At 69.5% G+C, this 115,343-nt stretch carries 86 protein-coding genes, 1 tRNA gene, 3 rRNA genes and 7 pseudogenes (2 of these 97 only partly in view); 26 read left to right on the plus strand and 71 right to left on the minus strand.

What is annotated here, in order from left to right; all coding sequences use genetic code 11:
• The 5 genes from AC2IPW_RS12945 to AC2IPW_RS12965 all read right to left on the minus strand — a co-directional run.
• On the minus strand, positions 1-723 hold the 5' portion of the coding sequence (locus AC2IPW_RS12945; protein WP_003937276.1) for a DUF881 domain-containing protein. It extends 18 nt beyond the left edge of the window; 723 of the gene's 741 nt are visible here — the first part of the coding sequence; its start codon is at positions 721-723; its stop codon lies beyond the left edge, outside the window.
• 4 nt (positions 724-727) lie between these two features.
• Positions 728-1,084: a small basic family protein gene (locus tag AC2IPW_RS12950; RefSeq protein ID WP_003937277.1), complete on the minus strand. Its 357-nt coding sequence runs from the start codon at positions 1,082-1,084 to the stop codon at positions 728-730.
• Between the two features lie 4 nt (positions 1,085-1,088).
• Positions 1,089-1,955, minus strand: a complete 867-nt coding sequence (locus AC2IPW_RS12955) for a DUF881 domain-containing protein (protein WP_486374986.1) — start codon at positions 1,953-1,955, stop codon at positions 1,089-1,091.
• Positions 1,952-2,569, minus strand: coding sequence for a CDP-alcohol phosphatidyltransferase family protein (locus AC2IPW_RS12960; RefSeq protein ID WP_416061130.1), 618 nt, complete (start codon positions 2,567-2,569; stop codon positions 1,952-1,954). Before AC2IPW_RS12960 ends, AC2IPW_RS12955 begins: the two co-directional genes overlap by 4 nt.
• Positions 2,570-2,643: 74 nt before the next feature.
• A complete protein-coding gene (locus AC2IPW_RS12965) occupies positions 2,644-3,261 on the minus strand; it encodes an NUDIX hydrolase (RefSeq protein WP_003937280.1) in 618 nt (205 codons plus the stop codon).
• 130 nt (positions 3,262-3,391) lie between these two features.
• On the opposite strand from AC2IPW_RS12965, the gene AC2IPW_RS12970 reads away from it, so the two are divergent.
• Positions 3,392-4,330 (plus strand): AAA family ATPase, encoded by a 939-nt coding sequence (locus AC2IPW_RS12970; protein ID WP_486374987.1) that lies wholly within the window; start codon positions 3,392-3,394, stop codon positions 4,328-4,330.
• Between the two features lie 24 nt (positions 4,331-4,354).
• Entirely contained in the window at positions 4,355-5,323 is a 969-nt protein-coding gene (locus tag AC2IPW_RS12975) for a vWA domain-containing protein (protein WP_486374988.1), read from the plus strand.
• A 591-nt stretch (positions 5,324-5,914) separates the two neighbouring features.
• Here the strand turns inward: AC2IPW_RS12975 and AC2IPW_RS12980 are convergent.
• From AC2IPW_RS12980 to AC2IPW_RS13005, 6 genes are all read right to left on the minus strand, one after another.
• Entirely contained in the window at positions 5,915-6,352 is a 438-nt protein-coding gene (locus AC2IPW_RS12980) for an SRPBCC family protein (protein WP_486374989.1), read from the minus strand.
• Positions 6,342-9,002 (minus strand): bifunctional acetaldehyde-CoA/alcohol dehydrogenase, encoded by a 2,661-nt coding sequence (gene adhE / locus AC2IPW_RS12985; RefSeq protein ID WP_486374990.1) that lies wholly within the window; start codon positions 9,000-9,002, stop codon positions 6,342-6,344. The genes AC2IPW_RS12980 and adhE overlap by 11 nt, the downstream gene beginning before the upstream one ends.
• A 450-nt stretch (positions 9,003-9,452) precedes the next feature.
• On the minus strand, positions 9,453-9,803 hold the full coding sequence (locus AC2IPW_RS12990; protein ID WP_486374991.1) for a HepT-like ribonuclease domain-containing protein: 351 nt from the start codon (positions 9,801-9,803) through the stop codon (positions 9,453-9,455).
• Positions 9,793-10,098, minus strand: a complete 306-nt coding sequence (locus tag AC2IPW_RS12995) for a nucleotidyltransferase family protein (protein ID WP_486374992.1) — start codon at positions 10,096-10,098, stop codon at positions 9,793-9,795. The genes AC2IPW_RS12990 and AC2IPW_RS12995 overlap by 11 nt, the downstream gene beginning before the upstream one ends.
• 701 nt (positions 10,099-10,799) lie before the next feature.
• Positions 10,800-11,150 carry a GNAT family N-acetyltransferase gene (locus AC2IPW_RS13000; protein WP_486374993.1) on the minus strand — a complete coding sequence of 117 codons (351 nt, stop codon included), beginning with the start codon at positions 11,148-11,150 and terminating at the stop codon, positions 10,800-10,802.
• Positions 11,151-11,281: 131 nt separating this feature from the next.
• Entirely contained in the window at positions 11,282-11,644 is a 363-nt protein-coding gene (locus AC2IPW_RS13005; RefSeq protein WP_486374994.1) for an amidohydrolase family protein, read from the minus strand.
• Here AC2IPW_RS13005 and AC2IPW_RS13010 point away from each other — a divergent pair.
• From AC2IPW_RS13010 to AC2IPW_RS13020, 3 genes and pseudogenes are all read left to right on the plus strand, one after another.
• Positions 11,643-12,679: pseudogene (locus tag AC2IPW_RS13010) on the plus strand (replication initiator). The gene AC2IPW_RS13005 and the pseudogene AC2IPW_RS13010 overlap by 2 nt on opposite strands.
• A 27-nt stretch (positions 12,680-12,706) precedes the next feature.
• On the plus strand, positions 12,707-12,907 hold the full coding sequence (locus tag AC2IPW_RS13015) for a helix-turn-helix domain-containing protein (protein WP_450121473.1): 201 nt from the start codon (positions 12,707-12,709) through the stop codon (positions 12,905-12,907).
• A gap of 582 nt (positions 12,908-13,489) precedes the next feature.
• Positions 13,490-14,197, plus strand: coding sequence for a tyrosine-type recombinase/integrase (locus tag AC2IPW_RS13020; RefSeq protein ID WP_486374995.1), 708 nt, complete (start codon positions 13,490-13,492; stop codon positions 14,195-14,197).
• Here AC2IPW_RS13020 and AC2IPW_RS13025 read toward each other — a convergent pair.
• The 40 genes from AC2IPW_RS13025 to infC form a co-directional block, all read right to left on the minus strand.
• Positions 14,163-14,236: transfer RNA gene (locus AC2IPW_RS13025), tRNA-Pro, on the minus strand. The two genes, AC2IPW_RS13020 and AC2IPW_RS13025, sit on opposite strands and share 35 nt — an antisense overlap.
• A gap of 83 nt (positions 14,237-14,319) precedes the next feature.
• Positions 14,320-15,741, minus strand: a complete 1,422-nt coding sequence (gene der, locus AC2IPW_RS13030; RefSeq protein ID WP_003937289.1) for a ribosome biogenesis GTPase Der — start codon at positions 15,739-15,741, stop codon at positions 14,320-14,322.
• On the minus strand, positions 15,738-16,400 hold the full coding sequence (gene cmk / locus AC2IPW_RS13035) for a (d)CMP kinase (RefSeq protein WP_054375182.1): 663 nt from the start codon (positions 16,398-16,400) through the stop codon (positions 15,738-15,740). The genes der and cmk overlap by 4 nt, the downstream gene beginning before the upstream one ends.
• Positions 16,401-16,417: 17 nt before the next feature.
• On the minus strand, positions 16,418-17,422 hold the full coding sequence (locus AC2IPW_RS13040; protein ID WP_486374996.1) for a pseudouridine synthase: 1,005 nt from the start codon (positions 17,420-17,422) through the stop codon (positions 16,418-16,420).
• 12 nt (positions 17,423-17,434) lie between these two features.
• Positions 17,435-18,121: an SMC-Scp complex subunit ScpB gene (gene scpB / locus AC2IPW_RS13045; RefSeq protein WP_486374997.1), complete on the minus strand. Its 687-nt coding sequence runs from the start codon at positions 18,119-18,121 to the stop codon at positions 17,435-17,437.
• The gene (locus tag AC2IPW_RS13050) at positions 18,118-18,957 is read right to left on the minus strand and encodes a segregation and condensation protein A (protein WP_450121469.1); all 840 of its coding nucleotides are present in this window, start codon (positions 18,955-18,957) and stop codon (positions 18,118-18,120) included. The genes scpB and AC2IPW_RS13050 overlap by 4 nt, the downstream gene beginning before the upstream one ends.
• Before the next feature lie 3 nt (positions 18,958-18,960).
• Complete coding sequence (locus AC2IPW_RS13055) at positions 18,961-19,944, minus strand: ParA family protein (protein WP_289381604.1); 984 nt, start codon at positions 19,942-19,944, stop codon at positions 18,961-18,963.
• Positions 19,945-20,044: 100 nt separating this feature from the next.
• Positions 20,045-20,962: a site-specific tyrosine recombinase XerD gene (xerD, locus tag AC2IPW_RS13060; RefSeq protein ID WP_450121468.1), complete on the minus strand. Its 918-nt coding sequence runs from the start codon at positions 20,960-20,962 to the stop codon at positions 20,045-20,047.
• Positions 20,963-20,966: 4 nt separating this feature from the next.
• The gene (locus tag AC2IPW_RS13065; protein ID WP_450121467.1) at positions 20,967-21,596 is read right to left on the minus strand and encodes an NUDIX domain-containing protein; all 630 of its coding nucleotides are present in this window, start codon (positions 21,594-21,596) and stop codon (positions 20,967-20,969) included.
• A 6-nt stretch (positions 21,597-21,602) separates the two neighbouring features.
• Positions 21,603-23,387, minus strand: a complete 1,785-nt coding sequence (gene pyrG, locus AC2IPW_RS13070) for a CTP synthase (RefSeq protein ID WP_081005380.1) — start codon at positions 23,385-23,387, stop codon at positions 21,603-21,605.
• Between the two features lie 159 nt (positions 23,388-23,546).
• The gene (locus AC2IPW_RS13075; RefSeq protein WP_371383325.1) at positions 23,547-24,497 is read right to left on the minus strand and encodes a copper transporter; all 951 of its coding nucleotides are present in this window, start codon (positions 24,495-24,497) and stop codon (positions 23,547-23,549) included.
• Entirely contained in the window at positions 24,494-25,678 is a 1,185-nt protein-coding gene (gene steA, locus AC2IPW_RS13080; protein WP_450121466.1) for a putative cytokinetic ring protein SteA, read from the minus strand. The genes AC2IPW_RS13075 and steA overlap by 4 nt, the downstream gene beginning before the upstream one ends.
• A 55-nt stretch (positions 25,679-25,733) precedes the next feature.
• Entirely contained in the window at positions 25,734-27,533 is a 1,800-nt protein-coding gene (recN, locus tag AC2IPW_RS13085; RefSeq protein ID WP_450121465.1) for a DNA repair protein RecN, read from the minus strand.
• 1 nt (position 27,534) lies between these two features.
• Positions 27,535-28,479, minus strand: a complete 945-nt coding sequence (locus AC2IPW_RS13090) for an NAD kinase (protein ID WP_003937301.1) — start codon at positions 28,477-28,479, stop codon at positions 27,535-27,537.
• Entirely contained in the window at positions 28,476-29,300 is an 825-nt protein-coding gene (locus tag AC2IPW_RS13095; protein WP_450121464.1) for a TlyA family RNA methyltransferase, read from the minus strand. The genes AC2IPW_RS13090 and AC2IPW_RS13095 overlap by 4 nt, the downstream gene beginning before the upstream one ends.
• A gap of 1 nt (position 29,301) precedes the next feature.
• Positions 29,302-29,469 (minus strand): hypothetical protein, encoded by a 168-nt coding sequence (locus tag AC2IPW_RS13100; protein ID WP_003937303.1) that lies wholly within the window; start codon positions 29,467-29,469, stop codon positions 29,302-29,304.
• Between the two features lie 109 nt (positions 29,470-29,578).
• Positions 29,579-30,568 carry an HAD-IIA family hydrolase gene (locus AC2IPW_RS13105; RefSeq protein WP_003937304.1) on the minus strand — a complete coding sequence of 330 codons (990 nt, stop codon included), beginning with the start codon at positions 30,566-30,568 and terminating at the stop codon, positions 29,579-29,581.
• Positions 30,565-31,791 (minus strand): tetratricopeptide repeat protein, encoded by a 1,227-nt coding sequence (locus tag AC2IPW_RS13110; protein ID WP_450121463.1) that lies wholly within the window; start codon positions 31,789-31,791, stop codon positions 30,565-30,567. The genes AC2IPW_RS13105 and AC2IPW_RS13110 overlap by 4 nt, the downstream gene beginning before the upstream one ends.
• 67 nt (positions 31,792-31,858) lie before the next feature.
• Positions 31,859-31,975, minus strand: a 5S ribosomal RNA gene (gene rrf, locus AC2IPW_RS13115).
• Between the two features lie 103 nt (positions 31,976-32,078).
• Positions 32,079-35,214 (minus strand): 23S ribosomal RNA (locus AC2IPW_RS13120).
• A gap of 300 nt (positions 35,215-35,514) precedes the next feature.
• Positions 35,515-37,037 (minus strand): 16S ribosomal RNA (locus tag AC2IPW_RS13125).
• Together the 16S, 23S and 5S rRNA genes form the textbook arrangement of a ribosomal RNA operon.
• A 491-nt stretch (positions 37,038-37,528) precedes the next feature.
• Positions 37,529-38,806: a tyrosine--tRNA ligase gene (tyrS, locus tag AC2IPW_RS13130; RefSeq protein ID WP_003937980.1), complete on the minus strand. Its 1,278-nt coding sequence runs from the start codon at positions 38,804-38,806 to the stop codon at positions 37,529-37,531.
• Positions 38,807-38,813: 7 nt separating this feature from the next.
• Positions 38,814-39,431: a DNA-3-methyladenine glycosylase gene (locus AC2IPW_RS13135; protein WP_289381928.1), complete on the minus strand. Its 618-nt coding sequence runs from the start codon at positions 39,429-39,431 to the stop codon at positions 38,814-38,816.
• 2 nt (positions 39,432-39,433) lie between these two features.
• The gene (locus AC2IPW_RS13140; protein ID WP_054374152.1) at positions 39,434-39,667 is read right to left on the minus strand and encodes a Trm112 family protein; all 234 of its coding nucleotides are present in this window, start codon (positions 39,665-39,667) and stop codon (positions 39,434-39,436) included.
• A 42-nt stretch (positions 39,668-39,709) separates the two neighbouring features.
• Entirely contained in the window at positions 39,710-42,673 is a 2,964-nt protein-coding gene (locus AC2IPW_RS13145; protein ID WP_486377002.1) for an AMP-binding protein, read from the minus strand.
• Between the two features lie 127 nt (positions 42,674-42,800).
• The gene (argH, locus tag AC2IPW_RS13150; protein ID WP_371384584.1) at positions 42,801-44,222 is read right to left on the minus strand and encodes an argininosuccinate lyase; all 1,422 of its coding nucleotides are present in this window, start codon (positions 44,220-44,222) and stop codon (positions 42,801-42,803) included.
• Between the two features lie 2 nt (positions 44,223-44,224).
• A complete protein-coding gene (locus tag AC2IPW_RS13155; protein WP_003937975.1) occupies positions 44,225-45,424 on the minus strand; it encodes an argininosuccinate synthase in 1,200 nt (399 codons plus the stop codon).
• A gap of 58 nt (positions 45,425-45,482) precedes the next feature.
• Positions 45,483-46,037: an arginine repressor gene (locus tag AC2IPW_RS13160; protein ID WP_414706298.1), complete on the minus strand. Its 555-nt coding sequence runs from the start codon at positions 46,035-46,037 to the stop codon at positions 45,483-45,485.
• Positions 46,010-46,939 carry an ornithine carbamoyltransferase gene (gene argF / locus AC2IPW_RS13165; protein ID WP_003937973.1) on the minus strand — a complete coding sequence of 310 codons (930 nt, stop codon included), beginning with the start codon at positions 46,937-46,939 and terminating at the stop codon, positions 46,010-46,012. Before argF ends, AC2IPW_RS13160 begins: the two co-directional genes overlap by 28 nt.
• Positions 46,940-46,943: 4 nt before the next feature.
• Complete coding sequence (locus AC2IPW_RS13170; protein WP_486374998.1) at positions 46,944-48,131, minus strand: acetylornithine transaminase; 1,188 nt, start codon at positions 48,129-48,131, stop codon at positions 46,944-46,946.
• Positions 48,128-49,066 (minus strand): acetylglutamate kinase, encoded by a 939-nt coding sequence (gene argB, locus AC2IPW_RS13175; RefSeq protein WP_486374999.1) that lies wholly within the window; start codon positions 49,064-49,066, stop codon positions 48,128-48,130. Before argB ends, AC2IPW_RS13170 begins: the two co-directional genes overlap by 4 nt.
• Positions 49,063-50,319: a bifunctional glutamate N-acetyltransferase/amino-acid acetyltransferase ArgJ gene (gene argJ / locus AC2IPW_RS13180; RefSeq protein WP_289382550.1), complete on the minus strand. Its 1,257-nt coding sequence runs from the start codon at positions 50,317-50,319 to the stop codon at positions 49,063-49,065. Before argJ ends, argB begins: the two co-directional genes overlap by 4 nt.
• On the minus strand, positions 50,316-51,389 hold the full coding sequence (gene argC, locus AC2IPW_RS13185; protein ID WP_486375000.1) for an N-acetyl-gamma-glutamyl-phosphate reductase: 1,074 nt from the start codon (positions 51,387-51,389) through the stop codon (positions 50,316-50,318). The genes argJ and argC overlap by 4 nt, the downstream gene beginning before the upstream one ends.
• A 60-nt stretch (positions 51,390-51,449) precedes the next feature.
• Positions 51,450-51,836 carry a PspA/IM30 family protein gene (locus AC2IPW_RS13190; protein WP_486375001.1) on the minus strand — a complete coding sequence of 129 codons (387 nt, stop codon included), beginning with the start codon at positions 51,834-51,836 and terminating at the stop codon, positions 51,450-51,452.
• 28 nt (positions 51,837-51,864) lie between these two features.
• Entirely contained in the window at positions 51,865-54,351 is a 2,487-nt protein-coding gene (pheT, locus tag AC2IPW_RS13195; protein WP_486375002.1) for a phenylalanine--tRNA ligase subunit beta, read from the minus strand.
• Between the two features lie 55 nt (positions 54,352-54,406).
• Complete coding sequence (pheS, locus tag AC2IPW_RS13200) at positions 54,407-55,477, minus strand: phenylalanine--tRNA ligase subunit alpha (protein WP_003937966.1); 1,071 nt, start codon at positions 55,475-55,477, stop codon at positions 54,407-54,409.
• A 108-nt stretch (positions 55,478-55,585) separates the two neighbouring features.
• Positions 55,586-56,398, minus strand: coding sequence for a TrmH family RNA methyltransferase (locus tag AC2IPW_RS13205; protein WP_486375003.1), 813 nt, complete (start codon positions 56,396-56,398; stop codon positions 55,586-55,588).
• Positions 56,399-56,447: 49 nt separating this feature from the next.
• Entirely contained in the window at positions 56,448-56,834 is a 387-nt protein-coding gene (rplT, locus tag AC2IPW_RS13210; protein ID WP_003937964.1) for a 50S ribosomal protein L20, read from the minus strand.
• 64 nt (positions 56,835-56,898) lie between these two features.
• Complete coding sequence (rpmI, locus tag AC2IPW_RS13215; protein WP_003937963.1) at positions 56,899-57,093, minus strand: 50S ribosomal protein L35; 195 nt, start codon at positions 57,091-57,093, stop codon at positions 56,899-56,901.
• Between the two features lie 89 nt (positions 57,094-57,182).
• Positions 57,183-57,842 carry a translation initiation factor IF-3 gene (gene infC / locus AC2IPW_RS13220; protein ID WP_003937962.1) on the minus strand — a complete coding sequence of 220 codons (660 nt, stop codon included), beginning with the start codon at positions 57,840-57,842 and terminating at the stop codon, positions 57,183-57,185.
• Positions 57,843-58,199: 357 nt separating this feature from the next.
• On the opposite strand from infC, the gene AC2IPW_RS13225 reads away from it, so the two are divergent.
• Positions 58,200-58,553 carry a DUF1844 domain-containing protein gene (locus AC2IPW_RS13225; RefSeq protein WP_003937961.1) on the plus strand — a complete coding sequence of 118 codons (354 nt, stop codon included), beginning with the start codon at positions 58,200-58,202 and terminating at the stop codon, positions 58,551-58,553.
• 11 nt (positions 58,554-58,564) lie between these two features.
• On the opposite strand, the gene AC2IPW_RS13230 is transcribed toward AC2IPW_RS13225, so the two are convergent.
• Positions 58,565-60,376, minus strand: a complete 1,812-nt coding sequence (locus tag AC2IPW_RS13230) for a pyruvate kinase (protein WP_486375004.1) — start codon at positions 60,374-60,376, stop codon at positions 58,565-58,567.
• A gap of 118 nt (positions 60,377-60,494) precedes the next feature.
• On the opposite strand from AC2IPW_RS13230, the gene AC2IPW_RS13235 reads away from it, so the two are divergent.
• Entirely contained in the window at positions 60,495-61,196 is a 702-nt protein-coding gene (locus AC2IPW_RS13235) for an alpha/beta fold hydrolase (protein WP_486375005.1), read from the plus strand.
• A gap of 8 nt (positions 61,197-61,204) precedes the next feature.
• On the opposite strand, the gene AC2IPW_RS13240 is transcribed toward AC2IPW_RS13235, so the two are convergent.
• Positions 61,205-62,353: a lipase family protein gene (locus tag AC2IPW_RS13240; RefSeq protein ID WP_486375006.1), complete on the minus strand. Its 1,149-nt coding sequence runs from the start codon at positions 62,351-62,353 to the stop codon at positions 61,205-61,207.
• A gap of 42 nt (positions 62,354-62,395) precedes the next feature.
• Entirely contained in the window at positions 62,396-65,329 is a 2,934-nt protein-coding gene (gene uvrA, locus AC2IPW_RS13245) for an excinuclease ABC subunit UvrA (RefSeq protein ID WP_003937957.1), read from the minus strand.
• A gap of 174 nt (positions 65,330-65,503) precedes the next feature.
• Here uvrA and AC2IPW_RS13250 point away from each other — a divergent pair, with 174 nt between their 5' ends.
• Positions 65,504-66,193 carry an MBL fold metallo-hydrolase gene (locus tag AC2IPW_RS13250; RefSeq protein ID WP_416061152.1) on the plus strand — a complete coding sequence of 230 codons (690 nt, stop codon included), beginning with the start codon at positions 65,504-65,506 and terminating at the stop codon, positions 66,191-66,193.
• A 134-nt stretch (positions 66,194-66,327) separates the two neighbouring features.
• Here the strand turns inward: AC2IPW_RS13250 and AC2IPW_RS13255 are convergent, their stop codons facing one another.
• Positions 66,328-76,875, minus strand: a complete 10,548-nt coding sequence (locus tag AC2IPW_RS13255; protein ID WP_486375007.1) for an SDR family NAD(P)-dependent oxidoreductase — start codon at positions 76,873-76,875, stop codon at positions 66,328-66,330.
• A 314-nt stretch (positions 76,876-77,189) separates the two neighbouring features.
• Between AC2IPW_RS13255 and AC2IPW_RS13260 the strand changes: the two genes are divergently transcribed.
• From AC2IPW_RS13260 to AC2IPW_RS13270, 3 genes are all read left to right on the plus strand, one after another.
• Entirely contained in the window at positions 77,190-77,690 is a 501-nt protein-coding gene (locus AC2IPW_RS13260; protein WP_486375008.1) for a DUF427 domain-containing protein, read from the plus strand.
• Between the two features lie 311 nt (positions 77,691-78,001).
• On the plus strand, positions 78,002-78,457 hold the full coding sequence (locus tag AC2IPW_RS13265) for a universal stress protein (RefSeq protein WP_486375009.1): 456 nt from the start codon (positions 78,002-78,004) through the stop codon (positions 78,455-78,457).
• 237 nt (positions 78,458-78,694) lie between these two features.
• Positions 78,695-79,339, plus strand: a complete 645-nt coding sequence (locus AC2IPW_RS13270) for a chymotrypsin family serine protease (protein WP_003937952.1) — start codon at positions 78,695-78,697, stop codon at positions 79,337-79,339.
• Positions 79,340-79,424: 85 nt separating this feature from the next.
• On the opposite strand, the gene AC2IPW_RS13275 is transcribed toward AC2IPW_RS13270, so the two are convergent.
• Positions 79,425-80,264 (minus strand): alpha/beta fold hydrolase, encoded by an 840-nt coding sequence (locus tag AC2IPW_RS13275; protein ID WP_416061156.1) that lies wholly within the window; start codon positions 80,262-80,264, stop codon positions 79,425-79,427.
• Between the two features lie 130 nt (positions 80,265-80,394).
• On the opposite strand from AC2IPW_RS13275, the gene AC2IPW_RS13280 reads away from it, so the two are divergent.
• The 3 genes from AC2IPW_RS13280 to AC2IPW_RS13290 all read left to right on the plus strand — a co-directional run bounded on the left by AC2IPW_RS13280 (position 80,395) and on the right by AC2IPW_RS13290 (position 83,161).
• Positions 80,395-80,664, plus strand: coding sequence for a helix-turn-helix domain-containing protein (locus AC2IPW_RS13280; protein ID WP_054375225.1), 270 nt, complete (start codon positions 80,395-80,397; stop codon positions 80,662-80,664).
• Between the two features lie 41 nt (positions 80,665-80,705).
• A complete protein-coding gene (locus tag AC2IPW_RS13285) occupies positions 80,706-81,341 on the plus strand; it encodes an ATP-dependent Clp protease proteolytic subunit (RefSeq protein WP_486377003.1) in 636 nt (211 codons plus the stop codon).
• A 389-nt stretch (positions 81,342-81,730) separates the two neighbouring features.
• Entirely contained in the window at positions 81,731-83,161 is a 1,431-nt protein-coding gene (locus tag AC2IPW_RS13290; RefSeq protein WP_486375010.1) for a DUF1254 domain-containing protein, read from the plus strand.
• A 485-nt stretch (positions 83,162-83,646) separates the two neighbouring features.
• Here AC2IPW_RS13290 and AC2IPW_RS13295 read toward each other — a convergent pair whose 3' ends face one another.
• Positions 83,647-84,126, minus strand: a complete 480-nt coding sequence (locus AC2IPW_RS13295; RefSeq protein ID WP_416061159.1) for a carboxymuconolactone decarboxylase family protein — start codon at positions 84,124-84,126, stop codon at positions 83,647-83,649.
• A complete protein-coding gene (locus AC2IPW_RS13300) occupies positions 84,123-84,458 on the minus strand; it encodes a GNAT family N-acetyltransferase (protein ID WP_486375011.1) in 336 nt (111 codons plus the stop codon). Before AC2IPW_RS13300 ends, AC2IPW_RS13295 begins: the two co-directional genes overlap by 4 nt.
• 461 nt (positions 84,459-84,919) lie before the next feature.
• Between AC2IPW_RS13300 and AC2IPW_RS13305 the strand changes: the two genes are divergently transcribed.
• Together AC2IPW_RS13305 and AC2IPW_RS13310 are read left to right on the plus strand one after the other, a co-directional pair.
• Positions 84,920-86,401, plus strand: a complete 1,482-nt coding sequence (locus tag AC2IPW_RS13305) for a CYTH and CHAD domain-containing protein (RefSeq protein WP_486375012.1) — start codon at positions 84,920-84,922, stop codon at positions 86,399-86,401.
• A gap of 30 nt (positions 86,402-86,431) precedes the next feature.
• Positions 86,432-86,609: pseudogene (locus AC2IPW_RS13310) on the plus strand (IS1380 family transposase); the annotation flags it as partial.
• A 790-nt stretch (positions 86,610-87,399) separates the two neighbouring features.
• Here AC2IPW_RS13310 and AC2IPW_RS13315 read toward each other — a convergent pair.
• A complete protein-coding gene (locus AC2IPW_RS13315; RefSeq protein ID WP_486375013.1) occupies positions 87,400-88,761 on the minus strand; it encodes an APC family permease in 1,362 nt (453 codons plus the stop codon).
• A 664-nt stretch (positions 88,762-89,425) separates the two neighbouring features.
• On the opposite strand from AC2IPW_RS13315, the gene AC2IPW_RS13320 reads away from it, so the two are divergent.
• From AC2IPW_RS13320 to AC2IPW_RS13335, 4 genes are all read left to right on the plus strand, one after another.
• Complete coding sequence (locus AC2IPW_RS13320) at positions 89,426-90,502, plus strand: M24 family metallopeptidase (RefSeq protein ID WP_416063670.1); 1,077 nt, start codon at positions 89,426-89,428, stop codon at positions 90,500-90,502.
• A 207-nt stretch (positions 90,503-90,709) separates the two neighbouring features.
• Positions 90,710-92,164, plus strand: a complete 1,455-nt coding sequence (gene gadC, locus AC2IPW_RS13325) for a glutamate/gamma-aminobutyrate antiporter GadC (RefSeq protein WP_416061163.1) — start codon at positions 90,710-90,712, stop codon at positions 92,162-92,164.
• Entirely contained in the window at positions 92,161-92,607 is a 447-nt protein-coding gene (locus AC2IPW_RS13330; RefSeq protein ID WP_416061164.1) for a hypothetical protein, read from the plus strand. The genes gadC and AC2IPW_RS13330 overlap by 4 nt, the downstream gene beginning before the upstream one ends.
• A gap of 3 nt (positions 92,608-92,610) precedes the next feature.
• On the plus strand, positions 92,611-93,957 hold the full coding sequence (locus AC2IPW_RS13335; protein WP_416061165.1) for a dipeptidase: 1,347 nt from the start codon (positions 92,611-92,613) through the stop codon (positions 93,955-93,957).
• 138 nt (positions 93,958-94,095) lie between these two features.
• On the opposite strand, the gene AC2IPW_RS13340 is transcribed toward AC2IPW_RS13335, so the two are convergent.
• A complete protein-coding gene (locus AC2IPW_RS13340) occupies positions 94,096-96,150 on the minus strand; it encodes an alkaline phosphatase family protein (RefSeq protein WP_486375014.1) in 2,055 nt (684 codons plus the stop codon).
• 35 nt (positions 96,151-96,185) lie between these two features.
• Between AC2IPW_RS13340 and AC2IPW_RS13345 the strand changes: the two genes are divergently transcribed.
• Positions 96,186-97,007 carry an MBL fold metallo-hydrolase gene (locus AC2IPW_RS13345; RefSeq protein WP_486375015.1) on the plus strand — a complete coding sequence of 274 codons (822 nt, stop codon included), beginning with the start codon at positions 96,186-96,188 and terminating at the stop codon, positions 97,005-97,007.
• Positions 97,008-97,571: 564 nt separating this feature from the next.
• Here the strand turns inward: AC2IPW_RS13345 and AC2IPW_RS13350 are convergent.
• Positions 97,572-97,709: pseudogene (locus AC2IPW_RS13350) on the minus strand (class II glutamine amidotransferase); the annotation flags it as partial.
• Positions 97,710-97,961: 252 nt separating this feature from the next.
• Positions 97,962-98,863: pseudogene (locus tag AC2IPW_RS13355) on the minus strand (IS5 family transposase).
• Between the two features lie 621 nt (positions 98,864-99,484).
• Here AC2IPW_RS13355 and AC2IPW_RS13360 point away from each other — a divergent pair.
• The gene (locus tag AC2IPW_RS13360) at positions 99,485-101,008 is read left to right on the plus strand and encodes an alpha-amylase family protein (RefSeq protein WP_416061168.1); all 1,524 of its coding nucleotides are present in this window, start codon (positions 99,485-99,487) and stop codon (positions 101,006-101,008) included.
• On the plus strand, positions 101,005-103,749 hold the full coding sequence (locus AC2IPW_RS13365; protein WP_486375016.1) for an MGH1-like glycoside hydrolase domain-containing protein: 2,745 nt from the start codon (positions 101,005-101,007) through the stop codon (positions 103,747-103,749). The genes AC2IPW_RS13360 and AC2IPW_RS13365 overlap by 4 nt, the downstream gene beginning before the upstream one ends.
• Before the next feature lie 51 nt (positions 103,750-103,800).
• Here AC2IPW_RS13365 and AC2IPW_RS13370 read toward each other — a convergent pair.
• The 5 genes and pseudogenes from AC2IPW_RS13370 to AC2IPW_RS13390 all read right to left on the minus strand — a co-directional run bounded on the left by AC2IPW_RS13370 (position 103,801) and on the right by AC2IPW_RS13390 (position 108,234).
• A pseudogene (locus AC2IPW_RS13370) lies at positions 103,801-104,706 on the minus strand (SulP family inorganic anion transporter).
• 96 nt (positions 104,707-104,802) lie between these two features.
• Positions 104,803-105,411: an Rv1733c family protein gene (locus AC2IPW_RS13375; protein WP_486375017.1), complete on the minus strand. Its 609-nt coding sequence runs from the start codon at positions 105,409-105,411 to the stop codon at positions 104,803-104,805.
• A gap of 100 nt (positions 105,412-105,511) precedes the next feature.
• A complete protein-coding gene (locus tag AC2IPW_RS13380; protein WP_416061171.1) occupies positions 105,512-105,928 on the minus strand; it encodes a PLDc N-terminal domain-containing protein in 417 nt (138 codons plus the stop codon).
• A 1,521-nt stretch (positions 105,929-107,449) separates the two neighbouring features.
• Positions 107,450-107,728 carry an SHOCT domain-containing protein gene (locus AC2IPW_RS13385; protein WP_416061172.1) on the minus strand — a complete coding sequence of 93 codons (279 nt, stop codon included), beginning with the start codon at positions 107,726-107,728 and terminating at the stop codon, positions 107,450-107,452.
• Positions 107,729-107,783: 55 nt separating this feature from the next.
• Positions 107,784-108,234 (minus strand): annotated as a pseudogene (locus AC2IPW_RS13390) (DUF6325 family protein).
• Positions 108,235-108,545: 311 nt separating this feature from the next.
• On the opposite strand from AC2IPW_RS13390, the gene AC2IPW_RS13395 reads away from it, so the two are divergent.
• From AC2IPW_RS13395 to AC2IPW_RS13405, 3 genes are all read left to right on the plus strand, one after another.
• Complete coding sequence (locus AC2IPW_RS13395) at positions 108,546-108,971, plus strand: DUF7144 family membrane protein (RefSeq protein ID WP_463366403.1); 426 nt, start codon at positions 108,546-108,548, stop codon at positions 108,969-108,971.
• A gap of 87 nt (positions 108,972-109,058) precedes the next feature.
• Entirely contained in the window at positions 109,059-110,531 is a 1,473-nt protein-coding gene (locus tag AC2IPW_RS13400; protein WP_416061173.1) for a hypothetical protein, read from the plus strand.
• Positions 110,532-110,536: 5 nt separating this feature from the next.
• A complete protein-coding gene (locus AC2IPW_RS13405; RefSeq protein WP_416061174.1) occupies positions 110,537-110,800 on the plus strand; it encodes a three-helix bundle dimerization domain-containing protein in 264 nt (87 codons plus the stop codon).
• A 123-nt stretch (positions 110,801-110,923) separates the two neighbouring features.
• On the opposite strand, the pseudogene AC2IPW_RS13410 reads toward AC2IPW_RS13405, so the two are convergent.
• The 4 genes and pseudogenes from AC2IPW_RS13410 to AC2IPW_RS13425 form a co-directional block, all read right to left on the minus strand.
• Positions 110,924-110,983: pseudogene (locus AC2IPW_RS13410) on the minus strand (ATP-binding protein); the annotation flags it as partial.
• 620 nt (positions 110,984-111,603) lie between these two features.
• On the minus strand, positions 111,604-112,179 hold the full coding sequence (locus AC2IPW_RS13415; protein WP_486375018.1) for a hypothetical protein: 576 nt from the start codon (positions 112,177-112,179) through the stop codon (positions 111,604-111,606).
• Positions 112,180-113,269: 1,090 nt separating this feature from the next.
• Positions 113,270-114,841 (minus strand): NADH-quinone oxidoreductase subunit NuoN, encoded by a 1,572-nt coding sequence (gene nuoN, locus AC2IPW_RS13420; protein WP_416063672.1) that lies wholly within the window; start codon positions 114,839-114,841, stop codon positions 113,270-113,272.
• 74 nt (positions 114,842-114,915) lie between these two features.
• A protein-coding gene (locus AC2IPW_RS13425) for an NADH-quinone oxidoreductase subunit M (protein WP_486375019.1) crosses the window boundary here: on the minus strand, positions 114,916-115,343 show its 3' portion. The gene runs 1,204 nt beyond the window's last position; only the last 428 of its 1,632 coding nucleotides appear in the window; its start codon lies off the right edge, out of view; its stop codon occupies positions 114,916-114,918.

The raw sequence follows: 115,343 nt of genomic DNA on the forward strand, positions 1-115,343 counted from the left end.
GTATTGTCGCGGCTCGATCTCCCGCAAGGCGGGTACCTCGACCTGCGGCGACTGTTCGATCTGTACCGTCCCGCCGGCACGTGCCACCGTGTCGACCACACCACCGGGGATGTTCAGCGCCGCCGCCAGTGTGGGCGCGTCCCCGATCGCAGCGACGACGTAGGGCGCCGCGAGCGGCCGATCGTCGACGACCAGCGCACCGGCGGTTCCGCCCACCCAGGAGTCCACGCCGACACGCACGGCAGCGCCACCGGTTCCGGCGACCTGCACGGCTTCCGCTCCTGCGGCGCGCAGCTCCTGGATCGTGTCGAGAAGAACCTCCGGGCCCACTCCTCGCCGAGGGTCGGCGATGGTCAAGATCACGCCCGGACCGGTGGCCGGGGCGGTACCCACCTGGATCTGCAACGCCGACAGGCGCTGCTGCGCCTCCGCGAGCGCGGCCTCGGAGCCGTTGCGTTGCAGACTGGCCAGCGTCTGCTCCAGGGTGGTGATCTCCTGGCGCAGCTCCGCCTCACGCCGGTTGAGGTTGTCGAGTACCGCCAGCAGGTCGGCGGGCCGGGCGGAGTCGAGCGCATCACCCGAACCGGTGTTCCTGACCTGAGTGGCGATCCCCACCCCGAGCAGGACCATGAGCAGTGCCGCCAGAGCGGAGAAGACGATCCGCGATCGGCGCGCTGTACCGGTCTCGGCCGTCTCGTGCCGTTCGTGCTTGCCCTCGCCCATCCTGCTACGCCCCGAACAGCCTGCGGCGCAGGGCGGATGCGTTCCCGAAGATCCGGATACCGAGAACCACGACGATCGCCGTGGACAGCTGGGTGCCCACCCCGAGCTGGTCACCGAGCCAGACGATCAGTGCGGCGACCAGCACGTTGAAGACGAAGGAGACGACGAACACCTTGGCGTCGAAGATCTCGTCCAGATAGGCGCGCAGGCCGCCGAAGACCGCGTCGAGCGCCGCAACGACCGCGATGGGCAGGTAAGGCTGGACCACGTCGGGAACCTGGGGACTGACGATCACACCCACCACGATGCCCACACCGAGGGCCAGCACCGCGTACAGGGCGTATCCGCGTTTGGTCACCACCGTCTCACCGCTCTCCCGTTTCCTGTGCCGATGCGACGTCGCGCACCGTGGCGGCCGGCAGCGCCAGGTCTGCCGCATCCGCGATGGTGAAACCTACTCCGTAGAGCTGCTGCACCCCTGACATGCGCAGGTACGCGTCGCTGACCACGAACCCGGTCTGCAGCTCCACAGGGGACCCGACGGCGGCGACCGTGTACGGGGAGAAGACCGGCCGGTTGTCCACGAGCATCGCTCCCCCGGCCTGCCGGACCGTGACACCCGGGCCGATCCGGACCCCGTTGATCGAGACGGCCTCGGCGCCACTGTGCCAGAGCGCGTTGACGACCGACTGCAGATCGCGGTCGAGGATCACCGAGGCGCTGCGGCCGCGGTCCTTCTCCGCCGAGTCCGTCAGGTCGGGCCGCGAAGCCGGATCGGCGAGAGTCACCGTGATCCCCGGTCCGTGCACAGGCGTCGACGCAGCGTCGTCCTCTGCGCGGGCGAGGCGGTCGAGCACCGCCGTCCCTTGCTCGTCGTCGGCGAGCACCGCGATACGGCGCTGTTCCACCTCGGTGGACAAGTCGTCGCGGGCCGCCGCGAGTACGTCGTTGCGGTCCTCGGTCGCGCGGACGGTGGCGAGGATTTCGTCGCGCGCCTGATCCGTCCCGGATTTGCGCTCGATGTTCTGGGCGTACGCTACCCCGAGGACGAGTCCGGCGAGCAGACCACCGAGGACCAGCCACACCCCGATCCCGATCCGGGTCGGGCGGGTGTGGCCGGCGGCGCGGTCGCGCGCCGCACCCGCGTACCCGGGATCGAGATGGTCCTCGAGCAGAGCTTTCAGCAGCGACGGGACGGGGTTGCGACGGATCTGCTCCCAGTTGCGGTTCATCCGGTGGCCGGCCCTCCCGACACGGGCACCGCCCGAGCCGTCTGCACCGCCTGCAGCAGATAGAGCGCGCCCGTCCACGTGTAGAGGGCAGTGCCCCAGAGGAGGGCGGCCCACCCGGCGGGTTCGAGGACGCCGGCAGCGGCGGGAAGCGCCTGCGCGGCCAGGAGGAGGGGCAACGCGAACATGAGCAGGAACGTGGCGCCCTTGCCCAGGTACAACACCTCCGGTGGCGGCAGACCACGGCGTCGATAGACGGCGAGGGTCGGGGCGAGCACCAGCTCCCGGCCGATCAGGAGCGCGGCGATCCACCACGGCACGATGCCACGGGCCACCAGCGCGAGGAGTGTCGTGACGATGTAGAGGCGGTCGACGAGCGGATCGAGCACCGCCCCGAGTCGCGACGCCTGGTCGAGCAACCGTGCGAGCTTGCCGTCGGCCCAGTCGGTGATCCCGCTGAGCATCAGAACCGCGAGCGCCCACCCGTCGGCATGCAGGACGAGGACCAGGTAGAGGAAGATCGGGATTCCGGCCAGGCGGACGACACTCAGCACGTTAGGGACGGTGACGATGCGGTCGGATCGAGCCGGCGCACCGGTCGTCGTCGCGTCGTTCATCGTCGGTCCTGTCGTTCGTGGAGTAGGTCCCGACAGCCTTGCACACCCCTCGCCGCCGTTGCCCGTGCGACCGGTCACCTCCACGCGAACACGGGCTGTTCCAGGTCGTCGATTCGGGTGCTTCGGCGATGGAGCACGACTTCGCGGAACTGGTACACCACCGCAGCGGTAGGTGCGTGGACGAGATGACCCCGGAACGGCCACTGGATCACCGGCTTGTCCGATTCCGGAATGGTGACGAACCGGGGTTCACTGTCGAGTTCGGACTCGGTGACGGCATAGAGTGCGGCGACCTCGTCCGGGTTGGGAACGAGATCGCCGATCGCCGCATCCACCCAGACGACGTAGGGCGAGATGACGTAGCCCGAGCGGGTGATGTAGTCGTCCAGGCGGCCGAGGATGCCGCCGGGATCGGCGCGCAATCCGAGTTCCTCGTGCAGTTCGCGCAGCGCGGCCACGTCGGGGGTCTCCCCGTCGTCGAGGCGTCCGCCCGGCAGTGCGAACTGACCGGGATGAGATCGCAGGCGCGTCGGTCGGCGAGTGAGCGGCACGACCGGGTTGCCGTGGCCGTCGTCGAGTACGGCGACGACCACCGCGGCGTGACGCCGGCCGTCCAGGGGCAGAAAACGGGGCTCGAACGCGGCGAGCGCCGACCCGGCCTCGCTCGGGTCCAGGGGGTTCCGGACAGTCATGGCACCGACATTAGGCGGTGGGAACTGCGATTCTGCGCATGGATTACCGAATCGCTCCGTCCGGCGCCCCCTGCCGGTGCATAGTTGTTCGACGAAACGAACAGATTCAGGGGCACACGAGGACGTGAGCATGCAGCGCACCATCCGATCGATGGCAGAGGTCCGGCGGGGAGTCGCAGAGCGGGTGGTGGGACGCGTCCGCGAGGCCGATCTTCTGCTCGCCGCGATCGGGGCAGGGCGTGACGTACTCCTCGAGGGGCCGCCGGGGACCAGCAAGTCCACCCTGCTCGGGGCCATCACCGCCGAGCTCGGCAGTCCGCTGATGTTCGTCGAGGGGAACGCCGATCTGACGCCGGCGCGCCTGGTCGGGTATCACGATCCGGCACGGGTGCTGTCCGAGGGCTACCACGAGGACAACTTCGTGCCCGGACCGCTGGTGGCGGCGATGCGCGACGGTGGCGTGCTCTACCTCGAGGAGTTCAACCGATCGCCCGAGGACACACTCAACAGCCTGCTGACCGCGATGGCGGAACGGCGGATCACGGTGCCGCGGGTGGGCACGGTGACAGCCGATCCGGCGTTCCGCGTGGTGGCCTCGATGAACCCGTTCGACAACATCGGCACCGTCCGGTTGTCGATGAGTGTGCACGACCGGTTCTGCCGGCTGTCGGTGAGTTATCAGGACACGCGAGCCGAACACGAGATCGTCGTCCGACGGACCGGATGCGGGTCGGCACGGCTCGTCGCCGATGCGGTAGCCCTCACCCGTGCGACGCGGGAGCACCCCGATCTGAGGGGTGGGTCCAGCGTCCGCGGCGCGATCGACCTGACCCTGGTCGCCATACAGCTGTTCGATATGCGCGGGGTTGCCGACGATCTACCGGACTCGACCGACCCACCGCGGGATCTTCCGTCGGACTACACCGACGCTGTGCTCGACGCGCTGCTGGTGGCGCTGTCCGGACGGATCGCGGTCGACGAGGTCTCCGAAACCACTCCCGAAGCGGTGCTGCGGGAGATCTGGCAGGACCACTTCCTTCTCCGTCCTGCTGCCGCCGCCCCCGGTTGAAGGTCCGTCCCCGCCGAGAGCCCCGTGCACCATCGTGCTCAGCGCCACTCCACCGGCCGGGGAAAGCCGTTCCGGCGCAGGCCGAAGCAGCTGTCCCTCGACCCGGCCCTGTACGAGCACCGCGGTGGCGGCCAGGGTCTGGCAATGGTGGGTGGCCCGCATCGCGCCGGGCGTACCCCCGGATCGGGAGCGGGCGCGGGTCCCGGGCAGACCGACGAACCGGCCGAGATACTGCACCTGGCCGATCTCGATGCCTCCGGTCCGGTCGCGGACGCCGAGGTCCGACGCCGGGCACGCGAGATCGCTGCGCGGCTGTCCGTGCCGCGCCCACGACGGCGTCGTGCGCCGCGGAGGGGCCTCGGCAGGCTGCAGAGCCTGCCGTATCGGGACGGTGCCGAGGAACTCGATCTCGACCGCACTGTCGAGATTCTCGCCGAAGATCCGTTCGCGCGGTCCACGGATCTGGTGATGCGGGATCGGATCCGCGATCGCCGGAAGGTGGTACTCGTCGTCGACATCTCCGGCTCGATGCGCGGCGAGCGCATCCGCACCGCCGCGGCCGCGGTCGGTGCCATGGCCGGCGAGTTCGGACACGACGATCTGGCCGTGGTGGCCTTCTGGTCCGAAGCCGCTGTCCTCAGTGCCCTCGGGGAGCCGGTCTCCCCCGCCGGGCTCGTGGACCTGCTGCTCCGGATCCCGAGCAAGGGCCTCACCAACGTCGGCTTCGCGCTCGAGGTGGCACGAGGTCAGCTCCGGGACGTACCTGCGGACGAGGGACGGGTGCTGCTCCTGTCGGATTGCGTGCACAACGCCGGGCCCGATCCGAGGACCGCGGCAGCCTGGCTCCCCCGGCTCGACGTGCTCGCCGACATCTCCGGCGAGCACGATCTGCTCACCGCTCGCGACCTTGCGCGGGCCGGGAGGGGACTCGCCCTGCCCATCCGTCGACACCGGGACGTCGCTGCAGCGATCTCGCGTGCATTCGGCGCCTGACGGGCCGGTCGGTGTTTGCTTGTGCTGGTGGTTGGGGGTTTTGCGGCGAGTAGTGTTCGGTAATTTTTTGATTTCCGTCAGCGGCGGATTTTCAGCACAGCGAGCGGGAGATGCGGTGTTCTAGGAATCTTGAGTTTCCGTCTGATTCGAAGTCGGTTGCAGCGCCCGCGCCCCGCGCACTCCTCGACCAGGTGCGATCCGGGTTCTGTGGGAACGACGGAGAAGGTGCCCAGCCACATGCCTCGCCCGGTGGTCGGCCTTGTGACGTACTTCATCCCTCCCCCGTACCGGCATCCGTGCGGGCCGGACGTCTCACCGGCAGCTACCACCGCCGGCCGAGGTCACAGGGCGCGCCATGATCCGCTGCCGCGGGGAACGGCCGAGAAGGACCCGCGATTCGTTTCCGGCCGGCGCCGCATGCAAGGGCGTGGCCCCGCAGGGGTTCGACGCCGCGAAGACTCCACTCCCTCCGGACGGGGTCGTCGGTGACCGAGCGCGGACGCTCGTGGTGCGGAGGGCGCTGAGCGCGGACCCGGGTAACACCCTGCGCATCGTCGGCACGCATCCGCGGGTGCTGCCCTCCCCCGGCCTTCAGCTCTCGAGGCGCTTCTTCAGACCGGTGAGCGTACTGTCGACCAGGCCCTTGATCACGCGATTTCGCAGGAATCCGGGCAGCGGCAGATTGTGATGGATCGTCAGCTCGTACGTCACCGAGGTTCGGTCGGGGCCGACGGCGACGAGTTGGTAGCGGCCCTCCTGTCCGGTCTGCAGGCGTCCTTGGAGCATCGTCCAGCTCATGCCGTCGTCTCGGTGCTGGTAGGTGAGGGTGTAGCTGTCGGTGCCGACGGTGGCCGACGCCTTGAACCGGGCGGTGCGCGGAAGTCCGGTCTCCTGCTCGACCTCGAGCACCTCGGCCTCGAGGATCTCGGGGATCCACTCGGTCTGGCTCTCGATGTCGCGGATGGTCGTGAGCACGCTGTCCAGGGGGGCGTCGACCTCGATCGTCTTGGTGGCGCTGTCAGTGGGCATGCTCACCGTCCCCGTAGTAGCCGAGCCGCAGGAGTTCGGTGATCTCGCTGATCAGCGGCATCCGAGGGTTCGTGCGATTGCTCAGGTCCTGGAACGCGGTCATCGCCAGCTCCGGCAGCGCGGCGACGAACTCCTCCTCGGGGACGCCGATCTCCTTCAGGGTGCGCGGCACCTGCATGCGACGGAGCAGGTCCTCGACGCCCTGGAACAGCCGTCGGCGGCTCTCCTCCGGGTCGTGCCCGCCGAAGACGATCCGCCCGAGCTGGGCATACTTCTCCGGCGCGACGTACGCGGAGTAGCCGGGGGCCGGCATGAACTTGGTCGGCAGGCTGGCGTTGTAGCGGAGGGTGTGGGGCAGGAACACGCCGTTCACCCGCCCGTGGGCGATCCCGAACCTGGCGCCGACGGAATGCGCGAGTGCGTGGTTCGTGCCGACGAACGCGTTCGAGAAGGCGAGACCGGCAAGGGTGGCGGCATTGGACATGTCGGTGCGGGCGGGCAGATCGTCGGGATCGTCGTACACCCGCGGCAGCGCCTCGAAGATCAAGCGCGCGGCCTGGACACAGAACGCATCGGTGTAGGGCGAGGCGAAGATGGAGGCCACCGCTTCCAGCGCGTGGGTCAGGGCGTCGATTCCGGTGTCGACCGTCAATGTGCGGGGCATCGAGAGGGTGAGCATCGGGTCCACGATCGCCATGTCCGGAACCAGGGAATAGTCGACCAGGGTTTCCTTGCGGCCGGCGACGGTGAGGACGGCCGCGGGTGAGACCTCCGAACCGGTGCCGGCGGTGGTGGGGATCGCCACCAGCCGAAGCTTGTGCGGATCCTGCGGGTACTCCGCCATGCGCTTGCGCGGGTCGAGGAACGGCAGGCTCAGCTCGGCCAGGTCCTTCTCCGGATGTTCGTAGAACAGCCGGATGGCCTTCGCCGCGTCGATCACCGACCCACCGCCGATGGCAACGAGCAGGTCCGGCGGGTTCCCCTCGAGCAGGGTGACTCCGCGGCGGATGGTGGCCTCGTCCGGTTCCGGCTCGACCTCGCTGAACACCTTGACGTGTTCGGCACGCAGGTGGGCGCGCAGTTCGTCGACCACTCCCCGCTGCTCACTGAGCGCGTCGGTGACGACCACGACGCTGGTGCAGGGGACGTCGCGGAGGTTCTCGAGTGCACCGGCATTGAAGAAGGTGTTCGACGGTACCCGGAACCACTGCGGCGGAGTTCGCCGGTGCGCGACGGTCTTGATGTTGAGCAGTTGCTGATAGTTGACGTTCTCGGTGGTGCTCGACCCGCCCCACGTGCCGCAACCCAGCGAGAACGTGGGCGTCAGATTGTTGTAGATCCCGCCGAGAGCCCCCACCGCAGTCGGAGCGTTGACGAGGATCCTGCCGGTGCGTACGGCCCGGCCGTACGCGTCGATCACCGCCGGATCGGTGGCGTAGATGGCGGAAGTGTGGCCGAGACCGCCGTGTTCGGTGACGAGGACGGCGGCGTCGATGCCGTGCTGGACGTCGCGGGCCCGCACGAGGCCCAGGACCGGCATCAGCTTCTCCTGCACCAGGGGGTGCGCCGCGAGCCGTTCGAGGTCGGACGGTAGCGGCGCGAGCAGCACCTTGACCGCGGGATCCACCGTGAAGCCCGCGCGGGCAGCGAGTTCGGGAGCCTGCTGGCCGAGCGCGGCGAGGTTGACCTTGTCGCCGCAACCGAACGCGAAATCGGCGATCGCCTCCGCCTGTTCGTCCGTGAGCAGGTGCGCCCCCATCCGTTCGAACTCCGCGACGGTGGCGTCGTAGATCTCGTCGTCGATGATGCAGGTCTGTTCGGCGGGGCAGATCACGGAGGCGTCGAAGGTCTTCGAGATCAGGATGTCGACGACGGCGCCCCTGATGTCGGCCGTGCGGTGCAGGTAGATGGGAGCGTTGCCCGGACCCACACCGAGGGCCGGCTTGCCGGCGGCGTTGGCCAAGGCGACGATCTTCTGGCCGCCGGTGACCCAGATGAAGTCGACCTTCGGGTGTTTGAACAGGTAATGGGTGACCTCGTGAGCGGCGTCGGGGATGACCTGGAGCGCGCCCGGGGGCATGCCGGCGGCCTCCGCCGCCGCGCGCAAGATCTCTACCGTGCGCTCGCACGAGCGCACGGCGAAAGGCGACGGGCGGAAGATGACGGCGTTCCGGGTCTTCGCCGCGACGATCGCCTTGTACAGCACGGTGGACGTGGGGTTGGTGACCGGGGTGATGGCCAGGACGACGCCGATGGGTTCGGCGACACGGACGATGCTGTGTTCGACGTTCTCCTCGATCACTCCCACGGACTTCTTGTCCTTGAGGTAGTCGTAGAGGAATTCGGTGGCCACGTAGTTCTTGACGACCTTGTCCTCGAAGACGCCGAATCCGGTTTCCTCGATCGCGACCGCTGCGAGTTCCGCGGCCGCCCGGATGCCGGCCCGCACCATCGCTTCGACGATCGCATCGACCTGTTGCTGGTCGAGGGTGCGGAACTGGGCCGCTGCCGCGGTCGCCGTGTCGACAACCGCGTCGACCTGCTCGTGCCGGACCGGACCGGCATCGACGGCGGGAGTGGTCTGCGCTGTGGCCGCGTCGCCGGAGCTGTCGACGGCCTGGGATCCGGTGCCGTTCCGGGTTTCGGTCATGTTGTCTCCTCGGACTGGAGATGCCCGTCGCGCCTCGGTGTGGCCGCGGCTTCTGTTCGCGACAGTACTCGCGGCACGGGGGGTTGACTGCGGTCTTTGGACCCTGACCGTGGGCCTTTCGCGGACCTGTCCCGCCGCTGGGAAACGAACGATCCCGGGGCCGGAACGGCGCGGTGTATCGGCCCGGGTGTACAGACGCGAACGAGGCGGCCCCGGAAATCCGGGACCGCCTCGTTCGTCGGTCGGGCTGACAGGATTTGAACCTGCGACCACTTGACCCCCAGGTCGGGGGCTTGAGGACCTGAGCGTGAACCGACTGTCTGTAGTCGTCTGTCCTCGTCTGTCGCTGTCGGTGGTTCAGGCGTGAAATCGAGTGGTCGAACGTGACGTTGGTCCCCGCCGGGTCCCCGGTGGCATAGCGCGTCGGCCGCTGGCTCCGCCTCCCCGTCGCTATGCGGTTTCGTCTTCGCCGAGGAGCCGTCCAAGTAGCGCGGCCAGGTCCCTGACGCGCGTCGTTGCGACCTCCCAGACGAGCTCGTTGTCAATGACGGCGTACCCGTGGATGAGCACGTTCCGGAAAGCGACGATCCGTGGCAGGTCCGGGATCAGGGTGGCGGTGTCCGGGTCGAGACGGCTGAGCCTGTTGAGCGCCTCGCCGATGATCTCGAACTGTCGCTCAACTGCTGAGCGGAGCATCGCGTCGCTCTCGTACTCGTTCCATGTCCGGTCCGCGACGAACTGGGCGATCAGCCGAGCGGCCTTACGGGCGTCCCATAGCAGCCCCGGCGCCTCAGGCCGCATAGACCTCGTGCCCGTTCTCCTCGACCGAGGCAGCGAAGTAGGGATTCTCCAGGGCAACGGGAGAGACAAGATCGACCGGGTGGCCGAGCAGGGCCTCCAGCGACTCCTTGAGACCGAAGTAGGCGTCGAAGCGGTTCACGACGTCGTCGCGGAACTCGACGAGGAAGTCGACATCACTGGTCGACTCGTTGAAACGTTCGGTGACGGCCGAGCCGAAGACGACCAGCCGCTTTACGCCGTACCGCTCGCAGGTCTCGGCGATCGCCGCGCGATCAAGCACGAGAGGCCCAGCCATGACGCTCTCCTTCCCCTCCCGGAGTCGACTTGCACCAGTCTGGCACGTCATGCCATCGGCACCCGACAATTCTGCCCGCGGGACAGGGGGCTGACGCTCTCGAGGGGCACGCCAAATCGTTCCGGAGCGACCTCGACGGCCGCCGAAGCTGCGTGAGACAGAACGGCTGGCCGTCGAGGTTGATCCGTGTCCAGGGAGCGGGAGTCACTTGGTACCCACCCCCCTCGCGCTGCGCCGCGCAGCGGCGCCCCTGATCTTCGAATAGTCCAATTCGGCAACGTATGGCCTTGTGGCGGTGTCGTGCCGGGTGATGTGTGGCAGATCGGTGCCAACTGATGTGCGACATGCGCAGCCGAGGAGATGGCCGGCGTTTACCTCTCTGCGGCAGATCCGCGCGAGTGGCACCGGGTTACATGAGGTTGACCAACCTCCGTGGAGGACTTGGCAAGGAGTGTGCTCGTCACCGGCGCCGCGCGTGGCTTCGGTCGGGCCTGCGTCGAGGTCTTCTCGGCGGCTGGCTGGAACGTCATCGCCGCGGCACGTGCCTTCCTTCAAACGCTGCAGCGGATCCGCGAGCCGCCTGGGTCCGCTGGGATGTCACCGACGACGACACCGAATCTCTGGTCGACGCGGTCGCCGGCCGCCCCTTGAATCTCCTGGTCAACAACGCGGGCTGTGGCACGCCTGGGACCGCGAGACGCTCAGTTCAGTTGTTTCACGAAGCGGCGTTCCAGCCGCGACGACGGCGCGTCACGCTTGGACTGCTTCGTGCGAACCCATCCGGATCGCTCGTAGACAGCGATGGCTCGCTGGTTGTCGTCGATCACCCATAGTTCCAGCGCGTCGAAGCCAAGCGCCCGGGCGTCGGCGTCCACCTCGGTCAGGAGCCCGCTCGCCACTCCCGCCCCCCAAGCGTCGGGATCAACTGCCAGGTAGTAGAGCTCAATCGCTGATGCGTTCGGGGCGAACAGCGCAAAGCCGGCGGGGACGCCGTCCCGCCGAGCAAGCAGCAACCGTGCTCCGCCCAAAGCCAGCTGGCGCTGAACACCCACGAGCGCCTCTTCGACCGAGGCTTCCTTCGGTTCACCGTCTCGACGAGCCTTTGCGCGCGCCTAGATCGCTGCAGACGACCTCGCCGCCTCCCGCTCGTTGCCGCGAGTATCTCGCTCAAACGCAACTGCCTTCACCGGGACAGCCTCTCAAGGATCGGTTCGCCGCCCAGATGCGGACCGAGGGGCGCGCTCGTCGCGGTCAAGTCCCACTGACAGCCCCGAATCCAACCCGTACCCGGTAGCTCGGCGGCGCGGCGCAACCTATCGACGATCGCCTCTGCATCGGTGGCGCCACTCAGATCCACCCAGATCGGATGCAATGCCTCCACTGACAGGTGATGGTGTGCATCCACGAACCCGGGCATAACGAGGCGACCCTCCAGGTCCACCACATCGCTGTTCGGGTAGCCAGCGGCGATCTCGGATGGACCCACCTCAAGTATGAGCCCGTCCTTAATGGCGACCGCCTGCGCTGTAGGCAGCCGAGAGTCCATGGTGCGTATATCGGCATTGGCGATCAGCAAGGGCGCTGTCACAAATCACATCGCCTACGACTACCAAGGCGCCGCCCGGGACGCGATTCATTACCCCAAGAACGTCGACCGGCTCTGGCAGAACATGCGCCGCGTGGTCGGCTACGACGTGCAGTACATGGGCACCCTGGAACCCCAACGCCGGCTCGCACCGCACCTGCATGTGCTGATTCGCGGCACCATCTCCCGAGCCGACCTGCGCCAGATCGTGGCCGCCACCTACCACCAGGTCTGGTGGCCGGCCACCGACACCGTCCGCTACGACGGCCACCACCTGCCGGTCTGGGACGAGGACACCGAGACCTACCTCGACCCCGACACCGGCGAAGCCCTCCCCACCTGGGACGAGGCCCTCGACGCCCTCGACAACGACCCGGACGCAAAGCCCTAGCACGTGGTCCGGTTCGGCACCCAGCTGCGCGCCGAAGGCGTCCTGGCCGGCTTGCCGCAGGCCGACCGGTGCATCGGCTACGTAGCGAAGTACCTGACCAAGGACATCGGCTCCATCCACGACCCCGACCAGGCCAGCCCCCGCCAGATCGAGCACCACGACCGGGTCTGGCAGGCGCTGCGTACGAACCCTGCTCCCCCACCTGCGCCAACTGGCTGCGCTACGGCATCCAACCCCGCCATCCCAAGGCCGGGCTCACCCCGGGCTACTGCAAGGGCAAGGTCCACCGCCGCGAGACCCTTGGCTTCGGCGGGCGCCGCGTCCTCGTGTCCCGCAAGTGGTCCGGCAAGACCCTCGCCGACCACCGCGCCGACCGACGCGCCTGGGTCCGCGACCCCCTCGGCCTGCCCGACGACCCCGACGCCGACAAGTACCTCTGGGTCCAGGCCGCCCCCACCGATCCCGACGTCCTCCCCCGCGAGAGCCGACTCCTGCTTGCCATCGCCGACCGCAGCCGCTGGCGCGACCAGCTCCGCCGCGCGCTCGACGAGGCCCGCGGAGTGACCACGACAGAAGACGTCCCGGCAACCCGACCCGCGGCCTGAGCCGACCCCGACGCAAGGAGGAAGACCATGACCGAGAACCAGCGAGGCCTGCTGCTGACGACCGAGGAGGTCGCCACTCGTCTGCGGGTGAACCCCTGCACCGTCCGGCGCTGGCGGCTCGACGACGTCGGCCCCATGTTCCTCGAGGTGGGCAACATCTACCGCTACCTGGCCGACGAGCTCGAGGCTTGGATCGCGGGGAGCGTTCGCACTAGCCTGGCCTCGTGAGCGGCGAGAAGCTGCCTCCCCTCGGCGTCCGTCTGACGGTGGACGTCGAGGAGGTCTCCCGCGTCAAGGGCACCGTCTACAAGGCGCGGGTCCGGTGGACGCACCCGGTCACCCACCACCGTGAGGGCACGAAGCGGGTTTTCGACACCCGGAGTGAGGCAGATGCGTGGCTTCGTCGGATGCAGACGACCGCAGACACGGGCGTGGACCCGGGCCAGACGCTGAGCGACTACTGCACGCACATGGGGACCGTTGGACCCGCGGCATCGATCCGACCTCCACCTACGACCCGTACTCGACCGGCCTGCGTCGTCGCGTCCTGCCCGCCCTCGGACACCTGCCGGTCGGACTGATCACCGCGGGCCTGATCGACCGTGCCATCGACAGGTGGGAGCAGGACTACGGTCGCTCGACCGTCAAGAACACGGTCGCTGTGCTGGTCCTGGTTCTCGATGAAGCGGTCCGCGACGGCATCATCACGCGCAACCCGGCCAAGGATCGGGCACGGCGCAAGACCGCCGGCCTTCTTTCGGCAGTGCTGACCAGGGCCCCGGCAACCCGCGGGACCTGGCTCTGCCCGACGTGGCAACCCTCGACCGGCTCGTCGCCCGGGTGGTCGAGGCGGGCGGGCACCAGTCCTGGGGCGACATGGTCACGATCCTCGCCACCACCGCCCTGCGAATCGGCGAGGTCTCCGAACTGCTCGTAGGAGACGTCGACCTGCACCGCGGCCTGATCCACGTGTTTCGGCAGACCTATCCGGGGCGCGGCAAGCTGGTGACCAAGGAGACGAAAGGCCGCCGTCGGCGCACCGTTCCGATCATCGAGCCGCTGCGTCCGACGCTCGAGCGCCTCACCGCCGGCCGCGACTCGACGGCACGGCTGCTCACCGCCCCACGGGGAGGCGTGATCACCACGGCCACGCTTCGTGACGCGACCCGCTGGGACGACGTCGTCCGCGAGATCGGCCAGCCCGGCCTCGTACGACACGGGCTGCGGCACACCGCGCTGACCTGGATGGCCGCCGCGGGCGTCGAGCTGCACATCCTCCAGCGCGTCGCCGGCCACCAGGACCCAGCCGTCACCAGCCGCTACCTGCACCCCGACGTGCAGGCGATGCTGGACGCCGGAGCTGCGTTCTCGGCCTGGTGGTCCCCTTCTGGTCCCCAGCGTCCCAACCTTGCAGTCGTTCGACGGAGCCGCGGTGGGACAAAAAAGGGGCCTGACCTGCATGAACAGGTCAGGCCCCAGAAAGTCGGGCTGACAGGATTTGAACCTGCGACCACTTGACCCCCAGTCAAGTGCGCTACCAAGCTGCGCCACAGCCCGTCCGCGCTCTCGTCGAGCGCTCGTTGAGATTACAACAGAGACGGACCGATTCACCAATCGCCTGGTCACGGCACTTTCGGACGCTACTTGCTCCGGCGGTCCCGTTTCTCGCGCACGCGCACGGAGATCCGCACCGGGCTGCCCTCGAAGCCGAACTCCTCGCGCAGTCGCCGTTCGAGGAAGCGGCGGTAGCCGGCTTCGAGGAAGCCGGTGGTGAACAGCACGAAGGTCGGCGGTCGGGTGCCGGCCTGGGTGGCGAACAGTACCCGGGGCAGGCGGCCGCCGCGCATGGGCGGCGGAGTCGCGGCGATGACCTCCTTGAGCCAGGTGTTGAGACGGCCGGTGGAGATGCGCTTGTCCCACGACTCGAGGGCCGTCTCCATGGCCGGCACGAGCTTCTGCACGGCCCGGCCGGTCTTGGCGGAGATGTTCACGCGCGCCGCCCACGGCACGCGCAGCAGGTCGCGTTCGATTTCCCGGCCCAGCTCGTAGCGTCGGTCCTCGTCCACGAGGTCCCACTTGTTGAAGGCGATGACGAGGGCGCGGCCGGCGTCGGCGACCATCGAGATCACCCGCTGGTCCTGCTCGGTGATCGGTTCGGAGGCGTCGATCAGCAGCACCGCGACCTCGGCGGCCTCGATGGCGCCGCGGGTGCGTAACGAGGCGTAGAACTCGGCGCCGGAGGCGGTGTTGACGCGTTTGCGCAGACCGGCGGTGTCCACGAACCGCCAGGTCTTGCCGCCGAGTTCGACGAGGGAGTCCACGGGGTCGACCGTCGTGCCGGCGACGTTGTGGACCACGGATCGTTCGTCGCCGGCCAGCTTGTTGAGCAGGCTGGACTTGCCGACGTTCGGTTTGCCGACCAGTGCGACACGACGCGGCCCCTGTCCCCCGGTGCCTTCCCGCGGAGTCTGGGGCAGCACCGCGAGCAGTTCGTCGAGCAGATCACCGGTCCCGCGACCGTGGGTGGCCGACACCGAATACGGCTGTCCCAGGCCCAGCGACCACAGTGCCGCCGCCTCGGACTCGACGCGATCGTCGTCGACCTTGTTCGCGACGAGCAGCACCGGCGTCTTGGACCGGCGCAGCACCTTGGCCACCGCCTCGTCGACGGCGGTGGCCCCGACGGTGGCGTCGACGACGATCAGGATCGCGTCGGCCGTGCGCATCGCGATCTCTGCCTGCCGCGCGACGGACTGTTGCAGGCCCTTGGCGTCGGGTTCCCAACCGCCGGTGTCCTGCACCATGAATCGGCGACCGTTCCAGGTGGCCTCGTACGAGACGCGGTCGCGGGTCACGCCCGGCACGTCCTCGACGACTGCTTCGCGACGACCGATGATGCGGTTGACCAGGGTGGACTTGCCGACGTTGGGACGTCCGACCACGGCGACGGTCGGCACGGGCACGAACTCTTCGAGCTCGGCAGCCCCGGCGAGCTCGAGATCCCAGTCCGATTCCTCCGACCAGGTGCCGTCACCGGCGAATTCCGTCACGTCCTCGCTCACAGGGTCGCTCCCGTCTGCTCGGCGACCACGGCGGCGAGCGCGGCGATCACTTCGTCGATGTCCATCTCGCTCGTGTCGACGACGATCGCGTCGTCCGCCGCGCGCAGCGGGGACACCGCGCGGGTGGAATCGAGGTGGTCGCGGTGCTGCACCGCGGCGAGCACCGCCTCGTAGTTGTCGCCGCGGCCTTCGGCGATGTTCTGCTGGTTGCGCCGCTGCGCCCGGGCCTCGGCGGAGGCGGTGAGGTAGATCTTCACGTCCGCGTCGGGAAAGACGGCGGTGCCGATGTCGCGGCCTTCGACGACGATGTGTCCCGCGTCACGACCGATGCGCTGCTGCGCTGCGACGAGGGTCCGGCGGACGGCGGGAACGGCGGACACGGCCGAGACGGCGCCGGTGACCTCCGCACCGCGGATGATCTCGCGGACGTCCTCCCCGGCGAGCCGGATGTCCTCGGTCTCCGGGTCGGTGCCGATCGACCAGGGCAGGGACTCGGTGGCGGCGGCGATGGCGGCCGGGTCGGTCAGGTCCGCGCCTGCACGCAGCACGTGCAGGGTCGCGACGCGGTACATGGCGCCGGTGTCCAGGTATGCCGCGCGGAGGAGCCGTGCGAGTCGCTTCGAGACGGTGGACTTTCCGGTGCCCGAGGGACCGTCCATGGCGACGACGAGGGAGCTCACAGGCCCACCGCCTGGTAGAGGCCGCCGACTTCCTTGCGGCCGAGCACCCGGAGGGTGCCGGGTCGCTGGTCGCCGAGCGCGACGGGTCCGATGTCGGTGCGCACGAGGCGGATCACGGGGTGGCCGACGGCGTCGAGCAGGCGCCGCACGATGTGCTTGCGGCCTTCGTGCAGTTCGAGGCGGACCAGCGATTGGCCCTCGTTGACCTGCAGGAGCGCGAAGGAATCGACCTTGGCGGGGCCGTCGTCGAGTTCGACGCCGGCGCGCAGCTGCTTGCCGATCCCGCGCGGGAGGACACCCTTGACGGTGGCGAGGTAGGTCTTGGTCACCTCGTAGGAGGGGTGCATGAGCCGGTGAGCGAGTTCACCGTCGTTGGTGAGCAGCAACAGTCCTTCGGTGTCGGCGTCGAGCCGGCCGACGTGGAAGAGGCGCTGGCCGGCGGCGACGCGTTCGGAGACGATGTCGCCGACGCAGGGGCGGCCGAGGTCGTCGGACATGGTGGACTGCCAGCCGCGGGGCTTGTTGAGCACGAGGTGGACGAGGCCCTTGTCGACGACGACGCGGATGCCGTCGACGCGGATCACGGCGTTCTCCGGGTCCACGCGCAGGCCCTGCTCGGTGACGATGGAGCCGTCGACCTCGACGCGACCGGCGGCGATGAGTTCCTCGGCGGCCCGGCGGGACGCGACTCCGGCCTGGGCGAGGACCTTCTGCAGGCGCACGCCTTCGCCGGCGGGCAGTTGCGGGCGTTCTGCGGCGTGCTGGTGCCGGGCGGGTTTGGCGTTGCTGATCTTGGGCAGGGTCGCCGGGCGCTGGGCCAGGGGTTTGGGGGCGGCGGGACGGCCGCGCTTGTTGAGCGGGGTGTCGCCCTTGCGGTGTGCCTTCTTGGGTGTGGCCGCGCGGGCGGTGGGTTCGCCCCGTCGTTCGCGGGGTGGGTTCCCTGCGCGGGAGGTGGTTTTTCTGCGGTCCGGTGTGCCATCACGGCGAGCGGGCTTGTGCACTTTTTTCCTGTCTCAATCGGGATCGAACGGCGCGGGCGAGGTGGACTCGGTGCGCGGGTTCCTTCCCATTCTCGCAAATCGTGGGTCGGCCTCGAGACTTTCGCTGATGTCGTCGATCACATCGACGTCCGGAAGCAGCGGCGCGAGGGGTGGAAGATCCTGCAGAGAGGCCAGCCCGAGGCGTTCGAGGAACAGTTCGGTGGTGACGTAGCGGGTGCCGCCGGTCTCGGGGTCGGTACCGTCCTCGGCGATCAGGTCGCGGGCGAGGAGGGTGCGCATGACGCCGTCGACGTTGACGCCGCGGACCGCGCTGACGCGGGCGCGGGTGACGGGCTGGCGGTAGGCGACGACGGCGAGGGTCTCGAGGGCGGCGCGGGTGAGTTTGGTGCGGGCGCCGCCCTGCAGGAGACGTTCGACGTAGGGGGCGTAGTCGCGGCGGGTGTAGAAGCGCCAGCCGTCGCCGGCGTAGCGCAGATCGATGCCGGAGCCGCGCGCGTCGAGGTCGGCGGCCATGCGGTGCAGGGTGGTCTCGACGCGGGTGGCGGTGACGCCGATGGCGTCGGCGAGCTGGGCGTTGGGGGCGGGGGTGTCGACGACGAGCAGCAGTGCTTCGAGGGCGGCGACGAGTTCGTCGTCGCTCATCTCCAGCAGTTCCGCGTCGAGTCCGTGCATATCGGGGTCCGGTGTGGCGCTGCTCACCCGTAATCCTCCTCGAATGTGGTGACGGCGTCGTCGTTTTCGCCGGTCCAGGCCACGTGCAGCGGCCCGAGCGGTTCGGGTTGGTCGAAGGTGACGGCTCGTTCGCGGTAGAGCTCGAGCAGGGCGAGGAACCGGGCGACGACCTGCAGGCCGTTGTCGCATTCGGCGACGAGGTGGCCGAAGGTGGCCCAGGTGCCGGCGCCGTGGGCGCGCAGGAGGGTGAGCAGGCGGGCGGCCTGTTCCGGGACGGAGACGCGGGGGGTGTGGAGGTGGTCGAGGCCGACGCGGGGGGGCGGTTTGGGCTGGAAGGCGGCGGCGGCGATCTCGGCGAATCGGGTCGCGTCGACGCCGAGGACGACCTCGGGCAGGAGGTTCTCGTACTGCGGTTCGAGGGAGACCGCGCGGGGGTAGCGGCGCAGGGCGGCGGCCTCGAACTCGGCGAACCGGTCGGCGATCTGTTTGAAGGCGCGGTACTGCAGCAGGCGGGCGAAGAGCAGGTCGCGGGCCTCGAGCAGGGCGAGGTCCTCGGGGTCGTCGACGTCGCCGGACGGCAGGAGGCGGGCGGCCTTGAGGTCGAGCAGGGTGGCGGCGACGACGAGGAATTCGGTGGTCTGGTCGAGTCCCATCCGGGGGCCGAGGGCTCGGGTGTAGGCGATGAATTCGTCGGTGACCTCGTGCAGGGCGACTTCGGTGACGTCGAGGCGGTGCTGAGAGATCAGGGTGAGCAGCAGGTCGAAAGGACCTTCGAAGTTGCGCAGTCGTACTTGGAATCCCGCGGGGGGCGCGGCGGGCTGGGCCGGATCCGGAGCGGTCGGGCCTGGGTGGTCCACGGTCACGGGTTATCGGCCGGAGCGGTGGATCACTTCGCGGGCCAGGGCCCGGTAGGACTCGGCGCCGGCGGATTTCGGCGCCCAGGTGGTGATGGGTTCGCCGGCGACGCTGGTTTCGGGGAATCGCACGGTGCGGGCGATGACGCTGTCGTAGACGAGGTCGCCGAAGACCTCGACGACGCGGGACATCACCTCGCGGGCGTGCAGGGTGCGGGAGTCGAACATGGTCACGAGGATCCCGGCGAGGCTGAGCTTGGGGTTGAGCCGGTCGCGCACCTTGTCGACGGTGTCGTTGAGCAGGGCCAGTCCGCGCAGGCTGAAGTACTCGCATTCCATCGGGATGATGACCGCGTCGGCGCAGGCGAGCGCGTTGACGGTGAGCAGGCCGAGGGACGGCTGGCAGTCGACGAGGATGTAGTCGTAGCGGTCGAGGACGGGGTACAGGGCCCGGCCGAGGGCTTGTTCGCGGCCGACCTCGGAGACGAGCTGGATTTCGGCGGCGGACAGGTCGATGTTGCTGGGGAGCAGGTCCAGTCCTTCGACCCGGGTGTGCAGGAGCACGTCGTCGACGGAGATGCCGCGTTCGACGAGGAGGTTGTGCACGGTCAGGTCGAGGTCGTGGTGGGCGACGCCGAGCCCGGCGGACAGGGCACCTTGGGGGTCGAGGTCGACGAGCAGGACGCGGCGGCCGTATTCGGCGAGGGAGGCGCCGAGGTTGATGGTGGAGGTGGTCTTGCCGACCCCGCCCTTCTGGTTGCACATCGCGATGATCTTCGCGGGCCCGTGGCTGGGCAGCGGCTGCGGTTCCGGGACGTACCGGCGAGGTCGTCCGGTGGGGCCGAGTTCGGCCTCGGGTTCCGCGGTGTGGGCCGGATCCGGGTCGGTGTGGGCTGTGTCGGCGTCGGCCCGGCCGTGGAGCAGGGCGTGCTGCGCGGCAGGCGCTGTGTTCGCGGCGGGCGCTGTGTCCGCTGCGGGCGGTTGTGGTGTCGCCACTGTCCCCTGCTCCCCCTGTCCTGCTCGCTCGGTTGTCGGGTCAACGCTACCGCTTCGGATGGTGCGATGGCGCCGTGGACACGCCCTGCCGTCGCGGCCGCTACCGGGCGCGGGGGTGGGCCCCGGCCCATACCTCGCGCAGCGCACCGGCTGTGACCTGCGTGTAGATCTGGGTGGTGGTCACCGAGGCGTGGCCGAGGAGTTCCTGGACCACGCGCACGTCGGCGCCGCCGTCGAGGAGGTGGGTGGCGAAGGAGTGGCGCAGGGTGTGCGGGGAGACGGCGGCGGTGATTCCCGCCCGGCCGGCGGCGGTCTGCAGTACCTGCCAGGCGCTCTGCCGGGACAGTCGGCCACCTCGGGCGTTGAGGAACAGGGCCGGGGTGTGTCCGGTGGCCAGGGCGGGGCGGCCGCGGACCAGGTAGGCGTCGACGGCGGCCAGGGCGGGACGGCCGACGGGTACGACGCGTTGCTTGCCGCCCTTGCCGCGCAGCAGCACCGACCGGTGGGTGGTGTCGAGGTCGTCGACGTCGAGGCCGACGGCCTCGGAGATGCGCGCACCGGTGGAGTACAACAGTTCCAGCAGCGCCCGGTCGCGCAGGTCTCGTGGACCGTCGGCGCTGGTGCCTGCGGCGTCGAGGATGGCCGATACGTCGGCGACCGGCAGGGCCTTCGGCAGACGCCGGCCCGCGGCGGGGGGTTTGACGGCGCGGGCGACGTCGACGGGGGTGCGCCCTTCGGTGGTGGAGAAGCGGTGCAAACCGCGCACGGCGACGAGGGCTCGGGCGGCGGAGCTCGCGGCGAGGGCGGGCCTGCCGCGTTCGAGGTCGCCGCGGCGCAGCGCGGTCACGAAGTCGCCGACGTGTTCCTCACGCACCTCGGCGAGATCGTCGATGCCGAGGTCGGTGAGGTGCTCGAGGTATCGGGTCAGGTCCCGACGGTAGGAGGCGAGGGTGTTGGGGGCGGCCCCGCGTTCGACGGTGAGGTGGTCGAGGTAGGCATCGAACTGCCGGGCCAGCACGGCGTCAGTTCCCCAGGCTCTTGGTGCGCAGCAGGGCGCGGGGCCGGTCGGGCCACTCCGCGGCGGCCGGGCGCAGGGCTCCCCCGTCGCGGCGGGTGGCGGCGAGAGCGAGGATTCCGGCGACCGCGGTGGCGTTGACGATCTGTCCGCCGAGCACCATGGCGACGGCCTCGTCGACGGGGACGCGGCGGATCTCGAGGTCCGCCTCCTCGTGCTCGGGGTCGGGCCGGTCGACCGTGGACAGGTCCCGGGCCGCGTATACGCGCACGGCCTCATCGGTGAATCCCGGGGAGAGGGCGAGGTCGACGAGCAGGTCCCAGCGGGCGGCGGCCAGGCCGGTCTCTTCGGTGAGTTCCCGGCGGGCCGCGTCGAGCGGGTCCTCGCCGGGCGCGTCGAGCAGCCCGGCGGGCAGCTCCCAGAGGCGGTGGCCGAGCGGGTGGCGGTACTGGTGGATGAGGATCAGCCGATCCTGTGCGTCGACCGCGGCGATCGCGACGGCGCCGTGGTGTTCGACCACCTCCCGCTCGGCCTCGTGCCCGTCGGGCATGGCGACCCGGTCCACACGCAGCGACACGATGGCGCCGGTGTGGATCCGGCGCGTGGACAGCGTCCGGAACTCGTGTCGCTGCGTCACGGTCGGCTACTTCCCGCCGGCGGTGGCGTTCTCGGACACGGTGGCGTCCTCGGACACGGTCGCCACCGCGTCGCCGCCGTCGACCCGGGCGTGGTCGGCGTCGTCGCCGTGCACGTCCACGGGCAGCCGCTCGGCGGCCTTGTACCGGATCGCGGCCGCGACGAACGCGGAGAACAGCGGGTGCGGCCGGGTGGGGCGGCTCTTGAGCTCGGGATGCGCCTGGGTGGCCACGAAGAACGGGTGCACGTCGGCGGGGTATTCGACGAACTCGACGAGATGCCCGTCCGGGGAGGTGCCCGAGAAGGCCAGCCCCGACTTGGCAATCCGGTCGCGGTAGGCGTTGTTGACCTCGTAGCGGTGGCGATGCCGCTCGGAAACCCGTTCGCTGCCGTAGGCACGGGCGACGACCGAACCCTTGGCGAGCACGGCCGGGTAGGAGCCGAGCCGCATCGTGCCGCCCAGGTCGGCTTCTCCGGCAACGGCCTGCTCCTGATCGGCCATCGTGGAGATCACCGGATGGGTGGTGTCGGGGTCGAATTCGGCGGAGTTCGCGTCGGCGATGCCGACCGAGCGGGCCGCTTCGATGACCACGCACTGCAGGCCCAGACACAGGCCGAGCAGCGGTATCTTGCGGGTGCGGGCGTAGCGGATCGCGCCGAGTTTGCCTTCGATGCCGCGGATGCCGAAGCCCCCGGGGATCAGGACCGCGTCCACGTCGCCGAGCGCGGCCTGGGCGCCGGCCTCGGTTTCGCAGTCGTCGGAGGGTACCCAGCGGATGTCGACCTTGGCGCGGTGCGCGAACCCACCGGCCCGCAGCGCCTCGGTGACCGACAGGTAGGCGTCGGGCAGGTCGACGTACTTGCCGACGAGGGCGACCCGCACGGTCTCGCGCGGCTGGTGCACCCGGTCGAGCAGATCCCCCCACACGGTCCAGTCCACGTCCCGGAACGGCAGGCCGAGCTGGCGGACGACGTAGGCGTCCAGGCCTTCGCGGTGCAGGACCTTGGGGATGTCGTAGATCGACGGGGCGTCGGGGCAGGAGATGCAGCCGTCGACGTCCACGTCGCACATCAGCGCGATCTTCGCCTTGAGGGCTGCCGGGACCTCCCGATCGCAGCGCAGCACCAGCGCGTCGGGTTGGATGCCGATGTTGCGCAGCGCCGCCACCGAATGCTGGGTGGGCTTGGTCTTCAGCTCACCCGACGGCGCCAGGTAGGGCACGAGGGAGACGTGCAGGAAGAAGACGTTGCCGCGACCGACGTCGTGGCGGACCTGGCGCGCCGCTTCGAGGAAGGGCTGGGACTCGATGTCGCCGACGGTGCCCCCGATCTCGGTGATGACCACATCGGGAACGTTGCCGTCCTTGTCGGGGCCGGCCATCGCCATGATCCGGTTCTTGATCTCGTCGGTGATGTGCGGGATCACTTGGACGGTATCGCCGAGGTACTCGCCGCGCCGCTCCTTGGCGATGACCGTGGAGTAGATCTGGCCGGTGGTGACGTTGGCGGCGGCGTTGAGATCGCGGTCGAGGAAGCGTTCGTAGTGGCCCACGTCCAGGTCGGTCTCGGCGCCGTCCTCGGTGACGAAGACCTCGCCGTGCTGGAAGGGGTTCATGGTGCCCGGATCGACATTCAGATAGGGGTCGAGCTTCTGCATGGTCACGCGCATTCCGCGCGCGGTGAGAAGAGCGCCCAGGCTCGATGCCGTCAGCCCCTTGCCCAGCGAGGAGGCGACGCCCCCGCTGACGAAGATGTGCTTGGTGGCGGTACGCGAGTGGCGTGACTGTGGCAAAGAAGCTCCCGTGACGTCTGGTGCAGGACTTCGGACTGATGGCGGAACTACTGGGGCCTGCACGACCCACGGAACTTCACGGTAACACCTGTCGCGGGTCCCGCGTGCACGACTCGCCCGGATCGGACGGGGATCACACCGGCCGCCGTGCCGCGCACGTCAGCGGGCGGCGGTTCCGACGGTGACGGCGCCGGCGTTGGGCCCGGTTCCGTACCGGCCGGACACCCCGGCGAGTTGTTCCTGCAGCGCCAGCACCGTGGTGATACGGCCGGATTCGCGGTCGACGGTGTCGACCGTGGACAGACCGGCCGACAGCGCCGCGTCGGCCCGCACCACGGCGACGGCCCCGTTGCCGACGGCGGCGCCGGGCCGCCCGGCCAGGACCGTGCCGGCACCGCGGGAGTCGAACGCGGCGGTGAAGCGGGCCAGCAGCGCACCGCGGTTGCCGCCGGCCTCGGCCCCGGCCTTCCCGTCGCCGGTGACGACGATGGCGGCCTGCGCGGGCTCGACGGTCCCGTCGTCGTATGCGACGAATCCGCCGCCGCGCAGCGTGGACAGGGCGAGGTCGCGTTCCTGGGGTGTGCTGCGCGGTTGCGCGTTCGCCGGATCGACGAGCAGCACGGCGCCGAGCAGGTCTCCGGCCAGGCTGCCCTGGTCCACGGCGCCGGTCTGCAACTGCACCCCGGCGGGCACGACGTTGGTGACGGTGGTGCGCAACTGGTCGGCGCCCGCGGCGTCGACGAAAGACTCGGTCAGCGAGATCCGGCCGGTCACGGCGGCGCCCGCGGCTTCCACGGTGCGGATCACCGCGTCCAGGTCGGCGGGGTCGGTGTCGGGGGTAGCGATCATGAGCACCGTGCGGCCGGCGAGCGTGTCGCGCACGACGCGTCCGGACACCGCGGCGTCGAAGCTGTCCGCCGCGTTGAGCTGCTCGGTGAGCGCGTTGGCGCGGTCCTCGGCGTCCTGCAGCCGGCGCTGCAACTCGGACCGGTCGTCGCGCAACCCGGTGACGACGCTGTCCGACAACAGCCCGGAACCGAGGGCGATGCCCACGGCCAGGGCGAGGAAGACTGCTGCGATCGATATTGCGTGGTGACGCAACGAGATCACGCGGTCAGCCCCTGCACCCACACCACGAGGCTGTCCCAGCTCTGCACGGCCCAGTCCACGACGTCGCCGCCGAGGTTGGACACGATCAGGGCGACGATCACGGCGATCAACGCGGCGAATACCAGCAGGGCGATCACCCCGCCGGAGACGCGGCTGCGGTAGAGGGTGGCGACGGCCTTGGCGTCGACCAGTTTCGGCCCCACCTTCAGCCGGGTCATGAACGCCGACGGGTTGCTGTCACGGCGGCCCTGGTCGAAGAACTCGTCGAGCGAAACGGTGCTGCCGACGGTGACGATGAGGGCGGCGCCGTGATGGTCGGCCAGCAGCAGCGCCAGGTCGGCGGGGGCACCGGTGGCGGGGAACGTCATCGCGCCGATGCCCAGGTCCTGAATCCGTTCGAGACCGGGTGCGTGACCGTCGTGATCGGCCGGCAGCACCACCTCGGCGCCGGACTTGAGGGTCTCGGTGCCGATCTCGTCCGGGTCGCCGACGATCAGATCCGGGCGGTACCCGGCCCGGACGAGCGTGTCGGCGCCGGTGCCGACACCGACGAGGATCGGCGAGTACTCCTTGATGAACGGTTTGAGGTTCTTCAGGTCCTGCTCGTGGTCCGGTCCGTCCGCGACCACCACCACGTGCCGGTCGCGCAGGTCCACGTCGACGTCGGGCACTCCGACCCCGTCGATGAGCAGCGGGCTCTCCGAGCGGATGAACTCGATGGTGTTGCCCGAGAACGCCTCGAGGTGGTCGACCAGACCGGTCTTCGCCTCGATCATGCGGTCGGAGATCTCGGTCTCGGTCTGCTCCTCGCCCTGGATCAGCAGCCGCTCCCCGGAATAGACCCCGCCCTCGTGCAGGCGGACCTTGGCGCCGTCCTTGATCTTCTTGAACACCTCGGGACCGGTGTTGTCGATCAAGGCGATGCCGTTGGCGACGAGCACTTCGGGACCCAGGTTCGGGTAGCGCCCGGTGATCGACGTGGAGGCGTTGATCACGGCGGTCACCCCCGCCTCGACGAGCGCGTCGGCGGTGACACGGTCCATGTCGACGGCGTCGAGAACGACGATGTCGCCGGGACCGACCCGACGCAGGAGCTTGGCCTGGTTCTTGTCGACCCGGGCAATGCCGCTCACTCCGGGCAACGTTTCGTTATTGCGTGACAGCAGCGCCGGCATCTTCATGGCATCGATGATGAACCCGGGCCGCGGCCGGGCAACGGAGGCGCGCCGGGCGGGATCAGCCCCGTCGTTCGGCGTGCGCGGTGGCGAGCAGTTCCTCGGCGTGGGCCCGGCCCGTCTCGGTGTCGCCGAGACCGGCGAGCATGCGGGCGAGTTCGGCGACTCGTTCGGTGTCGGTGAGGGTGCGCACCCCGCTGCTGACGACACCGCCGGCGTCGTCGACCTTGTCGACGACGAGGTGGGTGTCGGCGAACGCAGCGACCTGCGGCAGATGGGTGACCACGATCACCTGATGCGTACGCGACAACCGGGCCAGGCGCCGGCCGATCTCGACCGCCGCGCGACCGCCGACCCCCGCGTCGACCTCGTCGAACACCATCGTGGCACCGCGTTCGGATCCGGCCAGCACCACCTCGAGCGCGAGCATCACGCGGGAGAGCTCGCCGCCGGAGGCGCTGCGGGCGATCGGCAGGGACCGGGCGCCGCTGTGCGCGGCGAGCCGGAACTCGACATCGTCGACACCCGACGTGCCGGCGTGCAGCAAGCGCCCGCCGACCTCGAGAGGGGCGCTGTCCTGCGGTCCCGCCTCCCGGTCCCGCACCTGCACGTCCAGGCTCGCCCGTCCCATCGCCAGGCCGGAGAGTTCCTTGCTCACCGCCTTCGCGAGCTTGTCGGCAACCTTCCTGCGGGCGGCGGAGAGAGCGGTGGCGGCTTCGGCGGTCGCGGCGGCCTCGCGATCGGCGCGTGCGGCGAGCTCGGCGACCGCGTCGGCGGACACGTCGATCCGCGACAACCGTTCCCGGGCGTCGCGGGCCCACGCGAGCACACCGTCGATGTCGGCGGCGTACTTGCGGGTGAGCGATTTCAGCTCGGCCTGGCGGCCGAGCAGCGTCTCGAGGGCGCCGGGATCGGACGGCAGGTCCGACAGGTACCCGGACAGCTCGCCCGCGACGTCGGTGACCACGGCGATGGCCTCGTCGAGCCGGGGCCCGAGCTCGCGCAGCGCGGGGTCCTCGGCCGCCTCGAGGCGCGCCCGGGACTCCCCGAGCAGATCCAGCGCCGCCGCGCCGCCCACGTCGTCGCCGTCGCCGTCGCCGCCGGCGAGGGCCGCTTGGGCCCCCTGCGCGGAGTCCCGCAGCGAATCGAGGTCGCCGAGCCGGCGCACCTCGGCCACGATCCGGGTGTCCTCCCCCGGCTGCGGGTCGACGGCGTCGATCTCGTCGAGCGCGAACCGCAGGCGGTCCGCCTCCTGCGCGAGTTCGCGGGACTTCTCGGTGCGTTCGATCAGCTCGTCCCGTGCGGTCAGCCAGCGCCGGCGGTGTTCCTGGTACGTCGCCAGCAGCGACGTAATCGTCTTGCCGGCGAACCGGTCGAGCGCGGCGCGCTGCTGATCGGGTCGCAGCAGCCGCAGCTGATCGTTCTGGCCGTGCACGGTCAGCAGTGGATCGGTGAACTCCGAGAGCACCCCCACCGGGACACTGCGACCGCCGAGGTGGGCGCGGGAGCGGCCGTCGCTGCCGACGGTGCGGACCGCGATGATGCTGCCGTCCTCGTCGCGCTGGGCGCCGGTCGTCTCGAGCAGGCGTGCCACCTCCCGCTCGACGTGGCTGGGCACTGCGCCCGCCGCGCGCGAACCGCCGTCGGCGTCGATGCAGAACCGACCCTCCACGACGGCGCGGGCGGCGCCGACACGGACGCGGGTGGGGTCGGCGCGCACCCCCGACAGCAGATGCAGGCTGGTCACGACCATGGTCTTGCCGGCTCCGGTTTCACCGGTCAGGACGGTCAGACCGCCGTGGAACTGGGCGCCCGCCTCGGAGATGACCCCCAAGTTGTCGATCCGGATCTCGGCAAGCACCTCACAGTCTCCTTCCCCGCCAGCCCTTCACCGGAAGATCGAACTTGCGCACCATGCGGTCGGCGAACGGCGCCGAGTCCAGGCGCACCCATCGCACGGGATGCTTGCCGCGGACCACTTCGAGCCGTCCTCCCGCGGGCAGATCGAGGGTGCGGCGGCCGTCGCAGAACACGAGCCCGTCGTGGCTGCCGGCGAGGGTCTCCACGGCGATCAGCGATTCCGGGCTGGTCACCAGGGGCCGGGCGAACAGGGCGTGGGCGTTGCTGGGAATCACCAGCAACGCTTCGAGTTCCGGCCAGACGATCGGGCCGCCGGCGGAGAACGCGTAGGCGGTCGAGCCGGTCGGGGTGGCGATCAGCACGCCGTCGCATCCGAACGCCGACACCGGCCGCCCGTCGACCTCGAGTACCACCTCGAGCACGCCCAGGCGGGACTTGTTCTCGAGGCTGGCCTCGTTGAGCGCCCACCCCCGGTCGACGATCACGTCGTCGACCCGGATCGCCACGTCCAGCGTCATACGCTCCTCGACCCGGTACTCGCGGCGCACCACCTGCGCCAGCGCCTCCTCGAGGTGCTCGGCCTCGGCCTCGGCGAGGAAACCGATGCGCCCCAGGTTGATTCCGAGCACGGGCACCGTCGCGCACTGGGCCAGTTCGGCGGCCCGCAGGAAACTGCCGTCGCCGCCGAGCACGATCACCATCTCGCAGCCCCGGGCGGCCTCCGGTCCGGGTTCGACGATGCGGACCCGTCCCTCCGGTCCGGCCAGGGGACCCAGACCGGTGCTGGCGACCTCGTCGTCGAGCACCCGCAGCCCGATGCCCGCGTCGCCGAGGATCTTCGCCGTGCGCTGTGCCGTCGTGGCGATCTCGACCCGTCCCGAGTGGGACACGAGCAGGACCTCGCGGCTCGCGCGCTCCGGGCCGGGCGCTGCACTATCTGTGGTCACTGGGGTCCTTCCTGCACGGCTCGTTCGACCAGCTCGACCATCTCCGTGTCCGGTTCGGCCGGGCCCGGTTCTCCGGCGCGCAACCACAGGAAGTACTCGACATTGCCGGAAGGTCCGGGCAGCGGACTGGCCACCGCCCCGAGGGTACGCAGCCCGAGAGTCTGAGCCTCGCGAGCGACACCGAGGACCGCCTCGGTGCGCAACTTCGCATCCCGGACGACACCGCCACTGCCCACTCGCTCCTTCCCCACCTCGAACTGCGGTTTGACCATGGGCAGCAGATCCGCGCCCGCAGTCACACACCGCACGAACGCCGGAAGCACCAGTTTCAGCGAGATGAACGACAGATCCGCCACCACCAGCTCGACCGGTCCCCCGATCGCATCCGCATCGATGTTACGCACGTTTGTTCGATCGATCACGTGGACCCGGTCGTCGGACTGCAGGCGCCACACCAGCTGGCCGTAGCCCACGTCCACGGCGACGACTTCCCGGGCGCCCTCGTGCAACAGCACGTCCGTGAAGCCCCCGGTGGAGGCCCCGGCGTCGAGACACCGCCGGCCGGCGACCCGGAGTCCCTGGGGGGTGAACGCCTCGAGGGCGCCGAGCAGCTTGTGGGCACCTCGTGACGCCCACTCCACCTCGTCGGCCACCTCCGTGACCAACAGGGGCGCCCCGGGATCGACCTGGGTCGCAGGCTTCGTCGCGACGGTGCCGTGGACGAGGACCCGCCCCGCGGCGATCAGTTCGCCGGCGTGCTCGCGGGACCGGGCGAGGCCCCGGCGTACCAGCTCCGCGTCGACTCGCGCTCGCCGGGCCACGTCAGATCTTGTCCACGGTGGCGAGCGCCTGGACGAGCAGATCGTGTGCCTGCTCGAGCAGCTGCGCCTGCCGCGGGATGATCTCGGACGGATCGGCCGCGTCGACGGCGGTGTCGCGGGCACGCGCGAGCAGCCCCTCGACGTCGGTGTGGATCGACCGCGGATCCATACCCGGATGGGAGCCTGGAAGGTGATCGCCTGGGCGTGGTATCGACGTGCTCATCATCGACCACGCTAGTGCATGCCGGTGACGAACCGGCACACCGCACAGAACGGTCTCAGCGGGGCATTCCCCACCGTGCCAACAGGTCGTCCGTCGCCACGACCCGGCCGAAGCCGGGGTGGGACCAGGCGACGTCGAGCACGGCACGAAGCGCGGCCATCGGATCTGCGGCCGGCTGTGGGGCCAGATGCACGTCCCGGCCGTCGAACGACACCGTGTAGGGCTCGCGCGTACCCGGCCGCAGCACGGCTGCCTCGCTGTCGAGGCTCGCGAGCGAGTCCGCAACATAAGTGGGACGTTGCTCCGCCGGGGCGCGGAGCAGGTCCGCGACCGTGCTCACACCGGTCAGCACCAGCAGCGAATCGACACCGACGGCATTCGCGCCGGCGATGTCGGTGTCGAGCCGGTCGCCGACCACGAGCGGACGCGAGGCACCGCTGCGCACGACAGCGTCCTCGAGCAGCGGTGCGGCCGGTTTGCCGGCCACCAGCGGCTCACGTCCGGTCGCCGACCTCAGGGCCGCGACCATGGAGCCGTTTCCGAGCACCAGACCTCGCTCGGTGGGCAGCGTCGAGTCGACGTTCGTCGCCACCCACAGCGCGCCGGAGCGCAGTGCGAGTGTCGCCTCGGCGAGAATCGCCCATCCGGTTTCCGGGGAATGCCCCTGCACGACCGCCACCGGTTCGGCATCGGCGGAGCGTACCGGCACCAGCCCGACGCCGGCGACCTCGTCGACGAGGGCATCGGTGCCGACCACCAGCACCGGCGCGCCGGCCGGCACCCGCTCCGCCAGCAGCCGGGCCGCGGACTGGGAGCTGGTGACCACGTTCGACTCGTCAGCCGCGAAACCGAGTTCGCGCAGGTGTTTGGCGACCTCCCCCGGGCGGCGGCTCGCGTTGTTGGTGACGTAGAACAACCGCTCGGCGCCGTCGGACAAGGCCTCACGGGCACCCGGGACCGCTTCGGCGCCGCGGTAGACGGTGCCGTCCAGATCGAGCAGCAGGACGTCGTAGTGGGTCCGCAACGACGCACCCGTACCTGTCACTGATCCTCTCCGGTGAGTTCGGCGACGCGCTCCTCGGCGTCGGTGTCCCCGTCCAGATCCGCGGCAGCGGCGTTGAGGAACCACTTCAATCCGTCCTCGGTGCGTCCCGCTGCCACGAGCGCGTCCGCATACGCGTAGAACAGCCGTGCGGCGGATGGTCCGGTGCGTGAGGCGTCCAGTTCCGGCGTTTGAAGGGTGACCACCGCCTGGTCGAACTGTCCCAGATCCATCCGGGCACCCGCGACGACGATGCGCAGCTCGGTGGCCTCGTCTCCGGTCAGCGCACGAGCCTCGTCACTGCGGCCCAGCTCGATTGCCCGTTCCGGCCGGCCGAGTCCGCGCTCGCAGTCCGCCATGACCGCCAGCAATCCGGGTCCACCGGCCATCCGGCGGGCGGCGCGCAACTCGGACAACGCCTCGGCCCATTCGCCGGCGTGGTAGGCCGTGATGCCCGCTGCCTCCCGGACCACGGCGATGCGGCCGGCGCGCTGCCGCGCAGCACGCGCGTGTGCCAGCGCGACACGGGGGTCGTCGTCGATGAGGCGGCCGGCCATGACCAGGTGCCGGGCCACCGCATTGGCGTTCGACTTGTCCAGGCTCAGCAGATCCCGGCGGATGGTCGGATCCAGTTCGGACGCTTCGACGTCTTCGGGAAGATCCGGCTCGTCCGGACGAGAGTCGCGACGCGCAGCAGGAGCACCTTCGCGACCCCGGCCCGGGCCGAAACCGCCTTCGCCGCCGCGGCGACGCGGAGCGCCGCCGTCCCGACGCTCGGGTCCGTGACCGGAGCGGGACGCGCCTGCGCGCCGATCGTCCCGGGTCCGGTCGTCCCTGCGCTCACCGGTGCGACGATCGTCGGTGCGGCGATCGTCGGTGCGGCGATCGTCGTTCCCGGCCCGATGCCGGCCCTCGGTGCGGGGTCGGTCGTCACGACGTTCACCGTAGGGGCGGTCCGGCCGGTCTCCCGCCGGGCGGTCACTGCGGCTTCGCTCCGGACGGCCGCTGCCTCGGGAATCGTTCCCGTGCCCTCCTGCGCCCTCGTTTCGACGTTGCCCACGGAAAGTGCGGTCGTCGCCGGGACGGTCCGGCCGACCTGGGGATCCCTGTCGGCGCTCCTGTCCCCGGTCGGCGCCTTGGCGATGCTCGCCACCGTCTCCGCGTCCCGACCTGGGAGTGAACCCTCCACCCCGGAAGGATCGACGCTCACCACTGTTGTCGGACACAGAAAAATCCTTTCATGAAAAACAACGAGAGGGGACCCACCAGGTGGGTCCCCTCTCGTGAACGGGTGTTCGGCGGTGTCCTACTCTCCCACACCCTGTCGGGTGCAGTACCATCGGCGCAGACAGGCTTAGCTTCCGGGTTCGGAATGGGACCGGGCGTTTCCCTGTCGCTATGGCCGCCGTAACTCTGTGAAACTTCACGCACCGGACCCCCGGACACCCCCGTGGGGGTCGGGATCCGATGAGTGTGCTGTTTCAGATACCGCACAGTGGACGCGTAGCTTCTTCGTGGTAAGTCCTCGGCCTATTAGTACCGGTCACCTGCATGCGTTGCCGCACTTCCAGTTCCGGCCTATCAACCCGGTGGTCTGCCGGGGGCCTTACCCCCTCGAGGGGGTGAGAAACCTCATCTTGGAACAGGCTTCCCGCTTAGATGCTTTCAGCGGTTATCCCTTCCGAACGTAGCCAACCAGCCGTGCCCCTGGCGGGACAACTGGCACACCAGAGGTTCGTCCGTCCCGGTCCTCTCGTACTAGGGACAGCCTTCCTCAAGTTTCTAACGCGCGCGGCGGATAGAGACCGAACTGTCTCACGACGTTCTAAACCCAGCTCGCGTGCCGCTTTAATGGGCGAACAGCCCAACCCTTGGGACCTACTCCAGCCCCAGGATGCGACGAGCCGACATCGAGGTGCCAAACCATCCCGTCGATATGGACTCTTGGGGAAGATCAGCCTGTTATCCCCGGGGTACCTTTTATCCGTTGAGCGACACCGCTTCCACATGCCGGTGCCGGATCACTAGTCCCGACTTTCGTCCCTGCTCGACCTGTCGGTCTCACAGTCAAGCTCCCTTGTGCACTTGCACTCGCCACCTGATTGCCAACCAGGCTGAGGGAACCTTTGGGCGCCTCCGTTACATTTTGGGAGGCAACCGCCCCAGTTAAACTACCCACCAGGCACTGTCCCTGAACCCGATCAGGGTCCGAGGTTAGAGGTCCAATACGATCAGAGTGGTATTTCAACAACGACTCCACCCACACTGGCGTGCGGGCTTCCCAGTCTCCCACCTATCCTACACAAACCGAACCGAACACCAATACCAAGCTGTAGTGAAGGTCCCGGGGTCTTTTCGTCCTGCCGCGCGTAACGAGCATCTTTACTCGTAATGCAATTTCGCCGAGTCTGTGGTTGAGACAGCAGAGAAGTCGTTACGCCATTCGTGCAGGTCGGAACTTACCCGACAAGGAATTTCGCTACCTTAGGATGGTTATAGTTACCACCGCCGTTTACTGGGGCTTAAATTCTCAGCTTCGCGGAGTGAACTCCGCTGACCGGTCCTCTTAACCTTCCAGCACCGGGCAGGCGTCAGTCCGTATACCTCGTCTTACGACTTCGCACGGACCTGTGTTTTTAGTAAACAGTCGCTTCTCTCTGGTCTCTGCGACCACCCCCAGCTCCGACCGCGAAGGTCTTCACCGGGCGTGGTCCCCCTTCTCCCGAAGTTACGGGGGCATTTTGCCGAGTTCCTTAACCACAGTTCTCTCGATCGCCTCGGTATTCTCTACCTGACCACCTGTGTCGGTTTGGGGTACGGGCCGTGTGAAAGCTCGCTAGAGGCTTTTCTCGGCAGCATAGGATCATGGAATTCGCCTCATTCGGCTACGCATCACCTCTCAGGCTTGATGTGACACGGATTTGCCTATGTCACGCCCTACAGGCTTACACCGGTACAACCACTGACCGGCCCCACTACCTTCCTGCGTCACCCCATCGCTTGGCTACTACCACCGAAGGTCCCGTGCAGCAGGATCCCGTCTCCCGAAGGAGATCGATCACCCTTTGGACGGTTAGTACCGATGATTCACCAGGGGCGCGTTCACACGGGTACGGGAATATCAACCCGTTGTCCATCGACTACGCCTGTCGGCCTCGCCTTAGGTCCCGACTCACCCTGGGCGGATTAACCTGGCCCAGGAACCCTTGGTCATTCGGCGGACGAGTTTCTCACTCGTCTTTCGCTACTCATGCCTGCATTCTCACTCGCGCCGCCTCCACACCTGGATCACTCCGGCGCTTCCCCGGCGGCACGACGCTCCCCTACCCACCCACACATCTGGCTCGAACCCCGCAGGATTCGAGCAGACTCATGTGAGTGCCGCGGCTTCGGCGGTGTACTTGAGCCCCGCTACATTGTCGGCGCAGAACCACTTGACCAGTGAGCTATTACGCACTCTTTCAAGGGTGGCTGCTTCTAAGCCAACCTCCTGGTTGTCTCAGCGATCCCACATCCTTTTCCACTTAGTACACGCTTAGGGGCCTTAGCCGGCGATCTGGGCTGTTTCCCTCTCGACTACGAAGCTTATCCCCCGCAGTCTCACTGCCGCGCTCTCACTCACCGGCATTCGGAGTTTGGCTGATTTCGGTAAGCTTGTGGGCCCCCTAGACCATCCAGTAGCTCTACCTCCGGTGAGAAACACGCGACGCTGCACCTAAATGCATTTCGGGGAGAACCAGCTATCACGGAGTTTGATTGGCCTTTCACCCCTACCCACAGCTCATCCCCTCAGTTTTCAACCTAAGTGGGTTCGGGCCTCCACGACGTCTTACCGTCGCTTCACCCTGGCCATGGGTAGATCACTCCGCTTCGGGTCTAGAACATGCCACTGCAACGCCCTGTTCGGACTCGCTTTCGCTACGACTACCCCACACGGGTTAACCTCGCGACATGCCACTAACTCGCAGGCTCATTCTTCAAAAGGCACGCCGTCACCCCCAGCAGACCAAACTGCTCGAAGGCTCCGACGGATTGTAAGCGCACGGTTTCAGGTACTATTTCACTCCCCTCCCGGGGTACTTTTCACCTTTCCCTCACGGTACTAGTCCGCTATCGGTCACCAGGGAGTATTCAGGCTTATCGGGTGGTCCCGACGGATTCACAGCAGATTTCACGGGCCCGCTGCTACTCGGGTACCCTCCACGAGAGCCGGCGTGTTTTCGTCTACGGGATTCTCACCCTCTACGACAGGCCGTTCCAGACCACTTCGACTAACACACCGGTTTCTTACTCTCGCCCACCATGACAGTGATGGGAAGAAGGGCCCCACGACCCCACGGATGCAACGCCTGCCAGCTCTCACACACCCGCGGTTTAGCCTCTTCCGCTTTCGCTCGCCACTACTCACGGAATCACATGTTGTTTTCTCTTCCTGTGGGTACTGAGATGTTTCACTTCCCCACGTTCCCTCCACACGCCCTATATATTCAGGCGCGGGTAACACGACATCACTCGTGCTGGGTTTCCCCATTCGGAAATCCTCGGATCACAGCTCGGTTGACAGCTCCCCGAGGCATATCGCAGCCTCCCACGTCCTTCATCGGCTCCTGGTGCCAAGGCATCCACCGTACGCTCATAAACACTTACAACAAAGATGCTCGCGTCCACTGTGCAGTTCTCAAACAACACACAACACCCACTACTCACCCCACCGACCGGCGGAAGCTTTGACAGGCATCGTCGCTGACAAAACACATTGCGTGTTCTCTCAGGACCCAACAGTGCACCGATATAACCACCGCGACGGGAACATGTGATCCCCGCCGGCGCGGTGATGGTTGTCAGCGTTCCACCCATGAGCTCCTGCCGTTCCACATGTGGGAACGAAACAGTCTCTGCCCGAGAAGAATTCACCTGTGTGAACCCTCGACGGGAGAAGTGCTCCTTAGAAAGGAGGTGATCCAGCCGCACCTTCCGGTACGGCTACCTTGTTACGACTTCGTCCCAATCGCCGATCCCACCTTCGACGGCTCCCTCCCACGAGGGGTTAGGCCACCGGCTTCGGGTGTTACCGACTTTCATGACGTGACGGGCGGTGTGTACAAGGCCCGGGAACGTATTCACCGCAGCGTTGCTGATCTGCGATTACTAGCGACTCCGACTTCACGGGGTCGAGTTGCAGACCCCGATCCGAACTGAGACCGGCTTTAAGGGATTCGCTCCACCTCGCGGTATCGCAGCCCTCTGTACCGGCCATTGTAGCATGTGTGAAGCCCTGGACATAAGGGGCATGATGACTTGACGTCGTCCCCACCTTCCTCCGAGTTGACCCCGGCAGTCTCCTGCGAGTCCCCAACTTTACTTGCTGGCAACACAGGACAAGGGTTGCGCTCGTTGCGGGACTTAACCCAACATCTCACGACACGAGCTGACGACAGCCATGCACCACCTGTACACCGACCACAAGGGAAACCCCATCTCTGGGGCGGTCCGGTGTATGTCAAACCCAGGTAAGGTTCTTCGCGTTGCATCGAATTAATCCACATGCTCCGCCGCTTGTGCGGGCCCCCGTCAATTCCTTTGAGTTTTAGCCTTGCGGCCGTACTCCCCAGGCGGGGCGCTTAATGCGTTAGCTACGGCACGGATCCCGTGGAAGGAAACCCACACCTAGCGCCCACCGTTTACGGCGTGGACTACCAGGGTATCTAATCCTGTTCGCTACCCACGCTTTCGCTCCTCAGCGTCAGTTACTGCCCAGAGACCCGCCTTCGCCACCGGTGTTCCTCCTGATATCTGCGCATTTCACCGCTACACCAGGAATTCCAGTCTCCCCTGCAGTACTCAAGTCTGCCCGTATCGCCTGCAAGCCCGCAGTTGAGCTGCGGGTTTTCACAGACGACGCGACAAACCGCCTACGAGCTCTTTACGCCCAGTAATTCCGGACAACGCTCGCACCCTACGTATTACCGCGGCTGCTGGCACGTAGTTGGCCGGTGCTTCTTCTGTACCTACCGTCACTTGCGCTTCGTCGGTACTGAAAGAGGTTTACAACCCGAAGGCCGTCATCCCTCACGCGGCGTCGCTGCATCAGGCTTGCGCCCATTGTGCAATATTCCCCACTGCTGCCTCCCGTAGGAGTCTGGGCCGTGTCTCAGTCCCAGTGTGGCCGGTCGCCCTCTCAGGCCGGCTACCCGTCGTCGCCTTGGTGGGCCGTTACCCCACCAACAAGCTGATAGGCCGCGGGCCCATCCTGCACCGGAAAACCTTTCCACCCCCCACCATGCGGCAGAAGGTCCTATCCGGTATTAGACCCAGTTTCCCAGGCTTATCCCGAAGTGCAGGGCAGATCACCCACGTGTTACTCACCCGTTCGCCACTAATCCACCCAGCAAGCTGGGCTTCATCGTTCGACTTGCATGTGTTAAGCACGCCGCCAGCGTTCGTCCTGAGCCAGGATCAAACTCTCCGTTGAAGACTCTCAACCAAACCCCGAAGGGCTGATCAGCCATAAGCGTAGAGCCGAATCACTAGCAAAAAACTCAAACTAGCAAAAACACTGACCACCACAGACGGAAGAATGCGGCAGTCAGCAACGATCATCACGACACCTCATCGGCTTGACACCATGGTCGGCGTCTGATCTGATCGCACCAAATAAAAAATTTGGCACTGACATTCATCGGCACACTGTTGAGTTCTCAAAGAACACGCACACACCATCACCTGACGCTCTCGCGTCCTGCTCCGGGGCAACCGTTCTATCCTAACACTCCGAGTTCACCTACGCAAGAAGCGTCTGCGATCTTCGTGTCGGCCGTTCGACCGATCAGGACGCAACCAATTTCCGTACCTCTCGGTCCGGGTTGGTGTCCGTGTCGCTCGAACGACGACAAAGTTACGCCACCGCTAACGGGCCGTCAAACCCGCAGGTCAGGGGCCCGTCAGCGGGCGAAGAGGTTCTCGTCAGCCGCGTCGGATGCGGACGCCGGCGAAGTTGCGCTTGCCTCGCCGAAGAACAAGCCAGCGACCGTGCAGAAGATCCGCATTCGACGGGACCCAGTCCTCGGACGCGATGCGCTGATTGTTGACCGAGGCGCCGCCCTCCTTGATCGTGCGCCGGGCAGCACCCTTGCTCTCGCACAGACCCGTCGCGACGAGCAGGTCCACGATCGTGTCGGGCTGCCCGTCGTGCACTTCCGCGACCGAGGCCTCCGCCAGCGCGGCGGAAAGGGTTGCCTCGTCCAGCTCCGCCAGCTCGCCACGCCCGAACAGCGCCCGGCTCGCAAGCTCGACCGCGCGGGTGTTCGCCTCTCCGTGGACAAGCGTCGTCATCTCGGCTGCAAGGCGGCGCTGCGCTTCGCGCGCATGCGGCCGCTCGGCCGTCGCGGTCTCGAGGTCGGCGAGTTCGTCTCGATCCAGGAAGGTGAACCACCGCAGGTACTTCACGACATCGGCGTCCGCCGCGTTGACGAAGTACTGGTACCAGGCGTAGGGGGTGGTCATCTGCGGATCGAGCCACAGGCTTCCGCCGCCGGTGGACTTACCGAACTTCTTTCCGTCGGCCGAGGTGACAAGCGGGACGGTGAGCGCATGCACTGCGGCGGCGTCGGTCCGCCGGTTGAGCTCGACGCCCGCGATGATGTTGCCCCACTGGTCCGATCCACCCACCTGCAGAGTGCACCCGTGCTGACGACGTAACTGCACGTAGTCGTTGGCCTGCAGCAGCATGTAGCTGAATTCGGTGTACGAGATGCCGTCGCCCTCGAGCCGCCGTTTCACCGTGTCGCGCGCGAGCATGACATTGACGGAGAAATGCTTGCCGACATCGCGGAGGAAGTCTACGACGCTGAGGGACGAGGTCCAGTCGGCGTTGTTCACGACGATCGCGCTCGTCGGGGAATCGTCGAAGTCGACGAACCGCTCGAGCTGCCCGCGGATGCGTTCGGCCCATTCGGCGACAGTGTCCGCCGAGTTCATGGTCCGCTCCCCTACCTCGCGCGGGTCTCCGATCATGCCGGTGGCGCCGCCCGCCAGCACGATCGGCCGGTGGCCCGCCCGCTGAAAGCGCTTCAGTGCGAGCAACGGCACGAGGTGACCCGCATGCAGACTGGGGCCGGTGGGGTCGAAGCCGGCATAGAGCGTGACCGGGCCCGCGTCGAGGTCGCGGCGGAGTGTGTCGAGGTCGGTCGATTGGGCGATCAGCCCGCGCCAGGTCAGTTCGTCGAGGATGTGCTCAGTCACTGCTCGATCATCCCATCCGGCCCGGAGCGGCCGGCGCGCGCGGGCTGCGCCGGTAGGCCGACACTCCCACGGCCCCCGGGATCCACAGTCGCCACGGCCGCTCGGCCGCGACGCTGATCCCGACGCGGGGTCCCGCCGCGACCCGATCGGCGTCTCCCAGGGTGAGCTTCACCGAGGCACCGTCGTCGAGTACGTCGATCCCGTTGTCCGCGAGAGTCAGCCCCAGCGCCTCGGCGAGGTTGCCAGGTCCGCGGGCGAGGTTCGACGCGGGAGTCCCGGCCGTTCGCCGGGCGCGAACGGTTTCCTCTCCGGCAACGACTTCCGCGCCTCGCAGCAGCACCGCCGCAGCCACTCCGTCGGGGCCGACCGAGATGTTGGCGCAGTGGTGCAGCCCGTAGCTGCGGTAGACGTAGAGATGACCGGCGGGACCGAACATCACCGCGTTCCGAGGCGTACGCCCCCGGTAGGAATGCGCCGCGGGATCGGGCCAGGGACCGTCCTCGGGCCCCCCGTAAGCCTCCACCTCCGTGATCCGCAGGATTACTCCGCCCGCACACAGCGTGGCACCGAGGATCGTGTGCGCCGCCTTCAGCGGGTCGACCGCGGTGAGCCGCTCGAACGCCACGTTCAGTCCGTCACCGGGTCCTCGGTCCAACCGGCCACGCCGCGCGCGAGGTAGTCCTCGTGTTCGGCGTCGGTCACGTCTCGCGCCTCGTCGACGAGGAGGACGGGAATGCCGTTCTCGATCGGATATGCCCGGCGCAACCGCGGGTTGTAGAGGACCGAATCGTCGACGAGGAGCAGCGGCCCCTTGTCCTGCGGGCAGGCCAGGATGCTCAGCAACATGGGATCGACAGCCACGGTTGTCCTCTCGACGGTGTTGTGGGGTCGGACGGGCCCACGCTACCGTGCGCCCGGCGCCGGACCAGCGCCGACGCCGGCAAATCTCACCGCGACCGCTTTGGTGAACCGCTTGTAGGTTCCGGTGTCGGGATCGGCGAACCACGACCGCACCGTCGGCTTCGGCAGGCCTCGCGCCGGCAGATCGCCGGGCACGGGCCGGAATGTGGGCCCGAGTTCGATGTGCGGCACGACATGCACGAGATCGGGTCGTTCCGAGGCGGGGACTGCGTCGAGTGCCGCGGTGATCTCGGCGGCGCTCGGCGCGCGGTTCTCGCGCAGAGTGCAGGCGGCCACGGCGACTTCGGTGTCGGCGGTGCGCACACCGTAGACGACGCAGAGATCGACCTTCGGGATACTACCGAGAGCGTCTGCCACCGGCTGGCCGTATACCGGTCCGTGCGGGGTGCGGATGACAGTGTGCTTGCTGTCGAGCAGCCAGTAGTCACCGTCCTGGTCTCGACGGAAGAGGTTCTCGGTAGGCACCCATACGTCGCCGACTTCGAACACTCCCCGCATGACACCGGGCAGTGTTTCGGTCGAGGCACTGGGCCGCCCGAGCAGGAGTCCGACCTCGCCGTCCGCGCTTTCGCGGACGAAGCCCCGCGCATCCTCCACCAGGCGCCCGGTCGTGGGATCCCAGGTGGCCAAGCGCGCCTCGGCGCTGCCGGGCAACGGTCGTCCCTTGCACCCGATCTTGGCACCCGAGACGTTGGCGAGGACGACCTCGCCGTCGGTGGAGGCATAGAACTCGAGCACCTGTGCGGGAGCGAAACGGTCGAGGGTCCGCCGCCACAGTCCGGGAGGCATGCCCGAGCCGATGAAGAGGCGGACCGGATGGATCTCGTCGATGTGCAGCGCGGGGCTGTCGAGGATGTCCCTCATCATCGCCCAGGTGTAGGTGACGACGGTGACGCCGTAGCGGTGAACTTCCTCGCTGAAGCGCGCGGGATCGAGACCGTGGGACAGCGCTATTCGGCAGCCACCCGCGAGTGCGCCGCCGAAGCTGACCAGCAGACCGGACGAATGATAAAGCGGGGCAAGGCAGTAGACCGTGTCGCCGCGGCCGAGCGCGGCGGCGGTGGCGGTCCCGAAGGCGGAGAGCGCCCATCGGTGGTTGGAGATCTGACGCATCTCCAGGGTCTCACCACTCCCGGTGAACAGGAGGAACGCAAGTTCCCGCGCGACACCGGGATCGGGGGCATACCAGCCGGGGAGTTCGATCGTGGTGATGTCGAGGTGCTCGAGATCGACGGCGTCTGCACCGGGCGCGATGTCGAGTTCGCGAATGCTGCCACCGCCGAGTACCAGGGCCGAAATCCCCGTGGCGAGTGCCCGATCGAGGTTCTCGGGGTCGGTGATGATCTTCTGGACACCACCCAACCGGATCGCTTCGTCGAGGTCGGGCCCGGGTGGGAGCAGGACCGACACCGCGCCGATCCGGGAGACGGCCGTGACCGCGGCCATAGCGCTGGGACGGGTGTCCATCAGGATGCCGATGTGAGCGGCGGGACGCACGCCGCAGTGCACCAGTCCGCGCACTACGTTGTCGATCCGGCGATTGACGTCGGCGAAGGTGTAGACGCGGTCCTCGTAGATGAAGCACTCGCGGTGCGGCCCCTTGCGGCACTGCTCGGTGAGGACACCGGCAAGGGAGATCCGGGTGCGGGGCTGGATCTGTCCGAGCCGGGCCAGTCGCGGTAGGGCCCGGGCGGCTTCCCCCGACAGCTCCCGCGCGCCGCGCACCGTCTCGGACGCCAGATCGGCGATGCCCTTGCCGACCTCCACGCCGACCTCTGCGATGGTCGCGACGGTGTGGGTGAGCCGGGTCGCGACGGACACCCCGGTCTCCCCTTCCGCGTGGAGTTCGGGGATGGCCATCCGGCCGATGCCGACCGGTCGGTCGCCATGCCCTTCACGCCACTGCACCCATTCGCCGACGGCGGGCCAGGTCTGCCGCGCCGCGGTGCCACCCACGACTAGTCCGAAATGCCCTGCGCGTAGCGAATATTCGAACACCTGAGCCCGGGGGGCGGCCTTTCGGATGCCGCGCACTGCGAGGGGCTGGCCGATGTCGTCCACCTCGCCGACGAACGCGAGGATCGGACAGGTTATCTCGGCCAGGCTCACAGCGCGGTCGTTGATGACGAATCCGCCGCTCACCATGCGGTTGTGCACGATGAACTGGCGCAGCAGTTCGGCCACCGCGGGACCGGACCAGGCCACCCAACCCTCGGTGTCGAGGAAGCGGCGCTGAGGTTCGCGTGGCAGAAGGGCTTCCCGGTCGTGCAGCTGCATGAGGAACTCGATGCGCGACCGGACCGTCTTGACAGGGTCGAGGAATTGGAAGCCGGTCTTGGCCATCCAACCGGTGATGGCGAGACGGTTGAAGACGTGGTCGGCGAGGAAGTCGGCCGCCCGGACCGCGACGCCCTCCGGGATCCCGAACGGCAGCGCGGCCAGGGTGTCCACCGGGCTGCCGAAGGTGATCAGGCTCGCGACGTGCCGACTACGGCGGTAGGCCGCGGCCTGATAGCAGAACATCCCGCCCTGCGAGTACCCGGCGAGGTGGATGTCACGGCCGGTGTAGTCGTGTACGTGGTCGACGATCTCGTCGAGGGCGATGATGTGATCGGTGAGGGTGCGGTCCCACCCGCCTTCCTCCCGGTCCGGGGAACCGAAGTCGACCACCCAGGGATCGAGGCCCATCGAGTGCAGGATGCCGACCGCTCCCGTCTCACGAGTGACGTCGTACACGTCCGCCGACATCATCATCGGGGGAACCATCACCACGGGAGCGCCGTTCTCGGCAGCGTCGGATTCCGGGTAGTAGTGCCGCAGCCTGTACATGCCGGTCCGCTCGACGACCTGGAACGGGGAGGGTGTCGCCCCCGTTTCCAGGCCGCCGTGACGGATCACCTCGAGGCCGTTCTGCGCGGTCGCCACCACACGTCGCAGGGGCCCCATCACCGATCCACCGCCCAGTGCCACGAACCTCTTCCCATCCGCCGAGTTCTGCGTGTGTCGACCCTGTCAGGAATGACAGCCTGCCACATTACGTCGACCCGATGGCGGCGTTCGCCGAGCACGTCGGTCAGCCGCGCACCCAGTCCCGCAGCGCGCGGGTGGCGGTACGGACACCGTCGAGCTGTTCACCGACCCGGACGCCTGCGGTGCCGCCGCGGGCGTTGCGCGAGGCGATCGAGCCCTCCACGGTGAGGACCTCACGTACCTGCGGGGTCAGTGCGGCGTCGACCGCGGCCAGTTCGTCGTCGGTCAGGTCCTCGAGTCCGACGCCCCGTGCCTCCGCCGCGCGCACGCAGGCGCCGGCCGCCTCGTGCGCGACCCGGAACGGCACTCCCTGGCGCACCATCCACTCGGCGATGTCGGTGGCGAGAGTGAACCCGGCCGGTGCCAGCTCGGCCATGCGATCGGTGTGGAAGGTCAGGGTGGACACGAGGCCGGTGATCGCCGGCAGCAGGAGCTCGAGCTGCGCGACCGAGTCGAACACCGGCTCCTTGTCTTCCTGCAGGTCCCGGTTGTACGCCAGCGGCTGGGCCTTGAGGGTGGCGAGCAGGCCGGTGAGGTTGCCGATGAGGCGGCCTGCTTTGCCCCGGGTCAGCTCCGAGACGTCCGGATTCTTCTTCTGCGGCATGATCGACGAGCCGGTGGACCATTCGTCGGCGAGGGTGATGTAGCCGAACTCCGGCGTGCTCCACAGGATGACCTCCTCCGCCATGCGGGAAAGGTCGACCGCGATCATCGCGAACACGAACGCGGCCTCGGCGGCGAAATCCCGTGAGGAGGTGGCGTCGATCGAGTTCTCGGCGGCGGAGTCGAAGTTCAGCTCGGCCGCGATCGCGTCGGGGTCCAAGCCGAGAGAGGAGCCCGCAAGGGCTCCGGAACCGTACGGGGACACCGCGGCACGCGCATCGAAGTCCCGCAACCGCTGTACGTCGCGCAGAAGCGGATGGGCGTGGGCGAGCAGGTGGTGCGCGAGCAGTACCGGCTGTGCCGCCTGCAGGTGGGTCTTGCCCGGCATCACGGCGGTGGGATGGGCGGCGGCCTGGTCGGCGAGGGCGTCGACGACGGCGAGGACCCCGTCGGCGATGCGTCGCGCCGCGTCGCGCAGCCACATCCGGAACAGCGTGGCGACCTGGTCGTTGCGGGAGCGACCGGCGCGCAGCCGGCCGCCGACTTCGGGCCCGACCCGCTCGATGAGCCCGCGTTCGAGGGCGCCGTGGACGTCCTCGTCGGACTCGGCGGGGGTGAACGCACCGGAGGCGACGTCGGTGGCGAGCCGGTCGAGGCCGTCGAGCATGGCGGTGAGGTCGGCATCGCTGAGCAGGCCGGCCTTGTGCAGCACCCGCGCGTGTGCCTTGGAGGCACGGACGTCGTAGGGGGCGAGTGCCCAGTCGAAGTGGGTGGATTTGCTCAGCGCCGCCATGGCGGCGGCCGGTCCGGATGCGAACCGGCCGCCCCACAGGGCGCCTTCGTTGGTGCCGTGAGCGGTCATCGCTACAGGCCCAGATCCCGCTTCGCGGCGACCTTGGAGGACAGGCCGTGGATCTGCACGAAGCCCTTGGCGTTGGACTGGTCGAAGCTGTCGCCCTCGTCGTAGGTGGCGAGGTTGAAGTCGTAGAGCGACTCGGGGCTGCGACGTCCGTTGACGGTGATGTGGCCGCCGTGGAAGACCATGCGGATGTCGCCGGTGACGCGCTCCTGGGTGTTCTTGATGAACGCGTCGAGGGCGTGCTTCAGCGGCGAGAACCACAGGCCGTCGTAGACCAGCTCGCTCCAGCGCTCCTCCACGCGCCGCTTGTAGCGGCCGAGTTCGCGCTCGACGGTGACGTGCTCGAGTTCCTGGTGCGCGGTGATGAGGGCGATGGCGCCGGGGGCCTCGTAGATCTCGCGGCTCTTGATACCGACGAGGCGGTCCTCGACCATGTCGAGGCGGCCCACGCCCTGGGCACCGGCGCGCTTGTTGAGCTCCTGGATGGCCTCGAGGACGGTGACGTGCTTGCCGTCGATGGCGACGGGGCGGCCGGCCTCGAAGCTGACGATCAGCTCGTCGGGTGCCTGCCAGTGGGCGGTGGGGTCCTCGGTGTAGTCGTAGACGTCCTTGGTGGGGGCGTTCCACAGGTCCTCGAGGAAGCCGGTCTCGACGGCGCGGCCCCACACGTTCTGGTCGATGGAGAACGGCGAGCGCTTGGTGACATTGATCGGCAGGCCGTGTTCCTCGGCGAAGGCGATGGCCTTTTCGCGGGTCCAGGCGTAGTCGCGGACCGGGGCGATGACCTGGAGGTCGGGTGCGAGGGCGCCGAAGCCCACCTCGAAGCGGACCTGGTCGTTGCCCTTGCCGGTGCAGCCGTGGGAGACGACGGTGCCGCCGTGCTCACGCGCGGCCTGCACGATGTGCTTGACGATCAGCGGCCGGCTGATGGCCGAGACCAGGGGGTAGCGGTCCATGTAGAGCGCGTTGGCCTGGACGGTGGGCAGGCAGTACTCGTTGGCGAACTCGTCCTTGGCGTCGACGACGATCGATTCGACGGCGCCGCAGTCGAGGGCGCGCTGGCGCACGACCTCCATGTCCTCGCCGCCCTGGCCGAGATCGATGGCGACGGCGACGACCTCCTTGCCGGTCTCCTTGCCGATCCAGCTTATGGCGACGGAGGTGTCCAGCCCGCCCGAGTAGGCGAGTACGACGCGATCGGCCATTGTGTTTGTGCTCCTTCTTGATTGAACGTGTGTCTGTGGTGCTCGGTGCGCGATCGGATCAGGCCAGGGATTCGATCTTCGCGGCGAGGTCGGCTCCGGTGAGGGGCTCACGCGCGATCACCGCGATGGTGTCGTCGCCGGCGATGGTGCCGACCACTTCGGGTAATGATGCCCGATCGAGTGCGCTGGCCAGATAGTGCGCTGCTCCGGGTGGGGTGCGGAGCACCGCGATGTTGCCGCTCGAGTCGGTGGAGACCAGCAGTTCGCCGAGGAGGCGGGAGAGCCGGTCGGTGCCTCCGGACACGCCCCGGACGGGGCTCCCGTCCTCGGGGACGACGTACACCCCGGGCCCGCCGTCGGCTCCGCGGAGTTTGACCGCACCGAGTTCCTCGAGGTCGCGGGAGAGGGTGGCGTTGGACACCTCGATGCCTTCGGCGGCGAGCAGCGCGGCGAGTTCCGGCTGGCTGCGGATCGCGCGGGTGGCGACGAGTGCGGTGATCCGGGCCTGCCGGGCCGCGCGGGTCGGGGCCGCGGCGGCGCCGGCCGGTCCGGCGCCGCTCGACGGTTCGGCCACGCTGCTCACGGTTACCGTTCGCGCTGCTCGAGCAGCCATACGAGCAGTGCCTTCTGGGCGTGGAGGCGGTTCTCGGCCTCGTCCCACACCACCGACTGCGGTCCGTCGAGAACCTCGTCGGTGACCTCGTCACCGCGGTGGGCGGGCAGGCAGTGCAGCACGACGGCCTTCGGGTCGGCGAGTGCGAGCAGCTCGGCGTTGACCTGGTACGGGCGGAAGGGACCGACGCGGTCGAGTCCGTCGTTCTCCTGGCCCATGGACGTCCAGGTGTCGGTGACGAGGGCGTCGGCGCCGGTGGCGGCGGCGCGCGCGTCCTCGGTGAGGGTGATCTGCGCGCCGGTTTCGGCGGCGCGGGCGCGGGCTGCGGCCACGACGGCGGGATCCGGGGCGAAACCGGCGGGGGCGGCGATCGTGACGTCGATGCCGGCGGTGACGCCGCCGAGCATGAGCGAGTGCGCCATGTTGTTGGCGCCGTCGCCGAGGTAGGTCAGTTTCAGTCCCTGCAGCTCCCCCTTGTGTTCGCGCAAGGTGAGCAGGTCCGCGAGGACCTGGCAGGGGTGGTACTCGTCGGACAGGGCGTTGACGAGGGGCACGGTGGCGCCTTCGGCCATCGCCTGGAGTCGGTCCTGGCCGAAGGTGCGCCAGACGACGGCGTCGACGTAGCGGGACAGGACGCGGCCGGTGTCCTGCAGGGTTTCTTCCCGTCCGAGCTGGGTGGTGCGGCCGTCGACGACGACGGCGTGGCCGCCGAGCTGGGCGATGCCCATCTCGAAGGAGAATCGGGTGCGGGTCGAGTTCTTCTCGAAGATGACGCCGACGCCGCGCGGGCCCTCGAGGGGACGGGCCGAGAACGGCGCCTTCTTCAGGGCTGCGGCGAGGTCGAGGACCTCGCGCTGTTGCGCGGGCGTGAGGTCGTCGTCCTTCAGGAAGTGCTTCACCATGGGTCTAGTTTCCTTCCTGCCGGGCGGCGTCGAGCACGCAGGGCAGTGTCGCGACGAATCCGTCGGCCTGTTCCTGGGTGAGGATCAGCGGTGGGGCGAGGCGGACGACGTCGGGTGCGGCGGCGTTGACGAGATAGCCGGCGTCCCGGGCGGCCGCTTCGACGGCGGGGGCCCGGGTGTCGGTGAGGACGATGCCGAGCAGCAGGCCGGCGCCTCGGACGTGGTCGACGAGGGGGTGGCCGAGTGCCTCGATGCCGGTGGCGATGGATTTGCCGACGGCGTCGACGTGGGCCAGCAGGTCCTGCTCGTCGATGGTGCGCAAGACGGCGAGCGCGGCGGCGGCACACACCGGATTGCCGCCGAAAGTGGTGCCGTGCTTGCCGGGCTGGAAGAACTCGGCGGCCGGACCGGTGGCGAGGACGGCACCGATGGGCAGGCCACCGCCGAGGCCCTTGGCGAGGGTCATGACGTCGGGCACGATACCGGCGGCCTGGTGGGCGAAGAACGTCCCGGTGCGTGCGATGCCGGTCTGCACCTCGTCGAGGACGAGCAGCGCCCCGCGTTCGGCGGTGATGCGGCGGGCCTGGACGAGGTAGTCCTCGGGAGGCACGACCACACCGGACTCGCCCATGATGGGCTCGAGGAACACGGCGGCGGTGTTCTCGTCGACGGCGGCATCGAGAGCATCGGCGTCGCCGTAGGGGACGAACTCGACGCCGGGGGGCATAGGTTCGAACGGGGCGCGCTTGTCGGGCTGGCCCGTGAGGGCCAACGCACCCATGGTGCGGCCGTGGAAGGCCTTCTCTGCCGCGATGATCTTGGGCCGTCCGGTGAGCCGGGCGAGTTTGAACGCCGCCTCGTTGGCTTCGGTGCCGGAATTGCAGAAGAACGCCCGGCCGGGGTGCCCGAAGTGCGCGAGGAGGCGTTCGGCGAGTTCGACGACGGGTCCGCTGGCGTAGAGGTTGGACACGTGACCGAGGGTGTCGAGTTGTGCGGTGACGGCGTCGCGGATGGCGGGATGGCGGTGGCCGAGGGCGTTGACGGCGATGCCGCCGAGCAGGTCGAGGTACTGCTTGCCGTCGGCGTCGGTGACCACGGCACCGTCGCCGGCGACCAGGGCGATCTTGGGGACGCCGTAGTTGTTCATCAGCGACCCGGCCCAGCGCTGCTGGAGTTCGGACGTGCCGGTCATGGGGTGCCTTCCTGGGTGGGAGCGACCGCGGGGTGGGGGGTGACCATCGTGCCGATGCCTTCCTCGGTGAGGAGTTCGAGCAGCACCGAGTGCGGCTGTCGTCCGTCGATGACGTGGGCCGTCGGCACGCCGCCGCGGACCGCGCGCAGGCAGGCTTCCATCTTCGGGACCATCCCCGCGTCGAGGGACGGCAGTAGTTCGGCCAGCGCGTCGGCATCGATGGCGCTGGTGAGGGAACTGCGGTCGGGCCAGTCCGTGTAGAGGCCTTCGACGTCGGTGAGGACGACGAGTTTCTCCGCTCCGAGCACCTCGGCGAGCGCGGCGGCCGCGGTGTCGGCGTTGATGTTGTGGACGACGCCGTCGGCGTCGGGGGCGATGGTGGAGACGACGGGGATGCGGCCGGCGGCGATGAGGTCGTGGACGGCGGCGGGGTCGACGGCGGTGACATCGCCGACGAGACCGATGTCGGTGTCCAGGCCGTCGACGACGACCGTTCGGCGCGTGGCGGTGAACAGGTGGGCGTCTTCGCCGGAGATGCCGACGGCATACGGGCCGTGGGCGTTGATCAAGCCGACGAGTTCGCGGCCGACCTGCCCGAACAGCACCATGCGGACGACGTCCATCACCTCGGGGGTGGTGACGCGGAAACCACCGCGGAACTCCCCGGTCATGCCCAGTCGCTTCAGCATGGCGTTGATCTGTGGTCCGCCGCCGTGGACGACGACGGGGTGGACGCCGACGGTGCGCAGGAACGCCATGTCGGCGGCGAAGGCGCGCTTGAGCCGGTCGTCGATCATGGCGTTGCCGCCGTACTTGACCACGACGATCCTGCCGCGGAATTTCTGCAGCCACGGCAGGGCCTCGGCGAGGACGTAGGCCTTCTGGTGGGCGGTGAGCTGCGCGATGGGGTCGGTGCTCGCCTCGGTTCCGGTCATGACGAGTAGGCCGAGTTCTCTTCGACGTATCCGTGGGAGAGGTCGGTGGTGCGGATGGTCACCTCGACGTCGCCGACGCCGAGGTCGATGTCGAGGGCGATGTCGGGGCCGGACAGGTCGACCTCTCGGGCGCCGGGAGCGCCCACGCCGTCGATGCACACCGGGGATCCATTGAACGTGACGGAGATGCGCTCGGGGTCGAGCGCGATGGGAGCGATGCCGATGGCGGCGAGGACACGTCCCCAGTTGGGGTCGGAACCGAACAGGGCGGTCTTGACGAGGTTGTCGCGCGCAACGGTCCGCGCACCGACGAGGGCGTCCTGTTCGGTGGCGGCGCCGCGGACGGTGACGGTGACCCGCTTGGTGACGCCCTCGGCGTCGGCCGCCATCTGTGCGGCGAGGTCGTCGCACACTGCGAGGACGGCGGCGTCGAGCTGATCCTGGGTGGGGGTGATGCCACTGGCCCCGGACGCGAGCAGCAGCACGGTGTCGTTGGTGGAGGTCGACCCGTCGACGTCGAGACGGTCGAACGTGAGCCGGGTGGCGGCGCGCAGGGCGCGGTCGAGCTGCTCGGCGGTGGCGACCGCGTCGGTGGTGACCACGCACAGCATGGTGGCCAGGGCGGGGGCGAGCATGCCTGCGCCCTTGGCCATGCCGCCGACGTTCCACTTGTCGGCGTGGTGCAGGGCGGCCTGTTTGGGGACGGTGTCGGTGGTCATGATGGCGTACGCGGCGTCGGTGCCGCCGGAGATCCCGCCGGCGAGTTCGTGGACGATCTCCGCGACGCCGGCGAGGACCTTGTCCATGGGCAGTCGGTCGCCGATGAGGCCGGTCGAGCACACCGCGACCTCGCCGGCACCGGTTTCGGTGCCCCAGTTGCTGAGGGTTTCGGCGACCTTCTCCGCGGTGGCGTGGGTGTCCTGGAAGCCGCCGGGTCCGGTGCAGGCGTTGGCGCCGCCGGAGTTGAGGATCACCGCGCGCAGCGCGCCGGACGTCAGGACCTGCTGCGACCACAGCACGGGCGCGGCCTTGATCTTGTTGGTGGTGAAGACGCCGGCTGCTGTCAGCTCCGGCCCCTCGTTGAAGACGAGCGCGAGGTCCGGGTTGCCGGAGGCTTTGATGCCGGCGGGGATGCCGGCGGCGCGGAACCCGGCCGGCGAGGTGACGCCCTGGGTGCGGATCAGGCGGCCGCCGGCGATCTCGACCGCGTCGGCGTAGACGTTGTCGTCGGTGGACTGTCTGTCGATGCTCACGGGGCGACTCCCACGGTGGACAGGCCGGCGGTCTCGGGGAGGCCGAGCGCCAGGTTCATGGATTGCACCGCCGCGCCGGCGGTGCCTTTGGTCAGGTTGTCGAGTGCGGCGACGACGACGAGGACGCCGGCGTCGGAGTCGACGGTGACGGCGAGGTGCACGGCGTTGGAGCCGAGTACCGCGCCGGTGCTGGGCAGCGTCCCTTCGGGCAGTACGTGCACGAACGGCTCGTCGGCGTAGGCCTTCTCGTACACGGCCCGGGCCTCGTCGGCGGTGGCGGTGGTGGGGGCGGTGCAGGTGGCGAGGATGCCGCGCGGCATCGGCGCCAGCACGGGGGTGAAGGAGACGGATACGGCGGCGTCGGTCAGGGTGGCGAGGTTCTGCTTGATTTCGGGGGTGTGCCGGTGTGCTCCCCCGACGGCGTAGGCCCGCACGGAGCCCATGACCTCGGAGCCGAGGAGGTCGGCTCGGAGGGACTTGCCGGCGCCGGAGGTGCCGGATACGGCGACGACGTGGACTGCCGGCTCGACGATGCCGGCCGCGACGGCGGGGGCGAGGGCGAGGGTGGCCGATGTGGGGTAGCAGCCGGGGACCGCGATCCGGGTGGCTCCGATCAGGTGCTCGCGCTTGCCGGGGAGTTCGGGCATTCCGTACGGCCAGGTTCCGGCGTGATCTCCGCCGTACCAGCGCTGCCAGTCGGCGGACTCGGACAGGCGGAAGTCGGCGCCGCAGTCGATGACGACGGTGGTGTCGGGCAGCTGCTCGGCGATGACGGCGGAGTGGCCGTGTGGCAGACCGAGGAACACGACGTCGTGGCCGCTCAGGGTGTCGAAGTCGGTGGCGCCGAGGACGCGGTCGGCCAGCGGGAGCAGGTGGGGGTGGAATTCGCGGAGTCTCGCGCCGGCGTTGCCACCGGCGGTGAGTGCGCCGACGACGAGGCGGCCGTCCTGGTAGGCGGGATGACCGAGGAGCAGACGCAGGATCTCGCCGCCCGCATACCCGCTCGCCCCTGCGACGGCGACCCGAATCGGTGACTGTGCGGTCGCCGTGAATTCCGGTGAGTTACCCATGCGATTGATTATGCACCATCATGCAACTTCATTCACACGGGCGGGTGCGGGCGCGCCCGTTCACTCCTGGGCCAGCGAGCGGCGGATCTCGCGCAGTCTGTCGGCGGCGGCCTGTCGGCGCTCGTCGAACTGCTCCTCGAGCGTGCGCCCCGCCACACTCTCGCGGGCGAGTTCCTCCGCACCGACCGCGGTGCCCGCGCGTCGCTCGATCTTCTCCCGCACCGAGTCGAACGTGGGCACTCCGGCCGAGGTGTAACCGGAGTCCTCCCCCTCTGCGGGTGTCACGTCCGGCCCGACCGGGGACGCGGGAACGTCCGGCACCGACGGGGAACCGGGTTCCGCCGGGGTCACGTCCGGCACCGACGGCGAACCGGGTTCCGCCGGGGTCACGTCCGGCACCGGTGCGGCCGGGGCGTCGGGAGCGGGGGAGGACGGATCGATAGTCATGCTCCCAGGCTACGTCCGCCGCGGTGGCTCAGTGCCGCAGTTCGGCGCCGACCGCCGCGCCGGCCGCGGCGACAGCGGAGTCCCGGGCCGCGCTGGCCTCGTCCTCCGTGAGGGTGCGGTCCAGCGCGCGGAAGCGCAACGCGAAGGCGAGCGACTTACGCCCCTCCCCCACCTGTGTGCCTTCGAACACGTCGAACAGGCGGATGTCCTCGAGCAGTTCGCCGCCACCCGCGCGCAGAGCCTCCTCGACGTCGGCGGCCGGGATCTCCTCGGCCACGACGACGGCGACGTCCTGCAGGACGGCCGGGAACGGGGAGATCTTCGGCGCCGGCAACGACTCCACGATCGGCAGCGCGTCGAGGTCGAGCTCGAAGGCGCACGTGCGGGCGGGCAGCCCCGCGCGCTCGAGCACCGCGGGATGCAGCTCACCGGCGTGACCGACAACGACACCGTCGACCAGCAGTTCGGCGCAGCGGCCCGGATGCCACGGCAGGTACTGCGCGGCGCGGCGCTGCAGCCGGACGCCGGCGGCGGCCGCGACGGTCTCTGCCGCGGCGAACGCGTCGGTCGCATCCGCGGGCCGGCCCGGTCCCCACGGCCCGGCGGGTTCCCGCAGGCCGCACAGCACCGCCCCGACGTGGACGGGCTGCGCAGGCAGCGAACCCTCGAGCAGCGCGATCTCCTCGTCCGTGGGGCGCCGGTCCACCGGCAGGGGCGGCACCGGCCGGGTACCGGGGCCGGGCAGGACGACCTGCGCGATCGCATAGAGCGCCAGGTCGCGCTGACCTCGGGAGACGTTGCGGGCGAGCACCTCGAGCAGGCCGGGCAGCAGCGTCGTCGCCAGCTCCGGACGATCGGCCTCGAGTGGGTTGAGGACCGTCGTGGTGGTGCGGCGGGGGTCGTCGGCGTCGAGACCCCACGAGTCGAACACGTGAGCCGGCAGGAAGACCGGGGCGAGCACCTCGACGTGACCGTCGGCGGCCAGGGCGCGGCCCACGGCGCGGCGTCGTTTCTGACTCGGGGTCAGTCCGCGGCCCGCCGGGGCGGCCGGGAGCACGGACGGGATCTGCTCCAGCCCCTCGAGCCGCAACACCTCCTCCACCAGGTCGGCGGGCTGACGCAGGTCGGGGCGCCAGGTCGGCGGTGTCACCACGAGCTGGCCGTGTCCGTCCGGGCCGACACCGACTTCGACGCCGCATCCGATCTGGGTGAGCCGGCGCGCGGCGGTGCCGGTCGGGTAGGCGACCCCGGCGATGCGGTCGGGCAGATCGATGTCCATGCGGATCGAGACCGGCTCGACGGGCACGGACAGGTCGGTCAGGACCGGCTCGACGCGGCCACCGGCGATCTCCACGAGCAGCGCCGCGGCGCGGTCCAGGGCCGGCAGCGCCACCTCGGGGTCGACGTTGCGTTCGAAACGCTTGCCCGCCTCGCTCACCAGTTTGTGGCGCCGGGCGCTGCGGAACACGGCGAGCGGGTCCCAGGTGGCAGCCTCGAGCAGGACCTCGGTGGTGGTGCCGCTCACCTCGGTCGCGGCGCCACCCATGATCCCGGCGAGGGAGACCACCCCGGAGTCGTCGGTGATGACGACGTCCTCGGGGTCGAGGGTGCGTTCGATGCCGTCGAGGGTGGTCAGCTTCTCCCCCGCCTGCGCACGCCGGACGACGAGCTCACCGCGGAGGGTGGCGGCGTCGAAGGCGTGCAGCGGCTGCCCGAGTTCGAGCAGCACGTAGTTGGTCACGTCGACGGCCGGGGAGATCGGGCGGATGCCGGACAGCAGCAGCCGCCGCTGCAGCCACCACGGCGACACGGCGCCGGGGTCGATGCCGCTGACCTTGCGGGCGGCGAAGCGGGTGGCTCCGGTCTCGCGTTCGAGCCGGATCGGGTAGGCCGGGCCTTCGGCGGGGTGGGGTGCGACGTGCGCGGGGTCGGCGAACTCGAGGTCGAAGCCGCACGCGAGTTCGCGGGTCAGTCCGCGCAACGAGAAGCAGTAGCCGCGGTCGGGAGTGATGTTCAGCTCGATGACGGTGTCGCCGAGGCCGAGCAGGTCGTTGGCGTCGGTGCCCGGCTCGGCGGTGCCTTCCTCGAGCACGAGGATGCCCGAGTGGTCCTTGCCGACACCGAGCTCGGCGACCGAGCAGATCATCCCGTCGGAGACCCGGCCGTAGGTCTTGCGGGAGGCGATCGCGAAGCCGCCGGGGAGCACCGCGCCGGGCAGTGCGACGACCACCAGGTCGCCCTCGGTGAAGTTGCGGGCGCCGCATACGATGCCGCGCGGGGCGTCCTCCCCCACGTCGACCTGGCAGAAGCGGATGGGCTTCTTGAATTCGGTGAGCTCGGTGATCTCGAGGACGCGGCCGACGACGAGGGGGCCGTCGATGCGTGCGAGGGTGTCGACTTCCTCCACCTCGAGTCCGACCCGGACGAATCCCGCGTCGAGTTCCTCGGCAGTGACGTTCCACTCGGGGGTGGCGCGCTGCAGGATCTCGGTCAGCCAGGACTGCGCTACTCGCACTTTTCGCTCAGCTCTTTCGGTCGGTTCGGTTGTCGGATCTCGGGTCGGGGCGGTGTCAGCCCTGCACCCCGAAGGGGAGGGTGAAGCGGATGTCGCCCTCGACGATGTCGCGCATGTCGGAGATGCCGTTGCGGAACTGCAGGGTGCGCTCGAGGCCCATGCCGAACGCGAAACCGGTGTACTCGTCCGGGTCGATGCCGCTCGCGCGCAGCACGTTGGGGTTGACCATGCCGCAGCCGCCCCACTCGACCCAGCCGGCGCCGCCCTTCTTCTTGGGGAACCACACGTCCACCTCGGCGGACGGCTCGGTGAACGGGAAGTAGTTCGGGCGCATCCGGGTGCGGGTCTCGGGCCCGAACAGGGCTCGGGCGAATGCGTCCAGGGTGCCGCGCAGGTGGGCCATGGTCAGGCCCTTGTCCACGGCGAGGCCTTCGATCTGGGAGAACACCGGGGTGTGCGTGGCGTCGAGCTCGTCGGTGCGGAAGGTGCGGCCGGGGCACACCACGTAGATGGGGATGTCCCGGTGCAGCATGGTGCGCACCTGCACCGGCGAGGTGTGGGTGCGCAGCACCTGCCGTGAGCCCTCCGGCGCGATGTGGAAGGTGTCCTGCATCGTGCGGGCGGGATGGTCGGGCAGGAAGTTCAGCGCGTCGAAGTTGAAGTGTTCGGTTTCGACCTCGGGACCCTCGGCGATCTCCCAGCCCATGCCGACGAACACGTCGGCGATCTGGTCGGAGATGATCGTGATGGGATGCCGTGCGCCGGCGGGGCGTCGGCCGGCGGGCAGGGTGACGTCGATGGCCTCGGCGACGAGGACCGCGGCGTCGCGTTCGGCGAGGAGCACGGCGCGGCGCTCGTCGTACGCCGCGGTGACAGCACCACGGGCGGCATTGACCCGCTTGCCGGCGTCGGCGCGCTGGTTGCCGGGCAGGCTACCCAGGGCGCGTTTGGCGAGGGAGACGGGCGCCTTGTCGCCGAGGTGGTCGATCTTGGCCTGGGCGAGCGCGTCGAGGTCGGTGGCGGCGGCGAACGCCTTCAGTGCGGCCTGGGTGGACGCGGCGAGCGACTCCTCGCTCAGGGCGCTCGGATCGACTGCCGGCGGGGTGCCGCCCTCGTTCTTGGCCACGACCGGTGCATCTCCTTCTTCGGGCGAACAATGGGTGTGGTGCCACGTTCGGCGTCGAGCGGATCGCGCCAGCGCAGCACCCGAATCCTAGGCGATGGCCGGGTCCCGCTAGGGCACGGCCCTGTCGGCGCGATGCTGCACGCGTGCGCTCGCGTACAGGCAGATCGAGGCGGCGGTGGCGAGGTTCAACGATTCGGCGCGGCCACGGATGGGAATGCGCACCCGATGGTCCGCCCGTGCCGCGACCGCCGGGTCGAGGCCGTGCGCCTCGTTGCCGAACAGCCAGGCGGTGGGGGCGGCGAGCAACTCGTCGGCGTCGTCGAGGTCGACCTCGCCGTCGGCAGCGGTGGCGAGCACCTGCAGTCCGGCGGCGGCGAGCGCGTCGAGGACCGTGCCGGTGTCGCGTTCCCGGGCGAGCGGGAGGTGGAACACACTGCCCGCGGAGGCCCGGACGCATTTGCCGTTGTGGGGGTCGACGCTGTCGCCGGCCAGGACCACGGCGTCGGCGCCGACCGCGTCGGCCACGCGGATGACGGTGCCGGCATTGCCGGGCTCGGCGATCCCGACGGGCACGGCCAGCAGCCGGGGCGGCGGTGTCAGGGCCCGCGCGAGTGGTACGTCGAGCAGATCGCACACGGCGACGAGGCCCGGCGGGGTGACGGTGTCCGAGAGCCGGGCGGCGGCACGCTCGGTGACGGTGGAGACCCGCACGCCCCGGTGGTGGGCGGCGTCGAGCAGGTCGGGGTAGCGGGCGGCGGCGGCTTCGGTGACGAACACCTCGTACACGACGGCCGTGGCGAGAGCCTCGCCGACGGAGTTCTCGCCCTCGGCGAGGAAGCGGCCGGCCTTGCGGCGGTCGGCGGTGCGCAGCAGTTTGACAGCAGAAACGACCCGTGGGGTGCGCTCGGTGAGCGGGTCCACGGGTCGTTCCTGTGCCGGTGTGGCGTTCAGCGTCGTCTCGGCGCTGCGCTCAGGCGGCGTCGGCCGGCGCGTTGACGTCGGCGGGCAGCGCGGCCTTGGCCACGGCGACCAGGCCGGCGAACGCCTCGGCGTCGGAGACGGCGAGCTCGGCGAGGATCTTGCGGTCCACCTCGACACCCGCGGCCTTCAGGCCCTGGATGAAGCGGTTGTAGGTGATGTCGTTGGCGCGAGCAGCGGCGTTGATACGGCTGATCCACAGCTTGCGGAAGTCACCCTTGCGCGCGCGACGGTCGCGGTAGGCGTAGGTCAGCGAGTGGAGCTGCTGCTCCTTGGCCTTGCGGTACAGACGCGAGCGCTGCCCGCGGTAGCCCTTGGAAGCCTCGAGGATCGAACGGCGCTTCTTCTGGGCGTTGACGGCCCTCTTCACGCGTGCCACTGATATGTCCTGTCAATCTCGGGGGGCAGTAGATCGCCCCCGGGGGTCGGTCGGGGAAAGAAGCTCAGATGCCGAGCATGCGCTTGACGCGCGGGACGTCGACGTCGGCGACGGCGGCCTTGCCGTCGAGGCGACGCGTCACCCGGGAGGACTTGTGCTCGAGCAGGTGGCGGCGGCCGGCCTTCTGGCGCAGGATCTTTCCGCTGCCGGACACCTTGAATCGCTTCGCGGTGCCGCTATGGGTCTTCGACTTGGGCATGGAGTCCTCAGTTCGTCGGGGATTTACTCGTGTTCGTCCGGCACGCGCGCAGCGGCCGGCCGGGCGGTGGGCCCGGTCGACCGGCGGAGCTACGCGGTGCCGTCGCCTGCTGCGGGCTTGTCCGCGGCAGGAGCCGGCCTGGCGGCGGAGGCCTGAGCGGTCTCCTGCGCCTTGGCGCGGGTCTTGGCGCCCTTGTGCGGGGCCAGGACCATGGTCATGTTGCGACCGTCCTGCTTGGGGGCGGTCTCGATGAAGCCGAGATCGGCGACGTCGGCACCGAGGCGCTGCAGCAGCCGGAACCCGAGTTCGGGACGGGACTGCTCGCGGCCACGGAACATGATCGTCACCTTGACCTTCGACCCGGCCTCGAGGAACCGCACCACGTTGCGCTTCTTGGTCTCGTAGTCGTGGTCGTCGATCTTCGGTCGGAGCTTCTGCTCCTTGATGACGGTCAGCTGCTGGTTCTTGCGCGACTCGCGCGCCTTCTGGGCAGCCTCGTACTTGAACTTGCCGTAGTCCATGATCTTGCAGACCGGCGGACGGGCGTCAGGGGCCACCTCGACCAGATCGAGATCGGCTTCGTATGCCAGGCGGAGTGCATCTTCAACACGCACGATTCCGACCTGTTCCCCGCCGGGTCCGACGAGCCGGACCTCGGGAACTCGGATGCGTTCGTTGATGCGGGTCTCAGCGCTGATGGGGCCTCCTAGGTAGAGCGGTGCGGTCCGGGTGACCGCGCCGCAGCACATGGGGCCGACTTCCGACGAAAAACCCCGCCGGCGGCGCTCGCGCACCGGGCGGGGTCCGAATACCGACCGGCCCGACGGACCGCACGACACGACGGCCGTGCGTTCTCGTCCCCCGATCACTCGGGGCGCACACTCCCCGGAGATCCCGGAGAGCGGCGGACCGGACCACTGAGCGAAGATCATGACCAGGTCATGGGCCGCGCAGAGGTGGGAGTCGGACTCCACTTTGCTGCCCGCGCACAGTGCACGCGGACGGTCGTGTCCCAAATCCTAGCAAACTTCGAGCCCGCGATCGAATCGCCGGCTGCGGCCCGACCCGCTCTCGCGGCAGCGTGCGGCGGGTGGGATCGTGAAGTCATGACCGACACCCCCGATCCGACCGTGGCCGACGACGTCCGGCACCTGGGCGAGATCCCGGCCGTCGAGGTGATCAGCCGCGCCGCCGTGATGCTCATGAGTTCCGCCGCCGAGAAGCTCGGCCTGGCCGACGAGGATCCCGAGGCCGGCACCCACCGCGACCTGGACGAGGCGCGCCGCGTGATCACCGCCCTCGCCGGGCTGGTCACCGCGTCGGTGGAGTACCTGGGCCCGCACGCCGGCCCGCTGCGCGAGGGACTGCAGGCGCTGCAGCGGGCCTTCCGGGAGGCGTCGGCCTACCCGGACGAGCCGGGCAAGGGCCCGGGCGAGAAGTACACCGGCCCGGTCTTCTGACCGGGCCGGTCTCAGTGCAGCGGCACGCCGGGCTCCTCCCAGGCCCGCAGGCGCCGCAGCAGTGAGTCCTTCTTGCGCTGATGGTCGGCCATCCGGCACAGCACGTCGTCGAGGAACCGCACCGCGTGGTCGACGTACGGGCCCTTGTTGAGCATCACGCATTCGGCGCGGCCCGACGCTGCGGCGTCGGTGATCTCCGCACGCGAGGGACGGCCGGTGCGCGCGAGGGTGTCGAGGACCTGCGTCGCCCAGATCACCGGGACGTGCGCCGCCTCGCACACCCACAGGATTTCCTCCTGTACCTCGGCCAGCCGACCGTAACCGGCTTCGACGGCGAGGTCGCCGCGCGCGATCATCACCCCCACCCGGGGTGAGTGCAGGGCCGCGAACAGGATGGCCGGCAGGTTCTCGAAGCCCACCACCGTCTCCACCTTGAGGATCACCCCGAGCCGGGTGCCGCCGAGCTCGGCGAGCCGGTCCTGCAGGCGCGCGACGTCGGCGGCGCTGCGGACGAAGGACAGGCTGACGGCGTCCGCGTGCGTGACCACGAACGGCAACCGGCCCAGGTCCTCGTCGGTGAGCGCCGGCAGCCGCAACTCGGTGTCGGGCAGGTTGATGCCCTTGGCCGTGCCGAGCCGGGAGCCGCGCAGATCCGCGTCGGTGATGCGGATGCGCAGCCGTTCCGGGCCGGCCTCCTCGACGATCCCCCCGATCCGGCCGTCGTCGAAGAAGATCCGGTGCCCGATCCGGGTGTCGTCGAACACCTGGGGCAGGGTGCAGCCGATCCGGGGCGGACGGGCGTCGGGATCGGCCGGGGTGAGGTCCGGGTCCAGGATCAGCTCGTCGCCGACGTGCAGGGTGAGTCTGCGTTCGCGCGGGGAGAGGTCCGCAACGGCGGTGGCGTCGCCGCGCGCGGTCAGCCGGGTGCCGGGTACGAGGTAGGCGGTGTCGGTCAGTTCGGTGCGGACGTCCCCGGCGTCGGTGCCGGTGACGACCAGCGTGCGTCTGGAACCGCGGGTGTCGCGGAAGGTGATGCGGTCGCCGGGTCGGCGTCGGGCCAGCCACAGCTCGTCGGCGACGGGAACGACCACCTCGCCCGGGGCGGCCGCGGAGCCGCGGCGGGTGAGCCGCACCTGGACGGGCGCGACGGTGCGGCCGAGCGCGTCGCGTTCGGGTTTGGCGTGTACCACCGCGGGACCGGGGGCGACGGGGCCCGTGCGCAGCTTCGGCCCGGCGAGGTCCATGGTGACGGTGACGTGCCGGCCGTGGGCGCGTTCGGCGCGGCGCACGTGCTCGATCATGGCGGCCCACGCGTCGGGTTCGTCGTGAGCGCAGTTGATCCGGACGAGTTCGGCGCCGGCCCCGACGACCCGGTCGACGAGGTCGGCGTCGGTGGCTGCCTCGCTCGGCAGCGTCACCATGATGCGGGTCCGGCGGCCACCGCGGACGGGACCGAGCAGGGCGGCGGCGTTGCGTTCGAGCAGGCGTTCGCCGGTGACGAAGTCCACCGGGCCGGGCCGGGTGTCGACCTCGGGCAGGTCCGCGAGGCCGGCCACGGCTCGGCGCACCGCGTCGACGGAGGCCAGGACGTGGGCTTCGGCGCGTCCCAGGGATGACAATCCCCACGCGGCGAGGTCGGATTGCAGCTCGCGGATGTCGCGGTGCCGCAGAGCGACGTAGTGCGCCAGGTTCTCCGCGCCGGCCCGGTGAGCGGGGTGTGCCTGCGCCCAGCGTTCGTCGGCGCCGGCCGCGGTGACGAGGCCGTCCCGCAGCTCGTCGAGCGCGGCGGCGAGGGCCGCGAGGTCGCCGTGCGCACCGGTCATGCGCCCACCGTAGGGGCACGGCGTTGCGCGGGGTTTGCGCCCGGTTGAACATTGTCGTTCCTGTCGGCGACCGTGTCGTTGACCGGCACCGTCGCCGGGATGACCGAGGATGGCCGCCATGGGCACACACCTGGTCCTCGTTCCCGGCTTCTGGCTCGGCGCGTGGGCGTGGGAGGCCGTCGCCGAGGAACTGCGGGCGCGGGGGCACCGGGTCGACGCCCTGACACTGCCCGGTCTCGAGTCCGTCCGGACCGACCGCTCCGGCATCACGCTCGACGACCATGTCGGTGCCGTCGTGGATGCGGTGGCGGGCGGTGCGGTCGTCGTCGCGCACAGCGGGGCCGGCCCGGTCGCGTACGCGGCGTCGGACCGGGTCCCGGCGGATGTGGCCCGCCTGGTGTACGTCGACACCGGACCGTTGCCGGATGCCGCTGCGCTGCGGCCGGATCTCGATACCGCCGTGACGGAGATCCCGCTGCCGCCGTGGGCGGAACTCGAGGCGGCCGGCAACAGCCTGCACGGACTCGACGACGCCGCGCTGCACCGGTTCCGGGAGCGGGCTGTGCCGCATCCGGCCGGTCCGGCGCGGACCCCCCTCGCCCTGCGCACCGACGCGCGCCTGGCGGTCCCGACGACCGTCGTGTGCACGAGTTTCCCGTCCGGTGCGATCCGGCAGATGGCGCGGGCGGAGCATCCCGTGGCCAGTGAACTCGGTCGACTCACCGACGTGCAGTACATGGATCTGCCGACCGGGCACTGGCCGATGTGGTCGCGTCCCGCCGAACTCGCGGAGGTGCTCGACGCGGCAGCGCGCCGTTGAGGGTGGTGTCACCCACCCGAGGCGAACAGTTCCCGGACGAACGCCGTCGCGTCGGTCAGCGAGGCCCGCATCGTCTCGAGGTGACCGGTCGGGTAGGGGCGGAACACGAACCGCGTACCGGTCGCGGTCAGGTCGGCGACGAGCTTGACGGTGAACGGCGCCGGGGTGACGGTGTCCGTCAGGCCCTGGCCGAGGAACAGCGGCCGATCGTAGCCGCGGGTGGGGATCTCGAGCATGTCGCGGGCAGCGCGGGCCAGGGCCGGGTCGTCGGTGCGCCGCGCCAACAGCTCGCCGATCGACAGATCCGGGAACTCGGCCGCTGCTTCCCGGTAGCACAGGTTCTCGAGCCGGGCGAGAACGTCGCGGCCCCGCGGGCTGAGGAAACGGTCGACCTCGACGTCGGGATAGGTCGCGCGCATCCCGGCCAGCAGGTAGGCGATGAAGACGGCGGTGCCGGTGAGCGGCAGCGGTGGAAAGGCGGGGTCGCCGAACGGCACGAGGTGCTCGATGTTGGACGGCACGCCCAGCGCGACGGCGCCGCGATAGTCGAGTTCGGGTGCGTACCGGGTCGCGAGGGAGGCCGCGACCATGACGGCCTGGCCGCCCTGCGACTGGCCGAGTGCGGCCCAACGCGGCCCGAGGGACGGTTCCACCGTCCGGGCGGCGCGCACCATGTCGATCAGGGCGTGCGCCTCCGACGGCCCGTCGAGGTAGGCGTGCACGCCGGGGGTGCCGAGGCCGACGTAGTCGGTGGCGACGATCGCGTATCCCTGGGAGAGCCAGTGCGCCAGGTATCCGTTGTCGATGCGGCCGTCGACCGTGGGGGCGCACCGGTCCGCGATCCCGACGGCGCCGTGCCCCCACGAGAGCACCGGCCAGCCACCGGCGGGCGCGGCACCCGGCGGCACGAACATCGCGCCGGTGCTCAGGGCCGGCACCCCGCGGGGACCGGTGGTGCGGTAGGTGACCACCGAGCCGGCGGCCGCGCCCGGCAGCCACCACTGCCGCGGCAGGGCCTCGACCCGGACGACGCTGCCCGGTGGGCCGGTCTCGCGGCTCGAAGGCTGTGCCGCCGCGACCCCGGCCGTGAGCAGCATGCTCGCCACGAGGACCGCGACGATCCCGCGGACACGGTCCTGGGCGAATGTCCGGGCCATCGGTCCCCCCTTGCGGTCCACGACGCGTCGGCGCCGTCAGGGTCAGCTCGCGGCTGCCACCTTCCGTGGTGCGCGCTTGCGCGCCGGCTTGCGGGCGGGCGCCGGCTCCGGCGCGACGGACTCGGCGAGCGCCTCGCTCAGGAACCTGCCGGTGTAGCTGCCCTCGACCGCCGCGACGTCCTCGGGCGTGCCCTGCGCGACGACGGTGCCACCGCCCGAGCCGCCCTCGGGGCCCATGTCGATGATCCAGTCCGCGGTCTTGATCACGTCGAGGTTGTGCTCGATCACGATCACGGTGTTGCCCTTGTCGACGAGCCCGTTGATCACTCCGAGCAGCTTGCGGATGTCTTCGAAGTGCAGTCCGGTGGTCGGCTCGTCGAGCACGTACACGGTGCGGCCCGTCGACCGCTTCTGCAGTTCCGCGGCGAGCTTGACGCGCTGGGCTTCGCCGCCGGACAGCGTCGGGGCGGGCTGCCCCAGGCGCACGTATCCGAGGCCGACGTCGACGAGGGTGCGCAGGTAGCGGTGGATCGAGGTGACCGGCTCGAAGAACTCGGCGGCCTCCTCGATCGGCATGTCCAGCACCTCGGAGATGGTCTTGCCCTTGTAGTGCACCTCGAGGGTCTCGCGGTTGTAACGGGCCCCGTGGCACACCTCGCACGGCACGTACACGTCGGGCAGGAAGTTCATCTCGATCTTGAGCGTGCCGTCGCCCGAGCACGCCTCGCACCGGCCGCCCTTGACGTTGAACGAGAACCGGCCCGGCTGGTAGCCGCGCACCTTGGCCTCGGTGGTCGCGGCGAACAGGGTGCGGATCTTGTCGAACACACCGGTGTAGGTGGCCGGATTCGACCGCGGCGTACGCCCGATCGGCGACTGGTCGACCTGGACGAGCTTGTCGAGCTGGTCGAGGCCGTTGACGCGGGTGTGCCGGCCGGGCACCTGCCGCGCGCCGTTGAGCTTGTTGGCCATGACCGTCGCGAGGATGTCGTTGACCAGGGTCGACTTGCCGGAGCCGGAGACGCCCGTGATCGCGGTGAGCACGCCGAGCGGGAAGGCCACGTCGATGCCACGCAGGTTGTTCTCCCGCGCGCCGACGACGGTGACCTGACGTTTGCGGTCGACCGGCCGGCGCTGCTGCGGCACCTCGATCCGCTGTCGTCCGGACAGGTACGCGCCGGTGAGCGAGTCGGTACAGTCGAGCAGTTCCTTGTACGGGCCCGTGTGCACCACCCGACCGCCGTGTTCGCCGGCGTACGGCCCGATGTCGACGACCCAGTCCGAGGCACGGATAGTGTCCTCGTCGTGCTCGACGACGATCAGGGTGTTGCCGAGATCACGCAGCCGCGTGAGGGTTTCGATGAGGCGGCGGTTGTCGCGCTGGTGCAGGCCGATGGACGGCTCGTCCAGGACGTACAGGACACCGACCAGGCCCGAGCCGATCTGGGTGGCGAGCCGGATACGTTGCGCTTCCCCGCCGGACAGGGTGCCGGCCGCGCGGGAGAGAGTGAGGTACTCGAGTCCCACATCGAGCAGGAACCCGAGACGTGCCTGGATCTCCTTGAGCACCTGCCCGGCGATGGCCTCCTCCCGCGCCCCGAGGGTCAGCGCGTCGAGGAACTCGGCACATTCGGCGATGGACAGGTCGGAGACCTCGGCGATGGACTTGTGCCCGTGTTCGCCCGCGGCGACCGTCACCGCCAGGATCTCGGGACGCAGCCGCGCCCCCTCGCACGTCGGGCACGGGATCTCCCGCATGTACCCGTCGTACCGTTCCTTCATCTGCTCGGATTCGGTCTGTTCGAGCCGGCGGTGCAGGAACGGCATCACGCCCTCGAACTCGGCGTAGTACGACCGGGTCCGGCCGTAGCGGTTCTTGTAGCGGACGTGCACCTGTTCCGGGCTGCCCTCGAGGATGGCCTTGCGGGCCTTGGCGGGCAGCTTGTTCCACGGGGTGGACATCTCGAAGCCCATGATGTCGGCCAGCCCGGACAGCAGCCGGGTGAAGTACTCGGAGGTCTGCCCCATCGACCACGGCGCGATCGCGCCGTCCTCGAGGCTGAGTTCCGGGTCCGGCACGACGAGTTCCGGGTCGACCTCCTTGCGGATGCCGAGGCCGGTGCACTCGGGGCAGGCACCGTACGGGGAGTTGAACGAGAACGAGCGGGGTTCGAGTTCGTCGATGGACAGCGGGTGCCCGTTCGGGCAGGCGAGTTTCTCGGAGAAGCGGCGTTCGCGGTCGGCGGCGTTCTCGTCCCGGTCGACGAAGTCGAGGACGACGATGCCTTCCGCCAGGCGTAGCGCGGTCTCGATCGAATCGGTGAGCCGCTGCTTGGCAGCGGCCTTGACCGCGAGCCGGTCGACGACCACCTCGATGTCGTGCTTCTCCTGCTTCTTGAGCTTCGGCGGATCGGTGAGCGGATGGACCACCCCGTCGACCCGCACGCGGGCGTAGCCCTGCACGGTCAGCTGTTCGAACAGGTCGACGAACTCGCCCTTGCGGGTGCGCACGACCGGTGCGAGCACCTGGAACCGCGTGCCCTGCTCCATGTCGAGGACCTGGTCGACGATCTGCTGCGGGGTCTGCCGCGCGATTCGCTCCCCGCACTGCGGACAGTGCGCCGTGCCGGCGCGGGCGTACAGCAGGCGCAGGTAGTCGTAGACCTCGGTGATGGTGCCCACGGTCGAGCGCGGGTTCCGGTTGGTGGACTTCTGGTCGATGGAGACCGCCGGTGACAGGCCCTCGATGAAGTCGACATCGGGTTTGTCCATCTGGCCGAGGAACTGGCGCGCGTAGGCGGACAGCGACTCGACGTAGCGGCGCTGCCCCTCGGCGAAGATCGTGTCGAATGCCAGGCTCGACTTGCCCGACCCGGACAGGCCGGTGAAGACGATCAGGCTGTCACGCGGCAGGTCCAGGTCGATCCCCCGCAGGTTGTGCTCCCGCGCGCCACGCACGATCAGGCGATCCGCCACGCCACGTCCCTCCTAGTCGGATCCCCTTGGACGGGCGGATCCGGTCGCATCTCGATTCACCGACGTCACGTCGCGCAACTCGGCCCTGGACCATGGTAGGCGCGCCCACCGACACGTTCCGGTTTCCGGCCGCCGCGCGCGCGGGCGACGGACCTCGGCGGTAACGTGCCTCACATGTCGCAGCAGCCCTTGGTCATCGACGACGACTACACCGGCGAGGTCACCCCCGGTGGTCCCGCGCAGCGCCGCACCGTGCCCGGCGCGACCATCGTCAAGCTGTCCGTCGGACCCATGGACAACAACACGTACCTGGTCTCGGATTCCGCCACTGGCAGATCTGTGTTCCTCGACGCAGCGAACGAGCCGGAGTTGCTCACCCGGTTCCTCGCCGAGCACGCCCCGAAACTCGAGCTGATCATCACGACCCACCAGCACTGGGATCACTGGCAGGGCCTCGAGGCGGTCGCGGCCTCGACCGGGGTTCCCACAGCCGCGCATCCCCTCGACGCCGAGCCGCTCCCGGTCACGCCCGATCGGTTGCTCATGGAAGGCGACACCGTCGCCGTCGGCGAGCTCGGTCTCGAGGTGATCCACCTGTCCGGGCACACCCCCGGCTCGATCGCGCTGGTCCTCACCGAGGCCGGCACCGGACGGCACCACATCTTCACCGGTGACTCCCTCTTCCCCGGCGGCCTGGGCAAGACCGCGGACGCCGAGAAGTTCACCTCCTTGTACGACGACGTCGACACCAAACTCTTCGGCCGCTTCGGTGACGACACGGTGATCTACCCCGGGCACGGCAAGGACACCACGCTCGGCGCCGAGCGCCCGCACCTCGCCGAGTGGCGCGAGCGCGGCTGGTGACCGGGTGGGCTGCGGGAGGCCGCCGTCCCCCGAAGGCCGTTCGCGCAGCTGCGACGCTGGCAGCTCCGTGGGCGGGGCCGGTGTCCACTGCGCAGACCGGTTCCTCGGCGGTCACGCGGAGGCTGTTCGCCGGCTCACAGACCCCGGTCGATGAGGTCGAGGATCTCGTCACCGGTCGCGGCGTGAATCCTGTCCACCGTGTCGGCGCGGCCCCGGTCGGCTCCCTCGAGCTCGGCGAGCAGGGCTTCGAGCCGCTGTGCGACCGCCGCGCGTGCCTCGTCGTCGGCGCCGAGGTCGGCGACGGCCGCCCGCAGGCGGTCGATCCCGGCGACGGCGACCGACACCGGGTCCGGGACCAGCTCCGCGCGCAGGAACTCGGCGAGGGCCCGGGGACTGGGGTGATCGAACACCACCGTCGGCGGTAACCGCAGACCGGTCGCGGCACCGAGATGGTTGCGCAGGGCCACCGCGGCGAGCGAGTCGAAGCCGAGTTCCTTGAACGCCTGGTCGGGATCGACCGAGTCCGACGCGTCGTGGCCGAGGACTGCGGCAGCTCCGGCTCGGACCAGCTCCAGCACGAGGTGCCGCTGTTCGGGCACCGACCGGTCGGTGAGCCGCTGCGCCCACTCGGACGGTCCTGATCCGTTCGGTGCGGACACGGCGGACTCCGATCCGGCCGCGCGCGGCCGCGACTGCCGCACCAGTCCCCGCAGCGGAGCGGGAACGGACGTCGCGGCCGCCCCGGGGTGTTCGAACCGGGCCCCCACCACGGCGGGTAGGTCGGACGCCAGGGCGCTGTCGAACAGGTCCAGTCCGTCGGCTTCGCTCATCGGCACCAGGCCGCTGCGGCGGGCCCGGGCGAGATGCACCGCGCCGAGCCTGCCGGTCATGGCGCTCGGCGGTGCCCACATTCCCCACGCGATCGACACCGCGGGCCGGTCGTGGGCTCGCCGATGCTCGGCGAGGGCGTCGAGGAACCGGTTCGCCGCCGCGTAGTTGGCCTGTCCGGGCGCGCCGAGGACACCGGCGAGCGACGAGAACAGCACGAAGGCGTGCACCCCGCCGGTCAGCCGGTGCAGGTGCCAGGCCGCGTCGACTTTCGGCCGCAGCACCGCGTCGAGCCGCTCGGGGGTGAGCGAGGTGAGGGTGGCGTCGTCGAGGACTCCGGCCGCGTGGATCACTGCGGTCAGGGGGTGCTCGGCGGGGATCCGGGACAGCAGTCCTGCCAGTGCCGCCTCGTCGGCGGTGTCGCAGGCGACGATGCTCACCTCGGCGCCCGCATCGCGCAGTTCGCGGCGCAGCTGGTCGCTGCCGTCGGCGTCGGGTCCGCGTCGGCTGGTCAACACCAGATGCCGCGCCCCGTGGGCGCTGACGAGATGGCGCGCCACCGACGTTCCCACGGTTCCGGTGCCGCCGGTGACGAGCACGGTGCCGCGAGGATCGAACAGCGGAGCGGACCGCTGCACGGCCGGTAGGCGTCGCAGTCGGGGCACGAGCACCGCCCGGCCCCGGACCGCGACCTGCGGTTCCCCGCTGGCCAGGGCCGGCGTGATCGCCGTGTCGACGTCCGTCTCCCGGTCGAGGTCGAGCAGCACGATCCGCCCGGGGTGCTCGTTCTGCGCGGAGCCCACCAGACCCCACACGGCCGCGGCCGCGAGGTCGATGTCGTGTCCTTCGCCCTCCTCGCCGGTGGCCGTCGCGTTGCGGGTGACGACCACCAGCACACTGTCGGCGAACTCGGCGTCGTCGAGCCAGTCCTGCAGCAGTCGCAGCGTTCGGGCGCACAGGTGGTGGGTCGCCTCCGGGCCCGGGTCGCCGTCGGTGCCGCACCCCACCAGCACCGTCCAGGGGCGCCCGTCGTCGGGTGTGGCCGCCCTCGCGGTGCGCAGCGCCGCCGCGTCGGGACAGCGCGGCAGGCTCGATCCCGGATCCGCGTCGCCGAGTACGACCGTCGGGCCGGCCGGCGGCCCGGAGGGGACGTCGTCGATCCGGGTCCAGGCCAGGCGGTGCAGTCGCCGCGCGCCGGACGGGCCCGCGCCGTCGCCGTCTCCCGTCCGGGGCACCACGTGCAGCGCCTCGACGGTCAGCACGGGTGCGCCGTCGGCATCGGTGGCGTCGACACGGTACTGCCCGTCCTCGCCGGTCGCGCACCGCACCGACACCGCCTGCGCACCGGTGCGGTACAGCCGGGTTCCCGACCAGGTCAGCGGCCAGTCGTCCGGGCCGAGGACGGGGTCGAGCGCCGCCTGCAGCAGGTGCGGATGGATGCCGAAGCCGCCCGGGTCGAGGCCGTCGTCGAGGCGCACCTCGGACGCGGTGTCGCCTGGGAGCCGGCCCGGTTGCGCGGCGGGTACGTCGTCGACGGTCGCCGACGCGTTCCGCACCCAGGGGCCGTCGGCCGGTCCGGTGTTCGACGAGATGGTGACGGTGCGCGCGCCGTCGTCACCGGCCGGCGACACGAATACCCGGATCGGCAGCGGTCCCGCGGCCGGCAGGGCCAGGGGGTGGTGCAGGGTGAGAGCGGCGATGCGGTCGCACCCGACGTGGTGGGCGGCGTGCAGGGTCAGTTCGACCAGGACGGCCGGTACGAGTGTCTGCGGAGCGTCGGTCGGCGGATCGCCGGGCTGCGGCGCCGCGAGCGACGAATCCCGGTGCCGCGACAGCGCTCCGGTGAACACGGTGGTGTCGTCGTCGAGGGTCACGGCCGCGCCGAGCAGCGGATGGTCCGCCGGGCTGAGCCCCAGCTCCGTCGGATCGCCGCTGGGGCGTGCGGGCGCCGACGGCCAGAAGGAGCGCCGCCGGAAGGCGTACGTGGGCAGGTCCACCCGGCGGCGGCCGGGCAGCACCCGATCCCAGTCGATCGTCAGGCCCTGCACGGACGCGGCGGCGACCGCCTCGACGAACCCCCGGGCGTCGTCCCCGCGGCCGGGCAGCGCGGCGATCGGGTGCGGGACGACCTCGGCGGCGTGGGCGGCCAGGGCCGCGCCGGGTCCGATCTCGACGCAGCGGGTGACTCCGAGTTCGGCGAGGGTGCGCATGCCGTCGTGGAAGCGCACGGCTCGGCGCAGGTGCCGGCGCCAGTACTGCGGCGACGTCAGTTCCTCGGCCGTGGCGACGCGACCGGTGAGAGTGGAGACGACGGGGATCGTCGGCGGCTGCGCCGCCGGCCGCGACACGAGGGCGGTGAACTCGTCGAGGATGGGGTCCATCAGCGCCGAGTGGAAGGCGCGTTCGACCTGCAGCGTGGTGACCGGGATTCCCGCGGTGGACAGTTCGGCGGCGACGGCGTGCACGTCGGCTGCGGCGCCCGCGAGCACCACGGATTCGGCGCCGTTGACCGCGGCGAGGTCGACTCGGCCTTCGATCCGCGACCGGATGTGCTCCGGGCGGGCCCGGACGGCGATCATCGCTCCGGGGGCGGTGGCCTGCATCAGCCGGCCGCGCGCGGCCACCAGGGCGGCGGCGTCGGGCAGGCTGAACACGCCCGCGACGTGGGCCGCGGTGAGTTCTCCGATCGAATGCCCGATGAGGTAGTCGGGTGTGAGGCCCCACTCCCGCAGTAGTCGGTAGAGGGCGACCTCGACGGCGAACAGGGCCGGCTGGGTGTACTCGGTGCGGTCGAGTCTCGCGGCGGCGTCGTCCGCGTCGCCCCAGATCACCTGCCGTATCGGGGTGTCGACGTGCTCGTCGAGTGCGGCGCAGGTCTCGTCGAGGGCCCGGGCGAAGACCGGGTAGGTGTCGTAGAGGCCGCGGCCCATTCCGATCCGCTGCGCGCCCTGGCCGGTGAACATGAACGCCGTCCTGCCGCGGGTGCTCGTGCCGGCGACGACGTTGCCGCCGGCGCGTCCCTCGACGAGCCGGGCCAGGCCGTCGCGCAGGTCGGCGAGCGTCTCGCCGGTCACGGCGGCGCGGTGCGTGAAGCCGGACCGGGTGGTGGCCAGCGAGTAGGCGAGATCGGCCGGATCCGGTGGGGACTCGGTGTCGAGGACGTCCGTCAGCCGAGCGGCCTGCGCGCGCAGCGCCTCGTCGGTCTTGGCGGAGAGCACCCACACCAGGGGTGACGTCGGCCGTGGCGGGGCCGGTGGGGCGGCGATGTCGGGGGGTTGCTCGAGGATCATGTGGGCGTTGGTGCCGCTGATGCCGAACGAGGAGACGCCGGCGCGGCGGGGGCGCCCGGTCTGCGGCCACGCCACCGCGTCGGCGAGCAGCGCGACCTCGCCGGCGGTCCAGTCGACGTGCCGGGTCGGGGCGTCGCTGTGCAGGCTCGGCGGCAGCACCCCGTGGCGCATCGCCATCACCGTCTTGATCACGCCGGCCACCCCGGCCGCCGCCTGGGAGTGGCCGATGTTCGATTTGACCGACCCCAGCCACAGCGGCCGGCCGTCGCGTTGCTGCCCGTAGGTGGCGAGCAAGGCCTGGGCTTCGATCGGGTCGCCGAGTGTCGTGCCGGTGCCGTGAGCCTCCACCGCGTCGATGTCGGCGGGGTCGAGGGCGGCGTCGGCCAGCGCCTGCCGGATCACCCGTTCCTGCGACGGACCGTTCGGGGCGGTCAGGCCGTTGGAGGCGCCGTCCTGGTTGACCGCGGAGCCGCGGATCAGTGCGAGCACCCGGTGGCCGTGGCGCTGTGCGTCGCTCAGCCGCTCGAGCACGACCATGCCCGCGCCCTCGCTGAGTCCGGTGCCGTCCGCTCGATCGGAGAACGGTTTGCACCGCCCGTCCGGGGCGAGTCCGCGCTGGCGGCTGAATTCGATCAGCACGCCGGGGGTCGCCATCACCGTCGCCCCGCCGGCCAGCGCGAGGGTGCATTCGCCGTCGCGCAGTGCCCGCGCCGCCAGGTGCAGCGCCACCAACGACGACGAACACGCCGTGTCGACGGTGACCGCGGGGCCGGTGAAGCCGAGCGAGTAGGCGATCCGGCCGGAGGCCACGCTGTTGCTGGTGCCCGTCATGAGGTAGCCCTCGGCGTCGGTGCTCCGCCGGGTCATGAGGTGGAATCCGTAGTCGCCGCCCATCATTCCGACGTACACGCCGGTGTCGGTGAGCCCGGGCGAGTTCGGCGGGATTCCCGCGTGTTCCAGTGCCTCCCAGGCGCTTTCGAGAAGAAGTCGGTGCTGCGGGTCCATCGCGACGGCCTCGCGGGGGCTGATCCCGAAGAACGCGGCGTCGAACCGGTCGGCGTCGTAGAGGAAGCCGCCGTACCGCATGTAGGTCGTGCCGCTGCGCTCGGGATCCGGGTGGTACACCTCGTCGAGGTTCCAGCCGCGGTTGTCGGGGTACGCGCCCACCGCATCGCGGCCGTCGCGGACGAGGCGCCACAGCTCGTCCGGGCAGGAGACCTGCCCGGGGTATCGGCAGGCCATTCCGACGATCGCGATCGGGTCGTCGTCGTGGCGCCGGCGCGCCGGACGGGTCGGTTGCGGGGCGTCCTCGGGGCCGAGCAGCCGGGCCGCGATCTCGCGGGCGAGCGCGTCCGCGGTGGGGTGGTCGAACACCACCGTCGCGGCCAGCCGTACCCCGGTGGCCGTCGTCAGCTGGTTGCGTAGCTGCACCGCGGTGAGCGAGTCGAAGCCGAGTTGCTTGAAGGCACGCTCCGGATCGATGGCCTCCTTCCCGTCGTGGCCGAGGACCGCCGCGACGTGCGTGGTGACGATCTCGAGGACCCGGGCGTGCCGCCCGGCGGGGTCGAGCGCGCGCAGTTCGTCGGCGAGGCCGGGAGCCGACGGGGCGGCCGCGGCGCGCCGACGGGACGTGCCGAGCACTCGGCGCAGGATCGGCGGGAGGGCGTCACCGTCGGATCGGCGGGAGGGCGCCGCGAGCCGTATCGGCACCGTCAACGGACGGTTCGCGGCGAGTGCCGCATCGAACAAGGCCAGCCCCGCTTCCGGGGTGAGGGTGTCGATGCCGGTGCGCTGGAGCCGATCCAGGTCGGCCGCACTCAGATGGGAGGTCATCCCGCTGGGACGGTCCCACAGTCCCCAGGCCAGGGACAGTCCCGGCAGTCCCTCGGCGCGGCGGTGCTGCGCGAGCGCGTCGAGGAAGACGTTGGCCGCGGCGTAGTTCGCCTGGCCGGCGCCGCCGAGCACACCGGCCGCGGAGGAGAACAGCACGAACGCCGCGAGACCGCGATCGCGGGTGAGCTCGTGCAGATGCCAGGCACCGTCCACCTTGGGGCGCAGGACGGCGTGCAACTGGTCCGGAGCCAAGGTGGCGGCGGTGGCGTCGTCGAGCACTCCGGCGGCGTGGACGACACCCGACAGGTCGGGGACGGTGTCGAGCAGGGCGGCCACCGCGGCCCGATCGGCGACGTCGCAGGTCACGGCGCGGATCTCGGCGCCCGCGTCGGCGAACTCGGCGCGCAGGTCCGCCGCCCGCTCGGCGCGGACCGCGTGTCGGCCGGTCAGCACGAGCCGGCGCACCCCGTACCGTCGCACGAGGTGCCGGGCGACGAGCCGGCCGATGGTTCCGGTGCCGCCGGTGACGACGACGGTGCCCTCGGGGCCGAACGGCACCGGATCCGCGGGCGGTGCGTCGGTGGGGGGCGCCGCCGCTGCGAGCATGGGCGCGAGGAGGGTCCCGGCGCGGACCGCCAGTTGTGGTTCGTCGCAGGCCAGGGCCGCGGACAGCACGGTGGGATCGGGATGGCCACCGGGCGGCCCGTCCAGGTCCAGCAGGGTGATCCGGTCCGGATGCTCGTTCTGCACCGCACCGATCAGCCCCCAGACGGGCGCGGCGCAGATGTCGATCGGTTCGTCGTCGGCGATCGCCACGGCACGCCTTGTCGTCACCAGCAGTCGGGTCTCGGCGAGGCGGTCGTCGACGAGCCAGGCCTGTACCGCCCGCAACGCCGCCTCCGCGGCGGCGTGGGCGCGCGTCGGCACGTCGGAGTCGTCGTCCGGGGTCCCGGCCAGCAGCAGGGTGCGGCCGGCGGGATCGCCGCCGGTGAGTGCCTCCCCGAGCGGGGCGAGGTCTGCCGTCGCGGCGGCGCCGGCGTCGACCGGGATCCATTCCACGCGGTAGAGGCCGGTGCCGGTCGCGGCGGCCGGCGCCCGCGGACCTGCGAACGGCCGCAGCGCCAGCGACCGGGCGGTCAGCACGGGATTGCCGGCGGTGTCGTACGCGGCCACCCGGTAGCGTTCGGGTCCGGCAGGGGCGATGTGCACGCGCAGGGCGGTGGCACCGACGGCGTGCAGCTGCACGTCGTCCCATGCGAACGGCAGCCGCAGGTCGCGGGCGCCGGCCGCGGCGGCGGCGAACGCGATCAGGTGCAGCGCCGCGTCGAACACCGCCGGATGGATCCCGTACCCGGCGACGGCCGCGGCGGGGTCCTCTCCCCCCAGGCGCACCTCTCCGTACAGGTCGTCACCGCGGCGCCACGCCGCGCGCAGGCCCCGGAACACCGTCCCGTACCCGTATCCGGTCTCGTCGAGCGCGTCGTACAGACCGCTCACGTCGATCGGCGTCGCATCGGCCGGGGGCCACTGCCGGATCGGAACCGGCGCGGTGTGCGCCGCGCCCGTGAGGGTGCCGACGGCGTGCCGGGTCCACGGTGTCTGCGCCGGGGCGTCCGCCGGGCGGGAGTGCACCGACACCGTGCGGTGCCCGGCGTCGTCGGCGGTGAGGACGGCGACCTGCACCGCGAGTTCCCCACCGGTGGGAATCGTCGCGGGCGTCTCGAGGGTGAGTTCCGCGAGGCGGCTGCAGCCGGCGCGGTGCCCGGCGTGCAGGGCGAGTTCGGCGAACGCCGTGCCGGGCAGCACCACGGTGCCGTCCACGGCGTGCTCGTTCAGCCACGGCAGTCGGTGCGGCGACAGCACGCCCGTGAACACCGCGCCGCGGCCGTCGCCGAGTTCGACCGAGGCGGCGAGCATCGGGTGGTCCCCGGCATCCATGCCGGCTGCGGCGGCATCATGTTGCGGCGCGCCCCCGTCCAGCCAGTAGCGGCGGTGCTGGAAGGCATACGTGGGCAGGTCCACCCACGGCCGGTGACCGGTGCGGCGAGTCCACCCGATCCGGTCCCACGCGATGTGCGCCCCGGACACGTGTGCCTCGGCGAGGGCGGTGGTGAACTGGCGCAGGCCTGCCCGGTCGCGGCGGAGGGTGCCGAGGGCGCGACCCGCGACGCCGGCCGCGTCCAGGGTCTCCTGCAGCGGCACGGTCAGGACCGGATGGCTGCCCGACTCGACGAACAGCCGGTACCCGTCGCGGACCAGGGACCTCGTCGCGTCTTCGAAGCGCACCGGTCGGCGCAGGTTCCGGTACCAGTAGTCGGCGTCGAGTGCGGTGCCGTCCATCACGTCCCCGCTCACCGTCGAGTAGAACGGGATCCGCGAACGCTGCGGGGTGATCGGGGCGAGAGCGTCGAGAATGGGCCTGCGCAGCACCGAGACGTCCGCGCAGTGGGAGGCGTAGTCCACCGTGATGCGCCGAGCCTGGGCACCGTCGGCCTGCCACTGCGCGACCAGGACCTCGAGGGCGTCGCCGGGGCCGGACACGACCGTCGCGGCCGGACCGTTGATCGCCGCCACCTCGACGGTCCCGGCCCAAGGTTCGATCTGCTGCCGCACGGCGTCCGCCGGCAGGCCCACCGACGCCATGCCCCCGCCGCGCCGGGCGGATTCCGTGATCACCCGGCTGCGGGCCGCGACGACGAGCGCCGCGTCGGGCAGGGTCAGCGCGCCGGCGATGTGGGCGGCGGCGATCTCGCCCTGCGAGTGTCCGACCACGGCCGCCGGTTCGACGCCGTGTGCCTGCCACAGCCGCGCCAGACCGACCATCACCGCGAACAGCGCCGGTTGCACGACGTCGGCTCGGTCCAGGGCCGCCGGATCGCGGTCGCGGAGCACGTCGAGCAGCGCGAACTCGGTGTGCGGGGCGAGGGCGTCGGCGCACTCGCGCAGGCTGTCGGCGAACACCGGGGAGGACTCCAGCATTTCGGTGGCCATGCCCACCCACTGCGCGCCCTGTCCGGGAAAGACGAAGACCGGTCGGTCGCCCGCCTCGACGGCCACGCCGGTGATCACACCGGGATCGGGGGCGCCTCGGACGAGCGCGTCGAGACCGGACAGCAGGGCCGCCGGATCGGCGCCGAGCACGGCGGCGCGGTGGTCGAAGGTCGCGCGCGCGGTCAGCAGCGGGCCGGCTACCTGTGCGGGTGTCAGCTCGGGATGGCCGGCGACGTAGTCGCGCAGCCTGTGCGCCTGCGCGCGCAGTGCCGGTTCGGTGTGGCCCGACACGAACCAGGCCACGACGTCGTCCGACGCGTCGACCCCCTCGGTGGGCGCAGCGTCCGGGGATGGGGTCGGCTGCTCCAGCACGACGTGGGCGTTCGTGCCGCTGATGCCGAACGAGGAGACCGCCGCCCGGCGGGGCCGGTCGGCCGCCGGCCATTCCCGGTTCTCGGTGAGCAGGGACACCGATCCGGCGGACCAGTCGACGTGGGGGGTGGGACGGTCGACGTGCAGGGTCTTCGGCAGCACACCGTGGCGCATCGCCATGATCATCTTGATCACGCCGGCCACTCCGGCGGCGGCCTGGGTGTGCCCGAGGTTCGATTTCACCGAGCCGAGCCACAACGGCCGGTCGGGGGGCCGATCGCGGCCGTAGCCGGCCAGCAGGGCGGACGCCTCGATGGGATCGCCCAGCGTGGTGCCGGTGCCGTGCGCTTCGACCGCGTCGACGTCGGCCGGGCCGAGTCCGGCGTCGGTCAGGGCCTGCCGGATCACCCGTTCCTGGGCCCGCTTGTTGGGGGCGGTGAGGCCGTTGCTGGCGCCGTCCTGGTTCACCGCGCTGCCGCGGACGACGGCGAGGATCTGGCGGTCGTTGCGCTCGGCGTCGGACAGGCGTTCCAGCGCGAGGATCGCGGCGCCTTCGCCCCACGCCGTGCCGTCGGCCGCGGCGGCGAACGCCTTGCAGCGCCCGTCGCGGGCCAGTCCACGCTGCCGGCTGAACTCGACGAACACGGCGGGCGTCGACATGACGGTCGCCCCGCCGGCCAGGGCGAGTTCGCACTCGCCGTTGCGCAGCGCCTGCATGGCAAGGTGGACGGACACCAGGGACGACGAGCATGCCGTGTCGACGGTGATCGCGGGTCCGTTCAGTCCGAAGCTGTAGGCGACACGGCCGGAGGCGACGCTCATCGCGGTCCCGGTGATGAAGTAGCCCGCGAGTTCCTCGGGCGGGGCGCCGCCCGCCCGTGCCGAGTAGTCGATCCCGGACAGGCCGGTGAAGACGCCGATCTGCCTGCCGTGCACGGACCGCGGATCGATGCCGGCGTGCTCGAAGGTCTCCCAGCTCGTCTCGAGCAGGAGTCGCTGCTGCGGGTCCATCGCCAGTGCTTCGCGAGGCGAGATTCCGAAGACCTCCGGGTCGAAACCCGCTGCGTCGTCGAGAAAACTACCTTGCACCGTGTACGTCCTGCCGGCCTGCCGGCCCGTCGGATCGTAGAGGTCCGCCGCTTCCCAACCCCGGTCCGCGGGGAACCCGGCGACGGTCTCCGAGCCGGATTCCACCAGGTGCCACAGATCCTGTGGGGAGCGGACGCCGCCGGGGAACCGGCACCCCATCCCGACGACGGCGATCGGTTCGCGGCTCACCCCCTCGAGCTCGCGAAGCTTCTCCCGGGCCTGATAGAGCTCTGCGGTCACCCGTTTCAGGTAGTCGAGGAGCTTCGCATCATCGGCCATAATCGAGCTCCAATCCGAGAGCCGTCGTGCCAGCGCCGAGAACTCGATGGTATCCGCCGCCCCCACCCGGACACAGCGATCTGCTCGTGCGATCGTGACCGCTGCGCGTCCGGGTGCGAGGGCGGGCCGCGGTTCGCTGTGCGAGAGGCACGGTGGGCACGCCGCAGCCGCACGCTACGGGCGGATCTGCGGCCACGACAGCTCCGCTGCACACCACCGGCGCAGCGCACCTCCCCGCCCCGTCCCCCGGCATCGCGCCCGGCCCCCTGGCGTCGTCCCCCGTACCCTGGGGAGGTGACCACGAGGAGGTCGCCGTGACGACCCGGCCGGAACCCGTCGAGCCTGCTGCGGGGCAGGAATCGGTCTGGGACTATCCCCGTCCGCCCCGCGTGGAGCCCTTCACCGGCTCGATCACCGTGGAATTGGGCGGCCGGACCATCGCGTCGACCACGCACGCCTGGCGGGTACTGGAGACCAGCCATCCGCCGACCTACTACCTTCCCGCCGACGCCTTCGCCGACGGGGCGCTGCGGGAGGCGCCGGGCTCGTCGTGGTGCGAGTGGAAGGGCAGGGCGAGCTACTACGACCTGGTGACCGACTCGCGGGTCGCGCCGAAGTCGGCATGGACCTACCACGATCCCACCCCCGCCTTCCGTGCGATCGCCGGGGCCGTCGCGGTGATGGCCGCGCAGGTCGACCGGTGCACCGTCGACGGCGAGGAGGTCGTCCCGCAACCGGGCGGGTTCTACGGCGGCTGGATCACCAGCTCGGTCGTCGGCCCGTTCAAGGGAATCCCCGGGTCGGCGGGCTGGTAGCCGCTCCGCTGTGCGTCGAAGCCGATGCGCGCCTGCGGGCGGCGCGAGCACTAGACTGGGCCGATGGGCATCGCTTCCGATGTCGATACGCACCGCGCCGGTGCCGGGCACTCCCGCTGGCCGGTGGTCGAGTCCAGCCCTCCCTCCGGCGCGGGCTTCGCGGGTTCGCTCGGACGGTCACGCACCGGCCCGCACGAAGCGGTACCGCCCGGATGCGGTGAGCGACCGTCCCCCGGCGCCGGCCGCGTCGACGAACCCGGCGCGGACCGGTCCGATCGTTCCCGACCGTGCCGGGCCGGAGAGGAGCCGACGTGACCGGCGGCGAAGTGACCGGCCGCGTCGTGGTCGGAGTGGACGGATCGGAGCCGTCGAAGGGGGCACTGCGGTGGGCACGATTCGTCGCCCGCTCGGCAGGATTCGAGGTCGACGCCGTGGCGGCCTGGGAGATTCCCTGGGCTGCCGCCGAAGGCTGGCCGTCCGACTGGGACCCCGAGCGGGAAACGTCCGGGATGCTGCACGAGACGGTCACCGGCGTCCTCGGTAGCGAGCCCGGCGTGTCCGTGCAGGAACTGGTTCGCCGCGGCGGAGCCGCGCGGGTCCTGCTCGACGAGAGCCGCGATGCGCAGTTCCTGGTGGTGGGAAGCCGGGGGCACGGCGGCTTCAGCGGCCTGCTGCTCGGTTCGGTCAGCGCCGCATGCGCCGAGCACGCGCACTGCCCGGTGCTGGTCATCCACGGCGACACCCCGCCCCCGCCCGTCTCGACCTGAGGCGATCACGGCGACGATCCCGCTCCCCCGTGGCACCGGGGCCGCCCCGATCTGCCGGACCGGTCGTTCCCCTCCCCGATCGGTCCCGCCTCGTCTTCTCGTCCCGGAAAACGCTGCGAACAGCCCCGGGTGCGGCGGATGATCGAGAAACAGCGCCCGAGGGCGGTGGATCGTACGCGCGACTCCCCTTCCTGCGCGTGTCCGACTCGTTCGCTCGACCTTCGGAAGAGGCCCGCCATGAGACTCGGCATCCTCGTTCTCGCCGTCGGCGCGTCGCTGCTCGCCGGCACCGGTGTTGCAGCGGCCGCCGATCCGGCCGTCCTCGGCGGCGGTTCCGGCATCGTCATGGACGGCCGGAACTACTGCACCCTCACCACGATCGGTCCCGATTCCGGGGGCCGGCTGGTCGGATTCACGGCGGGGCACTGTGGAAACGCCGGGTCCACGGTCGCCTCGGAGGCAGATCCGGATGCCGGGGTGGTCGGCACGATCGCCTACACCGATGCGGACTTGGACTACGCGGTGATCGTGTTCGAGCCGGCGAAGGTGGTGCCCGTGAATCGGGTCGGAAACACGACGATCACGGGGATCGGGGGTCCGGCGCAGTTCCCGGACATCGTCTGCAAGCAGGGCCGTACCACGGGGCATACCTGCGGGGTGGCCTACGGCGATGTGTTCGGTTCGGGGCAGACCTGGACGCAGACGTGCGTCGACCTCGGCGACTCGGGAGGTCCGGTGGTGGTCGGAACCACCCTCGTCGGCATGGTGAACGGCTACCTCACCGTTGCCTGCCTCGGTCCGGAGGTCGGCACGAGCATGACGGCCGTCGTCGGTGACGCCGATGCGCGGGGCGGGGCCGGGGCGGGGTTCCGTCCGATCTAGGACGCGCGGGTCGGGACGATGTCGTCGCCCGGGTGAGGGGCCTGACGGACCGGGCGCCACGCACCGCCGGGAGTGTTCTCGCCGGTCAGCCGATCTCGGCGAGGAAGCGCTCCAGGATCCCGGTGACCCGGGCCGGGTCTTCGAGCGTCGCGCTGTGACCGACGCCGTCGAGTTCGACCAGTTGCGAGCCCGGGATCAGGGTGTGCATCTCGCGGGCGAGACGCGGTGGCATCTCGACGTCCAGTTGCCCCGCGACGATCAGCGTCGGCACGCTCACGCCGGCAAGCTCGTCCCGGATGTCGGGACGGACCATCATGCCGAGCATCGTGTTCGCCAGTGACGACCGATCGGCGGTCTCCCATCGTCTGCGCCACACCTCACGGTCGGCCTCCCGGCCGGGTTCGCTGCGGAACGGTTCGCCGTAGAGTTCCTTCTCGATGCCCCGCAGCACGGGGGCCGGCGACGGCCCGAGCAGCCGTGCCACGGCCGTGAGGGCAAGGTGCAGCGGGTACCGCCCGGGCGGGTGCGGGGATGCGCCGGTATTGAGCAGGGTCAGCGAGCGCAACAGGCCCGGTTCCCGCGCGCCGATGCGCATGCCGACGAAGCCGCCCATGGACAGACCGACCAGGTGTGTCGGGGCGAGGTCGAGCCGCCGGATCACGGTGAGCACGTCGGCGGTGAGTTGCTCGAGCTGGTATCCGGTCCGGGCGTGCCCGGACCGGCCCTGCCCGCGGAAGTCGAGGGTGACGCAGCGGTACCGATCCCGCAGTGCCGCGATCTGCGCCTCGTACATTCGCCCGTCGAAGAGAAACCCGTGCAGGAACAGGATCGGCTCGCCCTCACCGCCGGTGTCCTCGCAGTACAGGTCGACGTCGCGCACCCGCAGGTACGACCGTCGCGTGTCCGGAATTCGGGGCATGGTCATGGCGTGCTCCGGGTCGGGGCGGGACGCGGAACCGTCTCGGATGGGTCGAGGATCGGCGCCGAGCGCCGCCCGTGTCAAGGGGCAGCGACGGCCCTGTCCGGTAGCGCATTGCCGAGATATCATTGCTGATATGTCGACGTCGCCGCGCCGAACGTCGTTCCCGGGTCTGGACCGTCTCTCCGACCGGCGTCGAGCGCTGGTGGACGAGCTGGCGGCGGCCCGGCGACGACAGGGACTGAGCCAGACCGAGATTGCCGCCCGGATGGGCACCTCCCAGTCGGCGGTGGCCCGACTCGAGCGCGGCGATCTCGATCCGCGCCTGTCCACCCTCGAACGGTATGCACAGGCGGTGGGACAGACCGTCGACTGGCAGATCCACCCGCCCCCGGAGACGACATGAACATCTGGCCGCCCGTTCCTCCCCCTCCCCCGCCCCCGCCGATGCCCCCGTGGCAGCCCGAACCGCGCCCGCCGGCTCCGGCACCGGCGCAGTACACCTCGCTCGTCGCGCCCGGCTCCGACTGGCTCACCGAGCGACTGTTCGACCAGCGGATCGTCCGGCTCACAGGTCGTCTCGGCCACGACGCCGCCAACCGCGCCGCCGCCACGCTCGCGCTGCTCGACGCCTCCGGCGACGACCCGGTCCAGCTGTGGCTGCACGACGTCGACGCCGATCTCGACACCGCGACGACGCTCCTCGACACCCTCGACCTGATGGGTGTGCCGATCCGGGTGAGTTGCCTCGGCGCCGTCACCGGCGCGGCCGTCGCCCTCCTGGCGGCCGCCGACCGGCGCACCGCCGCGCCGCACGCCACCTTCCATCTGCGCGAGCCCCGCACCGCGTGCGACGGTCCCGCGACAACCGTCGACGCCCAGGTGGACCGCTACCGGCAGCAACTGCAGGCACTGCAGCAACGGCTCGCGGACCTGTGCCGCCACCCCATCGACGAGATCGCCCAGGACATGCGCGCCCACCGGATCCTGACCGCCGAGCAGGCACGTGACTACGGCCTGGTCGATGCGATCGGCCGGGATCGGGAGCTGCACGCACCGACGCCGCCGGACCGCATCCCGTAACCGGTCGATTGCGGTTGCGGTGCTCGCGCCGCGACAGAGAGCTGTCGACGCTTTCACCGGGGATGATTGCGGCAAGAGTGCCATTCGGGCGGAGCCTCCGGCGGCGGACTCGGCCCATAGAGTGTTGTTGCGCCCCAGTTCTGGTGGAAGGTCTCATCACCCGGAAGGATGAGATTCAGAGGAGTGTGGTCTGTCCACCCGGGGCAGCGGTTCATGAATGCCACAACCGGCGACCTCGAGTCCGTGACGGGGTGTACCACACCGTCACGTGTTCCCTCGTCGATCCGGCAGACAATGAGGGCCGAGACGGCGCATCGTGAGTGGGTGGGGCGAGCCGTCGGGTCGGCGGCGGGGAATCTCGGCAAGGGCTATCGACACAGGAGGACGCGATGACCTCACATGCGCACAGCACCCCGATTCCGCCAGGCATCGAGATGCCGGACGAGGTCCGCACCCGGTTGGGCACGCTGCGGTTCTTCGACGGAGTCCCGGACGACGAGACGACCCGGACACTGTTCGACAATCTGGACTTCCAGCGGGCGGTGCAGGCGTACCTGCTGGCGCAGCATCCGGTGTCTTGGGCGGCGTGGCGCCGGGGACTGCTGCGCTGGGGTCCGGCGAACACCACGGTGGCGCTCTGGGAGGACCTGTGCCACCCGTGCACCGTCGGACCGGCGATGCACACGACCGTCGTGTACTTCTACATGTGGATCGACCTCCACGACGGACCCCTCGTCCTGGACGCCCCGCCCGACGTGTACGGCCTGATCGACGACTCGTGGGGGCGCTGGGTCGTCGACATCGGCGCGACCGGACCCGACAAGGGCCGGGGTGGCAAGTACCTGTTCCTGCCGCCTGCATACGACGGCGAGGTCCCGGACGGCTACTTCGTGGTGCGGTCCCGTAGCTACGGGATGTGCCTCGTCTCACGCGGTTTCCGCGACGAGCACGGCGACCCGCATCCGGCCGCCGACATGATCAAGGCGAAGACCCGGGCTTACCCGCTGGCTCAGGCCGACGACCCGCCGCCGATGCGATTCGTGAACGTCTCCTTCGAGCCGTGGGTCACCATCCCGGCCGCCGACTACCAGTACTGGGAGCTGCTCGACGAGGTGGTGCAGTCCGAGCCGCCGGAGTCATCCGACCCGGTCACGCTGGGGATGTTCGCCGCCGTCGGCATCCAGCACGGCAAACCGTTCGACCCCGACGAGCGGATGCGCGCAATCCTGACCGAGGCAGCCGCGGTCGGCGACGCGACCGCCCGCGCGCTCCTCTACCGGGTCCGCCAGCCCGAGGCACGCTACTACCCGGACGGCGCCTGGCGGGTCTTCCTCTTCGCCGGTTACCAGTTCCAGGACCGTGGCGCCGCGATGCTCGACACCGCCGCCGCGCTCGGCTTCATCGGGAGCGGATCGAGTCCGGCGTACCTGACGGAGATGGTCGGCGCCGGATCGCAGTATGTCACCGCGTTCGTCGATGCCACCGACGCGCCCTTCGACGGCGGCCGGACCTACCGGCTGCACGTCCCGCCGAACGTGCCGGTCAACACCTTCTGGTCGATCGTCGTCTACGACACCCAGACCCGGTCGATGCTGCAGACCGACCAGGAATTGCCCACCGTTGCCAGCGACCGCGACATGATCTCGAACGAGGACGGCTCAGTCGACGTCGACTTCGGTCCCGACCGGCCCGAGGCCAGCCGCAACTGGATCCAGACCCTGCCCGGCAAGAGCTGGTTCGCGATAGTCCGGCTCTACGGTCCGCTGGAACCGTGGTTCGACAAGACATGGAGACTGCCCGACATAGAACCGTTCGGGTAACACTACGGAGGAGAGCAATCCATCTCCGGCCGCGAAGAACCGGAATCCGCTACGTCTTTCCCCGCCATTCCCCTGGAGGGCGCGGAGCGTTTCGAACTCCCGACTGATGTCCCCGGGTCGTTGATTGTTCTGTCGAGGTCCACGAAGCCGGCCGGGGTCGGTTCCCGGTGCACATCGACTCGACACCGACACCGAGCTTCGGGGCGGTGTCTTCGCACGCGGTGGGGGCTGCCGGCCGGTGCTGCGCGGCGCACTCGTCGGACGACCCCGAGCCCGACGAGCCCACCGACAAGCGGTAACCCGGCCGCGGGGTGGGCGGCCCGCCGACGCCGTCTCCTCGTCCCGTCCACACCCTTCGACCTTCCCACCCCTGGTGTATCCGGACACGATCCGGGCAGAACTCCCCGTTGGTCGCGACGTAGTGGTGCGGCACCAGTCGTGGCGTTTCTGCGCGGTGATCTGGAGCGGGGATCCGGAGCGTCGGCTCAGGTGTCCGAGGTGGAGGGACGAACGCGGTGTCGGCTGAGGATAGAGATGCGGTTGAAGGCGTTCATCGCGATGGCCACCCACACGATCGCCGAGAGTTGGTCGTCGGTGAGGTGGGTGCGAGCGTTGGTGTAGTCCCGATCCTGTTGGTCGGATGTCGGCAGGGTCGTTACCGTTTCGGCGAGGGTCAGGGCGGCGCGCTCGCGGTCGGTGAACAGGTCGGTGTCCCGCCAGGCGGGAAGGACGGCGAGTCGCTGCGGTGATTCCCCACCGGCGAGGGCGTCGCGGGTGTGCACGTCGAGGCAGTAGGCGCAGCCATTGATCTGGGAGACGCGGATGTTGACCAGTTCGACGAGCGTGCGATCGAGTCCCGCCTGGGCGACGGCCTCGCGGACGGCGACCGCGACGGCGACCTGTGCGCGGTACACGGGGCGCGCCTGCCTGTCGATCGCGATGCGGGCGGGTGTGGCTGTGGTCATTGCTGGGCCTCCGGCCAGTCGACGAGGTGGTCGTAGTTGTGGTGGGTACGCAGGTATTTCGCGACATAGGGGCACACCGGGACGATGCGTTCGCCGGCGGCGGCGACGTCGTCGAGCGCGAATTCCACGAGTCGGGCGGCAAGACCGAGGCCGCCGTAGGCGGGATCGACCTCGGTGTGGACGAACACTCGCCGGGGGTCGCTGCCGGTGCGCGTGCGGTATCGGGTGAAGCCGATAACGGTGTCGCCGTCGCGGAGTTCGTAGCGGTGCCGGTCCGGGGCGTGAGCGACGGCGATGTTCGTGAGGCGGGGGTCGGGAGTGTCGGTGCCCATCGCTTGTCCTTCCTGGGGGGAACTATGAAGCTCACCCTAACAGAAGTAATTGACTGAGCAACTATATCGCGTGGCCCACTCGAAATGGGGACGGGACTCGCCGGAGAGCTTCACGTCTCCGAGGGTGAATTTCCGGCCCGGTAACAACGAGCCCCCGTGTCTCCCGGGCGTCGGGCAGGAACTGAGCGGAACCGGGCGACCGGAACACGCTCATGCAAAAGTGATTCGGCCTCGAGTAGCAACGCGTGTACATCGGCCCCATCTTCCGGCGGCGGGGTACCGTCGGAACGCACCAAGCCGATCGGTGGTGTCTTCCCGGGTGCCGGTTCCTCCTGGCCGCGCCCGGTCCCGTTCGGTGCTCGGCGCCGTGCACACCCAGACCACGGCCGAGTCCCGCTACGCGGGCAGGTCCCCGCCGCATTCGCTGCCGACACCCGGCCGGATGCGCCAAAATCGGGGGTATGGCTTCGTCCGCGACCGCCGGCACCACGTATCTGATCTCGTCGCAGGGAAGACTGCCGCGATGGCAGGACATCCTGCCGGGCACACGGCACGTCGAGCACCCCGCCCCCGAGCACCGCAGCATCTACCTCGACACCGCGGGGCGCGACCTGCGGCGGTGGGATTGTATGCTGCGGTACCGCACTCCGGGTCCCGACAGGGAGGCCGGCTGGGAGCTGGTCGTTCCGGGTGGCAAGCTCGGCACCGAACTGCACATCGATTCGGACACGAGCGAACTCGCGCCCGACGAACTCACCGCAGCAGTGGCGGGCCTGACGGGCGGGCGGCCGCTGCGGCGTTCGGTCACCGTCGACACCGGTGAGCACCGGCACGAGTGGTACGACCGCAACGACCGGTTGCTGGCGCGGATCGGTGTCGAGACGGTCGCGGCCACGGTGATCGGCGAGGCGGCGACCGTCGAGCAATGGCAGCAGATCCACCTCGACATCAGTGACGCCGCGTCGAAGAAGCACCGCACCGCACTCACTGCGGCCCTGGCCCGTACCGACGCCGCGCCGACGCCGCAGCGCGGCGAACTCGACCGCGCTCTCGCCACGATCGAGGCGCACTTCTCCCTCGCCACCCCCGCCGGCAAGGCCGCCGACAAGGTCGTGCGAGCCCGTGGTGTGCTCGCCGACTACCTCGACACCCAGCTCGAGGCTATCGCCGCGGGGGACGTGTGGCTGCGCCGCGGTCTGGACCCGATCCATCCCACCCGGGTTGCCATCCGGCGCCTGCGTAGCACCCTGCGGACGTTTCGGAAGGTGTTCGAGCCCACGCAGCGGTCCTGGCTCGACAGCGAATTATATTGGTATGCAGGGGTACTCGGACAGGTCCGGGATGTGCAGGTGCAGCGCGTCCGGCTGGCCGCCGCGCTCGAGGACCTGCCGCCGGAGCTGGTGATGGGCCCGGTGGCGGCACGGATCGACACCGATCTGCGCGCCGACGAGCGTCACCGGCTCGACGAGGTGCTGCGCACCCTCGACTCCGACCGGTACCGCACGTTGCTCGCCACCCTGGCACGCTGGCGGATCCAACCTCCGCTGACCGAGGAAGCGGACCGGCCGCGTGTGATCGTGAAGGCGGCGCGGCGGGCCGAACGCAAGGCCGACACTCGGGCGCGGACCGCCGCCGACGGCGAGGATGAGCAGGCGCTGCACCGGGCCCGCAGGTCAGCCAAGCGGGCCAGGTATGCCGCCGAGTTGGCCGCCCCGCTGCTCGGCCGCCACCGCGCCAAGCGAACGATCAGCCACTACACCAGGATCCAGCAGGTGCTCGGTGAACATCAGGACAGCGCCGTCGCCACCGACCTGCTACGTGAGTTCGGCGCCCGGGCAGGGACCACACCCGGAGAGAACGGATTCACCTTCGGGTTGCTGTACGGGCTCGAACTGCAGGCCGCCGAACGGGCGCGCCGTCAGGCCGCGGAGGTGACTACCTGAGCGGCAGCCACCGGCCCGGGTGAAGGGGCGGCGCACCTGCCGTTCGTGGCGTTCACCGGCCGGCGCAAGGAAAGAGCACGTCGCGTGCCGGCTCGTCGTGCAGCGGGTCCGGCGCCTGCAACCGTCGGTCGGGGACGGCAGCGAGCAGGGCGAACTGTTCGCCACCTACCGACACCATGCGTTCATCATCCCGGCGTCGTGCCCAGCCCGCGTCACTCGCTGTCCCAGGCCGCCCCTCGGCGATGCTCGGCTCACCGGCTGCAGCCCCTACAGCCTTGCGCCTGCCGCCGCCGAGACCGGCCACACCGTCGGGGCCGCGACGGCGGTGGCGGCACTGTCCGCACCGTGGGGGCGACCGGAGCGCCGGTCACATCGACCGACAGGTCGCTCGTCGCCCCGGGGTGGGCACCGGCAGCACGATCCCACCGCGCGGTCCGGGGTTGCCCGTCCTGCATTCACCGCACCGATCGGCCATCGTCGACTTCCCCTGATCGTGGTGACGCCTCGATGCCCTGTCGAACAACCGCCTCCCCGGTGCCGTGCCGAGCACGATGGCCCCGACCGGGCGGCTGGTCTGCCGGTCCAGCCAAGACCGCTCCCCCGGCCCGCCGTAGGTGATCGTTCCGTATGCCGCGGCGAGGGGGCCATCACCAGCACGAACACCATCCCCACCAGCGCGGGGCCCGATTCGATCCGGTCGTACCAGCGCATCAGGGGACTGCGGCTCCACGGCGCCCGACGCCTCAGGCCAACGGTCCGGGACGATTCGGTCTCCAGCACCTCCACCCCGCACGTCTTCTTCGACCCGATGTCAGGCCGGCGCACGCGGTCACCGTACGGGCACCTCGCGCAGTCGCCCGTCAGCGGCGGAGCATACCGTCGCGCCGGCGACGATGCGAGTGTCGGTGGTCGGCTGCAGAAATCCTCGTCAGGGCGGGGGAAGGATCCGAGGGCACCTCGATGGGGCTGTCCCATCGGTCCCACCGACGGGGTCGAGCTCATCGCGCTTTCGAGGTTCGGTGAGTGCGTAGACGGCTCCAGAGTATTTCGAGCACCACCGCCAACGCCACAATCGCGATCATCGCCGCGAATGTCTCGGGCGAGGTCTGCAGGGTCTGCACTGCAAAGACGGCGAGCACGATCACGGTCAATACGATGCCGGTGACGAGGATGCCAGCACGAGAGGCTGTTTCATGGCGGAGGCGATATGCCGCGATCGAGGTCACCAGGAAGATCGTCAGGGCCACGACGCTGCCGAGGGAAGCAATGGCGGTCAGATCCACCAGATTCGCAAGCAGCAGAATCAGCACGACCGAGATGGTCAGCCCCCGTGTGCCCCCGATTCTGGCTCGACTGCCGAACACCGGAGGGAAGGTGCCTGATTCGGCCAGCTTGGCGGTGGAGCCGACCGCCGCATAGACGTTGGCGTTGACCGAGGAGGAGGTGGCCAGCAGGGCAGCGAGGGCCATGATCGCGAAACCGGCGTCGCCGAGGGCGGGTCTGGCGGCGACGGCGAGAGCGGTCTCGCCGTTGTCGATGACCTCTTGCACGGTCAGGGTTCCGAAGACTCCGACGGCAATCGATACGTACAGGGTGACCGTGATGCCTAATGCCAGGTACATCGCACGCGGCAGGTTACGGCTCGGATCGGGAAGGTCGTCGCCGGTGAAGCTGACCACGGTGAAGCCGAGGTAGGCGAAGAAGGTCAGCGCCACACTGGAGACGATGTCGAGCCTCGGCGGGTACGTGGACGGCGCCAGCAGATCGGGGTCGAGTTGAGTCAGGGTGACGACGACGAAGACCGCGAACACTACCAGCAGTATCACCACGATCACGCTCTGGACCCGGTCGATGAACTTCGTGCCGGCGATGTTGACCGCCGCCACGAGCACGACCACAGCGGTGGTGAGGATTTTGCTCCAAGTGGTGGACTCGTCGAAGAACAGTGCGGCGCCGTAGCTGCCGAACGAGACGGACACCATGGCGGTGACGATGACGGCCGCGAAATAGAGCAGCCAGGAGGTGATGGCGGTGATGTGCCCTCGGCCGTAGGCCTGCAGCAGGAACGTCACGATGCCGCCCGAGGACGGGTAGCGCGCCCCCAGCTTCGCGACGGCGTAACCCTGCAAGGTGGCCACCACCCCCGCCAGCAGGAACGATACCCACACCGCCGAACCGGCCACGGCCCCGGCTTCTCCGAGAAGCGCGAAGATGCCGGCTCCGACCATGGAGCCGACCCCGAGGAAGGCGCCGCCACGCACGGTCATGGTCCGGGCATTTGGGGGCGCCGCATCCGGTGCGGAAGGCTGTTGCGGGCCGCTGTCGCGGCCGTCGGACGGCCCTGGGGCCCTGTTGTCCATGTCTTACATGATGCAACCGGCACGGTCGGCCACGGCCGAGTTCGATCCGATCAGTCTGCTATCCGACCGCGACTTTGGACGGTGACCCCGGACGACCGTTCGGAGCCGGGCTCGGAGGCGGCCGGAGGAGGCGAGTGCTCCCCGGTAGGGGCATGCGATTCGGACTACGACGCGAGGGCACCAACCCGCGCCCTTCGGGATCGGGTCGCTGCCGCGAGCTCCGACATGGCCGAGCTCAGTGACGACACCGCGAGCACGCACCGATCAGGGCACCTGCGAGGCATCACGATTCCGTACGGGCACCGCGGGTTCCTGGGGCGGTTCCCCTGCGCTCGTGACAGGGCACCACTGCAGCTCAGCGGTGTCCGATCCCGCCAGTAACTCCTGTATGCGATTTGCCTGCGGTGCCATCGTGGCGGGTGCACAATTCGGGATAACGGGCTATGCACGCCGTCGTAGAGGTGAGTCGTGTCGCTGGAGGGTCGATCGAGGCGTGGCCCTGGGCGACCTCGCTCGCAACGCTGGGGAGGTACCGGGTTGTGTGTAGTCGATTCTGTGTCTCGGGGTTGACTCGGCAGTTGCATATCTCCCGAGGCCGTCGGAGGCCGCGATGACATCGATCGTGCACCCGGCACCGTTCACCGGCGACGATTACGCGGCCCGCATGGCACGAGTTGTGCGCGATGTCGTCGGGTCTGGTCTGGACGGTGTGCTCGTTACTCCCGGACCGGATTTGGTCTGGCTCACGGCATATCGGCCGACAGCGATCACCGAACGCCTCACCGTTCTGGTGTTGCGCCCCGATCGGCAACCCACCCTGGTGGTACCCGCGCTCGAACGACCCGACGCCGAAGCCGCGGCCGGTACCGCCGCCGTATCGTTCGTCGAGTGGACCGACGGCACCGACCCGTACCAGGTGGCCGGCGCGCTGCTGTGTCCCTCCCACACGTACGGGATCTCGGACGCGGCGTGGGCAATCCATCTGTTAGGGCTGCAACGGCAGGTGCCGCACTCGTCCTATGTGGCCTTGGCCGAGGGTCTGCCGATGTTGCGTGCTGTCAAGGACGCCGGTGAACTGGCTCGATTGACGGCGGCCGGAGCGGCGACCGATATGGTCTTCGAGCAGATCGTGCAGACTCGGTTCGCCGGGCGGCGCGAACTGGAGGTCGCAGCGGAACTGGCCGCTTTGTTGCGGCAGTTCGGGCACGAGCAGGTCGACTTCACTGTGGTGGGGTCCGGCCCCAACGGGGCCAATCCGCACCATGAGGCCGGTGACCGGGTGATCGAACACGGCGACACCGTCGTCCTGGACTTCGGCGGGTTGATGTTCGGTTATGGATCGGACACCACCCGCACGGTCTCGGTCGGAGAGCCCAGTGCCGAGGTGCGGCAGGTACACGGGATCGTCCGGCAGGCCCAGCAGGAAGCGGTCGAGGCGGTCCGGCCTGGGGTGAGCTGCCAGCATATCGATCGGGTGGCGCGATCGGTGATCGGCGAGACCGGATACGGCGAGCAGTTCATTCACCGCACCGGGCATGGGATCGGGGTCACTACACACGAGCCGCCGTACATCGTCGAGGGCGAACAGCAACCCCTGGTACCCGGCATGTGCTTTTCCATCGAGCCGGGAATCTATCTCGCCGGTCGCTTCGGGATCCGCATCGAAGACATCGTCACGGTCACCCCCGACGGCTGTCGCCGTCTCAACAACACCAGCCACGAACTGTGGGTCGTCGACTAGCTGCTGCAGGAGGTGGGATCGAACTGAAAGCCGCCGGTCCGGTACCGGCACAGCAGTTTCCCTGACGAGAGCGCCTCGACTGCGCCGCGACGAGAAGGACACTGTGATGACTTACTGCACCGAGGTATCGAACACCCCCGGCCGGCTGTGGCGTCACCGCGCTGCGGTCGAGAGGGCCGAGTGCCGGATTCGCGGCGGGTGGATGTCATGAGCGCACCCGACGTACCCGCCGATCAGCCCCCCGCCGAAGTCGGGACCCGCACCCGAGCACCGGCAGGTTCCTGGATCTCCTGGATCGCCCTGGCGTTGATGACCACCAGCTCGGTGGCGAGTTTGCGGCCGTCGCCGACCATGGCCGTGTACGGCCTGGCGTGCGTGTTCTTGTACCTGATCCCCGCGCTGGTGTTCCTGCTGCCGACCTCGCTGGTGTCCGCCGAGTTGGCGTCGGGATGGGAAGGCGGGGTCTACAACTGGGTGGCTCTAGGAATCTCCAAGCCGATGGGGTTCTTGGCGGTGTGGTGCCAGTTCGCCATGACGATCTTCTACTACCCCAGTTTGCTCGGGTACGTTGCCAGTACTTTGGCCTACGTCATCAACCCGGCACTGGCCAGCAGCGGAGTATGGACCGCGCTGGTCATCATGGTCGCCTACTGGTCCGGGGTCTACATCTCCTCCCGGGGCACCAAGGGCGTTGCCGGTCTGGCCAGCGGTGGCCTGATCATCGGCACCCTGGTGCCCGGCGCACTGCTGGTGATCCTGGGCATGGTCTTCCTCGGCCAGGGCAATCCCTCCGCCGCGCCGATGACCGTCGACAATCTGCTGCCGGCCTGGGCCGGTCTGGCCAGCCTCGTGCTGATCGTGAACAACTTCCTCTCCTATTCCGGGATGGAGATGAACGCGGTGCACGTGTCGTCCCTCCGTAACCCCGCCAAGGAATTTCCCCGATCGATGTTCCTGGCCATGGCCCTGGTGCTGTTGATCTTCATCCTGCCCGCGTTGGCGATCAGCTGGGTGATTCCGGCCGAACAGTTGTCCCTGACTGCCGGGGTGATGCAGGCCTTCGACGCGGTCTTCGCCCAGTTCGGCTGGCAATGGCTGACCCCGGTGATCGGGATCATGCTGGTGGCGGCCTCGCTCGGGGGCATGTTGACCTGGTTGGCGGGCCCGTCGAAGGGTCTGCTGTTGATCTCCCGGCAGGAAGGTTATCTTCCCCCGTTCCTGCAGCGGGTGAACAAGCACGGCGTCCAGCAGAACATTCTCGTCACCCAGGGTCTGCTCACCACCGTGATCGCCCTGCTCTACGCCTTCATCCCGGACGTGTCCAGCGCGTACTGGATCTTCTCGGTGATCACCACCCAGGTGTACCTGATCATGTACCTGCTGATGTTCGTCGCCGCGATCCGGCTGCGCCGACGGTTCCCCGACCATCCGCGGGGCTACCGGGCACCGATGCTGGTGGGATTGTGCGGAATCGGGTTCGCTGCCTCGCTTGCCGCTCTGCTCATCGGCTTCATCCCGCCGTCACAATTCAGTTCCGGCAACGCCGGGGTGTACTTCCTGATCGTCGCCGGCGGCGCTCTCGGCCTCGGCCTGCTCGCGCCGTACCTGTTCTACAGGTCGCGTAAGCCCTCCTGGAAACAACCGGAGGTGACCGAGTCATGACCACCGAGACGGAAACCTCGAACGCCCGCGAGCGCAGGATCATCTATACCGTCGTCGCATTTGTTCTCGTCCTGCTGGTGTTCATCGCACTGCTCCTGTTTCCCTATGTCCGGCCGGGCGGAGAGGCCGAGGCCAAGGCGGACCAACTCATCGCAGCACTCGACGAGGCCGGCGCCCGCACCCCCTCGCGCGAACAAATCACCCGGGTGCTCGGTGACGACGGCGGCGCGATCTGCGCCAACCCGAATGCGGCGCTGACCCGGGCAACGCTGTTGTCCCAGATGGTCAACGGAGCAGGAGGACCGGGTACCCGGCCGGTTGTCGTCGACGATCGGGTCGTACAGGGAGAATTGTTGGTCCTCGAGATCTACTGCCCCGAGGAACTGGCCGAATTCCAGCAATTCGTCGGCGACCTCGCAACGAGCGACGTGGCAGGAGAGTAGGCGATGAACCTGAGAGAACGCATCGCTGAACTGATGCCGCAGGTGCGAGAAGAACTCACCGAACTCGTCGCCCTGCGATCGGTGGCCGACCCACGCCTGTATCCACCCGAAGAATGCCGGCGTGCTGCACAGTGGGTGCGGGAGAGGTTCCACCGGCTCGGCTTCACCGATGTCCGACTGGAGCCCACCCCGGATGGCAGCGCCGCCGTGGTGGGATCGCGGCCCTGCCCGAACCCACACGCCCCCACCGTGCTGCTCTACGCCCACTACGATGTCCAGCCGCCGCTCGACGAAAGCGCTTGGCAAACACCTCCATTCCAGCTCACCGAGAAGGACGGCCGCTGGTACGGTCGCGGAACCGCCGACTGCAAAGGCAACATCCTCGTCCATCTGACCGCGCTGCGAGCCCTCGGCGACGAACTGCCGGTGCACCTGAAACTCGTCGTCGAAGGCTCGGAAGAACAGGGCACCGGCGGCCTCGAGGCCTTCGTGCCCGACCACGCCGATCTTCTGCGGGCCGACGCGATCCTCGTGTGCGACACCGGTAATGCCTCCGTCGGTCACCCCGCCGCCACCGTCAGCCTGCGCGGCATGGTCAACGTGGTGGTGACCGTCGACGCCCTCGCCTCCGAACTGCACTCGGGCATGTTCGGGGGCGCCGCCCCGGACGCTCTCGCCGCCCTGGTAGCAATGCTGGCGACCCTGCGCGACACCGCGGGCAACACCACCGTCGAAACCCTGGACAACACCCAGATCTGGGACGGAGAGACCTACCCGCACGAACAGTTCCGCACGGACGCCGGCATGCTCGCCACCGAATCGTTGCTCGGCGACGGCACCGTCTCCGACATGCTCTGGGCCCGCCCCGCCCTGACCATTCTCGGCATCGATTGCCCCTCCGTGCTCGGCTCGGCGGCCGCGATCGTCCCACGCGCACGCGCACGCCTCAACCTGCGCATACCGCCCGGGGTCGAGCCAGCGCACGCCCAGCAAGCTCTGATCGACCATCTACATGCCGCCGCGCCGTGGGGAGTCCAGGTCGAGGTCGAAGTCGAAGCCTCCGGATCACCGTTCCGGGCCCGCACCGACGGGCCCGCCTACCGAGCCCTGGACGCGGCCATGCAGGAATCCTACGGTCGGCCCATGGTCATGCTGGGACAGGGCGGATCAATACCCCTGTGCAACGTCTTCGCCGCCACCTACCCCGACGCGGAGATCATCTTGATGGGCGTCGAAGAACCCCAAGCACTGATCCACGCCCCCAACGAAAGCGTCCACCCCGACGAGATCGCCGCGATGGCACAGGTCGAAGCCCGGTTCCTGCAGAACTACTCGAGCACCCAGACATGATCTCCGATCTCGGCGACGTCACCTCCGGCATTCGAATCCCCCGGTCATTGTGAGCCTGCGCTCTTGAGGGGGCACAGGAGTTGCCGGCCGAAGTGGTGGGCGCACCGGGACAGCGGCCTTCGCCGGTCTGTCCCGCGGTCAGCCCCGCGGCGTCAGGTCATCGGCGCCGGTCGTCGCGTCCTGCGTCGTCACCGCTGCGCGCGGTCCCGTCGAAAAATCCCGCCAGCCGACGAGCACCGTGTGCACGGCCTCGGCGCCGTGCAGCGGGTCGGGTGGGGCGGGGAGGTCGGCGGGGTAGACGAGAAACGGGCTGCTCTGTGGTCCGCCCATGCCGCCGTGCGAGCCGACCTGCTCCTCGAACGCCGCGACCTCGTCGGTGTCGGGCCAGTACGTGCCGCCGACCATGATGTCGGCAACGTTGTCGAAGGTGTCGGTGCGACGCACCTTCGCCAGCGCGTCGGGGCCCATCACCGCCAGCGGGTTCCGGCCGGTGACCTTCCCCGTGGTCACGTCGACCTCGCCGTGGGGCCCGAGCACCACGGACCCTCCGGGAGCGGCCACGAGCAGGAACGCGATCCCGGGATGCTCGCGCAGCCCGGTGAGCAGACCGGGGTGGGCGGCCTCGATGGCGTGGACGTCGGCGCGTCCGGGCAGGTGCGGGAAGTAGACCAGGCCGAGGTTGCCCGAGCCGAGCACGATCGGCTCACCCGCGCAGGCGTGCGCCTCCTCGGCGGCGGCCGGCGAGTGCACGCTGGCCGCGGCGTAGGCGCGCCCTTCCGACCCGGGCTCGGCGGAGACGTCGGATTCGCGCTCGTACCAGTGGCGCTTCGCCGGTTCGCGCCGGGTGGCCAGCCGGATGACCAGCTGCCCCAAGGTTTCCCCGTAGCGTTGCAGAAAGGTCGCGCCCTGACTCTGCCCGTGGTCCGAGAGCACGACGACGCGGTAGGGCCGATCGGCCTGCGCCACCACGGCGAGCAGCAACTCGACGATCTCGTCGAGTTTGGTCAGCACCGCAAGGGTCTCGGGCCGGGAGATGCCGGAGTGGTGCGACACCTCGTCGTAGCCGATCAGGTCGACGTAGACGACGCTGCGCCCCTTGATCAGATCCCCGACCACCGCGGCGACAGCGACGTCGGTGGCGAGCACGGTCGCGAACGCCCGCACGAACGGATAGAGCCCACCCCGCCGCACCCGCGGCTGGATGTCCTTCCGCTTCTGCCGCAGCGACTGGCGTAGTTCCCGTTGCAGTTCCGCGGCCATCCGGATGAACGTGCGCAGCGCGCTCGCCGGGTCGGCGAAGTAGTCGCTGTAGCCGGCACCGCCGCCGAGGCGGGCACCGCGCATCCGGCTGACGACGAGCACGTTGTCGTGCGCGCCGCCGGTGAACAGGTTGCCCCGGCTCGTACCGTCGTGCGCCAGCAGGCCGGGGATGTGGGTGCGTTCGAGTTCGCGTTGCTCGTTGTCGACCGGGTTGCTGAACACCGAGACGCGCTCGGTGGTCTTGTCGTACCAGCGGAACGCCGGCACGTTGTGGTTGGAGCCGTGTAGCACGCCCAACTGGGTCGCCCCGGTCTGACTGCTCCAGTCGGTGTGCCACGGCATCAGCCGGTGGGTCTCGCGCACCAACTTCGCCAGCCCGGGCGTGACACCGTCGGCGATCGCGCGACGCAGCACGTCGTAACCGAGGCCGTCGATCTGGATGCACAACAGCCCCGGGGACGCGTCCACCAGCGCGGTGTTGCGACGCATCCGGAATCGCTGCCGACGCACCTGCATCAACCGGTACGCGGTATCGGAACGGGACGCGATCGCGCCCGATACCACGGAGGTGCACAGCGAGAGCAGCGCCGCGAGGAAGACCGCATCGCGCGGCTGATTCACCGTGGCGACCGGCACCAGATACAGCGTCGACAGCATGACGACACCGCCGGCGAGGAACACCCCGACGAACAGCAGCACCGGGCCGACCCATGACATCAACCGCATCATCAGCGGCCACAGCGCCGCGTTGAGCAGACCGAACACCAACGCGAGCGCCAGCGCGGCCGGCAGCGTCGGTAGCGGAGTGAAGCCCGACGGGTCCAGGGTGATGCCGTCGAGGATGCGGTCGAGCACGATGAGCGCGAGCGCCGACGACCCCCACAGCACGAGGAATTCGACGAGAACCCGCAATACACCACCCACCGTGCGCATCACAGCCCCTCTCGTTGTCTGGAATCGTAAGGGTCGTGAGCACGCCACCGGGTCCGAATACCGCCGCATCCGGTATGCGCTGGCTCGGGCATGCCAGCGCGCTGGTCGTGGACCGCGGAACGGTCGTCCTGACCGATCCGGTGCTGACCGACCGCGTCGCACACCTGCGCCGCCGCCGGGGGCCCACCCCGATCGGGCCGCACGTGCGCAACCCGGACGCCGTCGTGCTCTCGCACCTGCACGCCGACCACACCCACTTGCCGTCGCTGCGGCTGCTCGATCCGGACGTTCCGATCGTGGTCCCGTGGCGGGCGATCGACGGCCTGCCCGCGCTGCGCCGATTCGCCGACCGCCTGGTGCCGCTGCGACCCGGCGACGAAACCCGGATCGGCACCCTCACCGTCCGGGCGGTGCCCGCCCGACACGACGGCCGGCGCTGGCGGCGCGGTCCGGAGCTCGCGCCGGCGATCGGGTACGTCGTCGAAGGGGACCGGCGGACCTACTTCGCCGGCGACACCGACCTGTACCCGGACCTCGCCGACCACGTCGGCCCAGTGGACCTCGCGCTGCTACCCGTGGGGGGCTGGGGTCCGACCCTCGGCACCGGCCACCTCGACCCGTCCCGGGCCGCGGTCGTCGCGCGCCTGGTGGCGGCGGGTCTGGCGGTGCCGATCCACTACGGCACGCTGTGGCCGATCGGCCTCGACGCCGTGCGCCCCCGATTGTTCTTCGGTCCGGGCGCCGAATTCGTCCACCACGCCCAGCGGGCGGGGATCTTCGCGGTGGAATTGCCCCCGGGTGGCGCACTCGGCGAACCGGACACCGGCGTCGATTCACCGGACGCACGCTGCCCATGAATTCCGAGGTGCTGGCCCCTCGCTCGAGCGCGTAGGTAACCAGCCCGACGCCTCCGCATATCCCCATTCCGGCAAGCGACGAGCCGGGCCCCATGGCCAAGCCCGGCGGTGAGCTCGGAATACAACCATTCGCGATCGTGCTCTCCGGCCATTGCGATGCCCCGGCAACTGCGGGAACCTTGCCCCAGCCGCGTGCGGAATTGGAGTCCGCGATCGGGAAAAGGCCTGCAAGGGGAGGGCAGGCACCACGGGAAGCGCTCTCGGCCACCGTCGGTGACGGCGAAATCCGTCGTGGCGTCACACCTCCCAGCCGCAGAGGCATCCTGTGCTCCCCCGCGAACGAATCCGGACCGGCGGTGATCAGCGCACCGTCGGCGGCGACCTCGACCCAGGGATTGGGCCGTAGTCGAGTCGAATCGACAGCTGCATCCGCATGGAACCCAGCCACGTAGACCATCGACGATCGGCATCAGCCGTGGCGGTCCGTCACCGCGGCGAGGTATGAACTCGATGCCCCGGACGGCGCCGTCCGAAGTCTCGCAGTTCGTCTCCGCCGGGACGAACGATCCCGAAGCCGTCTCCGTTGGTGATGGTGGCTCCGAGCCGCGAGGGCAGACTCTGGTCGATCAAGGGGTGCTCAGGTCTGAACAGCAGGTCCTCGACTAGGGTCGAATCGCCGGAGTATGCCCTCGATCTACACACCACCTCATGCACCACCCTGGCGCTCGCCGCGACTGGATAATGCCGAGCTTGCCCCCGAAGCCGAGCCGTTCCGGAGCACGCCTCGCACCCGAACTGCGATGCGTGAGCATAGTTTTCATGACCACGACCAAGAGCGCAGGGTCGCCACCCGACACCGCGCAACACGGACAGCCGGACCCAGTTCCGAGCACGAACCCCGCGGCGGTGAGCAACGCGGTCTGAGGCTGGGCCGTGTTTCAAAAGCCCGCTGCCTCATAACCACTGACTGATCGCAGCGACCTGGACGGTGGCCAGGTATCGCACCGCGAGCTTGTCGTAGCGCGTGGCCACCGCCCGGAACTGCTTGAGTTGATTGATGCCGCACTCGACCGCATGCCGTTGCCAGTAGACGGTGCGATCGAACACTGGGGGCCGCCCGCCGCCGGAGCCGCGGTTGCGGCGGTGGGCGAGCTGATCGGACGGGATCGCGATGGTGGCCTTGATCCGACGACGGCGCAGATAGGACCGGTTCGCCCGGGAACTGTAGGCCTTGTCCGCCAACACCCGATCCGGCCGTGTCCGTGCCCCGCCCGGCACCTGATCGAGGCACTCGGATCGCGTCCAACACGGCAGCGAACTGCGGACTGTCACCATGCTGACCGGCGGTGAGCAGCAGCGCAAGCGGGCGCCGATGCTGTTCACACGCCAGATGCAGTTTCGTCGTCCACCCACCCCGCGAACGCCCCAACGCGTGATCGACTGGTTCGATCACGACACCACCGGCGAGCTCGACCTGCTCGTCACCGTCGCGGCGGGCGCCGGCGGCGTGCTGATGCGCCCGCATGATGGTCGAATCGACGCTGACGTCCCAGACGATCTCGCCAGCGGCATCGGCGATCGTCTGAAACCCGGTCAGGACCTGCGCCCACACCCCCGTCGCGTTGCCGGCGGCGGCGACGGAACAGCCCGTACCCGGTCTGCCAGGGTTTGTAGCGGTCCGGGACGTCCCGCCAGGGCGCGCCGACACGGATGCACCAGCGGATTCCGTCGATGAGCTGGCGTTTCGTCCACTTCGGTGGACGGCCGTTCTTCTTGGCGCAAGGCAGCAGCGGAGTCAGACGCGCCCACTGCCCGTCGGTCAGGTCCGCTCGCCCCGCTACCGCTACGCTGGGCACGAGGGCTCCGAGATATTCAGGTTTTGCTTGGTCGCTGAACCCAGATACCGGAGACCTCACTCATTCCACGACTGCGACATCCCTTCCTGCGGGAACGCGGTTCAAGATCACTTTTGAAACACGGCCTAGGTCGCCTCGAGCCGGTCTGTACGGCGGCCACAGCCCCGCCGGCCGGCTTCTCCTCTCACCCGGCGGGGTCTTTGCTTCGAACCGTCACCGGCCGTCGGCAGGATCGGTGTCTCCGCCGGGGTCCTGCCCGTGCGTGACGGCAGACATCGACAGACGAGTGGAGGAACCGCCGATTGTAGGCACCGGGCGCCTCGGCCTGGACTACCCTCATCGACACGGCCGTCGCCGGGATCTTCCCGGCGGGGACCGGGACCCCGCCGAAGTGTGCTCGTCGGCCGAACTCCGGTGGGGTCGTCGAGTGCGCCTTCAGCGCTTGTTCCGGCGCGCAAAGTCTATCCAGCGGTGGAAGTTCCGTGAAAAGGACCGTGCGTGAGGTGCAGTGGGCACAATGAGTTCGGTGATCGGCACCGGAGGATCGCGGTCGCGACACTCACACTGATGAGTCGGTTCCGGTATGCCTGCAGATGTTCTCGGCGGAAAGGGCGGTCCACCATGGAGGTCGCAGCTGGGGCGGGCGTGTCCATGGCGCCGCGTGGGACGTCGGCGGCCCATCCTTTTCTATACGAGATCAACACGTGGCCGTGGCTGGATCGGTTGAGCGGCGAGATCGGTCGTCGCCTCGATCTCGGGAGCGTGCCCGACGAGCAGTGGGATGCCATCGCCGCGCTGGGTTTCGACGCGGTATGGCTGATGGGTGTCTGGGAACGCAGCCCGGCGGGCGTGGCCATGGCCTTGGCCGACGACGGGCTCGTCGCCGGCTTCGAGGCGGCGCTGGGGGACTATGAGTCCTCCGACGTAGTCGGATCGCCGTACTGCATCCGTGCCTATGAGGTCGACCCGCGCTTGGGTGGTCGGGCTGGTCTCGGAGCCGCGCGGGCAGCGCTCGGCAAGCGGGGACTCGGCTTGATCCTGGACTTCGTCCCGAACCATGTGGCGCCCGATCATCCGTGGACGACCACTCACCCCGAGCGGTTCGTCCAAGGCACGGCGGACGATCTACGCGGCGATGCCGCGTCGTTCGTCGAGGTGGCCGGCCGGGTGCTGGCCAACGGACGTGATCCGTACTTCCCGGCATGGCCCGATGTCGTGCAGCTCGACGCCTTTTCCCCGAGTCTGCGTTCGGCGGTGGTGGACACACTCTGCCGGATCGCCGATCAGTGCGACGGGGTCCGATGCGACATGGCGATGCTCATGATGAACGACGTGTTCGCTCGGACGTGGGGAGATCGGGTCGGCGCCGCCCCCGCCGACGATTACTGGGCTCACGTGATTCCCGCGGTGCGCAGGACCCATCCGACGTTCCGCTTCATCGCCGAAGCCTACTGGGATTCGGAATGGGCACTGCACAAGCAGGGCTTCGACTTCTGTTACGACAAGCGCCTCTACGACCGTCTGGTGCAGAGGGACGCCGGGCAGGTGCACAGCCATCTCCTTGCCAACGTCGGCTACCAGGAAAAGCTGGTGCGCTTCCTCGAAAATCACGACGAGCCGCGGGCCGCGGCGGTGCTCGACCCGGCACGGGAGAAGGCCGTCGCGGTGGCAACGCTCACCCAGACCGGGGCGCGTCTGGTGCACGACGGCCAGATCGAGGGCCGACGGGTACGGCTACCGGTCTTCCTGGGTCGGTTCCCCGCAGAGCCGGCTGACAGCGATCTGTCCGCGTTCTACCACTCGCTGCTGGCGACGCTGCAGGACACCACGTTCCGGACCGGCACGTGGCGGCTGTGTGCCCGTTCGGGCTGGCCCGGCAACGACAGCGTCGACAATCTCGTAGCGTGGTGCTGGGACGGTGACCGTCGCTGGCTGGTCGTGGTGAACCTGAGCCCCGGCACCGCAACGGGGCGCGTGGGCGTTCCGTGGGACGACCTGAGAGGTGTGTCCTGTCGGCTGGTCGACCCGACCAACGACGTCGTCTTCGACCGAGCCGGCGCCGACCTCTGCGATGGCTTGTATGTCGAGCTCGGACCGTGGCATTGGCACCTGTTCCACATCGAATCCGCACAGGAGGAGCAGTGAGTAATCAGGCATCCGACGGACCTGCGACGGTGGAACACGCTCGCCTTGCCGAAGCCACCGGGCGCGCCGAGGACGATCTGTTCGAGGCGAACCCGTGGTACGAATGGGGTCCCTACCTGTCGGAGCGGGCGTGGGGCACGGTGCGTGAGGACTACAGCGACAACGGGGACGCCTGGAGTTACTTTCCGCACGATCAGGCCCGCTCCCGGGCCTACCGGTGGAACGAGGACGGCATGGCCGGGTTGTCCGACATCCACCACGACCTGTGCCTGGCGTTGGCGCTGTGGAACGGGACCGATCCGATCCTCAAGGAGCGGATGTTCGGCCTCACCGGACCGCAAGGCAACCACGGTGAGGATGCCAAGGAGTACTGGTGGTATCTCGAGGGCCTGCCGAGTCACGCGCTGCTGCAATGGCGGTACCACTATCCGCAGGCAGAGTTTCCCTACCAGCGGCTGATCGACGAGAACGCCCGCCGCGGACGCGAGGACTTCGAGTTCGAATTGCTCGACACCGGGGTGTTCGACGAGGGGCGTTTCTGGATCGTCGACGTCACCTACGCCAAGGCCGACCCTACCGACATTCTCGTGCACATCACCGTCCACAACCACGGACCCGAGGCGGCCGACCTCGATGTCCTTCCCACACTGTGGCTGCGCAACACGTGGCGTCCGTCCGGCAGCGCCGACATCCCGCGCCTCTTCTTCGACCGGGGCGCAGTGGCCGTCGACCACCCCCATTTGGGTGGGTATCGACTCGAGGCCGGGCCGGCGAGTGATGGCACGCGGCCTGCACCGCTGTTCTGTGACAACGAGACCAACACCACCAGGTTGTACGGTGCCGCGCCGATCACACCCTTCCCCAAGGACGGCATCAACGACCACGTCGTCTCCGGCGCCGACACCGTCAACCCCGAGCGGGAGGGAACGAAGGCGGCGTGGCGGTACCACCTGACCGTTGCCGCCGGGGACACCGTGGAGCTGCGGCTGCGCCTGCGCCGACCCGCGACGGCCGAGTTCACCGCGCCCCCGACCGAGTGGTCGACGGTCTGGTTCGACGGCATCCTGGCGCGCAGGCGCGCCGAAGCCGACGAGTTCTACCGTGCTATCGCTCCCAGCGATATCGATTCCGAACGCATGCGGATCCTGCGCCAGTCGTGTGCGGGTCTGATCTGGAGTAAGCAGATGTACCCGTACCGGGTGGCGAACTGGCTCGACGGCGACCCTGCCGAACCGGCTCCGCCGGCGGGGCACGTCAGCGGACGCAACACCGGGTGGCGGCACCTGGACTCGTTCGATGTGCTCGCGATGCCCGATCCGTGGGAGTACCCGTGGTTCGCTGCCTGGGATCTCGCGTTCCACACGATCCCGTGGGCGCATCTCGATCCCGCGTTCGCCAAGTATCAGCTGCTCGTCCTGCTCAAGGAGTGGTTCCTCCATCCCAACGGCGCCCTGCCCGCCTACGAGTGGAGCTTCGACGACGTGAACCCGCCGGTGCATGCCCTCGCCGCGGTGCGGGTGTACCTCATCGACGGCGGCCGTGACGTCGAGTTCCTCGAGCGGGTCTTCCACAAACTCCTGCTCAACTTCACCTGGTGGCTCAACCGCCAGGATCCCGACGGAAACAACCTCATCGGCGGCGGCTTCCTCGGGCTCGACAACATCAGCCCCGTGGACCGCTCGCACCTCCCGCCGGGGGTTCGCCTGGAGCAGGCCGACGGGACGGGGTGGCTGGCCTACTACTCGGCCGCCATGCTCCTGCTCGCCCTCGTCCTCGCCGACCGCAACGCGGTCTACGAGGACATGGTCGTCAAGTTTCTGGAACAGTTCGTGCTGATCATGGACGCGCTCGACGAGTCGGGGCTGTACGACCCGGACGACGGATTCTTCTACGACCGACTCCTCGACGCTGCCGGCAATGCCACCCCGATCCGGGTGCAGACCCTCGTCGGCGTGATACCAGCCCTGGCAGCGGTGTCCATTGCCGAGCGCAACCCCGAGCGGCTGCGCAGGCTCAGCAGGCGTTTCGCCCGCATGATGGATCGGCGCGGAAACCGTTCGGATCCGTCGTGGCGGGTGCGCACCACCGACACCCCCCGCCGGTTGCTGCTGTCGGTGCTCACCAAGAATCAGCTCCGGACCGTGCTCTCCACCCTCTTCGACGAGAACGCCTTCCTCTCACCGCACGGACTGCGCTCGCTGTCCAAACGGTTCACCTCCCCGTACACCCTGCCGGGCATACCCGGCGCCGTGATCGACTACGCACCGGCCGAGTCCCGCACCGCAATGTACGGTGGCAACTCGAACTGGCGGGGGCCCGTCTGGTTTCCGGTGAATTACCTCGTGATCCGAGCGTTGCTGCAGTACGCCCAGTTCTTCGGTGACGACTTCACCATCGACTATCCCACCGACTCCGGTCGGCAGCGCACCCTCCGGGACATCGCCGATGACCTCGCCGACCGCCTCGTCGGCATCTGGCTACCGAACGACGAGGGAAACCGGCCGGTCAACGGCGGCGCAAAACTGCTCCAGACCGATCCGGCCTGGAAGGACAACCTGTTGTTCTACGAGCACTTCCACGGCGACAACGGAGCCGGCCTCGGCGCCTCCCACCAAACCGGTTGGACGGCGCTGGTGGCTGATCTCATCCTCGACCCCCCAGCTGTAGCGCAGGAACCTTCGGCTACCAGCCCCCCTTCCGCTAGCGACATGCCTGCGAATGATCGGTTCCGCTCCGAATAAGGTCGCTGTCAACGGCTCCGCCGGACCCGCACCCCGGTGCTCCCCGGCAACTCACCGAGACCTTCCTTCCCTTCGACACGCCTTTCGGTCGAGTGGACAGCTCGGGGTGTCACAGGCCCGCACCCTCTTCGTGCGATCGGGTCCGGTCGCACGGCCGGTCGCGGCGCTCGAATGCGTCCACTGCGGCCTCGAGCGTGGGAGGGAAAGGGACGCGTCGAAGCGGTCTCTCACCCCGAACCGCTCCAACCGGTCCTTGATCGGCCCCTTCATCTCCGCGAACACCAGCCGGACGCCGCAGCTCTCCAAATAGCGGTCGAGATCGACCAGTTCGTCGACCGCGGTGGTGTCCAATCCGATGATGGGCTCGGCCTCGAGCACGACCCATTCGATCGGACGATGACCAATCCCGGGATGCGCCGGCCCCCGGGCGAGATCGTGGAAGCCCTCCCGATCGGGCACGGCCACCAATTCGGCCCGGTAGGGCTGTCACCCCCGTACGACCACCGCAGGGAACGACAGTCCGATCGCGACCAGGATGCCCTGCAGGACTCCCACCAGCGCGACGCCGACGAATGCCGCGGCCGCCAGCAACGCCTCCGTCCGGCTCATACGTCACATCTGCACCAGCCCCCGCACGTCGACCAGCGCGGTCGCCGCCACGGTCGGTCACAGCCACCGGCACCACCGTCGCCGCGATCAACGGCGCCAGCGACGAATCGGGGCCCCAGGACGACGATCTTGGACGGCCCCACGATCGCGTAGGCCAGCAGCGGAACGATCGTCGCGTACAGACCGGCGTACGCGGGCAGCCCCGCCGCTTCGGCGTAGCCCATGCCGGCAGGGATCAACAGCTGTCAGGACAGGACCGGCAACGACATCCGAACGCAGCCACTCCCGACGGTAGCCGCGTACCGTCTCGACTCCGGGCAGTCGAGCCAGAGCTCGCATCCGGGACACCTCGCGATTATGGGCACTGCGCACAGCTGTCGCAGCGCGCTCTGCCGGCCGGGAGGCCGGGACCCGAGCCACATCTGCTGACCTCCGGCCCTGCGCTCAGTCCACGGACCAACCCGGCGTGGTGCCGACGGTGCGCCACTCGTCTTCCCACTGCGTGAGTCGGCGATGCTCGTTCCGTCGATGGAATCCGTACAGCCCGACGCACGCCACCGCGGTTGGCGCCGTCCACACCGCCACGGCCGCGAGAACGGCAGTCACGGCGATATCCGATCCGCTGTGAGGCGCCGCGACCGGGGTACCGTTTTCGTCGACCCACAGTTCGAGCATCTCACCCGGGCGCATGTCGATTGCCGGTGCCCATCTTCCGATCTGCAGCCCGCCGTCCGTGCTCCACTGCACCCAATCCGGCTCGTCCCCGGCACGGCTCGACCCTTCGGCTCCCGGCCGGAGCACCTGCAGCGGTGCCAGCCCGAGTACCGTCGCCTCGACGTGGCGGTTGGTCTGCCGCTGCTGCTGCGCCTGGGCCGCCAGCGTGCCGTAGGTGACCGACCCGTATGCCGCAGCGAAGGGCGCTATCGTCAGCACGAACGCCCCCACCAGCATGGTCAGACCGGACTCGATCCGGTCGCACCCGCGCAGCAACCGGTTGCGTCCCCACGGGGCTCGGCGCCACAGACGAACCAACAACGGCGGTTCCGGTCTCATCACCGTCTCCCGGTCACGTACGCCCTACCCACGCCCCGGCCCGCCCCGGAATCGAGCCAGCGGCCGGGGCGTGGCACTAGGCACTAGCCTGGGCGTCGGCTCAGCCGACGGGCACACCGTCACGCCCAGCGGTAGCCGGCCCGAGCGCCTGGGCTTTGAGGTGTCCGAATTCTGCGGCAGTGATCGCTCCCGAGTCGAGCAACGCCTTCGCGTCGGCGATCTGTTCGGCCGGGGACTTTCCGACCGCCACCGTCCGGATGTACTCGTCGGTGGCCTGCTTGGCTTCCGTCTGCGCCTGCTGCGCCCGCAACGCCATACCGCGACCGCGGACGATCAGATACACCAGCGCGCTGATATACGGGAAGAGCACCAGCACGACCACCCACACCGCCTTGATCCAGCCCGAGACGGTGTGATCCCGAAACAGATCGACCAGGATCTGGAACAGCACGATCAGATACGCCACGAAGGCGAACACGACGATCGTGTACCACACGTAATCCCAGAAGGAATCCATCAGTTGTACCTCCTCGACTGGACCGGCGGCGACGAAGACGATCGTCGGGGAACCGGTCGGCTATGGAAAACTCGAATCCTGCTACGGCGATGCCGCCGCGCTGCGGCGCCGCTCCTTGCCCGCGACTCGACCGAGGCCAGGACACTTCGACGGGCGAGTCGTTCTCCGAGTCCCGGCAGATCCGACCCGGAACCCACTCGAATGACCGACGTTCACCTCCAGCGCGGCCTCGACGACCGCGTGAAGTACATCCATCCCACCGAAATCGGTGGTAAGCCGATCGACCATGACGGCGTCGGCACCAGCATCCGGCATGTTCATCTCGCATCCATGTGGCCCCATGCCAGCAGAACCGTGCATATCGTATGCCGCTCATCTGCGCGGAGTCCCCGAAACCGTCAACGTGGTGTAGGCGCTCGATCGGTGGACCGGGAAGAAGCAGTACCGCACCAACCCACTACCTTTTCGATCTTGTCGTGCGGTTCCATCCTTGCCAGGCTTGTCCTGCGCCGGAAACTCAAATTCAGGGCCGACCGTTCCGGTGCTCAGCGCGACCGAAAACCTGTCCGTCCCCGTTGTTGTCACGGCGCTCGCCGTCTACCGGCTTGCTGCAGGAAATGTTGATGCCTACGTCGCTGACCGAAAACCAGTGGCTCGCATGCCTGGCTTCCCGTCCCCCAACACTCGACCGGAATGCCATCGGTGGGCTGCGATCGTCGACGCTCTGGTCGGGAACCTGCGCGAAGTCCGTCACCATCTGGCTCCCTCGAGCAGGCCACCGACCGGGACGAACAGATCCTGGCGCTGATCGAATCGCTCGCCTGGCTCAACCGACTACTCGACATACCGGCATCCCACGGACTCGAGACCGCAACCGGATAAACCTCACCCGAGTTTCCACTGTCACCGCTACTCGCTGCGGCGTCGAGGTTCCTGCTGCGGCAGGACCGGTGTGTCTGGGCGGAGGCCCCCGTCCAAGAGGAGGGTGATTCGCGTCCTGGATGTTTGTCCGATCCATGGAGAAACCGCCGGGGCTTCCGCCCCTCCATGAGGCCCCCGATCTCGCGTGCGTGGCTCGCGCTCCGCGTTGCACAGGTCGAAGAAAGGATTTCTCGTCGCATGCGAACACCCCGGCGGTGCGGGGATCGACCCTCGACTGGTGTGCAGGAGCGTTCCTCCCGCTCGATGGGTGCGGTCGCATGGTCGCGTCCCAGCCTCTGGTGTGTGCGCTGGTCCACTCCGGACGCAGCGTAGGTCGGAAGAACCTCGGGACAGGGGTCGGGCCCCACAAGTCCACGGGTGGATCCTCCCCGCGGGCGAGTCAAATCCTGAAGTCTCACCCGGCTCGTCGAAAACCCCTTGACGACAAGCCATCGCGCAAGGATTGTCGAAAATGGGCGCGGCAGTCCAGCGGTTCCCTCGCCCCGATCTCCGGAAAGTGAAGGGGGGCGGCATTGGCGAGAACCCATCTCCCTCTCCACGGCCTCCCACAGTCGAATCGACGTACACCTAGGGTTGATCTCAGGATGAGAGGATCCGTGCCTTCTCGGCCTCGAATTCGGCCTCGGTGAGTACGCCCTGCGCCTTCAACGCGGCGAGGTCTTTCAGAGCGGCGATCCGGTCCGTTCCACCCGGCGTCGCCTGGGCCGGTTGTGGTGGATGCTGCGCGTATTGGTCGTACTGTGCCTGTTCCTGTGCCATCCAGCGTTGGCCCTGTCGCCGGGAGACACGGTTGGACACGGCGGTGGCGGTACCGGCCACCACGGCGGTGCGGGCAACGCCGCGAAGCAGTCCGGGCATGGCAGACTCCTCGTGTACTCGACCTGTGTGTCGATTCCGATTTTGCTGTGTTATTTCAGTTTTCCGTTTCGGCGGCGTCCAGGGACGCCAGGATGCTCTGCACCGGGATGCGGCCCGAGGCGACGAGCTGGGCGCCGGTCACGGCGCAACGCCCGCGCAAACGGGGCGACCCAGGTGTTCTCGTATACGAGCACGGCCGCTGAGCAGCCCGGTTCCAGCGCAGCCCCGGCTTCAACGAAGTCCGTCTCGTCGAGCAGACCCGAGGCGGCCTCCGCGAAGAGAGTCACGTCGATCTCACCTTCGAGTCCGACGTCGGCGATGTCGATGCCGGCGACGGAGCCGCCCGGGGCCTTGCGGACGAACGCCAGGTCCAGTACACGGATGAGGCCGCGCTCGACGAGGTCACGCAGCAGCGGGAGCGCCGACCCGTCGGGCGGACGGTCGGCAGGGGATTCGATGACGAGATAGTCGACCGGACCCATCTCGTCGATGTCGGAATCGGTCACCAGTGGCCTCGTTTCAGTGACAGGAACTGTTTTCGGTGGCAGTGCGAGCAGATCGCACGGCGCTGCGTCCCAAGTGGTAGTGACGCCGACTGCGAAAACGACGCAGCCGTCCACCGCAGGCCGACGATAACTCCCCCACCCCTGCGCGCATCCCTTTTTCGGGCAGCCGGATTGCTGCCACCTCGTTGTCGGACGAGGACAACGGAGGCGTGATCGCTCCGATACCGAGAACGAGCCGAAAGTCCCTGCGATAAGGACGCGACCGAGCGCACACTTGCCCCAGTCAGGTCCGTTGACAAAGGGAGACGACCGTGTCACAGAATGTACGTACCGACCACGAAGACATGTCCGTCAAACAGGGCATCGCCGCGGGAACCTCGATCGGGGCCGCAATCATCATGGCCACCATCGGGATTCTCCAGTTCTTCCAGGGTATTGCGGCCGTCGCCGAGGACGAGCTGTTCGTGCAAGGCCAGGAGTACACGTTCAAGTTCGACTTCACCACATGGGGATGGATCCACATCGTCTTCGGGGTGGTGATGGTTGTGGTGGGCATCGCCTTGATCACCGGCGCGACGTGGGCGCGGGTGGCGGCGATCGTCATCGCGGCGCTGTCGATCCTGGCGAACTTCATGTGGCTGCCGTACTACCCGTGGTGGTCGATCCTGATCATCGCGCTCGACGTGGTGGTCATCTGGGCGGTCTCGACCTGGAATCCCAAGGCCGAGTACTACTGACCCGCGCGACGCCGCCGGACCGCCCACCGCGGTGGTCCGGCGACAGTCCCTGTTGTATTCATCAGTTGCGGAAGGGACGACGCCGAGATGACGGCAGAGACCAGCCCGGGCGGCGCAGACACGAACGGCCGGCTCGACAGCGACGAGCGCGCCGAGCTGGAACGACTGCGTGCCGAGGTCGCCGCGCTGCGGGAACGGACGACGGCCGAGGCGACGGCACCTGCACCGACTCCGCCGCGCCCACCACGTCCACCGCGGCACGGGTGGCGGTGGGCCGCGGTCGCGCTGCTGACCTTCCTGGTCGCCGTGCTGGCGATCACCTCGGTGGTCTCGCGATTCGTGCGCAGCGAGATCCTCGACACCGACCGCTACGTGACCACGGTCGCGCCGCTGGCCTCCGACGCGGCGCTGCAAACCCAGATCGCGAACTCCATCACCGACGAGATCTTCGCTCGCGTCGACGTCGAAGGGCTGACCACCGACGCCCTGACCGCCCTGACCGACGCGGTCCCGGCCACCGCGAACGCTCCTCGCGTCGACCGCGCGGTCGAAGGTCTGGCTCCGGTCATCACCGGTCAGGCCCGCAGCTTCGTCAACCAGACGGTGCTCTCCCTCGTGCGCAGCGACCAGTTCGAGGACCTGTGGATTCAGGCCAACCGCGCCGCACACACCGCGCTGGTGGCGGTGGTGACCGGCAACGTCGGCCCGTCCTCGGTCACCGTCGACGAGTCCGGCACGGTCAGTATCTCGCTCGGCACCGTGATCGACAACGTCAAGGCCCGGTTGCTCGACCGCGGCTTCACCTTCGCCGAGAAAATCCCCTCCGTCGACAAGCAGTTCGTGCTGTTCCGGTCCCCGGATCTGGTCCGGGCCCAACGCGCGGTGAACACCCTCGACAACGCCGCGGACGTGCTGCCGTGGCTCACCATCGCCGCCGCGGCCGCCGCGGTCGCCGTCGCGCCCCCGGGCCGGCGCCGCCGCGCGCTGGCCTTCGTCGGCGTTGCGCTGGCGGTGGGCATGCTGGTGCTGGCGATCGCGCTCCTTGTCGCTCGGGCACAGTATCTCAATCAGGTGCCCCCGGAGGTGTTGTCCCCGGATGCGGCCACCGCGATCGTCGACACGGTGCTGGTGCCGCTGCGGGCCGCGCTGCGCGCGGTGGCTGTGCTCGGGGTGGTCGTCGCGCTCGGGGCCTATCTGACCGGCGGTTCGGCCTCGGCCGTGGCGGTGCGCCGCGGCTTCGGCCGGGGCCTCGACGCGGTACAACGTGCACGCCACCCCCGGGCGCCGAATCAGCTTGAGGAGTGGGCCTTCCACGCCCGCACCGTGCTGCGGGCGACGATCATCGGGATCGCCGCGCTGCTGTTGATGTTCTGGCGCTACCCCACCGGCCTGGTCGTGGTGTGGATCGTGCTCGGCGCGCTGTTGGCCCTGCTCGTCCTGGAACTGGTGATCCGGCCCGCCCGCACCCACCCCGAGTCACCGCCCCCGCCAGAGCCGGAAGCGAGCCTGCCCGAGAACACGACAACCGGTCCCCCGGCACCCCGTTCGGAGGGGAGGTAAACGCCGTGACCGACCGCACCCACCCCGTAGCCCGAGACCCTCGTCCCCTGCCGGGCGAGGACGAGATGCTGCAGATCGAATCGGTCGTCGCCCGACTCGTCGCCCGCTTCCCCACTGTGCCACCCCTCGACATCGATCTCGCCGTGCGGACCGCCGAAAAACGGTTCGCCGACGCGACGATCCGCGCCTTCGTTCCCCTGCTGATCGAAAAAGCGGTCCGCCGCACCCTCGGTGACAGCTCCCGCGAACCCGGAACCGAACCAGGGTAGCTGGGCAGTACGGCGCACACCGTCGGTCCGCAGCGTAGGTGGCACTACAGGCCGCTTTCGGTGGATATCCAGGACATGCGGCCGGGGGTCGTAGGTCGCGTCCACGACCACCACCCCGGAGGTGCGGTCGTTGCAGGCATGCTCGACCGCGTTGGCCAGAGCCTCGTACACCGCCACGAGCACATCGGCGCGACCGTCCTCGTCGAGCCGACCCCAGCGCAGCCAACTACTCGAGGCGTGCCGCAGCTACCGTCAGCTCCGAGGCCAGAGCCGGCAGCTGCTGATGCCAGCACACGGTGGAGTTCAGGGACGGATCGAGTGGAGGTCGGTGCATGAGCCGTTTCCGAGCCAGGCCTTCGCGACCTTCGTGCGCTCGGTGCACACCGGACCCGACGAGGGGGAACAACGATCCGCCAGGCTACTGGCAGGAGACCCGGGCCCGCGCCCCGGTGCCGACGAGCGCCACGGTACCGGGGCGGGACGCTCCGACTGGCCCGCCCCCTTCCCGCCCCCGGGGACGGACCGAACCGACGGGCACCGGCGTCCCTTTCTCGTCCCCGTTCCCGTCCTTGTCTCGGGGATAGTTCTGCGACGAATTCCGGAACAGGTGTTCGAATAACTCAAAATTTCCGTCTGGTGCGGATTTTGAAGGCCTACGCAGCGAACCCCCACCAGCCGCCCGTCGCCGCCCGGCGGCATACCCACGCGGAACCGTCGAAGGGCACGACCGAAACGTCGACACCGGTCACCCGCCGAGTCGGCGATCCCCTGCGCCTGAACCGAGGGTAGGGGCATCCCTCTGGTCAGCGTGGCTCGGCCGGGCCCGACGCTGGGGACGCGGCGCGGAGTTCGCGTTGTTCGGTGCGCAGTTCGTCGGCGCGTTCGCGGGGGGCGTCGACCTGGGCGCGGGCCGCGGCGGTCTCGGCGTAGGCGGCCGCGAGGTCGGCGCGCACGGCCTCGGTGCGCTCGCGCTCGGCGGCGGTGTCGGCGCGGGCGGCGGCCAGGTCGGCGTCGAGCCGGCCCACGGTGGCGGTGGCCTGGTCGGCGGTGGCGCGGAGCCGGGCGAGCTCATCTCGCTGCTCCCCGACGAGGTCCTCGAGGTCGGCGGTCCGCCGACGGTGCGCCGCCTCCGACTCCTCGAACCGGGTCGTCCACGCGTCAAGCGCGGCTGCGTGGTCGGCGCGCACGCGGTCGAGCTCCTCCTGGTGCTCGCGGCGGGCCGCGACGAGTTGTGCGGTGGCGCCGTCGGCCTGCGCGAGCGCGGCAGCCGCGGCCGCGTCGGCGTCCGCGCGCTCGTCCAGTGCGGCGTCGTGTTGCTCACGCAGCCGGGCGATCTCGGCTCCGGCGTCGGCGCGGACCTTGTCGGCGTCGGGCCGCACCCGACGGAGGTGCGCATCGAGCGCGGCGGGTCGGACAGCAGCGCGGTGGCCGCGGTGATCGACGCGGCCACCGCGCTCAGCCGCTCGAGGGCGGCCTGGGTTTCTGCCGCAGCAGCGGGACCTCCTCGGCCAGGGTGGATACGGCCGCCGCCGGATCGGTGGGGTTGCCGCCTCGAGCCGCTCGGCGCGGGCCGCCTCCTTCTGTCGTTGCCGCCACGCCCGGACCAAGTCCGCGTCCGAGGCGTACTCCGGCGCCGCCCTCCCCTGGTGCCCTCGGTCATCGCTCCGCCCTCCCGATCGCCTCCTGAGCCGTCGCCGGTCTTCGAGCACCTGGTGCAGATCGATATCGTGCGCGGTGGTCATCGCGTGGTCTTCCTCGAGTGACTTTGGACGGTCTCTCCGAGAATCACGCGATGGCCGCTTCCGTTCGCTTTACGACACGCCGGCCGTATCGTCCAGGTCCGGTTCGTACATATAGATGATGGATACAACCACCGAAGGACGGGGAGGCACCCGACCAGGTCGCGATCGAGCAGAACGCCCGGATACACAGGTGACCGGCCGCGAACACCGAAAGTCGAGGTAAGCAAGGTGCCGGCTCCGCTGGTGACCCTCGGTATCGGCGCTGTGGTGGCGTACGCCAAGGCCCGGCGGCATCTCACCCTGGTCGTGGATCCCGATCGTGCGGATCCCTCGCGTCACTTCTGGGTGTTCAAGGTCGCCATACTACTGGTGCTCGTAGCGATCACGTGGTGGTCGATCACGGCTGCTGCGCCGCAGCTCGGCTCCCTGCTACCGGGCCTTGTCATAGTGCCCCACCATGGCCCCTCCCCGGGGGAGCTGCTCGCCGGACGGGCGGTGGCGGGTGAGGTGGCCCGTAAGCGAGTTCGACAGGTACACCGACCATTCGCGTCAGGATTCGGCTTTCTTGAAATTCCGTCCGGTTCGTATTCAGTCGGGTAGGGCCACTTCCCTGCCGTATGTCAGCGGCGATCGCCCAAGAACTCGGCCCGGCCGGCGAGAAAGCCGCGCTTGTTTTCCGCGGCTGCGTCCTCGTCCGCCCGGGTCCCCGCGCTCGTCGGCGGAACCGTCAGCCGAGGAACACCGCGACCTGGTCCACCAGATCGAGCAACGGCTGCGGGAAGACGCCGAGCGCGACGGTCACCACCGCTCCGCCGGCAATCGTGACGGTCGTCAACACGCTGGGCGCCACGACCGTGGGGGCGTCGCGGTCCGGCTCGTCGAAGAACATCAGCACGATGACGCGCACGTAGAAGTACGCCGCGACGGCGCTGCTGACCACGCCGACGATCACGAGCGGAACGGCGCCGCCACCCGCCGCCGCCCCGAACACGGCGAACTTGCTGACAAACCCGCTGGTGAGCGGGATGCCGGCGAACGCGAGCAGGAACAGGGCGAACACCGCGCCGACGAGCGGAGAGCGCCGGCCGAGACCCGCCCAGCGGGACAGATGGGTCGCCTCCCCGAGGTCGTCGCGGACCAGGGTCACGACGGCGAATGCACCGAGGGTGCTGAACCCGTAAGCGAACAGGTAGAACATCGTCGACGCCAGCCCGGCCCGGTCGGCGGCGATCAGCCCGGTGAGGATGAAGCCGGCGTGGGCGACCGACGAGTAGGCCAGCATCCGTTTGACGTCGTTCTGCGTCACCGCCAGCACCGAACCCACCACCATCGTCAGGATCGCCACACCCCACAGCAGGGGACGCCAGTCGTCGCGCAGTCCGGGTAGCGCCACGTAGAACACGCGCAGCATCGCGCCGAACGCCGCGATCTTGGTGGCCGCCGCCATGAAGGCGGTGATCGGTGTGGGCGCTCCCTGATAGACGTCAGGGACCCAGGAATGGAACGGCACCGCTCCGATCTTGAACAGCAGACCCACCGCGAGCATCGCCGCACCGATCACCACCAGCGCGTCGCCGTCCGCGCGGACGGCGACGGCGTCGGCGATACCCGCCAGGCCCACGGTCCCTGCGTAGCCGTACAGCAGCGCCACCCCGAACAGGAAGAAGGCCGAGGAGAAGGCGCCGAGCAGGAAGTACTTCAGGGCCGCCTCCTGGGAGAGCAGGCGCTGCCGACGGGCCAGGCCGCACAGCAGGTACAGGGGCAGCGACAGGACCTCGAGCGCGATGAACATGGTGAGCAGGTCGTTCGCGGCCGGGAACAGCAGCATCCCCCCGACCGCGAACAGCACCAGCGGGAACACCTCGGTCTGGGAGATCCCCTGCGCGGCGGCCTCGCGCTCGGCGACGCTGCCCGGCACCACGGAGGCCTGCGGGGCGAACGCGTCGGCACCGCCGCGCCCGGTGGCCACCGCCGCGCCGGGTCCCTCCGGCACGGCACCCCGAGGGTTCGGCTCGATGCCGCGCTCGGCGACGAGCAGCACCGCGAGGATCGAGACGAGCAGGATGGTGCCCTGCAGGAACAAGGTGGGTCCGTCGACCGCGACGGCGTCGACCGCGGCGGTGTACCCGGGCGCGGCGCCGGCGGCGAAGTCCAGGCCCGCGGCGAGGACGACGACCGCCACGAACGCGGCACCGAGTCCACCGAGCGCGAGCAGCAGCTGGCTCGCGTACCGGCCGCGGCGGGGAACGAACGCCTCGACGAGCACCGCGGCCACGGCCACCCCGAACACGATCAGCATGGGAGAGAGCGGGCCGTATTCCAGGTCGGGAGCCGGAATCGCCTGCGCGAGAACGAGGGTGCCGTCCAAGGAAGTCACCGGTGCGTCCCTCCGTGTGTGTCGGTGCCGAGCCCGCCCGCGACGGGTTCGGGCGGGACGGGCGGCACCGGATCGGGCCGGTCGACCGTGACCAGGACCTGGTCGACCGCTGGGGTGATCACGTCGAGGGCGGGCTTGGGGTAGAGGCCCAGGACGAGGAGCAACGCGATGAGCGGCACCACGACGGCGAGTTCGCGGGGCACCAGGTCGCGCACGTGCTCGTTGCCGTCGGTGACCGGTCCGGTCATCATGCGCTGGTAGAGCCACAGCACGTAGATCGCCGACAGCACGAGCGCGAGCACCGCGCACACGGCGGCGACCTGGTAGCGCGGATAGGTGCCGACCAGCACCAGGAATTCGCTGACAAACGGCGCCAGGCCGGGCAGGGACAGCGTCGCCAGTCCCGCTACGAGGAACGTGCCGG

It is taken from the genome of Rhodococcus sp. NS-SX18, from assembly GCF_057367935.1.

Coding starts and splice junctions, on each gene's coding strand:
- AC2IPW_RS12955 (WP_486374986.1), bottom strand. CDS start 1,955: ATGAACCGCAACTGGGAGCAGATCCGTCGCAACCCCGTCCCGTCGCTG.
- AC2IPW_RS12960 (WP_416061130.1), bottom strand. CDS start 2,569: ATGAACGACGCGACGACGACCGGTGCGCCGGCTCGATCCGACCGCATC.
- AC2IPW_RS12965 (WP_003937280.1), bottom strand. CDS start 3,261: ATGACTGTCCGGAACCCCCTGGACCCGAGCGAGGCCGGGTCGGCGCTC.
- AC2IPW_RS12970 (WP_486374987.1), top strand. CDS start 3,392: ATGCAGCGCACCATCCGATCGATGGCAGAGGTCCGGCGGGGAGTCGCA.
- AC2IPW_RS12980 (WP_486374989.1), bottom strand. CDS start 6,352: ATGCCCACTGACAGCGCCACCAAGACGATCGAGGTCGACGCCCCCCTG.
- adhE (WP_486374990.1), bottom strand. CDS start 9,002: ATGACCGAAACCCGGAACGGCACCGGATCCCAGGCCGTCGACAGCTCC.
- AC2IPW_RS12990 (WP_486374991.1), bottom strand. CDS start 9,803: ATGCGGCCTGAGGCGCCGGGGCTGCTATGGGACGCCCGTAAGGCCGCT.
- AC2IPW_RS12995 (WP_486374992.1), bottom strand. CDS start 10,098: ATGGCTGGGCCTCTCGTGCTTGATCGCGCGGCGATCGCCGAGACCTGC.
- AC2IPW_RS13005 (WP_486374994.1), bottom strand. CDS start 11,644: ATGGACTCTCGGCTGCCTACAGCGCAGGCGGTCGCCATTAAGGACGGG.
- AC2IPW_RS13015 (WP_450121473.1), top strand. CDS start 12,707: ATGACCGAGAACCAGCGAGGCCTGCTGCTGACGACCGAGGAGGTCGCC.
- cmk (WP_054375182.1), bottom strand. CDS start 16,400: ATGGACGGTCCCTCGGGCACCGGAAAGTCCACCGTCTCGAAGCGACTC.
- steA (WP_450121466.1), bottom strand. CDS start 25,678: ATGAAGATGCCGGCGCTGCTGTCACGCAATAACGAAACGTTGCCCGGA.
- AC2IPW_RS13100 (WP_003937303.1), bottom strand. CDS start 29,469: ATGGATCCGCGGTCGATCCACACCGACGTCGAGGGGCTGCTCGCGCGT.
- AC2IPW_RS13145 (WP_486377002.1), bottom strand. CDS start 42,673: ATGGGGCCCCTGCGACGTGTGGTGGCGACCGCGCAGAACGGCCTCGAG.
- argH (WP_371384584.1), bottom strand. CDS start 44,222: ATGACCGCTCACGGCACCAACGAAGGCGCCCTGTGGGGCGGCCGGTTC.
- AC2IPW_RS13155 (WP_003937975.1), bottom strand. CDS start 45,424: ATGGCCGATCGCGTCGTACTCGCCTACTCGGGCGGGCTGGACACCTCC.
- AC2IPW_RS13160 (WP_414706298.1), bottom strand. CDS start 46,037: ATGGCTGCTCGAGCAGCGCGAACGGTAACCGTGAGCAGCGTGGCCGAA.
- argF (WP_003937973.1), bottom strand. CDS start 46,939: ATGGTGAAGCACTTCCTGAAGGACGACGACCTCACGCCCGCGCAACAG.
- AC2IPW_RS13170 (WP_486374998.1), bottom strand. CDS start 48,131: ATGACCGGCACGTCCGAACTCCAGCAGCGCTGGGCCGGGTCGCTGATG.
- argB (WP_486374999.1), bottom strand. CDS start 49,066: ATGACCGGAACCGAGGCGAGCACCGACCCCATCGCGCAGCTCACCGCC.
- argC (WP_486375000.1), bottom strand. CDS start 51,389: ATGGGTAACTCACCGGAATTCACGGCGACCGCACAGTCACCGATTCGG.
- AC2IPW_RS13190 (WP_486375001.1), bottom strand. CDS start 51,836: ATGACTATCGATCCGTCCTCCCCCGCTCCCGACGCCCCGGCCGCACCG.
- rpmI (WP_003937963.1), bottom strand. CDS start 57,093: ATGCCCAAGTCGAAGACCCATAGCGGCACCGCGAAGCGATTCAAGGTG.
- infC (WP_003937962.1), bottom strand. CDS start 57,842: ATGTGCTGCGGCGCGGTCACCCGGACCGCACCGCTCTACCTAGGAGGC.
- AC2IPW_RS13225 (WP_003937961.1), top strand. CDS start 58,200: ATGACCGACACCCCCGATCCGACCGTGGCCGACGACGTCCGGCACCTG.
- AC2IPW_RS13230 (WP_486375004.1), bottom strand. CDS start 60,376: ATGACCGGTGCGCACGGCGACCTCGCGGCCCTCGCCGCCGCGCTCGAC.
- AC2IPW_RS13235 (WP_486375005.1), top strand. CDS start 60,495: ATGGGCACACACCTGGTCCTCGTTCCCGGCTTCTGGCTCGGCGCGTGG.
- AC2IPW_RS13240 (WP_486375006.1), bottom strand. CDS start 62,353: ATGGCCCGGACATTCGCCCAGGACCGTGTCCGCGGGATCGTCGCGGTC.
- AC2IPW_RS13250 (WP_416061152.1), top strand. CDS start 65,504: ATGTCGCAGCAGCCCTTGGTCATCGACGACGACTACACCGGCGAGGTC.
- AC2IPW_RS13255 (WP_486375007.1), bottom strand. CDS start 76,875: ATGGCCGATGATGCGAAGCTCCTCGACTACCTGAAACGGGTGACCGCA.
- AC2IPW_RS13270 (WP_003937952.1), top strand. CDS start 78,695: ATGAGACTCGGCATCCTCGTTCTCGCCGTCGGCGCGTCGCTGCTCGCC.
- AC2IPW_RS13275 (WP_416061156.1), bottom strand. CDS start 80,264: ATGACCATGCCCCGAATTCCGGACACGCGACGGTCGTACCTGCGGGTG.
- AC2IPW_RS13280 (WP_054375225.1), top strand. CDS start 80,395: ATGTCGACGTCGCCGCGCCGAACGTCGTTCCCGGGTCTGGACCGTCTC.
- AC2IPW_RS13285 (WP_486377003.1), top strand. CDS start 80,706: ATGCCCCCGTGGCAGCCCGAACCGCGCCCGCCGGCTCCGGCACCGGCG.
- AC2IPW_RS13290 (WP_486375010.1), top strand. CDS start 81,731: ATGACCTCACATGCGCACAGCACCCCGATTCCGCCAGGCATCGAGATG.
- AC2IPW_RS13295 (WP_416061159.1), bottom strand. CDS start 84,126: ATGACCACAGCCACACCCGCCCGCATCGCGATCGACAGGCAGGCGCGC.
- AC2IPW_RS13300 (WP_486375011.1), bottom strand. CDS start 84,458: ATGGGCACCGACACTCCCGACCCCCGCCTCACGAACATCGCCGTCGCT.
- AC2IPW_RS13305 (WP_486375012.1), top strand. CDS start 84,920: ATGGCTTCGTCCGCGACCGCCGGCACCACGTATCTGATCTCGTCGCAG.
- AC2IPW_RS13315 (WP_486375013.1), bottom strand. CDS start 88,761: ATGGACAACAGGGCCCCAGGGCCGTCCGACGGCCGCGACAGCGGCCCG.
- AC2IPW_RS13320 (WP_416063670.1), top strand. CDS start 89,426: ATGGCACGAGTTGTGCGCGATGTCGTCGGGTCTGGTCTGGACGGTGTG.
- gadC (WP_416061163.1), top strand. CDS start 90,710: ATGAGCGCACCCGACGTACCCGCCGATCAGCCCCCCGCCGAAGTCGGG.
- AC2IPW_RS13330 (WP_416061164.1), top strand. CDS start 92,161: ATGACCACCGAGACGGAAACCTCGAACGCCCGCGAGCGCAGGATCATC.
- AC2IPW_RS13335 (WP_416061165.1), top strand. CDS start 92,611: ATGAACCTGAGAGAACGCATCGCTGAACTGATGCCGCAGGTGCGAGAA.
- AC2IPW_RS13340 (WP_486375014.1), bottom strand. CDS start 96,150: ATGCGCACGGTGGGTGGTGTATTGCGGGTTCTCGTCGAATTCCTCGTG.
- AC2IPW_RS13360 (WP_416061168.1), top strand. CDS start 99,485: ATGGAGGTCGCAGCTGGGGCGGGCGTGTCCATGGCGCCGCGTGGGACG.
- AC2IPW_RS13375 (WP_486375017.1), bottom strand. CDS start 105,411: ATGAGACCGGAACCGCCGTTGTTGGTTCGTCTGTGGCGCCGAGCCCCG.
- AC2IPW_RS13380 (WP_416061171.1), bottom strand. CDS start 105,928: ATGGATTCCTTCTGGGATTACGTGTGGTACACGATCGTCGTGTTCGCC.
- AC2IPW_RS13385 (WP_416061172.1), bottom strand. CDS start 107,728: ATGCCCGGACTGCTTCGCGGCGTTGCCCGCACCGCCGTGGTGGCCGGT.
- AC2IPW_RS13400 (WP_416061173.1), top strand. CDS start 109,059: ATGACGGCAGAGACCAGCCCGGGCGGCGCAGACACGAACGGCCGGCTC.
- nuoN (WP_416063672.1), bottom strand. CDS start 114,841: ATGCTGATCGTGTTCGGGGTGGCCGTGGCCGCGGTGCTCGTCGAGGCG.